The sequence below is a fragment of the Antrihabitans spumae genome, from assembly GCF_043944905.1.
GTDB lineage: Bacteria > Actinomycetota > Actinomycetes > Mycobacteriales > Mycobacteriaceae > Antrihabitans > Antrihabitans spumae.
Genome location: NZ_JBIMSN010000062.1, coordinates 1 through 115,343, shown reverse-complemented (window position 1 = coordinate 115,343; position 115,343 = coordinate 1). Strand labels below are relative to the sequence as shown.

The window sequence follows — 115,343 nt, the reverse complement described above, 5'->3', positions numbered from 1 at the left end:
GATCGGCGATGCACCGGCAGATCTGAGTTTCGACATCGACTGGTTCAATCCGTTCACCGGACTTGCATTGAGCGCCTTCGTGATCGGCGTGACCGGATCGATCTTCGCGTTCTGGGGCTGGGACACGTGTCTCACGTTGGGTGAGGAATCGAAGGACCCGAAGAAGGTGCCCGGCCGCGCAGGACTGCTGTGTGTGTTGTCGATCCTGTTGACCTACTTGCTCATTGCGGTCGCCGTGATGATGTACGCGGGCGTTGGCGAAACCGACCTCGGGCTCGGCAACGAGGAGAACGCCGACAACGTCTTCGGCGCGCTGGCCGACCCCGTGCTCGGCCGCTGGGCGGGTCCGCTGCTGTTCCTCGCCGTGCTCGCGTCGTCGGTCGCAAGCCTGCAGACGACGTTCCTGCCTGCGGCCCGGACCATGCTTGCCATGGGTGCCTACGGTGCCTTCCCGAAAAAGTTCGCCGAGGTGAGTCCCCGGTTCCTGGTACCGACATTCAGCACCATCGTTGCCGGTGTCGTCACCGCGAGCTTCTACACCCTCGTCACCCTGCTTTCCGAGCGGACGTTGCTCGATACCATTGCGGCACTTGGCATCATGATCTGCTGGTACTACGGGATCACCGCCTTCGCGTGTGTCTGGTTCTTCCGCAGGGAGTTGTTCACCAGCGCGCGCAACATCGTGTTCAAGTTCCTGTTCCCGCTGCTCGGCGGACTCATGCTCGGCTCGGTGTTCGTCATCTCGGTTCGCGAGAGCATGGATCCCGAGAACGGCAGCGGCGCGGAGATCGGCGGCATCGGACTTGTGTTCTACATGGGCTTCGGCATCCTGCTACTCGGAGCCGTCCTGATGGTCGTGATGCGTTTCCGCAGCCCCGACTTCTTCCTCGGTCGGACGCTGACCCGCGACACGCCGCCGCTGGTGGAAGATGTTGCCCCGGAGTCGGTGGCCAAGCGGTAAGGGTCAGCCGGCCTCGCACGACTGCGCAAGCCAGCCCGCAACGAGCGTCCGGAGCCCGAATTCGAAGGCGGCATCCGCACGTTCGGGATTCGGTGTCGAGGTCGCCAATGCCGCGCGCATCGCGTCGTTGGCATCGGGCACGTCAGCCCACACTTCTTCGGGCGCCGCGAGATCCAGTGCGGATCCGAGGACGAAGCTGTCGAGCGTCGTGATGGCGGCCAGCACCTGCTCCGGCGCGAAGCCGCCGTCGGAAAACGCTTGTGCCAGTGCGTTGTACATCGCGAAGGCGACGCCGGTTCGGACGGTCTGCGACGTGAGGATCGGAATGAGACGCGGATGTTTGGCGTAGCTGCGGCGGTACTCCCGTGCCAGGCGCGCGACGGTGTCGCTCCAATTCTCGTCTTCCTCGCTCGCCACCGTGATCTCGGCCATCGCGCGCGATCGCATCAGCTCGATGATCTCGGCTCGGCCACTGACGTGGTTGTACAGCGAAGACGGGCGCACGCTCAGCTTCGCGGCGATGCCCGGCATCGTGAAGTCGCCAGTGCTGTCCACCGCCCGCAATGCGGCGTCGGTGATGATGCCCGCCGAGAGTATCGGCTGCGATGGCCGCGGCATCGGAAACCTCCAGGTCGTTCAAGTTGGGTCTTGCGTTGTGAACCTCCGCACACCATACTTAACGAATTGCATTCGTTTTATCCGACACCCGGATCGTCCAAGGAACACACCATGCAGACCATCACCGCCCTGACCCCGCCCGCGTCCCTCACTCGCGTGACGGAGACCGACCGGGTGCCATTGCGAGTCGGCGTCGTACAGCATCTCTGGCACGACGATGCCGAGTTGCTCGCGGCCGAATTGACCGACGCGATCGGCGAGGCTGCGAAGCTGGGCGCGAAGGTGGTCTTCCTCTCCGAGATCACTTTGAGCCGCTACCCGGCCGACGTCCCGGGTGGCCCGAACGCCAGCGCGACTGCCGAGGATCTGCTGACCGGCCCCACGTTCACCTTCGCAGCGAAAGCCGCGGCGACGCACAACATCGTCGTGCACACCTCGCTCTACGAGCGTGCGGATGCCGAGGACGGCCTCGGCTTCAACACCGCGATCCTCGTCTCGCCCACCGGAGAACTGTTGGCGCGCACCAGGAAGCTGCACATCCCGGTGACAGCGGGATACTACGAGGACACCTACTTCCGTGGTGGTCCTGCGACCGACGCTTACCCCGTGCACACCCCCGCTCAACTCGACGGTGCCAGGATCGGCATGCCGACCTGCTGGGACGAGTGGTTCCCCGAGGTCGCCCGGTTGTACTCCCTTGCAGGCGCGGAGATCCTGGTCTATCCAACGGCTATCGGGTCCGAACCCGACCATCCCGACTTCGACAGTCAGCCGCTCTGGCAGCAGGTGATCGTCGGCAACGGGATCGCCAACGGCACGTTTATGGTCGCGCCCAATCGCCACGGTTCCGAGGGTCTGATCACCTTCTACGGCTCGTCGTTCATCTCGGATCCGTACGGCCGCATCCTAGTTCAGGCACCCCGTGACGAATCTGCCGTACTGGTCGCAGATCTCGACCTGGCACAGCGACAGGATTGGCTGACGCTGTTCCCGTTCCTGATGACTCGGCGCCCCGACACCTACGCCGCGCTCACCGCACCGGTCGACACCGACGCACCGATCGGCGCGCAGTCATGAAATGGCGGATGCCTGCCGAAGGCGAACCACACGACCGCACCTGGATGGCGTTCCCGTCGACGGGCTACTCACTCGGCGACACGGCCGAGGAGCAGCACGAGGCCCGAAGCACCTGGGCCGCAGTCGCACACGCGATCGCGGAGTTCGAACCGGTGACCGTTGTCGTCGATCCGGCCGAGGTCGATTTCGCCGCCCGCTATCTGTCGAGCAGCATCGACACGATCGAGGCGCCACTCAACGACGCGTGGATGCGCGACATCGGACCGACGTTCGTGTTGTCGGACGACGGCGCAGTTGCCACGCTCGGCGCCGTCGACTGGGTGTTCAACGGGTGGGGTGCGCAGGATTGGGCGCAGTGGGATCTCGACTCGAAGATCGGCGCGTTCGTCACCGAGGCGTCCGGCGCTGTTGCGATCACATCCCCACTCGTCAACGAGGGCGGTGGAATTCAGGTCGACGGGGCGGGGACCGTTTTGGTCACCGAGACGGTTCAGCTCGATCCCGGCCGCAACCCGAACCTGTCCAAGGCCGACGTCGAGGCCGAGTTGGCACGCACGATCGGCGCGAAGAAGGTGATCTGGCTACCGTACGGATTGGCGCGCGACCAGGAACGGTTCGGAACCCGCGGGCACGTGGACATCGTCGCCGCGATCCCGTCACCCGGCGTCGTTCTCGTCCACGACCAGCTGGACGCCAGCCATCCCGATCACGCACGTGGACAACACATTGCGGACACACTCGCCGCGTCGACCGACGCAGCGGGCAACGAGTGGGACATCGTGCGAGTGCCGGCACCGAAAGAATTGCGTGACGAAGAGGGCTACGTCGACTACAGCTACATCAACCACCTCGTCGTGAACGGCGGCGTGGTCGCCTGCAGCTTCGGCGATCCGAACGACGACGTCGCTGCCGGGATTCTGTCGGACGTCTACCCAGGGCGAAAGGTGGTGACGGTCGACGCACGTGCACTGTTCGCGCGCGGTGGCGGAATCCATTGCATCACCCAGCATCAACCGAGTGCCGTCGTCCGGTGAATTCGGTGTTCAGCCGTGTCGCTGCCGCCTTCACGATTGCGGGGGCGGGTGCGCACGTTCTGCTTGCCGTGCTCTATCTCGGCGAATCATTCTTCGCAGCAGTGCTTCTCGGCGCGATGGCAGGCTGGTGCCTGCATTGTGGCCTGCATCTGTGGCGCGATGGGACTCCGCCGGTGTGGCGGCGAGCGGCCCTCGGCGGAGTCGGGATGATCGGACTGCACGTTGCGATGATGGCAACGGGCCCGAGCGGTTCGCTTGGCGGACATCAGCATTCGAACGCGACCGGCCACACCCCGATGGTCGCACTCGACGGACTTATGACGACTGCAATGGCCGCGGGAATCGTTGCCGAAGCAGTGCTGATTCTTGGAGTGCTGGTCATTGCATCCACCGCCACCTCGCTCGCCGATTCCGAACCTCACATACCTGATCAGGTATGTGAGGTCGGTAACCCATTGGCGACGTTGCAGCTGGATGCGGAAATTACTACTGTGAAAGCCCTTTCGCGGATCGGCGCTGCCGAAGCGCGAACGCAACCTGGGCAACGCCCGCGACCAGCATGACGATTCGTGTCACGTCGATAGCCGGAATCCACCGGACGTCGCCGTCGTGCACCGCGTAGACGCCGAGCGGCCACACCACTCCACCGAAGCCTGCGCCGGCGCCCTCGCCCGATGACGTGGCTTCTTCGGTCGCGGCTGGGTCGGATCCGCCACCTCCCGCGCCACCGCCACCGGCAATCCACGCGACGGGGATCACGAGCACGTCGTCCTTCTCGTAGGCCGGACCGAATGCTCGCCCAGCGGAGAGGGAATTCGTCGCCTTCGTCAGCAATTCCTTCAGTTCGATCACGTCGCAAACGGTACGCGATCGTGACGGCCGTCACATCGCCGGTAGCATCGCTGATGTGACCGACTCGACCGCTGAAACCGACACCTCGGCGCGGGTGCGGATCCTCGTCTACAGCGACGATTCCAGCACTCGCCAGCAGGTGATGCGCGCACTCGGAAAGCGCACGCACCCCGACGTTCCACAACTCGACTACGTCGAAGTGGCAACCGCCGCCATCGTCATAGCCAATATGGATGCGGGTGGCATCGACCTCGCGATTCTCGATGGCGAGGCCGTCCCAGTCGGCGGCATGGGGATCGCGAAGCAACTCAAAGACGAGATCGACAACTGCCCGCCGATCCTCGTTCTTACTGGTAGGGCCGATGATGCCTGGCTGGCGTCGTGGTCGCGGGCCGAGGCAGCTGTTCCGCATCCGATCGATCCGATCAGGCTCGCAGGTGCGGTGGTCGGGCTGCTGCGACCCACCCGAAAGTCGATAGTTTAGGTAAACGAACACGCGCTGACGGGGATCAACGCTAGGCTGTGTGATAGCTCACATAGACAGGGCGCGAGAAGTTTTCGGGCCATGAGGAGTTTGCTCGAACAGCGTCGGAGCAGGAGCGCCGTATGGGCCGAGTCTGGCATTTCGGACTAGGTAGTCACCCGGCAATTTTCTCTGCGTACACCCGAAGAACGACCGTCCGGTCTTTCCTGGCGTCGTCCGACGGGCGGTGTCTGCAATGAACGCCTACGTTCCGATTTTGGTCCTCGGCGCAATTGCCGTGGGGTTTGCCGGTTTTTCGGTGATCATGGCTCTCATCGTTGGTCCGAAGCGGTACAACCGCGCCAAATTAGAGGCGTACGAGTGCGGCATCGAGCCTGCTGCTCAGCCGATGGGTTTCGGTCGCTACCCGGTCAAATATTACTTGACCGCAATGCTTTTCATCATTTTCGATATCGAGATCGTCTTTCTGTATCCGTGGGCTGTGCATTTCGATGCGCTCGGCTTCTTCGGTCTGTTCGCGATGGGCTTGTTCATTTTCAACGTCTCGGTGGCGTACGCGTACGAGTGGCGGCGAGGTGGTCTCAGTTGGGACTAGTTGCGTGGATCGCTCGGGCTGTTGCAAGGCCGATCTAGGAGTCAGGGAGAGAAGTCGACATGGGTCTCGAAGAGAATCTGCCGAGTGGTTTTCTGCTGAGCACTGTCGAGGGGTTGGCGGGTTTCGCGCGTAAAGGCTCGTTGTGGCCTGTGACGTTCGGGCTTGCCTGCTGTGCGATCGAGATGATGGCGACGGGTGCGGGCAAGTTCGATATCGCACGGTTCGGCATGGAGGCGTTTCGGGCGTCACCGCGGCAGGCGGATCTGATGATCGTTGCGGGTCGGGTGAGCCAGAAGATGGCGCCGGTGCTGCGGCAGGTCTACGACCAGATGGCGGAGCCGAAGTGGGTCCTCGCGATGGGTGTGTGCGCCTCGTCGGGAGGGATGTTCAACAACTACGCGATCGTGCAGGGGGTCGATCACGTGGTGCCGGTGGATATTTATTTGCCGGGTTGTCCGCCGAGACCGGAGATGTTGCTGAATGCGATTTTGAAGTTGCACGAGAAGATCCAGCAGATGCCCCTCGGAGTGAATAGAGAAGAGGCGGTGAGGGAGGCGGAGAAGGCGGCGCTGGCCTCGACCCCAACCTTCGCAATGAAGGGTCTCCTGAAATGACCAAGCCAGCAGATCCCCGCCGATTGGGCCGCGTGAGCTGGACTGACAAACAGCCGCGGTTGGGCCGAGCGAACGGCCTCTGCGTCGGCGTGCGAAAAGAGCTTGGCGCCGAATGGCGGTTGGGCAGCGTGCTGTGGACTGACGAGCGAGGGAGCGAAGCGAGTGAGTGAGGAGGGAACAGAACGCGTAAAAGCCCAACCGCCCGTGAGCGAAGCGAACAGACAACACGGCATGTTCGGCGTCTCCGGTTCGGGTGATACGTCGGGTTATGGGCGTTTGGTTCGCCCGGTTGTGTTGGCGGGTGGTGCAGTTCGTCCGTTCGGTGGGTATTTCGATGAGGTGGCGGATTCGTTGTCGGCTGCGTTGTCGGATGTGGGTGTGCGGTTCGAGGATGCGGTGGAGTTGGTTGTGGTGTTTCGGGGTGAGTTGACGTTGCATGTGCGGCGGGAGTTTTTGCCGGAGGTGGTGCAGCGGTTGCGGGATGAGCCGGATTTGCGGTTCGAGTTGTGTTTGGGGGTGAGCGGCGTGCATTACCCGGCGGATGTGGGTCGTGAGTTGCATGCGGTGTATGCGTTGATGTCGATTACGCATAATCGTCGGGTTCGGGTCGAGGTGTCGGTGGCGGATTCGGATCCGCATGTGCCGTCGTTGTTTTCGGTGTATCCGACGGTGGATTGGCATGAGCGTGAGACGTACGACTTTTTTGGAATTGTGTTCGATGGGCATCCGTCGTTGACGCGGATCGAGATGCCTGATGATTGGGTTGGTCATCCGCAGCGGAAGGATTATCCGTTGGGTGGTATTCCGGTGGAGTACAAGGGCGCTCAGATTCCGCCGCCTGATGAGCGGAGGTCGTACCGCTGATGGTTGATTCGAATGTAAAGCCTGGTGGCACTGGCAATTACACGGTTACGGGTCAGGATTGGGACGATATCGTCTCGTCGGTCGGTCAGACGGGCGATGAGCGCATTGTCGTGAATATGGGTCCGCAGCATCCGTCGACGCATGGGGTGTTGCGGTTGATCTTGGAGATCGAGGGTGAGACGGTCACCGAGATTCGTTGTGGCATAGGTTATTTGCATACGGGGATCGAGAAGAATCTCGAGTTCCGAAATTGGACGCAGGGTGTCACGTTCGTGACGCGGATGGACTATTTGTCGCCGTTTTTCAACGAGACGGCGTATTGCCTCGGTGTGGAGAAGTTGCTCGATATCTCGGATCAGGTTCCGGAGCGGGCCAACGTGATTCGTGTGATGTTGATGGAGTTGAATCGTATTTCGTCGCATCTGGTTGCTCTTGCGACGGGCGGCATGGAACTGGGCGCGTTGACGGCGATGTTGTTCGGGTTTCGGGAGCGTGAGTTGATTCTCGAGATTTTCGAGAACATCACGGGTCTGCGGATGAATCATGCGTATGTGCGGCCGGGTGGGTTGGTGCAGGATTTGCCGTCGGATGCGGTTGGCAAGATTCGGGATCTGTTGGAGCTGATGCCGAAACGGTTGCACGATCTCGAGTTGTTGTTGAACGAGAATCCGATTTGGCGGGCGCGCACTGTCGGGATCGGGTATCTGGATTTGACGGGTTGTATGGCGCTTGGCGTCACGGGTCCGGTGTTGCGGTCGACGGGGTTGCCGCACGACCTTCGGAAGACGCAGCCGTATTGCGGGTACGAGAATTACGAGTTCGATGTGGTGACCGATGCCGGAAGTGATTGTTACGGGCGGTATTTGATCCGGGTCAAGGAGATGGGCGAGTCGCTGAAGATCGTCGAGCAGTGCTTGGACCGGCTGCAGCCGGGGCCGGTGATGATCGAGGACAAGAAGTTTGCGTGGCCTGCCGATCTCACTATCGGTGGCGATGGCCAGGGCAACTCGAAGGAGCATGTTCGTTCGATCATGAATTCGTCGATGGAGGGGTTGATTCACCATTTCAAGTTGGTGACGGAGGGTTTCCGGGTGCCTGCGGGGCAGGTGTACGTGGCTGTGGAGTCGCCGCGTGGCGAGCTCGGTGTCCATATGGTGAGCGATGGCAGTACTCGTCCGTTTCGGGTGCACTACCGCGATCCGTCGTTTACCAATCTGCAGGCTGTTGCCGCGATGTGTGAGGGCGGCATGGTCGCCGATGTTATTGCGGCAGTTGCGAGTATCGATCCTGTGATGGGCGGTGTCGACCGATGACAACCTTCGAAGCTGGCCCATCCGAACCTGTTTTCATTCAGTTCGGGCCGCGTCCGAGCGAGAAGGGGCAGTTGGTCCGGCCGGGTGCGCGGGCCGACTATCCGGCCGACGTGCTTGATCGCCTGTCCGCGGATGCCGCGACAGTTGTTGCGCGCTATCCGAATTCGCGTTCGGCGCTGCTGTCGCTGTTGCATCTTGTGCAGGCGGAGGATGGTTACATCTCCCCTGCGGGTATCGATTTCTGCAGTGCGTTGCTCGGTCTCACGGGCGCCGAGGTGACGGCGGTCGCGACGTTCTATTCGATGTACCGCCGCGCGGCGACTGGCGATTATCACGTCGGGGTGTGCACGAATACGTTGTGCGCCATCATGGGTGGCGATGCGATCCTCGCTGCACTGGAAGAGCATCTCGGTGTCGAGCACGGCGGGACCACCCCGGACGGGAAGGTCACGCTCGAACACATCGAATGCAACGCGGCGTGCGATTTCGCTCCGGTTGTGATGGTGAATTGGGAGTTCTTCGACAATCAGACGCCCGAGTCGGCGCGGACCCTCGTGGATTCGTTGCGTTCCGGCGAGCAGGTCACACCGACTCGCGGTGCGCCGTTGTGTACGTTCCGCGAGACCGCCCGCATCCTCGCAGGCTTCCCGGACGAACGGCCGGGTGCACTTGCAGCCGGCGGCAGTGGCGGTGACCCGACAACGGTCGGTCTTCGTGTCGCGCGCGAGTTGGGTATGGCTGCACCACCTTCGAGTGCGTCGGCGAACTCGAGAGCCACTCACCCGGACGCCGAGACCCTCGCCAAGGATTCGGCGCGGGAGATGCCAGCACCTGCGCCCTCGGCGACGGTGCCACCGAAGTCGTCGAAGGGAGGTGAGTGACATGCCGCTTACTCCGGTGTTGAGTCGCTACTGGGACGATCCGGAGTCGTGGACGCTCGATACCTATCGGCGTCATGACGGCTACGACGCGCTTGCCACGGCGCTGCAGATGGCACCGGACGAGGTTATTTCGACCGTCAAGGACGCAGGGCTGCGTGGCCGCGGCGGTGCCGGCTTCCCGACGGGTATGAAGTGGTCGTTCATCCCACAGGGCGACGGCAAACCGCACTATCTGGTTGTGAACGCCGACGAGTCGGAACCTGGTACGTGCAAAGACATTCCGCTGATGCTCGCCACTCCGCACGCTCTCGTCGAGGGTGTCATCATCGCCGCGTACGCAATTCGATCCAGCCATGCGTTCATCTACCTCCGCGGCGAGGTCGTTCCCGTGCTTCGGCGTCTGCAGGCGGCCGTCGCAGAGGCGTACGCGGCCGGCTACTTGGGGAAGAACATCCTCGGCAGCGGCTACGACTTGGAACTGATCGTGCACGCAGGAGCGGGCGCCTACATCTGCGGCGAAGAGACGGCGCTGCTCGATTCGCTGGAAGGTCGTCGCGGGCAGCCGCGACTGCGCCCGCCGTTTCCCGCGGTTGCCGGGCTGTACGCCTGCCCGACCGTCGTCAACAACGTCGAATCCATTGCAAGCGTGCCGCCGATCATCCGCAACGGCGTCGAATGGTTCCGATCGATGGGCAGCGAGAAGTCGCCCGGCTTCACGCTGTATTCGTTGTCCGGCCACGTGACCAAACCCGGTCAGTACGAAGCGCCGCTCGGCATCACACTTCGTGAGCTGCTGGAGTACGCCGGTGGTGTGCGCGCGGGTCACAAGCTGAAGTTCTGGACTCCGGGCGGTTCGTCGACGCCGATGTTCACCGACGCGCACCTCGATGTACCGCTCGACTACGAGGGCGTCGGCGCTGCAGGTTCGATGCTCGGCACCAAGGCGTTGCAGATTTTCGACGAGACCACCTGTGTGGTGCGCGCGGTGCTGCGCTGGACCGAGTTCTACGCGCACGAATCCTGCGGCAAGTGCACGCCGTGCCGTGAGGGCACGTACTGGCTCGTGCAGATCCTGCGGAGGCTGGAGCAAGGCGGAGGGAACGAGACGGACGTGGAGAAGCTACTCGACATCTCGGACAGCATCTTCGGCAAGTCGTTCTGCGCTCTCGGCGACGGCGCAGCGAGTCCGATCCTGTCCTCTATCAAGTACTTTCGCGACGAATACCTCGCGCATTTCGAACGCGACGGTTGTCCGTTCGACCCGCAGCTCGCGACGCTGTTCGCAGGAGTGCCGGCATGACGGATCAGGTCGAAGGGACACGCGTCGCGCAGGAGACGCTGCTCACCCTCACCATCGACGGCGTCGAGGTGAGCGTGCCGAAGGGGACGCTCGTCATCCGCGCGGCGGAGTTGATCGGCATCCAGATTCCCCGCTTCTGCGACCACCCTCTGCTCGAGCCGGTCGGTGCCTGCCGACAGTGCCTCGTCGACGTGGAAGGCCAGCGCAAGCCGCTCGCATCCTGTACCACGACCGTCACAGAAGGGATGGTCGTCCATAGTCAGTACACGTCGCCCGTTGCAGAGAAGGCACAGCGGGGCGTGATGGAGCTGCTGCTCATCAATCATCCGCTCGACTGCCCGGTATGCGACAAGGGCGGCGAATGTCCGTTGCAGAACCAGGCAATGTCCACGGGCAGAGTCGAATCGAGGTTCGGCGAGACGAAACGGACGTTCCCCAAGCCGATTCCGTTGTCGACGGAGGTACTGCTCGACCGCGAACGCTGTGTGCAATGCGCCAGGTGCACGCGCTTCTCGCAGCAGATCGCGGGCGACCCGTTCATCGAATTACTGGAACGCGGCGCAGACCAGCAGGTCGGCATCTACGCTAACGAGCCGTTCGAGTCCTACTTCTCCGGCAATACGGTTCAGATCTGCCCGGTCGGTGCGTTGACGAGTACTGCCTACCGATTCCGTGCTCGCCCTTTCGATCTCGTCTCCAGCCCGAGTGTGTGCGAACACTGCGCGAGCGGATGTGCGCAACGCACCGACCATCGACGTGGCAAAGTGCTGAGGCGGATGGCAGGCGACGACCCTGCGGTCAACGACGAGTGGAACTGCGACAAGGGCCGGTGGGCATTCGCCTACGCGACCGAGCGCGACCGCATCACCACACCTCTGGTTCGTGACGCCGACGGCACACTGCAACCCGCGTCGTGGCCCGAGGCGTTGACAACCGCTGCGCGTGGTCTGATGGCGGCGCACGCCAACGTCGGCGTGCTGGTCGGCGGACGAGCCACCTGGGAAGACGCCTACGCGTACTCCAAGTTCGCCAGAATTGCGTTGGGCACCAACGATATCGACTTCCGCAACCGCGACCATTCGGCCGAAGAGGCCCAGTTCTTGACCGCACGCGTGGCAGGCCGAGTCATGGGGATGGCAGGCAGTCGGTCGAAAGCCCCTACCGTCACCTATGCGGATCTCGAGCAAGCGAAAACCGTCCTCCTCGTCGGATTCGAGCCGGAGGAAGAATCGCCGATCGTGTACCTGCGTCTGCGAAAGGCCGCGCGCGCAAAAGGATTGCAGGTGTACTCGATCGCGCCGTACGCCAGCGACGGTTTGACGAAAATGAACGGCACCCTCGTTGCCTGCATTCCCGGATCCGAACCCGGAGCCATTGCAGAACTCGCCGACGGTGAGCTAGGCGAAGCCCTCCGCGAGCCCGGTTCGATCGTCCTGGTCGGCGAGCGGCTCGGCGCGATCGGCGGCGGGTTGTCGGCCGCCCTGAAACTGGCCGAGCAGACAGGCGCCCGCCTCGCCTGGGTTCCTCGTCGAGCGGGCGAACGCGGCGCACTGGAAGCGGGCGCGGTCCCCCACTTGCTGCCTGGCGGGCGACCGATCGACGACGCCGATGCGCGTCACGACGTCGAATCCGTCTGGCACGCAACCATTCCGACAACACAGGGCCGCGACACCGCGGGAATGTTGGCAGCGGCCAAAACACTGGGCGCTCTGGTGATCGGCGGCGTCGAACTCGACGACCTCCCCGATCCACATGCCGCCACCGCGGCCCTCGAAGCCGCAAGCTTCGTGGTGAGCCTCGAACTCCGCCACAGCGCGGTGACCGACCTAGCGGACGTCGTGTTCCCCGTCGCTCCGGTCGTGGAAAAGCCAGGCACGTTCCTCGACTGGGAGGGCCGCGCACGGCCGTTCGATACCGCGATACGCAACTCCGAAGCCATGCCGGATCAACGAGTGCTGCACGCCCTTGCCGACGAGATGGGCATCGACCTCGCCCTGCCCGATGCGGCCGCCGCGCGGAACGAGATCGCGCAATTGGGCGCGTGGGTCGGCGACCATCCCGAGGGTCCGGCAGTCGACGCCGGCTCGACCGCGGCTCCCAGTTCCGGACAGGCCGTGCTGGCAACCTGGCGCATGCTCATCGACTCGGGCCGACTCCAGGACGGCGAACCGAACCTCGCCGGGACCGCGCGTACACCCGTCGTTCGGCTGTCGGCGACGACTGCGGCCGAAATCGGTGTCACGGACGGCGAGCTCGTCACGGTCAGCTCGGCACTCGGCGCGATCACGTTGCCGTTGGCCGTCACCGAACTCCCCGACCGTGTCGTGTGGCTTCCGCAGAATTCACCTGGCTCGGCAGTGCACAGAGAGTTGGCAACCGCGGTCGGCAGCCTCGTCGGTATCCGCGCCGCGAGCGAGGAGGCCGCGTCATGACCCTCGGCGCCGGCTACGACCCAACGCTTTTCGGCCACGACCCCTGGTGGCTCGTCGTCGCCAAGGCACTCGCCGTGTTCGTCTTCCTGATGCTGACACCGCTCGTCGCGGTGTATGCAGAACGCAAAGTTGTCGCGTGGATGCAGATGCGTGTCGGGCCCAACCGCGTCGGGCCGTGGGGGATGTTGCAGAGCCTCGCCGACGGCATCAAGATGGCGTTGAAAGAGGGACTGATCCCTGCCGGTGTCGACAAGCCGGTCTACCTGCTTGCGCCCGTAATTGCTGCAGCGCCTGCGTTTATGGCATTCGCGGTCATTCCGTTCGGGCCGGAAGTCTCCGTCTTCGGGCACCGGACGGCACTGCAACTCACCGATCTACCTGTCGCCGTCCTGTACATCCTTGCGGTCACGTCGATCGGCGTATACGGAATCGTGTTGGCCGGCTGGGCATCCGGCTCGACCTACCCGCTGCTCGGCGGTCTGCGCTCGACCGCGCAGGTGATCTCCTACGAGATCGCGATGGCGTTGTCGTTCGCGGCGGTCTTCCTCTATGCGGGCACGATGGCAACCTCGGGAATCGTTGGCGCGCAGGAAAAGACCTGGTACGTCTTCCTGCTACTGCCGTCGTTTCTGATCTATCTGGTGTCGATGGTCGGCGAAACGAACCGTGCGCCTTTCGATCTGCCCGAAGCCGAGGGCGAACTGGTCGGCGGCTTCCACACCGAGTACTCGTCGTTGAAGTTCGCGATGTTCATGCTGGCCGAGTACGTGAACATGGCGACGGTCTCGGCGTTGGCGACGACCCTGTTCTTCGGTGGTTGGCGGGCACCATGGCCGCTCAGCATCTGGGACGGCGCGAACACCGGCTGGTGGCCGTTCCTGTGGTTCACGATGAAGGTCTGGGGTTTCCTGTTCTTCTTCGTCTGGCTGCGCGGCACGCTCCCCCGCTTGCGCTACGACCAGTTCATGAACCTCGGGTGGAAGGTCCTGATTCCCATCTCCCTCGGCTGGGTGATGGTCGTCGCGACGGTCCGCGCGTTCCGCAACGAAGGCTACGAGTACCAGTCCATCGTCCTCGTCACGGCGGGGATCGTCGTCGCAGCGGTCGTCGCGTACTTCGTATGGAACACGGTGCGCCATCGCGCCGAGGCCAAGCACGAACCACCGGATCGGCCGACAGCGACCAAGCCGTTCGACCCGCTCGCCGGGGGCTTTCCCGTCCCGCCGATGCCAGGACAGACGATGCCGACCTTCACCCGCAGGCCGGTTGCATCGGTCAGCGCACCAACCGACCAGGAGGGTAGCGATGCCTGAATTCCTCGGCCCCGTAGCAGGTTTCGGTGTCACGTTCTCGACGATGTTCAAGAAGCCGAACACCGAGTTCTATCCGGAGGTGAAGACCCCGACCGCTCCCCGCTACCACGGCAGGCATCAGCTCAACCGCCATCCGGACGGTCTCGAGAAGTGCATCGGCTGCGAACTCTGCGCCTGGGCCTGCCCTGCCGATGCCATTTATGTCGAAGGGGCCGACAACACCGACACCGAGCGGTTCTCGCCGGGCGAGCGCTACGGCAGCGTCTACCAGATCAACTATCTGCGCTGCATCGGCTGCGGTCTGTGCATCGAGGCGTGCCCGACGCGGGCGCTGACCATGACCAACGACTACGAACTCGCCGACGACAACAGGGCCGATCTCATTTACACCAAGGACCGTTTGCTCGCGCCACTCGAACCGGGCATGGAAGAAGCGCCGCACCCGATGGCGGACGGCAAAACCGCGGAGGACTACTACCGCGGCAACGTGGTCGCGGCCGAGGAGAAGCCATGATCACCCCCGACGCCATGCTCGCGGCAGACCAGATCACCCGGACCTCGACGGGCGAAGGGGTGCAGTTCTGGATTCTCGGAACGATCGCCGTGATCGGCGCGCTCGGCGTCGTCGGTGCGAGCAAAGCCGTCTACTCCGCCATTTTTCTCGCGATGACGATGATCATTCTGGCGTTCTTCTACATCGCCCAGGACGCTGCGTTTCTCGGTGTCGTGCAGATCGTCGTCTACACCGGCGCGGTGATGATGCTGTTCCTTTTCGTGCTGATGCTCGTCGGCGTCGACTCGTCCGACTCCCTCGTCGAGACGTTGAAGGGGCAGCGGATCGCGGCGATCGCAGCAGGCCTCGGCTTCGGGATCCTGCTCATCGCAGGCATCGGCAACGCATCCGTCGGCGGTTACGCCGGACTCGACGCGGCCAACGCTGCGGGCAATGTCGAAGGTCTTGCCGAGCTCATCTTCATCGAATACGTGTGGGCCTTCGAACTGACCGGCGCCCTGCTGATCACCGCGACCATCGGGGCGATGGTGCTGGCACATCGCGAGCGATTCACGGCGCGCAAAGGTCAGCGCACGTTGTCGGAGGAACGGTTTCTGCACGGCGGCCGACCGACCCCGCTGCCGACCCCCGGCGTCTATGCACGCCACAACGCCGTCGACATGCTCGCGACGTTGCCTGACGGTTCCTACGCGCAGCAGTCGATCAGTCGCATCCTCGCCCATCACGGTCGGGCAGGTGACGGGACGCTGCTCGACATCCCCGAGCGCCCGGACACTCCGTCAGGCGAGGACGGTACGCGGTGAACCCCGACAACTACCTCTATCTGTCCGCACTGCTCTTCACGATCGGCGGTGCCGGAGTTCTGTTGCGCCGCAACGCCATCGTGGTGTTCATGTGCATCGAGTTGATGCTCAATGCGACGAACCTCGCCTTCGTGACCTTTGCGCGTATGCACGGCAACCTCGACGGGCAGATCTTCGCGTTCTTCACGATGGTCGTGGCCGCGGCCGAAGTGGTTGTCGGACTCGCGATCATCGTCACCATTTTTCGTGCCCGCCGGTCGGCCTCGGTCGACGACGCGAACCTGCTGAAGCATTGACGAAAATGAAACGTAAAGGAGCCGAGCATTGAACACGGTCTGGCTGCTGCCGGTCCTGCCGTTGCTGGGCGCCGTCGTACTGCTGCTGGCCGGTAAGCGCAGCAATGCGTGGGGCCATTTGCTCGGTACCGCAACGGCATTGGCGTCGTTCGTCGTAGCGATCGTGCTGTTCGTCGGTATGGCGGGTCGTGATGCAGCGGACCGGCTCGAGCACCAACACATTTTCAGCTGGGTACCCGCTGGTGGTCTGCAGGTCGACTTCGGTCTGCAACTCGACCAACTGTCGATGTGCTTCGTACTGCTGATCACGGGCGTCGGATCGCTGATCCACATCTACTCGATCGGGTACATGCAGCACGACCCTGAGCGGCGACGGTTCTTCGCCTACCTCAATCTGTTCCTCGCTGCGATGCTGCTACTGGTGCTCGCGGACAACTTCCTCGGCCTCTACGTCGGTTGGGAGGGCGTCGGTCTCGCGTCATACCTGCTGATCGGCTTCTGGCAGCACAAGCCCTCGGCAGCGACGGCGGCCAAGAAGGCGTTCGTCGTCAACCGCGTCGGCGACATCGGGTTGGCCGTCGCGATGATGATCATGTTCGCAACATTCGGGTCCGTCGAATTCGCCGACGTCTTCGGTAGCGCTGAGGGTGCGAGCGAAGGTGTCTTGACGGCAATCGGGTTCATGCTGCTCCTCGCCGCGTGCGGTAAGTCCGCGCAGGTGCCGCTGCAGTCCTGGCTCGGCGACGCGATGGAAGGTCCGACGCCGGTCTCGGCCCTCATCCACGCGGCGACGATGGTCACCGCAGGCGTCTACCTGATCACACGGTCCAATTCGATCTTCGATCTCGCGCCGAATGCGCAACTGGCCGTTGTGATCGTCGGTGCCGTGACCCTGCTGTTCGGCGCCGTCATCGGCTGCGCGAAAGACGACATCAAGAAAGCGCTCGCCGCGTCGACCATGAGCCAGATCGGCTACATGGTGCTCGCCGCAGGCCTCGGTCCCGCGGGCTACGCGTTTGCGATCATGCATCTGCTCACCCACGGCTTCTTCAAAGCCGGCCTGTTCCTCGGTGCCGGTTCGGTGATGCACGGGATGAACGACGAGACCGACATGCGACGCTACGGCGGGCTGCGCACACTGATGCCCATCACGTTCGTCACGTTCGGCCTCGGCTATCTCGCGATCATCGGTCTACCACCGTTCGCAGGCTTCTTCTCGAAGGACAAGATCATCGAAGTCGCTTTCGATGCCGGTGGCGCGAAAGGCATCATCCTCGGTGCCGCGGCGTTGCTCGGCGCCGGACTCACCGCGTTCTACATGACGCGAGTGATGCTGCTGACCTTCTTCGGTAAGCGGCGCTGGCACAAGGACGTTCATCCGCACGAGTCGCCGTCGACGATGACCGCACCGATGATCATTCTTGCGGTCGGCTCGGTCGGTGCCGGTGGTCTGCTCGCCATCGGCTCGTCGCTTGTCCATTGGCTCGAACCCGTCGTCGGGTCGCATCACGTCGAACCGACCATCCCGGTCTGGGTGACGACCGCCATGACCCTTGCAGTCGTCCTCGCCGGAGTCGGCGTCGCCTATCGCGCGTACGCGACGAAGGACGTTCCGACCGTTGCACCCGACGACGTGTCCGCGCTGACGCTGGCTGCGCGACGAGACCTTTACGGCGACGCGCTCAACGAGGCCGCGTTGATGCGGCCGGGCAAGCAAGTGACGAGGTCGCTGGTGTTCCTCGACGGTCGCGGAGTCGACGGTGCCGTCGACGGTCTGGCTGCGGTGGTCGGTGGGGCATCCGCGCGATTCAGACAGCTGCAAACCGGATTCGTGCGCTCCTACGCACTGGCCATGTTCGGTGGCGCGGCACTTGTCGTCGCCGCGATGCTCGCGACGAGGGTGTGGTGAGCATGGACAACTTCCCGTGGTTGACGGCGCTGTGGCTGGTGCCGCTCGTCGCCGCAGGCATCGTGATGATCTTGCCGACGCGTTCGCAGCAACCCGCAAAGGCGACGGCGCTGGGAGCCGCGCTTGTCGTGCTCGTCCTCGCGATTGCCGTCGCGGTCCAATTCGACAGTGGCGGTGAGCAATACCAGTTCGTCGAGTCGCACGAGTGGATTCCGGCGTTCGGTGCCGGCTACATCCTCGGCCTCGACGGCATCGCACTCGCGCTGGTGCTGCTGACCGCAGTCCTCGTTCCGTTGCTTCTGATCGCCGGCTGGCAGGACGCCGACGACCGCGCTCGACGCGAGACCAATACCTACTTCGCGCTGTTCCTGCTCGTCGAGGCGATGGTGATCGTCTCGTTCGTCGCACTCGACGTGCTGCTGTTCTACGTCTTCTTCGAGGCGATGCTGATCCCGATGTACTTCCTCATCGGCGGGTTCGGCGGTGCGAAGCGGTCGGCAGCGGCGGTGAAGTTCTTGCTGTACAACCTCGTCGGCGGGCTCATCATGCTCGCCGCGGTGATCGGTCTGTATGCCGTCACCGCGCGCCAGGGCGACGTGTTCTCGGCGGGCACCTTCGATTTCCGTGCCATCGTCGCAGCGGCCTCTGCCGGCGAGCTCGGCGCAGATCCGGCGCTCCTGAATGCACTGTTCCTCGGGTTTATGTTTGCTTTCGCGGTCAAGGCGCCACTGTGGCCGTTCCACACCTGGCTGCCGAATGCGGCGGTCGAATCCACACCCGCTACAGCGGTTTTGATGATGGCGATCGTCGACAAGGTCGGCACGTTCGCGATGCTGAGGTACTGCCTGCAGCTGTTCCCGGAGGCGTCATCCACCTTCGCGCCGTACATCGTCACGCTCGCGGTGATCGGTATCGTCTACGGCGCGGTTCTCGCGATCGGCCAGACCGACGTGATGCGCTTGATCGCGTACACCTCGATTTCGCACTTCGGGTTCATCATTCTCGGCATCTTCGCGATGACGAGCCAAGGCCAGACAGGTTCGACGCTCTACATGGTCAACCACGGTCTCTCGACAGCGGCGCTGTTCCTGATTGCCGGATTCCTGGTCTCGCGCAGGGGAACCCGCGCCATCGCGGCCTACGGCGGCGTCCAGAAGGTCGCGCCCGTCCTCGCCGGAACATTCCTCGTCGCAGGTCTCGCGACGCTGTCGCTGCCCGGCCTCGCCCCGTTCATCAGTGAGTTCCTCGTGCTGATCGGCACCTACACTCGCTACCCAGTCGCGGCCGTGATCGCCACCAGCGCATTGGTTCTCGCCGCGATCTACATTCTGTGGCTGTATCAGCGGGTGATGACCGGACCCGCCGCCAAGGAGAACGAGAAGATCCGCGACCTCGTTCCACGCGAATTGGTCGTCGTAACACCGCTTCTCGTCGCATTGATCGTGCTCGGCGTCTACCCCAAGCCCATCTTGGACGTCGTCGATCCAGCTGTCGGCCACATCCTCGTCACCATCGACAAACAAGATCCGGCACCCACCGTGGCTGTCACCGACGGAGGTACGCACAAATGAGTCCCGTCGAGACGGTGCTTGCCAGTTCGGCACTGCCCGCGCCGGATATCGAATACGGCCGACTGTCGCCGATGTTGATTGTGTTCGGTGTTGCGATCGTCGGAGTTCTCGTCGAGGCGTTCCTCCCGAATCGCGTCCGCTACGGCCTGCACCTCGTGCTCAGTCTCGGTGGCTTGGTTGCCGCGTTCGTCGCCGTTGTACTGCTGGCAGGCACCCGCGCCGACGCGGTGTTGGGAGCCGTCGCGGTCGACGGTCCGACGCTGTTCCTGCAGGGCACGATTCTGCTGGTGTCGATGCTTGCGATCGTGTTCATGGCCGAACGCAAGGTGGACGTCGCCGTCGACGCACACGGCGAACCGAAGTCCGCAGACGCCTTCACTTCTCAGGCTTCGGCGGTGCCAGGCAGTGTCGCGGAGTTGGAGGCAACCAAGGCAGGCGCGACCCTGACGGAAGTCTTCCCACTCACGATGTTCGCGGTCGGCGGGATGCTGTTGTTCCCGGCATCGAACGACTTGCTGACGATGTTCGTCGCCCTCGAAGTGTTCTCGCTGCCGCTCTATCTGCTCTGCGCGTTGGCGCGTCGACGCCGGCTGATGTCGCAAGAAGCGGCGATGAAGTACTTCTTGCTCGGCGCGTTCTCGTCGGCGTTCTTCCTGTACGGCGTCGCGCTGCTCTACGGCTATGCAGGGACCGTCCGACTCTCGGGTATCGCCGAAGCCGTTGCTGCGGACGAGGGCAGTCGCGGTCTCGTGCTGATCGGCACCGCGTTGGTCGCCGTCGGGCTGCTGTTCAAAGTCGGTGCCGTGCCGTTCCATTCGTGGATCCCCGACGTGTATCAGGGTGCTCCGACACCGGTGACGGCCTTTATGGCGGCGGCGACCAAGATCGCCGCCTTCGGCGCGCTACTGCGGATCTTCTATGTCGCGCTGCCCGGGCTGCACGACGACTGGCGACCGATGCTGTGGGGCGTCGCCATCCTCACGATGGCGTTCGGCGCGATTCTGGCCGTCACGCAAACCGACGTGAAGCGGATGCTCGCGTACTCGTCCGTCGCGCACACCGGGTTCATCCTGACCGGGCTGGTCGCGCTGAACAAGACCGGGCTCGCGTCGTCGATGTTCTATCTGCTCGCCTACGGGTTCAGCACGGTCGGCGCGTTCGCGGTCGTCAGCCTGGTTCGCGACAACCTCCCCGACTCCGTCGAAGCGACCGACATGTCGCGCTGGGCGGGACTCGGTAGACGCTCACCCCTGCTCGGCATCACCTTCGCGATGTTCCTACTCGCCTTTGCGGGCATCCCGTTGACCAGCGGGTTCGTCAGCAAGTTCGCGGTTTTCTCGGCCGCTGCCGAAGGAGGGGCAGCGCCGCTCGTGATCGTCGGCGTCATCTGCAGCGCGATCGCCGCATTCTTCTACGTCCGGGTGATCGTGCTGATGTTCTTCTCCGAACCGCCGAGCGATCCCCCGACGATCGTCGTACCGAGCGTCCTGACGACCGCCGTCATCGGAATCAGCGCGGTCGTCACAGTTGTGCTTGGAATCCTGCCGCAACCGGTCCTCGATCTCGCCGATCGGGCGGCTGAATTCCTTTAGGGCGCTTCGCGCCTCGTGAGTCCTTTTGGTGGTCGGGCCCTCCGAAAGGACGCACGAGCGGCGTAGCCGCCTAGCTGCTGTTCGACGCGGCCGCGACGATCCGGCGAGACGCAGGCGAGCTGAGTTATCAAGTGCTGGCGGATAGTTCGAATGCGACAAACATCGTGCACTTCTCGAAATGGACAAACTTGACGGCGGCGCGAGCCTTCTTCGAGTTGCCCGAATTGGTTCGCATTCGCGCGGAAGCAGGTGTGCAGGCGCCGAACTTTCTCTACCTCGACGAGCTCGAAGCGGGCACGCTCACCTGACGCATCGAGTGCATAGAAGTACAGGCAGAATCGCCCGATTCCGCCTGAACAGCTATGCGGTCGACGCGTTCAACGCAGCCGAGACCGCGTCGAAGGCCCGAATCGTCGAGAACAACATCTGCGCATCCTGCGGCACCGGCCAGCTCGACAACTTGGCTGCGACGACACCCGCCGACCGGTTGACGTAGATCATCTGCCCGTGAATTCCCAAGCACAGCAACACATTGTTGCCCTCGTACGGGAACCAGCACTGGTTGCGATACATGCCGCCCGGCATCCGCAGATCGTCGGGGCTGTTGGCGAACGCCTCACGGGAATCGAACCCACCGTCGACGGTGTCGGCGAACCAACTGGCAGAGAACACCTGCTCGCCGGTGAGCGAAACGCCGTCGCGCAGATATAGACTCCCGAACCGGATCAGGTCGGTCAGCGTCGCGTTGATCCCGCCGTCGAACATGCCCGCACCGGTCGAATCGATGCCGATGGTCGCGTCGTGGCGAGCGCCGATCTTGCTCCACACGAGCTGCGACATCAACTCCGGCATCCGAATTCCGCTCGCCGCCTCGCAGATCCAACCGAGCACATCCGTTTCGCACGAACGGTATTCGAACGCGCCACCGTGAATCGACTTCTGCGGCAACGTGAGCAGGAAGTCGTACATCGTCGACGGGACGTCGGGATGCACTCGCGGAGCCCAGCCGATCGCTTCCTCGAGCAGCCGCACCTCAGCGACCGGGTCGAGGTAGTTCTCGGAAAACGTTATGCCGGAACGCATATCGAGTAGATTACGGACCGTCGCACCGGCATAACCGGAGTTGGCCAACACCGGAACGTAGGCGGTCAGCAGTGCGTCGACATCGATCGCACCCGAATCACGCAAAGCACCGACAACCGCCGCGACCAACGACTTGCTGACCGACATCAGCAGATGCGAGGTCTCGGGAACCATGCCGCCGAAGTACTCCTCGACCAGCAGGGTGCCCCGATGCGCGACGGCCCAGCCGTCGGTCGCCGTGGTTCCCATCACATCGCCGACCGTGGTCGGCATGCCGTCGGAACGGGTCGTCGCGACATCGTTGAGTTCGGCAGCAGACGCAGCAGGCAACTTCGCCACCGGACCGCCGCCACGCGAAATGACGGCGGTCGGAAGGAAATCCGCGACGTGCTGGAAGGTCCAATGCAGCTGCGACGACGATTGCCAGTTGTCGAGGGTCACGCCGACCGGGACGCGCCCCGGATCACCGCCGATCACGCGGACTCCTGTTCGTTTGTCTCGTTTCGCCTCGTTGCGACGCGATCGTCTCATCAGTCTTTTTTCATCATAGAGATTTGAATCCGACCGTCTGCTTGGCCGCGGACGGTTCCGCGAGCGGTGTACCCGAGTAGTGCGCACGCACCGAGTCGATGAGGTGGCGCGCACGGATCGTCAACGCGGATCCGCCCTGTGCCGAATCGATCTGCAGTCTGCCCTTCGTGACGAGCACTCCGAGGTCAGCGCCTTTCCACCGATAGTCGCCGTTCCCGTAGATCCGCAGGAAGAACGCTTCGGACTCGTCCTGCAGCTGATGCCAGTCCAGCGCCGCGCGACGGAAGACGAGCGCACCGTTGTCGTCGAGGGAGTACTGACCCGTCCGCGGCGTCGTCTCCAACCTCTCGACGACGTTCGACGTCTCCTTGATGATCATCTGGCTCCACACGTCGGCGGACGCCAGTTCCTCCCACCGCTCGTTGATCTCGTCGACGTCGAGGTCGAAATCGACATCCATGTACTCGAGCAGGTGGAACAGGAACAGCGGCACGTCGGCGTAGGCACCGGCGGTCACGTTTGTGATCGCGGAGGCGCCGCTGATGCGAGGGTTGAGTTCGCCGAGATACACCTCGTCGGTGTCGGTATCGACGAGAACGTCGATCTCGAAGAAGCCACGGTAGCCCTCGTCGCTCAGCCGATCGCCGAGACGACGCACCAATTCCGTTGCTTTGGAACGTCGTTCGGAGTTCAAAACGTCGGGGTGCATTTCATTGCCGCACCAACCGCCCTGGTAGGGAGTCAGCTTCGAGTACCCGGTCAGTTCCGTCATGAACGGTCCGACGACGGTGCCGCAGCGGGTCAGGACAGCCTCGACCGCGACGGGACGATTGTTGATCCGTCGCATGATCTTGACGTCCTGGCCGATGATGTCGGCGCTGTGCTTGCGCCAATCCGACTCCGACGAAATGAAGAACGTCGTCTTGCCCGAGTCGCCGTACGGCGTCTGGACGACGAGTTCCGCGCCGAGACCGGCCTTCTCCGCTTCGGCTTGCAGCTCGTCCCAGTCAGCGACGCGGGTCAGCACGTTCGGCACACTCGGCGCACCCGCTTCGTTGCCGAGTCGAGTCGTGACGATCTTCGAGTCGAGGTGCTCACGCAGGCTCGCCGGCGGCAGGATCAGGTCGTAGCCGAGCTCGGCGCAGATGCCCTCGGTCTCCTCGTTGAAGAACACCATCGCGATCTTCGGCCGGACACCACGCGGGATGCCGCGGCTCATGTACGCGCGGACCTCCGGGTTCTTCAGCAGCCAGTTGTTGAACTCTTCGCCGCTCTCGAACTCCTGGTACGGCTTGTGGGTCGGGGTGAAGACACGGGGATGCGCGCCGTCCCAGGCGTCGTAGTAGGTGATGTAGGAGAAGTTGCGGACCCACCGATCGATGCCGAGCAGATTGAACGGCGTCGCGCCGATGAAGTAGACCGGGACATCGTTGGTGCGGAAGAAGTGCCGGACCTCGGACACGTTGCGCAGCGGCCGACGCTTCGGTGCTGCCGATGGGGAGGACGCGAATGCGGCGTCAGTCGCGACGCTGACTTCGCGAGTCTCCGGCGCCGTGTCGACGACGTCGAGTTCGGCTGGCAGAACCGGCGCCTCGACGACCGGCGAGGTGGGCGTCGCTGTGGTTGCTGCTGCCGTGCTCGTCCGCTTCCGCGGTGCAACGGAACGACGAGTGGCTTCGGTCATGATGGGCATCTCCTGCTGGTCGGGGCGTTCTTGTGGTTACAAGTGTGGGTTGCGCCACTGTCGCCTCACACCTGCCGAAATGGCGTCGCCAGGCACCCGCAAACGACGAAATGGCGCTGGTGCGCCGGCCCCGTTCCGCAAAGACTCGGTAGCAAGACAAACACCTCAGACGGGAGCTATCGATGACCGAGTTCACCTATCGACTGGCACAGAAACGCAACATCGTCACGGCCCTGCCGGGCCCACGTTCGGTCGAGTTGGCCGCACGCAGGAAGGGCGCTGTTGCTGCCGGTGTCGGTTCGTCCGTACCGGTCTACGCGGCGGACGCCGACGGCGGCGTCATCGTCGACATCGACGGCAACTCGCTGATCGATCTCGGGTCGGGTATCGCAGTCACAGGTGTTGGCGCGTCCAACGCAGCCGTTGCGGCAGCTGTCGCCGAGCAGGCCGCGCACTTCACCCACACCTGCTTCATGGTGACGCCCTACGAGGGTTATGTCGCCGTCGCGGAGCGGCTCAACGCCATGACCCCCGGCGACCACGAGAAGCGCACCGTCCTCTTCAATTCCGGTGCCGAAGCCGTCGAGAACGCGATCAAGGTCGCACGCTTGGCGACCGGCAAGACCGCTGTTGTCGCGTTCGACCACGCCTACCACGGTCGCACCAACCTGACCATGGCCCTGACCGCGAAGTCGATGCCGTACAAGTCGAACTTCGGACCGTTCGCGCCGGAGATCTACCGGATGCCGACGTCCTACCCGTTCCGAGACGCCGCCGGCCTCACCGGTGAGCAGGCAGCCAAGACGGTCATCACGCAGATCGAGAAGCAGATCGGCGCCGACACCGTCGCGGCCGTCATCATCGAACCGATCCAGGGCGAAGGCGGATTCGTCGTTCCTGCAGCCGGTTTCCTTCCGACACTTGTCGATTGGTGCAAGGCGAACAACGTCGTCTTCATCGCCGACGAGGTCCAGACCGGTTTCGCTCGGACCGGCGCGTGGTTCGCCAGTGACGACGAGGGCATCGTTCCCGACATCATCACGATGGCAAAGGGCATCGCGGGCGGTATGCCACTCGCCGCCATCACCGGCCGCGCCGACCTGCTGGATTCGGTACACGCAGGTGGTCTCGGCGGCACCTACGGCGGCAACCCCGTCGCCTGCGCAGCTGCACTGGCCACGCTCGACACGATGGTCGAACTCGATCTGCCTGCGCGTGCACGCGAGATCGAAGCGATCGTGAAGCCGCGGCTACAGGCACTCGCCGACGAGACCGGTGTCATCGGTGACGTCCGCGGCCGTGGTGCGATGCTCGCCATCGAGCTGGTCACGCCAGGCACGACCGATCCCGACGCAGCCATCACCAAAGCTGTTGCGGCAGAAGCGTTCAAGCAGGGTGTCGTACTGCTGACGTGTGGCACCCACGGCAACGTCGTCCGATTGCTCCCCCCACTCGTCATCAGCGACGAACTGCTCGACGAAGCCCTGACCGTCATCGAACAGGCTGTTCGCACGCTGTCGGCGTAGCTGCACCAAGAAACTCGAGGAGACCGAACACCATGCAAGACATCGCCGCACTGCTCGCTGCCGTCCCGACCGGACTGTGGATCGGGGGCGAGCAGGTCCAAGCCAGCAACGGTCGGACGTTCGCAGTTCACAACCCCGCAACCGGCGAGGTCCTCGTCGAGGTCGCCGACGCCTCCCCAGAGGACGGCGCTCGGGCAATGGACGCTGCCGCAGCCGCGCAGGGCTCCTGGGCGGCGACACCCGCCCGCGAGCGTGCCGAGATCCTGCGCAAGGCATGGGAACTCGTCATCGAGCGGCGCGACGATTTCGCTCTGCTGATGACGCTGGAGATGGGCAAGCCGCTCGCCGAGGCGCAGGGCGAAGTGAACTACGGCGGCGAATTCCTGCGGTGGTTCTCCGAAGAAGCGGTGCGGATCAACGGTAGGTACACCCCGTCTCCCTCCGGCAACGGCCGAATCCTCGTCACCAAGCAGCCGGTCGGGCCGACACTCGCGATCACGCCGTGGAACTTCCCGCTCGCCATGGGCACCCGCAAGATCGCGCCTGCGTTCGCGGCCGGCTGCACGATGGTGGTCAAGCCCGCAGCGGAGACTCCGCTGACGATGCTCCTTCTCGGTCAGGTGTTCGCCGACGCAGGATTGCCTGCGGGTGTGCTCTCGATCCTGCCGACCTCGCAGGCCGCCGCACTCACCGATCCGATGTTCGACGATGCCCGCTTGCGAAAAATCACGTTCACCGGATCGACCGGAGTCGGCAAAGTTCTTCTCGCACAAGCAGCTACACGGGTGCTGCGTACGTCGATGGAGTTGGGCGGCAACGCTCCCTTCGTCGTATTCGACGACGCCGACCTCGACGCTGCGGTGGACGGTGCGATGGCCGCGAAGATGCGCAACACCGGCGAGGCCTGCACGGCCGCGAACCGAATCCATGTCGACAACGCGGTACGCACCGAGTTCACAGCGAAGTTGACGGCACGTATGCAGGCACTGAAGGTGGGGCCGGGTCATTTGGAGGGCACTCAGGTCGGTCCGCTGATCACCGAGAAGCAACGGTCGTCGGTTGCGGACCTGGTCCGCGACGCAGCCGAGAAGGGCGCCGTCGTCACCACCGGTGGCAACAACGGCGCAGGCGAGGGCTACTTCTACGAGCCGACGGTGTTGGCCGACGTCACCGCCGATGCCCGAATCCTGCGGGAAGAGGTGTTCGGGCCGGTGGCCGCGATCACCGGATTCGACGGCGAAGACGAAGGTGTCGCAGCTGCCAACAACACCGAATTCGGTTTGGCCGCATACATCTACACGAAAGACCTCGACCGCGCCTTCCGCGTCGCCGAGGCCTTGGAGTCAGGGATGGTCGGCGTGAATCGCGGCATCATCTCCGATGTCGCCGCACCGTTCGGCGGCGTCAAAGAGTCCGGGATCGGACGCGAAAGCGGAAGTGAAGGCATCGAGGAATACCTCGAAATCAAGTACATCGCCTTCCAGTAACCGCGTTCGTAGAAGTCACTCGCTGTTACAGAAACACAAGAATCGAGAAGAAAGTCATGACCTCCCTCGGGACCTCGACCGCGCTTGCCACTCGCGACGACGAGCGGATCGCCGCCGCACTCGCTGGCATCGCGCCGCAGATGTGGTTCACCACAGACAGTTTCGGCACGCGCGCTGTGTTCGTCTGGCCAGACGAACCGATGCTGCTTGCCGACGTCTGCGCGATGTTCGAGAGTTTCGGACTGCGGCTCGCAGCACATAGTCGGCTCGAGACCGCGTCGGAGACGGGCCAGGCACACGAATTCGACTTCGGCATCCTCACCGTTTCCGCACCGGTGCTCGATCTCATCGCCGACGCCATCGCGGCGAGCGCAGCGGGTCGGTGGCGCATCGACCAGTACGCCCGACTCGTTGCCACAGCCGGAATCGGTTGGCGTGACGCTCTTCTCGTCCGCGCGGCATGCCGTTTCCTCGAACAGACGAAGCTGGGCCTTTCGCAGGCCTACGTCATCGAATCCCTTGTGCGAAACCCCGATTTCGTCAGGGCGATCATCGCCCTGTTCCATGCCAGATTGGATCCGGCGACCGCACCTTCGGACGACTCCGCTGCACGGTCCGCCGTGGCGACCCTGGTCGAGCAGGCAGCAACTCTCGACGAGGACCGAATCCGTCGCGCCCTTGCGGCATTCGTCCTGTCCGTGTTGCGCACCAACTGGTTTCAGACCGATGCCGCAGGCCGACCGAAGTCGTATGCGTCCTTCAAGATCGACTCGGCACAGCTGACGGCCCGTGACGCGGTCGTCCCGTACCGCGAGATCTTCGTCCACTCCGACATCGTCGAAGGCGTCCACCTGCGTAGCGGTGCGGTCGCCCGCGGCGGTCTGCGGTGGTCGGATCGGGCCGACGATTACCGCACCGAGGTGCTCGGGTTGATGAAGACCCAGTCGGTGAAGAACGCTCCCATCGTGCCGATGGGCGCCAAGGGTGCGTTCGTCCTCAGGTCAGCGGACACGTCCGCGGCCGACGGCTATCGCATCTTCATTCAGGGCCTGCTCGACGTGACCGACAACATCGTCGACGGCTCGGTTGTTCATCCTCGCGACACCGTGTGCCGCGACGGCGACGACGCCTATCTCGTCGTCGCCGCGGACAAAGGCACCGCGAAATTCTCCGATCTCGCCAATTCGATTGCCGCCGAATACAACTTCTGGCTCGGCGACGGGTTCGCATCGGGCGGGTCCGCGGGCTACGACCACAAGGCCATGGGCATCACCGCCCGCGGCGCCTGGCTCTCCGTCCGCAGACATTTCGCGGAGTCAGGACGCAACGTCGATACCGACGACTTCACGGTCGTTGGCATCGGTGGTATGTCCGGAGACGTGTTCGGCAACGGAATGTTGTTGTCGCGCAAGATCAACCTGGTCGGTGCGTTCGACCATCGGCACATCTTCCTCGACCCGAACCCCGATGCCGAAGTGTCCTTCGGCGAGCGGATGCGGTTGTTCGCGCTGCCGACCTCGTCATGGGGCGACTACGACGCAACCAAGATCTCCAGCGGCGGTGGCGTGTTCTCGCGCTCGGCCAAGTCGATCGTGCTGACCGACGAGGTCCGCACGCGACTCGGGATCACCGCATCGCAATGCAGCCCGGACGAGTTGATCCGCGCGCTGCTGCGTGCTCCCGTCGACCTGCTGTGGAACGGCGGCATCGGCACCTACATCCGCGCGGCGACCGAATCGGATATCGACGCCCAGGACCCGGCAAACGATCGCGTACGGGTCAGCGCAGCCGAATTGCGTTGTGGCGTCATCGGTGAGGGCGGCAACCTCGGCCTCACCCAGCAGGCACGCGTCGACTACGCACTCGGTGGTGGCCGCATCAACGCCGACTTCATCGACAACGCCGCAGGCGTCGCAACCTCCGACCTCGAAGTCAACCTCAAGATCGCCCTCGATACCGGAGTGCGGTCGGGCGCGTTTACGAAGGCGAGCCGCAATCGCCTGCTCGAAGGGGTCTCCGACGACGTCGCGCGGCGGGTGCTCGACGACAGTTCCAATCAGATTCTCGCGATCAGCCTCGCGGCCGCACAGGCGAACTACCTACTGGAACGGCACATCCGTCTGATCGGCAACCTGACCGCAGAGGGTGGCATCGACCCGACCGTCGAGGGCCTGCCGTCGAAGGCGGAACTGAAGAAGCGCGCCGAATCGGGTCGCGGGCTCACCCTACCGGAGATTGCGATCCTGCTCGCCCAGTCCAAAAACCTGGTGTCGCAGGAACTGCTCGCCTCGACCGTCCCCGACGACGAACTGTTCGCCGACCGGTTGACTGCCTACTTCCCGACACCCGTCGCCGAAGCGGCACCCGATCTGATTGCGGCCCATCCGCTTCGGCGCGAGATCGTTGCCACCGCGATCGCCGACGAACAGCTCAACCGGGTCGGTCCGGGCACGATCTTCCGGATGCAGGAACGTCTCGGGGTCAGCACAGCCCAGGTGGCACTGGCGTACGCCGCCGTACGCGGGATCCTCGATCTCGACGCGGTGTGGCTCGATTGCTTGCAACGCGAGGTCGATGAGGGACAACGCGCGCAGGCATTGCTGGAGATCCGCGAACTGGTCGAGCATCTGACGTCGTGGCTGTTGCGGAGCCGCCGTGACAACGCGACCCCGCAGGTCTCGATCGAGCAGTTCGCCGGATCGGTCCGCAAGCTGATCGAGCTGACCAGGTCGGCCTGAGCCGCGACGAGGGGCAGGTTCGACCTATCGTTGTCGGGTGCCTGCCAACCACATCCTCATCGCAGACGACGATCCGGTGGTGCGCGACGTGGTCCGCCGGTATCTGATGCATGCCGACATGCTCGTCACCGAAACTGCCGACGGCGAGACAACATTGGCAGCGTTACTGGATCAGCACACCCCTGTCGACCTCGCAATTCTCGACGTGATGATGCCCGCACCCGACGGCATAGCGATCTGTAGAGCTCTGCGTACGCAACACCGCAGCGACATTCCGATCATCCTGCTGACCGCGCTCGGCGACGAAGACGACCGGATTCTCGGGCTGGAGGCAGGCGCCGACGACTACGTCACCAAGCCGTTCAGCCCTCGCGAACTGGCTCTGCGCGTCGCGTCGGTGCTGCGTCGAGCGCACATGCGTGCCGACGCGGGTGGCGACGAGACCCTCCGCGACGGCGCGATCGAGGTTCGACCGGCCGCGCAATCGGTGCTCGTGGACGGGCGGACGGTCGAACTGACCGTGCGCGAATTCGCCCTGCTCCTCTTCTTCGTCAACCATCCGCAGACCGTCTACTCTCGCGAAGAACTGCTCGAGCACGTGTGGGGTTGGTCGTTCGGCGACCTATCGACTGTCACCGTGCACGTCAAACGATTGCGGGCAAAACTGGGGTCGGCGCACCGGATCGAGACTGTGTGGGGCCGCGGCTATGCCTGGGGCCGCTCGGGCACGGTCGACACACCTGCTGGTTGACACAGCTACCGTCGATGTACATGTGATTGTGAGTATCAGGATTTTCCGGCATGCTTGAGCTTCGGAAGTGATCGCCGTCTCACAGGCGTTGCCGTCGCTCGTTCAATCGTCGTCTCGAGGAGCAGTTTCAATTGGGCCATTACAAGAGCAATGTCCGCGATCTGGAGTTCAACCTGTTCGAGGCACTGCAGATTCAGAGAGTGCTCGAGACCGGCGCGTACGGCGACCTCGATGTGGCCACAGCTCGCGACATTCTCGACGAGGTGCGACGCCTCGCGGAGGGACCCTATGCCGACTCGTTTGCTGACGCCGACCGCAATCCGCCGACCTTCGACCCCGAAACACACGAGGTCACGCTGCCGGAGTCGTTGACGAAGTCGCTTCGTAAAGCTTTCGAAGGCGGCTGGGATCGCCTCGGGCTCGAACCGGAAGTCGGCGGAACACCCGCACCGAAAGCGCTGTACTGGGCGATGGTCGAGATGTTCCTCGGCGCCAACCCCGCGGCACATGTCTACTGGGCCGGCGCAACACTCGCCAACATCTTCTTCCGCAACGCGACCCCGGAGCAGAAGAAGTGGGCCGTGCTCGCTGCCGACCGCAACTGGGGCGCCACGATGGTGCTCACCGAACCGGACGCCGGTTCCGACGTCGGCGCCGGACGGACTAAAGCGATCGATCAGGGTGACGGTTCCTGGCATCTCGAGGGCGTGAAGCGCTTCATCACCTCGGGTGACTCCGGCGACCTGTACGAGAACATCTTCCATCTCGTGCTCGCGCGACCCGAAGGTGCCGGACCGGGTACCAAGGCCTCAGCTTGTTCTTCGTCCCGAGGTTCCACTTCGACAAGACAACCGGCGACCTCGGTGACCGCAACGGCGTCTTCGTGACCAACGTCGAACACAAGATGGGCCTCAAGGGTTCGGCGACGTGCGAACTCACCTTCGGTGGGCACAACGTCCCAGCGGTCGGCTGGCTTGTCGGCGACGTGCACGACGGCATTGCGCAGATGTTCGACGTCATCGAATACGCCCGAATGCTGGTGGGCACCAAAGCTATTGCGACGCTGTCGACCGGCTACCTCAACGCGCTCGAATACGCGAAACAGCGGGTGCAGGGTGCCGATCTCACACAGATCGCCGACAAGACCGCACCCAAGGTCACGATCATCGCGCACCCTGATGTCCGCCGTTCGCTGATGATGCAGAAGGCCTACACCGAAGGCCTGCGCGCTGTGTACCTCTACACCGCCGCCCATCAGAATCTCGACCTCGCCCAACACGTCTCGGGCGCCGACAAAGACGTCGCATACCGCGTCAACGACCTGCTCCTGCCCGTCGTCAAGGGCGTCGGCTCCGAACGCGCCTACCGCTATCTGGCCGAGTCACTGCAGACCCTCGGCGGGTCGGGCTATCTGCAGGACGACCCGATCGAGCAGTACATTCGCGACTCGAAGATCGACAGTCTCTACGAAGGCACGACCGCAATTCAGGCGCAGGACTTCTACTTCCGCAAGATCGCGCGAGATCGTGGCGTCGCACTCGGCCACATCGCCGGCCAGATCACCGAGTTCATCGGCAAGGAGTCCGCAGACGACCGCTTCAAGGGCGACCGCGCTCTGCTCGCGACCGCACTGGAAGACGTTCAGACGATCGCGGCGACGCTCACCGGCTACCTGATGGGTGCCCAGCAACGCCCGACCGAGCTGTATCGCGTCGGCCTCGGCTCGGTTCGGTTCCTGCTGGCGGTCGGCGACCTGCTCATCGGCTGGCAGTTGCTGCACCACGCAGAAATTGCGGTCGCGGCCCTCGACGGTCAGCCGTCAGCGACGGACAAGTCGTTCTACGAGGGCAAGATCGCGGTAGCGCAGTTCTTCGCGCGCAACGTGCTGCCCGAACTGACCGCGACCCGCGCGATTCTGAGCGACATCGACAGCGCCATCATGGATCTGGACGAAGCGGCCATGTAGCGAGACTGCTCAGTGGGTCGACCGCTCAGTGGGTCGGCTGACTCAGTCGTTGCAATGCGAACTGCGTCAAGGCGATCAACGCCTGCTTCGCCGAATCCCGCACCCGCGCGTCGATCGACATGATCGGCACATCGGCAGATATCGCGAGCGCTTGACGGATGTCTTCCGACGGATACGACGGCGCACCGTCGAACTCGTTGATCGCCACGAGGAACGGCAGACTTCGCGCTTCGAAGAAGTCGACCGCAGCGAAACTGTCTTCCAGTCTCCGCGTATCGATCAGCACGACGGCACCGATCGCGCCACGGATGAGGTCGTCCCACATGAACCAGAATCGGTTCTGACCAGGTGTGCCGAACAGGTACAACACCAAGTCCTCGGACAGGGTGATACGGCCGAAGTCCATCGCAACAGTCGTCGTGGTTTTGTTGGGCGTCGCCGACAGGTTGTCCACCTCGGCGCTCGCGTTCGTGACGAGAGCCTCGGTCCGCAGCGGCACGATCTCCGAGACGGCACCGACGAGAGTCGTCTTGCCGACACCGAATCCGCCTGCGACGACGATCTTCGTCGAGGTCGCCCGACTGGACCGACGGGGAGCCGGCGGATCAGATCTTGTGTAGTCCACTGAGCACCCTTTCGATCAATTCGCGACGCTCGTCCACGCTCGAATCTTCACCGAGCGTGGCGAGTATCTGCACATGTCCACTTTCGACGAGGTCGGCGACAAGCACGCGCGCCACGCCGATCGGTACGCCGACCCGTGCGGCGATCTCGGCGACCGACGGCGATTGCTTGCTCAACGCAAAGATCGTCGCCTCGATGTCACCCAACTCCCAATGCCTGTTTCCAGCCTCCGGCAATGCCTGGATGAGCGCCTCGATAGCCAATTCGACGGCAGGTCGGGTCCTTCCTGACGTCAGCGAATACGGCCGAACCAGGCTTGGTTCGGTACCGGAATCATCGCTGCTGTGATCGGCCATCGTGCACCTCGTCCATCATGAACCCAAGTTGACGCGAGGACTGGCTTGCACGGCTTCGCCGACGCGATCGACGAGGATCGCCATCTCGTAGCCGACCTGGCCGATATCGCAGGACGGTCCGGTGAGCACGGACAGAATCGAACCGTCGCCGACGTTCATCAGCAACAGGTATCCGCGCTGCATCTCGACAACCGACTGCAGGACGCCGCCGCCGTCGAACAGATTCGACGCTCCGACCGACAAACTCGCGAGACCCGACGTCACCGCCGACAACTGTTCGGCCCGATCCTGCGGCAGATGGTCACTCGCGGCCATCAAAAGTCCATCGGTGGACACCAATACCGCGTGCGAGACGCCGGGTACTTCGTGCGCGAAATTGGACACCAACCAGTCGAGCGAACGACCGTCCCCTTGTTCGTAACCGGCGTTCATCGTTCTCCTTCGGTGCGATCAGTGTTTGTCGTGCGAACCGCACGTCCGTCTCGCACACCACGTTGGTGCCGATTCAGACTCTCGCGGATAGTCTCCGGATCTCGTGCTCGTCGCCGCGCTTTACCAGCAGCCGATGACAGCGCGCCTGGGACGAGTCGGTCACCGGGTTGACGCATCGGCAATCCGGAATCCGTTCGCGACTCGACGCCTGCGGCCACCGCACGGTCCGCCGCCGACCAGCCGTCGTCGGCTGGTGAATTCCAGTCCCGCGGTGCGGACCACTCCGGCGCGTTCGATTCTGTCAGCCACGCCGACACCATGTCGGCGAAGATCGGCGTATCGGCCTCGGGGGCCGGTTGCGATTCCTCGAGGCGTGACTGGAAGAACGACGCAGTTCGAGCTGACCGATAACGATGTCGCCGCTCGGATTCGGCTGTCTCCGCTGGTTCTGCGGGTTCCTGACTGCGATGGCTGCCGGTGTCGTAGGACGGTGGTGACGACTGCTCGGCGCGAACCGACTGCTCGGGGCGGACGGGCTGCTCTCCTCGAACCGGCAGTGGCGCTGCGGGCGGCTCGGCAGCTATCGGCGGCGGAACCGCACTCGGTCGCCGGGTCGGCAACGACGGGGACGCAGGCTGCTGAGGTCGGGCAGCTGGCTCGGTGCCGATTGCGGGCGACGGAGCGGGCGGGATATCGCCTGCAGGTCTCCGCGTCGGAAGGCCGGTTGCGCCACGTTGCGGCAGACCGCTCGGCTGCGACCGCGTCGGCAAGGGTTGTTGCGGTAGCTCACGCGGTTGTGCGTCACGTTGCGGTGCGTCACGCTGCGGCTGCGCCGCCGGGTGCGGCGGTCCACCCCGCAGGGCGGTGCTGCCCGGAGTACGGCGCGGCAGACCGGTAGGCATGCCTTCCTGCGCAGGCTGTTGCAGCTCCGCGACGGGATTCGGACTCTGCACAGGACGATCCTGGCGGCCACCCGCCGGCTGGCGAATGCTGGACTGTGCGGGCGCAACCAGAGCCGACGGCAGATGGACGCTCGCCGTGACACCAGCGTTGCGCTCGCCCTCCTCGGTTGCGCGCAGACGGACAGTGACGCCGTAGCGTTCCGCCAGCCGACCGACCACGAACAGGCCCATGCGACGGGTCGTCTCCACGGTCACCGTCGCGGCCGAGGCGAGTCGCTCGTTGATGGCCGACAACTTGTCCGGCGGTATGCCGATGCCGTGGTCCGCGATCTCGACCAGCAGTCCACCATCGACAGACCGGCCGTAGCCGAGCACGACGTCCTGCTCCGGCGGCGACGCGCGCAACCCATTTTCGAGCAGTTCGGCGAAGAGGTGCACGATATCGGTCGCTGCTGCGGCACTGACGGCACCGTCGGGAGCCGCACCGAGCTTCACTCGTTGGTAATCCTCGACCTCCGACATCGAGGCGCGCAGGATGTCGCCGAGCTGAACGGTCCCCGTTTCGGTCTTGCGCGTTCGCGTGCCTGCAAGAACAAGCAGGTTGTCACTGTTGCGACGCATTCTCGCGGCGAGGTGGTCGAGCCGGAAGAGGCTGTCGAGCCGACTCGGATCCTTTTCGTCGAATTCGAGCGACTCGATTATGCCGAGCTGCCGATCGATCAACGACTTGCTGCGGCGGGCCATCATCTCGAACATGTCGTTGACCTGCAGACGCAGCCGAGCCTGCTCACCGGCCAGCCGCAGAGCCTGGTTGTGCATGTCGTCGACGGCGCGGGCCAGCTGACCGATCTCCTCGGTTGTCCGTACCGGTACCGGCTCGACGGCGATGTCGTCGATGTGCTCGCCCGTGTTGATTCTGTCGATCTCGTTGGCGAGATCAGTGTGCGCGACCTTCAGCGTGCCTGTCCGTAGCCGGCGGATCGGGACGATGAGCGAGCGTGCGACCAACACAGCGAGCACCAACGCCGCAAGCAGGAAGGCGAGAACGATGATGCCGTTGCGGATCGTCGCCGACCTCGCGGCATCCGCGCGATCGTTGACGATCGAGCTGATCTCCGCGGCCGACTCCTTGTACATGCCGACGTAGATCTCGCGGCTGTCGAGCAGCACGGGGGTGAGCTTTTCAGTCGCGGCCGCAGCATCTCGCGTCGTGCGGAATTCGGCGACAGCTGCATCCGCCGCATCGGCGTTCGCGCGTAGCTTCGCAATCCGGTCAGCGGCCTCGGGATAGGAATTGTCGAGGGTGTCGAGCGTTGTATAGACACCACCGGATGCGGCTGCGACGCCGAGACCGACGTCCGCGGAGTTGATCAGAGCCCGAGCACCGGCGATCGTCCATTCGAACAGCTTCCGGCCCGCTGCCCAGGAATCGAGCAATTTGGCCTTCGCCGCGATGACGTCGGCATCCTGGATCGGCTCGACGATCTGCTCGAGAGCTTGCACCGCAGCGACCGAACTGTCGTCGCGTGCGGCTTGAATCTTCGGAATCTGCAACGGCGAACCCTTGCCGAGCTCGACCAGCCTGTCGCCCGCACCAACCATCGCGCGCAACGCGTCCGCGACATCGGAATCCAGGTTGTCCTCGGCAAGAGCTTCGTTCGTGCGGCCGATTGCATCCTGTAGTTCGGCGATTCGTTCCGGCGGGGCCTGGCCGACAGTCTGCTGGCCGGCGAGCACGGTGACGGCGACGGAGAGATCCACGATCAGCGGCACTTCGGCGACGCGATCGGCAGCGGTCTGTAGTTCAGCGGCTTCGTCGAAGTCGGACACCACGCGGATCGCGCCGAGAATCATGGCGGCAGCCAGCGGAACTGCGACGACAGCAGTCACCTTCCAGCGGAGACTCCACTGCTCGAGGTTCCACCATTTCGGTCGCGACTCGGTTGTTCTCCCCATTTCAGCTCACTTCCCACCATTATGAGGGCCCGATGTGCACGTGCAACTACGGTACCGACGCATACAAGGCCGCCTTACCGAATCTTGCGAGGGTGGAAGATCGGTAAGGTGACTATTGAACACTAGCGTGACGCAAGTAGCGTAGGAAAGCCCATACACGCATCGGGCTGACGTCGGGTCAGTCCCCGCAGCACCCGGTTGCCCCCGATAGAGGTGCACGCATCTCGCGTGTGGCCAGATTGCGAGCAGCGAGACCTTCGGGTTCGGGATAGTCCACAGCGACAAGACTCAAGCCGCGCGCCGGAGCGACAGTGATCATCGGCGAACGATCTCGCTCGTCGACAAGTTCTCCTGCCCACTGCACAGTGCGCTTGCCTTCACCGACGAACAGCACGGCACCGACCAGGCTGCGGACCATCGACCAGCAGAAAGCATCCGCGCTGACGTAGGCGTCCAGCCGGTCGCCCCGCTCGACCCAATCGAAACGCTGCAACTCACGCACGGTCGTCGCACCCTCACGACGCTTACAGAACGCGGCGAAATCGTGCAGGCCGAGCAGACGATCGGATGCTGCCTGCATCGCGCCGACGTCCAAGCCGCGACGCCAGGCGACGACACTGCGTGACTCGAGCGGATCGACACCGTAGGCGGCAGTCGTGAGTCGGTAGACATAGTGACGCCGGATTGCCGAAAAGCGAGCATCGAAATCCTTGGGCGCCAAGCTGATTCGCTTGATCCGCACGTCGGCGGGAAGAAACTTCGACATCCGATGGACCAGCTTGTCGAGGTCGGCAGGCGGGTCGACGACATCGGCGTGCGCCACCTGCCCCTCGGCATGGACGCCCGCGTCGGTCCGGCCTGCCACGGTCAACACGATCGGCTGCCGCAAGACAGTGCTCAGCGACTCCTCGAGCACACCGCACACGGTCCGCAGTCCGGGCTGCCGAGCCCAGCCCTTGAAATCGGTGCCGTCGTACGCGATATCGAGACGCGCCCGGGTCATTGGTAGGAACGGAGTCAGCCCGCCGTCCCCAGCGGGAACGACGGGCTGATCGGTGAGAGGCAACTCAGGCCTCGTCGGCCTTTTCCCGCTGCGACGGCGGCAGCTGGTAGCCGGCGGCTTCGGCAGCCTCGGCGGTTGCGAACCAGATCTCCGCAACAGTCGAGTTGAAGAAGCGCGTTCCGGGCAGGTGGTACAGCTTCGAGTCGGCGTTGCCCTTGATCGGGAAACCCTCCGGCTCGGAACCGTCCTCGAGCGGCGCATGGCTGCCCTCGGGGGTGGCGTCGGTCGCTGCGACAGCAGACGACTCGTCGGTCACGCCTGCTGCAACAGCGTCTGCGTTGGCAACCTCCGCGTCGGTCGCGTCGGCCTCGACGGCCGCAACGACGTTCGCGGGTTCTGCACTTGCAGCCTGCTCGGCCGACTTCTTCTTCGAAGCGGCTGCGCGGGTCGCGCGGCTTGCCTCGTTGGATGCCGTCTTCTCGCGAACGAGCTCGATGATCGCCATCGGCGCGTTGTCGCCCTTGCGGGGAACGGTCTTGATGATGCGGGTGTATCCACCTTCACGATCCGCGAACGACGGACCGATCTCGGCGAACAAGGCGTGTACGACATCCTTGTTGCGGATCACCTTGAGCACCTCGCGACGATGCGCGAGCGTGCCCGACTTGGCGTGGGTCACGATCTTCTCGGCGTACGGACGAAGGCGCTTGGCCTTGTTCTCCGTCGTCGTGATGCGACCGTGCTCGAAGAGGGCGGTGGCCAGGTTGGCCAGAATCGCCTTCTGGTGCGAAGCCGACCCGCCGAGACGGCGACCCTTACTGGGCTTGGGCATGATTGATTCTCCTGTTGTAAAGAACGCGGCGACGCGTCCTTCGAGGTCTTAAAGCTGTTCGGTCTCGGCGTAGTCCTGGTCGGTGCTGTCGTTGTCGTGGAACGAGCCGGCCTCGGCGTCGTTCCAGGTCCCGGTAGCAGCGTCGTATCCCGCAACACTCGAGGGATCGAAGGACGCAGGGCTGTCCTTGAGCGAGAGGCCGAGCGAGTGCAGCTTGACCTTCACCTCGTCGATGGACTTCTGGCCGAAGTTGCGGATGTCGAGCAGGTCCGATTCGGTACGTGCCACGAGCTCGCCGACGGTGTGAACGCCTTCACGCTTGAGGCAGTTGTAGGAACGGACGGTGAGGTCCAGATCCTCGATCGGCAAACCGAACGACGCGATGTGATCGGCCTCGGCGGGCGAGGGTCCGATCTCGATGCCTTCGGCTTCGACGTTCAGTTCACGAGCCAGACCGAACAGCTCGACCAGGGTCTTACCCGCCGAAGCGAGCGCGTCCCGCGAGGTGATGGAGTTCTTGGTCTCCACGTCGAGGATCAGCTTGTCGAAGTCGGTGCGCTGCTCGACACGAGTTGCCTCGACCTTGTACGTGACCTTGAGGACCGGCGAGTAGATCGAGTCGACCGGAATGCGGCCGATCTCGGCGCCGGACGCCTTGTTCTGCACGGCGGGAACGTAGCCACGGCCACGCTCGACGACAAGCTCGATTTCCAGCTTGCCCTTGTCGTTCAGGGTCGCGATGTGCATGTCCGGGTTGTGGACTGTGACGCCGGCCGGGGGGACGATGTCTCCCGCGGTGACGGTTCCCGGACCCTGCTTGCGGACGTACATGGTGACCGGCTCGTCCTCTTCGGAGCTGACCACGAGGCCCTTGAGGTTCAGGATGATGTCGGTGACGTCTTCCTTCACACCGGGGACGGTGGTGAACTCGTGCAGAACGCCGTCGATACGGATGCTTGTGACAGCTGCGCCCGGGATCGACGAGAGCAACGTGCGGCGAAGCGAGTTGCCGAGGGTGTACCCGAAGCCAGGCTCGAGCGGCTCGATGGTGAACTTCGAGCGATTGTCAGCGATGACCTCTTCGGTCAGTGTTGGCCGCTGAGAAATGAGCATGTGTGTTTCCTTCTGTTGAGGACGTCCGCTATTTGACGCCCAACGATGAGGCGGCTTCGCCGCTCGTGAGTCTTTTCGGAGGGCCTGCCCTCCGAAAAGACTCACGAGCGATAGGCCTACTTCGAGTAGTACTCGACGATCAACTGTTCGGTCAGCGGCACATCGATCTGTGCACGCTCCGGCTCCTGGTGGACCAGGATCCGCAGGCGGCCCGGGATGACCTGGAGCCAACCCGGAACCGGGCGGTCGCCGACGGTCTCGCGCGCAATCTGGAACGGCAGCGTGGAGAGCGACTTCTCGCGAACGTCGATGATGTCGTACTGGGTGACGCGGTAGCTCGGGACGTCGACCTTCTTGTTGTTCACCAAGAAGTGGCCGTGGCTGACGAGCTGACGGGCCTGACGACGGGTACGGGCCAGTCCGGCGCGGTACACGACGTTGTCGAGACGGGTCTCGAGCAGGCGCAGCAGGTTCTCGCCAGTCTTGCCCTTGAGGCGGTTCGCGGCCTTGTAGTACAGGCTGAACTGCTTCTCCATCACGCCGTAGGTGAAGCGAGCCTTCTGCTTCTCCTGCAGCTGGAGCAGGTATTCGCTCTCCTTGATCCGCGCGCGGCCGTGCTGGCCGGGCGGGTAGGGACGACGCTCGAATGCCTGGTCGCCTCCAACGAGGTCGACGCGCAGACGACGCGACTTGCGGGTCATGGGTCCGGTATAACGTGCCATTTTCTAGTTCCTAACCTTTCCCGCTAGACCCGACGCCGCTTGGGCGGACGGCAGCCGTTGTGCGGCTGAGGAGTGACATCGGAGATGGTGCCGACCTCGAGGCCTGCGGCCTGAAGCGAGCGGATCGCGGTCTCACGGCCGGAGCCGGGTCCCTTGACGAACACGTCGACCTTCTTGACACCGTGCTCTTGCGCCTTGCGGGCAGCATTCTCGGCGGCGAGCTGAGCGGCGAACGGCGTGGACTTACGCGAGCCCTTGAAGCCAACGTGGCCCGAGGACGCCCACGAGATGACGTTGCCTGCCGGATCGGTGATCGAAACGATCGTGTTGTTGAACGTGCTCTTGATGTGCGCGTTGCCGTGCGGGACGTTCTTCTTGTCCCTCCGGCGGGCCTTCTGAGTCTTCTTGGGGCCGCTGGTGCGTGACTTAGGGGGCATTACTTCGCCTTCTTCTTGCCGGCAATGGTGCGCTTGGGGCCCTTACGGGTGCGCGCATTGGTCTTGGTGCGCTGGCCACGAACGGGCAGCCCACGGCGGTGGCGAAGGCCCTGGTAGCAGCCGATCTCGATCTTGCGACGGATGTCTGCCTGAACCTCGCGGCGCAGGTCACCCTCGACCTTGAGCGATTCTTCGATGTACTCGCGAAGCTTCGCGAGGTCGTCGTCGCCGAGGTCCTTGCTGCGCAGATCCGGGTTGACGCCGGTTGCCGCAAGAATTTCCTTGGAGCGGGTACGGCCGATGCCGTAGATGTAGGTCAGTGCGATCTCCATCCGCTTTTCGCGGGGTAGATCTACACCAGAAAGACGTGCCATTTGGCGCTTTTCCTTTTGTAGCAGAGGTCTGCTCCCATGCCGTCCCCCTTCTTATCGGGGCCCCGGCCTCTGGTCCGGGGGTAGTCCATCGCAGCCCGGGACAAGCCCGGAAATCCGCACTGCGTGGATGGCGTTGGGAGGTCTTCTTCTGACCAAGCCGATCTTGGCGATCGGTGCTCGGACGATGGTCGTACGTCAGCCCTGGCGCTGTTTGTGGCGCAGGTTTTCGCAGATCACCATGACTCGCCCGTTACGGCGAATCACCTTGCACTTCTCGCAGATGGGCTTGACGCTTGGGTTGACCTTCACGTCTGTCCAATCTCTGTCGACGTCCACCGTTGGGGTGGACATGGTTCTCCCGCGCCTGCGAAGACGCGGGAAGCTTGTGGGTCGGCCGATTGCTCCGACTCGTTGACTACTTGTAGCGGTAGACGATGCGTCCGCGAGTCAGGTCGTAGGGCGAAAGCTCGACGACCACCCGATCCTCGGGAAGGATGCGGATGTAGTGCTGCCGCATCTTTCCGCTGATGTGCGCGAGAACTTTGTGTCCGTTCTCCAACTCAATGCGGAACATCGCATTGGGCAGGGGCTCGACTACGCGTCCCTCGACTTCGATGGCCCCGTCTTTCTTCGCCATATCCTCCGCGATCCTGGCTCGTTAAAACCTAGTTCGATTGCTCATGTTTGTACTGCTGGTTCGGTGCGCGAACATCGAGTCCGACAGGCCACGAACGCCGGCTACGAACGTAAGCCGGAACAGGAAACGTCGAGAAGAAACGTAAAACCTGACGTGGGCACGCAAACAACCGGCACGCACAGCGCACCGCTGGTCTATGATACCGGCATTTGCTCACCAGGCCAAATGGCCTCACCTGGGATCGAGACCCGACGAGACGGTCCGGCGACGCGGCCTGGCGCACCGTCAAGAGGCCAGGTGCGGTCAGCAGACACGAGGACCCGGATCCGCACCGGCAACGACAGCCGTCAACCACGCGACGGTACCTAGCTCCGGGATGATTTCGGCACTGATGTGCTCGGTCGCGGGCACCTTTATATACCGCAGTTCCACCCCCGCCGCGCAGTACTTCGCTGCGACGGGATCGCTAGCGAACTCGGCTGGCAACAACTGGTCCGTAGTGGAATGCCACATCAGGATCGGCATCCGAGGCATCACCGCAGGCTGGCCGAGGCTCGATTCCCGCAGCACACGTTGCAACACCGGATTCTGCAGAACAGCCTGATCTTTCAGATACTCGCCGACTGGACGTGGCAGCGTCGTGAAGAAAGTTGTGTAGAGGCAGCGATCGCTGAGGTCCTCCAATACCCGCAATCCGTCCTCGGTCAGGTTCGACCGCAGCACCTCGTCGAAGTCCGGATACTCACGCGCAAGTCCGGACACCGCGAGCCATCCTGTGAAGTTCGCTTGAAACTGCTTGCCGGACATCGCGAACGGCGCGATCTCGACCTTGTCGCCAGGCACACCGCCCTGCGCGCTCGCCCGGATGTTCAACTCGGGTGCGTAGGAACCATGAGCTTCCGCGGCCGACGCCGTCGAGTTTCCGCCGCCCGAATACCCCCACATGCCGATCGGCGCCCGCTCCAGGCCCATCCCTGCCCGCTGCGTCGCACGAATTCCGTCGAGGACCATGTATCCCTCGCTCGGCGACATGATCGTGTTCTTCTTGCCGTCGAAGTCGGGCATCGTGACGGCCATCCCTGCAGCGAGGAATTGGCCCATCAACGACGTCTCTTTCATCAGGCCCGTGCGAATGGTGAAGGACGGATTGCAATGCGAGCCGAGGCCGTCGATCGCCTCCTGATAGGAGATCAACGGACGCTCCCCCGGACCGATCCACGGAATACCGGGTACGAGAACGGTTGTCGCCGTCGCAAGCGGATTACCCCCGCGCATCCGTGCTCCGGTAGAGCAACTGCTTTGCATACACGGGGATAGGGATCGCGAGGAAAGGTCTGAATCTCGCGCGTACGGATGATGTCGCCGTTGTTCAGTGAGCCGAAATCGGCGGGATCGTCGTACCACGCGTCCTTGGCTGGGACGGGTACGGGCACGAAGGGATAGATATCGGCTTCGTTTGGCAGGGGCGGCAACGGAAAGTCCCTGGCTGCGGCCGGAGGCGCGAGCAGCGTCGCCAACACCAGCGCCGAGGCCAGAAGCGGCACAGCCCCCAGCGCTGTGCCGATTCCGAACCTGCGTCGATCGCCGGAAGATCGCATGCCAACCCCATCGTCGCGCGTACGGTAAGGCTCACACTACAACATGGTCAACAGTTATAAACAAGCCATCTTGTTCATAAAAGATAAAGTAGTTTCGAAAGATGGTCAGCGCCGCAAGATCTTCAGCCACCGTTGGGCAGCCGACGCAAGGTCGACGAATCCGCGGCCTCGACGCCGATCAGCGCCGATTGCAACGCCGCGATCACCTACTCGACGCAGCAACCGCGCTGTTCGCCGAACGTGGCTACCACAACACGGCGATCGAACAGATCTGCCAGAACGCCTTCGTCGGGACCAAAGCGTTCTACGAACTGTTCGAAAACAAGGAAGCCCTCTATATTGCGTTGCTTGCGCAGGTCAGCGAGCAGATCGAAGCACGTGTGGTCGCTGAACTCGCCGTTGCTCCCGACGACGAAACCGACGCCGTCACGTCTGTGATCTCGGCGTTCGCGCACGCGCTCGTCGATGATCCTCGCGTTGCTCGCGTCACCTTCGGCGAAGCAGCAGGCATCTCCCCCGCAGTGGAACGGCAACGCCGAAAGAATCGGCGTTGGGCCGCCGCCTTCCTCCAACAACTGTGGAGGCAATACGACGCGGACTCGACGACGACCGATTACCGCGCGCTCGCCATCGCAACGATCGGCGGAATGTTCGAACTCGTCGCCGACTGGTTGCAGCCAGACGGCAATTCGTCGACCGTCGAAGGCCTCGTCGACGACCTGACAACGTTTGCAGCGACGGTGCGACGTGGGATCGCCGACGCGAATACACGCTGATGCGGGTGTTGCTGCAGCGGGTCACGGCGGCGTCGGTGACGGTCGATGGTGTGCGGGTCGGCAGCATCGAACCCGACGGCCACGGGCTGGTGGCGCTCGTCGGGGTGACGCACACGGATTCGGTCGACGACGCGCAGACGCTCGCCCGCAAGACGTGGACGCTCCGCATCCTCGACTCCGAGGAATCAGCCTCCGACGTCGGGGCGCCGATTCTTGTGGTCAGCCAGTTCACGCTCTACGCCGATACCCGCAAGGGTCGACGTCCCTCCTGGTCGAACGCCGCCCCCGGCCCGGTCGCCGAACCGCTCGTCGACGCATACGCTGCCGAACTACGCTCGCTCGGAGCGAGCGTCGCGACGGGATCCTTCGGCGCGAACATGCAGGTCAGCCTCGTCAACGACGGGCCGGTGACGGTGCTCCTCGAAACGTGACGGCCATCGGCGTGCACGCAATCGGGTCGGGATGCGTCAGGTCGCCTTGCACACCGACCACGAACGGCGCATTCCGATCGTCCGAATTGCGTCACGGTAGGTTCAGCGGGTGTCGCCGAACCTCCGTGAGCTGATCAACGCCCTTGCCGCCCTCGCCACCGGCGCACTCGCCGGTTTCGTCCTGGCGGACGCCCGCGGCGGCACCTGGGGGTTCGTCGCAAGCCCCGGACAGATCGAACGGTGGCAGGCGAGCGTCGCGGACAGCGTTGCAATAGGCATCGCGCTCGCCATACCAGCGTGTGCCCTGATGGCGTATAAGGGTTCTCGTCGGCTTGCCTGGATATCGATCGTCGCACTCGCATCGATCGTCACCGGACTCACGATTAGTCGCGCAGGCGGAGCAACCATCGATTTCGCAATCGCCGTCCAATACGTCCGGGCTGGCGCGGCAGGTTTGATACTCGGCTGCGCCACGGCTGCGGTGTGGGGTCGTATAAGTGGTCAGCTTGCAGTCGCGATCGGCACACTGTCGGCGTATCTCCTTGCGCGAGCATGGATCAAGTCAGGCGATCTCGGTGCTGCCGCAGCACAATTCGGCGATCCGCCACGGACGCTGATGTTCGTTGCCATCGTCCTGGCTGTTGCGGCGGCCGTGACGGCGCAATCGGCGTATCGGCTGCAGCGCCTCGACGCGAGAACGATCAGGTGGGCCGTAGCCGCTGCGATCGCATTCGTCGTCGTCAATCGACTGCTGTTCTCCTGGATCACCGATCAGCCACTGGACTCGAGGTTCGGAACTTGGGTTGTCATCGGCATCTCGATTGCAGTCGTGCTTGTCCTCGTCGATCTGATTGCCCGCGCTGTGTCGCGACCCAACGGGCAGTTCCTGCTTGTTGCTACCGCCGTCGCTGCCGGCGCGACGCTCGTCCTCAACGATGTTCGCCAGGCCTACCTCACGGTCGACACCTGGTGGATCGTCATCGTCGGAATCGTCGCCGTCGCTGTGGGTTTACGGATTTCGGTGCTCTGGAAGCACCCCATCGCGGGTCTTGGCGTCATGGCTGTCGTGCCGCTGGTCGCTGCAATCTGGCCCGACTTCGGAACCGACGGTCCGCTTCTCGTCATTCGCGTGGCTATCGTTGGACTCGGTGCCGCGCACGCGCTCGGCTCGACCTTCGCGGCAGACTCCGCATTCGCGACCTTCGGACTAGCGATTCCTTATGCCGCAACGGTCTTCACCGTGGCTGCGGCGGGCCCGCCAAGATATGTCATCGAAGGAACGACGTCCTACAAAGGCTCGTACGAACCCCTGATTGGTGTGCCCGCGTCACAGGAAGTCACCCAGGAGTTGAGCGCTGGCATTTCGCTTCGACTGCAAGCGCGGGGAGACTCCACATCGATGGACGGCGAGATGATATTCGGCCGCGGAGTGTCGCTTCCCAAGCACCCGGCCGATCTCGACGACCACCTCGGCCCCATCGCGATGTTGCTTGCCATGGCGTTCTGTGTCGTCGGCGTCGTGACGTTGCCGAAAAAGAATGCGGCCTGAGACCAGCGGGCCCAAGACCGGAACTTACTCCAGGCGGAGCGTAAGAATCCGCGGACCGTTTTCGGTGACCGCCACGGTGTGTTCCCAGTGCGCGCTGCGGCTGCCGTCGGTGGTGACGACGGTCCAGTCGTCGTCGAGAACGGCGGTGCGAGTGGTCCCAAGCGTGAGCATCGGTTCGATGGCAAGCACCGAGCCGACGACCAGCTCCGGCCCCTTGCCAGGGGCGCCTTCGTTCGGAAGGAACGGGTCCATGTGCATGCTGCGGCCGATACCGTGCCCGCCGTAGCCGTCGACAATTCCGTACTTGCGACCGTGCTCGACCTCGGCCGCCCGCGTTCCGAGTTCGATGGCGTGGGAGATATCGGTGAGCCGATTGCCCGCGATCATGGCGGCGATACCGGCGTCCATCGACAGTCGAGTGGCTTCGCTGAGCAGCCGGTCGGCTTCGATGATCTCGCCGACGCCGAAGGTCCACGCCGAGTCGCCGTGCCAACCATCGAGGATGGCACCGCAATCGATGGAGACGAGATCACCTTCGACGACGATGTCGTCGGCAGACGGGATGCCGTGCACAACTCGCTCGTTGATAGACGAGCAGATCGAGCCGCTGAAACCGTGGTAGCCCTTGAACGACGGGACCGCACCTGCATCACGGATCACCTGCTCGGCGACCGCGTCGAGTTCGAGAGTCGAAACCCCCGGCTTGGTGTGCTTGCGAACGGCAACAAGTGCCGCGCCGACGATCGCGCCCGCAGCAGCCATGGCGTCGAGCTCGCCGGCCGACCGGAACGGAACGACCTTACGTTTGCGGCCCAAGCCCATCAGTTACTCGAGCCCATCAGTGGCCCAGCGCGGCCAGTGCTCGTGCGTTGACCTCTTCGACCTCGCCTATACCGTCGACGGTCACGACGATTCCGTCGTAGTGGTCGAGGAGTGGAGCGGTCTCTTCGCGGTACACCCGGAGTCGGTTGCGAATCACGTCTTCGCTGTCGTCTGCACGGCCACGTGCCAGCATCCGTTCGACGACGACATCTTCGTCGACCGAGAGGGACAGCACTGCATCGAGCTTGTTGTCCAAGTTCTGCAGGATGCCTTCGAGGGCTTCGGCCTGATCGACCGTGCGCGGGAAGCCGTCGAGGACGAAGCCGTTCTCGGCGTCCGGTTCTGCTACTCGTGCTTCGACCATGCGGTTGGTGATCGAGCTGGGAACGAGGTCGCCCGCGTCGAGGTAACGCTTCGCTTCGAGGCCCACAGGCGTCTCTTGGCCGATGTTCGCGCGAAAGAGGTCACCGGTCGAAATGTGTGGAACGCCGAGCTTTTCGGAAATCAGAACAGCCTGTGTGCCTTTGCCGGCACCGGGAGGCCCGAGAAGTACAAGTCTCACTTGAGGAACCCTTCGTAATTGCGCTGCATAAGCTGGCTTTCGATCTGCTTCACGGTGTCGAGGCCGACGCTCACCATGATGAGCACCGCCGTGCCACCGAACGGCAGGTTCTGCGGTCCGCCCGACGAACCGATGTCGAGGAACAAGTTGGGCAGAACGGCAACGGTACCGAGGTAAATCGAGCCAGGAAGCGTAATGCGACTCAGAACATGATTCAGGTAATCAGCGGTGGGTCGACCCGGTCTGATTCCCGGGATGAAGCCACCGAATTTCTTCATTTCGTCGGCGCGCTCTTCTGGGTTGAACGTGATCGCCACATAGAAGTAGGTGAAGAAGACGATCAAGCCGAAGTAGATCGCGATGTACACCGGGTTGCTCGGGTTGACGAGGTACTGCTGGATCAGCTTTTGCCACCAGCTTGGATCAGGCGTCGTGTTCGACGCCGTGAGCTGCGCGATCAAGTTGGGAAGATAAAGCAGGGACGACGCGAAGATCACCGGGATGACGCCGGCCTGGTTGACCTTCAACGGCAGGTACGTCGACGAACCGCCGTACATCTTGCGACCGACCATCCGCTTGGCGTACTGCACCGGGATCCGGCGCTGACCCTGCTCGACGAATACGACCGCCGTGATGATGAGGAAAGCGGCAACACAGACGAGCGCGAAGACCAACCCGCCGCGGCTGTCCAGAATCGACTTGCCTTCGGTCGGGATACGCGATGCGATGCCCGCGAAGATCAGCAGCGACATGCCGTTGCCGACGCCACGTTCGGTGATCAGCTCGCCGAACCACATGACGAGCGCAGCGCCCGCAGTCATGACGAGAACGATGATGACGAGACCGAAGATGCTCTGGTCAGCGATGATGTCCTGCTGGCAACCCTGCAGCAGCTGACCGCGCGACGCGAGTGCAACAAGGCCGGTCGCCTGCAGGATGGCGAGGGCGATCGAGAGATAGCGCGTGTACTGCGTCATCTTCGCCTGGCCGGACTGGCCCTCCTTGCGGAGTTCCTCGAACCGCGGAATGACCACGGTGAGGAGCTGAACGATGATGCTCGCGGTGATGTACGGCATGATGCCGATCGCGAAAACGGACAGCTGCAGCAGCGCGCCGCCCGAGAAAAGGTTGATGAGCTGGTAGATACCAGCGGAGTCGCCGCCGGAGACTTGCTCGATACACGCCTGGACGTTTCCGTAGTCGACACCGGGCGACGGCAGAGCCGCACCGAAGCGATACAAGGCAACAAGCCCCAGCGTGAAGAGGATCTTCCGCCGCAAGTCCGGGGTCCTGAAAGCCGACACGAAGGCGGAAAGCACAGATCCTCCTAGCGGGCGGGGTGTAGTAAGGAGCTAGCTCCTCAACACCGCCGCGTCGTGGCTCGATCGACAGAGCCAATACCTGGCACGTCTAGACAGACAACTCTTGAACTCTAACAGTGGCTTCGATGGGCTTCGCTGCCACGATCAGGTCATGACAACCGAAGGGCCGTGCGACAGCACGAAGCTGCCGCACGGCCGATCGAATCGAGCTACTTTCCGAGCTCGGTGGCCGAGCCACCTGCTGCGGTGATCTTTTCCTTCGCCGAGGCGGAGACCTTGTTGACGGTTACCGTGATGGCAACGTCGATGTCTCCCTCGCCGAGGACCTTCACCAGCTGGTTCTTGCGAACCGCTCCGGCTGCGACGAGTTCCTCGATACCGACGGTGCCACCCTGTGGGAACAGTTTGGCGATCGCGCCGACATTGACGACCTGGTACTCGGTGCGGAAGGGGTTGGTAAAGCCCTTGAGCTTGGGCAGCCGCATGTGCAGCGGCATCTGCCCACCCTCGAAACGCGCAGGCACGTTCTTACGTGCCTTCGTGCCCTTGGTACCGCGGCCCGCGGTCTTGCCCTTCGAGCCGTCACCACGACCGACGCGAGTCTTGTCGGTCTTGGCACCCGGCGCAGGCTTGAGATGATGCAACTTGATGGTCATTTTCAGACCTCCTCAACTGTGACGAGGTGGCGCACCGTGTTGATCAAGCCACGGTTCTGCGCGTTGTCCTCGCGTACAACAGTCTGCCGAATACCCCGTAGACCGAGGGTACGAAGGCTGTCCTGCTGATTCTTCTTGGCGCCGATCTTGCTCTTGATCTGTGTGACTTTGAGATCAGCCATGGCTTGTTGCTCCTGCCTGTGCACGCGCACGCAGCATGCCGGCCGGGGCAACGTCCTCGATCGGCAGACCGCGACGGGCCGCAACCTCTTCCGGACGCTGCAGCGACTTGAGAGCTGCAACCGTCGCATGCACGACGTTGATCGCGTTGTCGCTACCGAGCGACTTGGACAGGATGTCGTGAATTCCCGCGCACTCCAGCACGGCACGGCACGCGCCACCGGCGATGACGCCGGTACCCGGGCTGGCCGGACGCAGCATGACAACGCCTGCCGCGGCCTCACCCTGAACCGGGTGCACGATGGTGCTGCCGATCATCGGAACGCGGAAGAAGCTCTTGCGTGCCTCTTCGACGCCCTTCTGAATGGCTGCGGGAACTTCCTTGGCCTTGCCGTAACCGACACCGACCAATCCGTTGCCGTCACCGACGATCACGAGGGCGGTGAAGCTGAAGCGACGACCACCCTTCACGACCTTCGACACACGGTTGATGGCTACGACGCGCTCGAGATGATTGCTCTTCTCTGCGGCGTTGCCACCACGGGAATCACGACGATCGCCGCGGCCGCCTTCGCGTCCACCGCCACCACCACGGTTATCCGTGCTCGGACCATTTGCTCCGGCGGGTCCGCTTCCGCCGTCACGCCTTTGACGTCCCGGCATCAGGCTTTCCTTCCGTTCTGCAATTGTGCTGACTTGTTGATAGAAGTGCGCATCAGAACTTCAACCCACCTTCGCGGGCTGCGTCTGCAAGCGCTGCAACGCGGCCGTGGTAGCCGTGGCCACCGTGGTCGAAGACCACCGTGTCCACACCGGCAGCCTTGGCGCGCTCGGCGATCAGCTGACCGACCTTCGCGCTCAGGGCCTTCTTGTCGCCCTCGGCGCCACGCAGGTCGGTTTCGGTCGTCGACGCGGCCGCAAGGGTGCGGCCGGCGAGATCGTCCACCAACTGAACGTGGATGTGGCGAGAAGACCGGTTGACCACGAGACGCGGACGTTCCGGGGTGCCGGAGATCTTCTTGCGCAGACGGAAGTGACGACGAGCCTTCGACAGTCGACGGACCGTCGAGGCATCCTTGCCGAGCGGCGTACGCTTCGGCGCTGCTGTGCTTTTCGCGGATGTTGTCATTTACTTACCCGTCTTTCCGACCTTGCGGCGGATCTGCTCACCCTCGTAGCGAATGCCCTTGCCCTTGTACGGGTCGGGACGACGCAAGCGACGGATGTTGGCCGAAATCTGGCCGACCTTCTGCTTGTCGATACCGGAAATCGAGAATCGGGTCGGCGTCTCGACGGCAAACGTGATGCCTTCGGGAGCCTCGATCGGGACCGGGTGGCTGTAGCCGAGCGCGAACTCTAGGTTCTGGCCCTTCAACGCGACACGGTAACCGACGCCGTGAATCTCCATTTTCCGCGTGTAACCCTGTGTGACACCGGTGATCAGGTTCGCAACGAGGGTCCGGGTCAGACCGTGCAGCGCACGGCTGCGACGCTCGTCGTCCGGCCGAGTGACGCTGAGCGCGCCGTCCTCGCCCTTGGCGATGCTGATCGGCTCGGCCACCGTGAGTGCAAGAGATCCCTTGGGACCCTTGACCGCAACGTTCTGGCCGTCGATGTTCACGTCAACGCCCGCAGGGACGGTGATCGGGAGCTTTCCAATACGTGACATTGTCGTAGCCTCCCTTACCAGACGTAGGCGAGAACTTCCCCGCCCACTCCCTGCTTGGCTGCCTGACGCTCCGTGAGCAGACCTGTGGACGTGGAGATGATCGCCACGCCGAGGCCGCCGAGAACCTTGGGCAAGTTGGTGGACTTCGCGTAGACCCGGAGACCGGGCTTGCTGACGCGACGGACGCCGGCGAGGCTGCGCTCGCGGCTTGGGCCGTACTTGAGGTCGACGATGAGGGTCTTGCCCACCTCGGCTGCCTCTGTGCGGTAGTCGGAGATGTAGCCCTCGCGCTTCAAGATCTCGGCAATGTTCTCCTTGATCTTCGAATGCGGCAGCTTCACCTCATCGTGGTACGCCGAGTTGGCGTTGCGCAGACGTGTCAGAAAGTCTGCGATCGGATCGGTCATGGTCATGGTTCGACCTCGACACCTTTCTCGCTGCGGTTCCCATCCAACACCGTTCGCACGGTCGTGGGCCTACAACAATTCGGCTGGCCGGGAGGCAATTACCTAACCGGCATGAGTTCGGAGCACAGGCATGGCTGGACAGCACGAGCCTGGGCAACCGCTCTAGTGTAGGCAAACCTTGCAGTCAGTCCAAATCGGTCTCGACCGTATTCCGGCACCTCGGAGCCGCTTCGTCGTTCAGTCGCATGATTCGATGGAACCGATCGGCCCCGACCGGCGTCCAACCCAGTGTCATCCGTTTCGATTGGAGCTGTATGCGACTGCGCACCTGGGCGCTCCGCTCTTTGGCGCTCTGCGGCACCGCGCTGCTGGCTGCGGGGTGTTCGACCACGACGCCAGGTTCGCCGGTCGCAAGCTCAACCGCACCTCTCGAGTTGTTCGATCCATGCGGGATCCCCGACGACGCTCTGCGGTCCGCCGGGGTGGATCCAGCGACGGAGCGGGAAGGTATAGCCGGCGCGGAGTTCGAGGGGTGGAAAATTTGCAGATGGGAAGCTACCGCCGGCTGGTACTTCATGCGCGTCTACTCGACCAGCCACAGCCTCGACGAGATGCAGCGCAACACAGAATTCACGAGGTTCAGCAGTACAGCGGCTGGTACTCGCGATGGAGTTACGGCCGTCAACGTTGGCAGGGAGGCCGAGACCTGCAACTTCGGCTTTGCTGTCGCCCAGGGACTGATCATGGTTAGCGTCGCAGCGCGGTCCCAAGTGGCAACACCCGAAGACCCCTGTACTACTGCGATTCTCCGAACGAAAGACCTCGATAACGAACTCCCTCGCTGAACAGCCTTGCAAGACCTTGAAAGGACGCCGTGACTGAACCGACTGACGTCAAGCACCTCTGGGCTCGATTGCAGAACGCCGCCTCGACTGGTGAGCTACTTCTTGAAGAAGGTGTAGCTGCCGAAGTTGCAGCCGCGTGCGAGGAGCTGATTCAGGGCTACGGTCGCCTCATCGACGACGCTACATCCCTTCAATCTGTTCGCGGTTTCGGCGAAATCGAGTCCGGTGTGCAACTCGCTCAGAAATTCAGCAGGAAGGCCGTCGGCGGCCACGACGCACTGGTCGATCGACTCGAGGAGCACATCGCCATCGTGACAATGATCCAGCAGACCGTCACGACCGCGGCTGCAAAGATCGAAGGCGAGGACCACATGCTTACCGCCCACTTGTCGACGATCGATCCCCAACTCTGATCGTCGCTCTCGCCCTCGCCCAGGCCGTCTTCGTAACATCCGTCCCAGAATTCACCCAGGTAAGCCCTGACCCATCTGTCACGAATACTGTTGCAGCCCAGCACCTCTGCTCCCGAAATGTGTCGGTGGGTGGCGATAAACTTCGATCATGCTTTCGAACCCGACACCGCACCCCGCCACGGCGGTGGAAGCTGCGATGGTCGCGTTCGAAACAGCTCTGCAAGGTTTACGTGACGTCGGATTCGGCGAACTGTCGAACAACCGTCAGCGTCTCGACCTCGTGCAACGACTCGAAACCGGGACACGCACCACCGCCGGTTTCCAAACCACCCTGATCGCCAAAATGCAGGAACAATGGATCCCCGGCGAACTCGGCGACTACCGCCTCGCCGACGTCCTCGCCGACACCCTGCGGATCTATCCGAGCGAAGCCAAAGCACGCCGCAAGATCGCCGAAGACCTCGGACCCCGCACCGGATTCTCCGGCGCACCCCTCGACCCGGTCTACCCGAACACCGCCGCAGCCCACCGTGACGGAGCGATCGGCCGAGCCCACATCACCGTGATCCGCGAATTCTTCGCCCAGGTCCCCAGCTACGTCGATGCCGAGACCCGCGACCAAGCCGAAGCCAAACTTGCCGAACAAGCCCGGATTCTGCGGCCCGACCAGCTCCGCCGCGCCGCCAACCGGATCCTGGCCTACCTCAACCCCGACGGCAACGCACCCGAAGTCGACCGCGAACGCAAACGCAGCTTCACCCTCGGCAAACAAGGCACCGACCTGATGACGAAAGGGGAGTTTCTGCGTCGACCCCGAACTACGCGCCTACCTCGAAGCGATGTTCGCGAAATACGCGAAACCCGGCGTAGCAAACCCGCACGACACCGACTCCACCGTCGATGCTGAACCCGCCGACGAGGTAGCCAAACGGGATGAACGCTCGGTCGGGCAACGCCAACACGACGGGTTGAAAATGGTGCTCCGTGACGCGCTCGCCTCCGGCACGTTGGGCCAGCATCGTGGACTGCCGGTCACCGTCGTGGCGACCATGACGGTCAAAGAGCTCGAAGACGCCACCGGGCAGGCCATCACCGGCGGTGGATCGCTACTTCCCATCCGCGATGTTGTCAGAATGGCCGCCCACGCCCATCACTACCTCGCCCTGTTCGACGACGACGGCCGCCCCATCTACCTCGGCAGATCCAAACGCATCGCGCAGGGCGATCAGCGTCTGGTCCGCTACGCCCAAGACAAAGGCTGCACCTTCCCCGCATGTTGGCGACCATCCAGCATGTGTCAGTGTCATCATTGCCGGGAATGGGTCGCCGAACTCGGGCGCACGGATGTGGATCAGCTTGCGCTGGTGTGTGATTCGCATCATCGGTTGGCCGGGGTGAAAGACACCGACTGGAACACCATCGTCGCAGGACCCGATCACAAATATCCCGGCCGGATTCTGTGGGTTCCGCCGAAACACATCGACCCGACCCGAAAACCCCGAATCAATCACTATTTCCATCCCCACGAATACTGGGACCTCGACTGAGCAGTCGCCGAACGGGAAACACGGCTGCCCATCGATCCGGACCAGAATCGGATCGACGAGGTACACGATTCCAACTGCCTCAAACTGACGGCCAGTTCACCATTGACGACCCTGGCCCGGCGGTCCAATCAGGATACGGCCCGGATCCTGCTCGATGCTGGCTACTGCGAAGGCGCGGTCGCGATAGATTTCCTTGTCGCACTCCTCGCCCTCTCGATCGAAGCGGATCTCGCTGATTCTCAACTCGGTAGTGAACGACCACTTCGCCAGATTCTCGACGACGCGTTCCGCGTGTTCACAGCCTTTGCAGTCGCCGAAGGCAGACTTGTCCCCGGAGTCGTCGTAACGCTCGACATGCGCTTCGCAGGGTTCGAACTCCGTCGTATGCACATGGCCGGGATCGGTAAGGTACCCCGTCGGCGGCCATTCGACCTCCATCCATTGGCCCGGTTCCAGCCCGTGAATACCGATCGCCTTCTCCAGCGAGGACCTTTTGTCCGCGTCGGTCCAGCGAATCCGCGGCGGGAGGGCGACATCTTCGATGGGATCAAACCCGTCGTAGTCGCTGGGGTAGCCAAGGGTCTCGACCCACACCGAGGCCTCGTTGGCACGCTGCCTCCAATGTTGTGTACTCGCTGGCCCGGTATCCGCATGTGCGGGATCGATTGGTTCGGTGAACTCGGCTTCCCGGTAAGCCCATGCGTTTTTCAGTTCGTGTACGAGACGGCTAGGAATAAGTCCAACGATGTGCCGTTCGATGACTTCGTCCTGTGCTCGTTCGGACGCATCCCGTGCTGCCTCCACCGCAGCAACTCCTTGCAACGTTTCCGGAAGCTGCTCACGATTCTTCGTGTCCCACAGCTCCGCCGCGACCCGCATCTGCTCATGATGAAGCTCGCGGACGCGTTCGTACCGAGCTTCCTCCTCGACGAAGTCGGGGTTACGTAGATACTTCTCCTGAACCACCGTCAACGCGCGAAACATCCTGTCTGTCATGCTTTCCCCCCTGATTGTCGATCTTTACCGTGCGGCGTATCGCGGCGCCAACGCTTCCATCTGCTCGATGACGAGCTTGATCGCGGCGGGCTGCTTGTCGGGCGGGTACTTGTATTTGACGAGCAATCGCTTGATCGACGACCGCAGCTTGGCGCGTACATCGTCGCGCACTGTCCAATCCATCTTGGTGTCGCGCTGCATCACGAGGACGAGTTCTCGTGCGATATGCGCAAGTACGTCCTCCCCCTGCAACTCGACCGCGGAATCGTTCGTGCTGACGGCATCGTAGAACGCCAGCTCATCGTCGGACAACGGTGGCGCGAAGTGCTTACCTCGGTTTCCCTCGGCTGCAACATCTTTGGCCATCTCGATGAGCTTGGCGATCACCTCGGCCGCAGTCAACTGCTGATTCGTGTACCGGCGCATGAGTTCTGCGATCCGGTCGGAGAACGCCCGTTGACGCACAAGGTTGTGTGCCGCAACCTTTCCCGACTCCTCGACGAGCACGGCGCGTAGCGCCTCGATAGCCAAGTGCGAGTTCGACGCCGCCGTAGCCTTCGCTTCGAAGTCAGGGCCAAGGTCGGATAGCGTCGGCTTCGGCATGCCCGCAGCCTCGTAGATGTCCACGATCTCGCCCGAGGCTGTCGTCGTTGCGACCAATGAAGCAAGCATTCGCTTGATCTCGTCGGGGATGGGTTTGCCTGCGGCCTGTCGTTCAGCCGCGTCGTATTTGCCCATCCAGATTCTGACCTGCTCGTAGAACTTGGCAGTCGGTCGCAACGGTTCGAGTGTGGTGTTGCCTGAACACAATGCCCAGGCTCGGGAAAGCTGGTTTGTCAGTGTGCGGAAACGGTCTCCGAGCGTCGACTCCTCGTCATTTCCTGGTGTTTGCGGCGATCTAAGATAGTTCGTCAAAGCCACCGCAGCCTTGATCCAACTACTCTGCGCTCCAGCGAGTTTGGTGCGCCACGGGTAACCTGCACACAGCTCGTCAAGCTGTGCCAGCAACTCGACCGTCAGCGCGACAGCCTCATCGATGTTCTTTCCGACAGGCTTCGACTCCCGGTCGTCCGCGGTGTACTCGTCGAGTGCCTTGTTGAGGTTCTCGGCAAGCGGTGCATACGCGACAAGCAACCCGGACGGCTTGCCACGAAAGGTTCGGTTCACTCGTGCGAGCGTCTGCATCAGCAGTGCGCCCTTGAGTGGACGGTCCAGATACAGCGTATGCAGCGGCGGCGCGTCGAACCCGGTGAGCATCATGTCTTTGACTATGACGATCTGCAGCGGGTCGTTGGGATCCTTCAACCGCTTCTGGATTACTTTGTTCTGTCCATCACGGCGGACGTGTTTGGCCACTGGCCCTTTGTCTTGCGCGGAACCGGAATACACAACTTTGATGACGCCTTCGTTGACGGCGTCGTCATGCCAGTCGGGACGGAGCTTGACGATCTCGTCGTAGAGATTTGCGCAAATCTCGCGAGTCGCGCCGACGATGAAGGCCTTGCCGGGCGATTCAATGAACTTGCGCATCTCCTCCGACCTTGTGTCCCAATGACTTACGATGTCGGCGGCCAGCGTTGCGAGGCGTTCCGGCGCGCCGTACACGGCGTTGATGACGGCGACGGACTTCTCGATCTGTGCTCGTTCGATGTCGTCGAGTCCGAGCGTTGCTTCGTCGGCGGCCTTGTCGAGATCGTCGTCGGTCACATCTTTCGCGAGCCCGACTCGAATGAGCCTCGGCTCGAAATAGACAGGCACAGTTGCACCGTCGTCGACCGCACGGGTGAGGTCGTAGACGTCGATGTAGTCACCGAATACATCTCGAGTGTTGCGATCCTCGAACGAGATCGGCGTTCCGGTGAATGCGATCAGCGCGGCATTAGGCAGTGCATCCTTGAGATGACGCGCGTAGCCGTCGAGGTCGTCGTAGTGACTGCGATGCGCTTCGTCGACAACGACAATGACGTTGCGACGGTCCGTGAGTAGCGGGTGGTCCGCGCCGGATTCACGTTCGCTCTCGGTGAGTCCAAACTTCTGCAACGTGGTGAAGTAGATGCCACCGGTCGCGCGGTTTGCCAACTCGTCGCGCAACTGCTTGCGCTTGGTCACTTTGACTGGCGCTTCGTCCAGAAGTCTGCTCTGGTTGAAGGTCTCGTACAGTTGGCCGTCGAGTTCCTTACGGTCGGTGATCACGACGATGGTCGGGTTCTTCAGTTTCGGCTGCTGTGCGACCAAGTGCGCGTACAGCTCCATCTCCATCGACTTGCCGGAGCCCTGGGTATGCCATACGACACCTGCCTTGCCGTTGCTCTCAACCGCCAGGACGGTCGAACCGACTGCCTTGGTGACGGCAAAGTACTGGTGTGGCTTGGCAATTCGCTTCGCGTATCCTTCCGCGCCTCCGTCGAATGCTGTGAAGTTGCGTTGCAACTGCAGGAACCGTTCGGTGTTGAATACGCCCTCGATTAGGAACTCGAGTTCTGTACCGAGATGCACGTCGTCGACAGCGTCGCCGAGTTTGACCGGCTTGCCGTCGTCGTCCACGTTCCAGGGTGAGAAGTGCTCGAACGGCGTGAAGGGTGTTCCATAGCGAGCCGTCAGTCCATCGCTCACTACGGTGAGAACTGCAAACCGGAATGCCATCGGGAACTCGCGCAGGTACGTCTGCAGTTGCGCGTGGGCGGCTGGGAGATCGGCTTTCGCCGTGCCGGCCTGCTTGAGTTCGAAGATCGCGATCGGCAAACCATTCAGGTAGGCGACGATGTCGAAGCGTCTGTGCTGCTCCGAGTTCCGGATCGTAACCTGTTGCACGGCAAGAAATTCATTGCCCTCAGGCCGATGACTGACGAGCCGGATTGTCGGATTCTGCTCGATACCATCGGTATCGATGTAGCTGATCCCCTGGTAGCCGTCGACCAGAACGCGGTGTAGTCGATAGTTTTCAGCGATCGGATCCTGCGACTGAGGTGCGATGATCGCGGCGCGAGCCTGGTCGAGATACTCGACCGGCACATTTGGATTGAGTGCACGCATTGCTGCGAGGAGTCGCCCAGAGAGCACGAGGTCATCCCAGGAGGTACGTCCGTTGTCGGTGCCCGGAGCGATTTGCTTGCCGTCGAGTTTTTCCCACTCCTGCGCAGCCAATGCTTCGAGCGCGATCTGCTCCCAATGCGCTTCGCTGAACTCGTTCATTTGTCCCCCTGCCTTTGAATGAGCCGGTAGCTCTGCCGACGGTCGTTTCTTGCGTACTCCCGCTCAACAGCACCACGTTCTATTAACTTGTTCAGCCGCCTGAGCACTGCCTGGTAATTCATGCCCAGCGCCGTCTCCAACGCCTTCGCGGTGTTGAGACCCGCCCGTATCCCCTGCACGATCGCGTCGAGTTCGGCTTCGATCCCGGCACCTTCGATAGACGCTGCTCCATCCGGCACTGAGTCGGCGTCAAGATCACCGATCTCGGCCGATACATTCAATTGGTAACTTGCATAGCGTCTTCCGCCGCCGACGACCGCAAGTTCACGAGAGACCAGGTCTCGTAACGCCGCACCAGCAGTTATTCTGTCAACACCCCACGCTTGCAGCATCGCGTTGGTGACGCGTCCAATGCTTCGCATGATCGCGAGAGCAAGGTGCTGCTGGTCGCTGAGCCCATCCTGGCCGAGTGAACCAATCCACTCGATCACCTCGACTGCAAGCAACGCGTGCTGCGGCACAGTTACGAATACGTGGCCTGGCGTCGCATTGAACGCCGCGGGGCTCATTCCGGCACCTCGCAATGCCGTCATCACATTAGGTAGGCCTGAGCCACGATTCTCACTGATCGAAGCATAGCCTCGACCACCCGCGGGGACGTCGGCGAGCAACTTTGCAAGAGCTACGTTGCGCGACGAGGATCCCTGTTCAGATGTACCGAGCAAGGCGGCCGAGACATCGCCGTAGAGTCCGCCAGTACTTTTCACCACCAGCCGGTCGGGGTACAGCTCGACCTGTAGATGCGAACCACGCGCTCCAGGGCTGTAGTCGCGGTGCATGATCGCATTCACGAGCAATTCACGAACGACGTCGAGCGGGTAATCCCACCGGTCCTCTCGGAACAGCCCCTTGATCACGGCGGCCTTGCGCATGTTGCGTTGCAGGGCGGCTACCGCCTGAGCCAACATCTCAGGAATTGGCCCGTCGATCGTGACATTGTCGAGAAACCGAACGCCCTCGGATGTCTGATCACCTATTTGCAAACCCGGCAAGGCTACGACGGCGATGAATAGCTGGGGAAAGAACTGCTGCGGATACACGCCCAGGCACAAGAGGCCCGCGACCGTCGGCCGGACCACGCCTTCCACGTTGGTGAGAACATTGAGGCGGAGGAGCGCTTCTTCATCCCTCATGGTGCCGAATAGCCGTGGGTGGCGGCTACGTGCGCGCTCGAGCAGTCCACTGACAAGGTCTGGATTGAGGTCGGCGGCAGTCGCGCCGTCGACTGGCTCCATGTCGAATGTTGGTTGAGTGCGGTTCGCGAGCAGCTGCGACACCTCGTAGTTGCTGAGGCCACGATCGCCATCGCCACTTCGAATGTATGACCCGTTGTAGTGGCCGCGGGCCTTTACGTAACAAGGCTTCTCTATCGGATCCAACTCTGCGATGTCCGCGCGGACCACCAGTGCACCTTCGAACTCCTCAATCTCGATCGGCACTCGCAACGGCGGATCGACCAGGTCGGCGCAGGCGAGGGCGAGAGCATCCCGGATAGCCTTTGCATCGAAGCCCGCCGCAGGAGTGAACCCATGTTGCTCGGACAGACCGAGGATGAGGACGCCACCGCCGCCGTTTGCAAAAGCGCTGAGGGTTTCGACGGCATTCTTAGGCCACCCGACCGCCGCCGATTTGACCTCGACATCGGCAAGATCGACCCCTACGCGACGCATACGAGCAACCAACGCTGCGGTTTCCACCCTCGCCCACCTCCACCTTCTCTATACCTTCTCTATCACTCTATCGCGGGGCGTGATAGAGAAGTTTCCCGCGCAAGCACTGTCTCCACGGCGCTCACTCGAACCACATTGTTACGCGGCAAGCGATCAGACGACGTCCGCGGCTGTCTCAGCGTCCTTGATCTTGATTTCCCCGGACATCAAGCGCGGTAGAAGTTCGTCACGCGTACGCGCTAGCACCGCATTTTCTGCACAACTCGCATCGAACTGATCGAGTAACGCGCGCTGCTCCGTGCCTGCCCGGTGCATTTCGCTCCGAGCCAGGATCGGTATTCGAAGTGAGCGAATATCGTTGAGATTTATGTACGGCGCCATGTCGCTCTTGTACATGACCATTTCGGATTGCGCTTTACGGTCGGCACTCCTGAACCACGCAGCGAGATATGCCGGATGAAGTTCGGCCTCATCCTTCACTCGGAAATAGCAAACTTGAGGGCTGTAGACGACCGGTTCCAAGGTCTTCGACACGACCGCAACTCGCCCGACCGTACCTTTCGTTGTCATCACGACGTCGCCCGTTTGGGATCGCTTCGCACCGATCTGTTTGATGTATCCCTTGGATACAAAGTCATCACCATCGGCAAAGCATTGAAGTCCTCTCACGTCGCCCGCACGCAAGATCCGCAGACCGGGCTGGCCATGCTCTAAACGTTTGGTGCGGTAGCCGTCCCCGTACTCAAGAATGGACCTTTCGGCAAGTTCCCCAATAGTGTGCCGGGTCGTCGAATTCCGCTCCGCTGAGAGGAACATCGCGTCCGCCAGCTCAAGTGCGAGCTGTGAAGACCTTTCGTTCGCGCCGATCTTGGCGTCGAGTGCAACCAAAAGCTCAATTAACGCTACGGTGCTTCGGGTCGGGATTGGTATCTTGAAAGCGAAGAAGTCGTCACGGGCCAAACCCATTGTTGTAGTTCCGGTGGCGTGGCCGCGACAATGTTCGCGATACTCGGGCGTCCGAAGCATCCAGTGTACGTAATCAACCGAAAATCGAGAATCGATCACACATAGCCTGACCGTATCTTGCGTTAAGCGACCAACAAGACTCCCCTTCGGTACCATGGCAACAGAACCCAAAAGGTCCGCGGTCTGCGTAACGTCTTTCAAAGACGCGTAAACTTCGCCAGGGTGAACGAGCAGGTTGTCAGGCGACTCGCCACCGTAAGTCTTCAGCTTCTCGCCTCTAAAACCGCCATGCTTTTGTATCGAACCCAAACCGAGCAATACTGGCCCCGGTCGGCCAAGCAACGCGCTCTTGTACGTTGTACCTCGCTGTATCGTCACTACCTCGCCGAGCCTGCAGTACTCATCCATTAATCGACTCCATCTGCTGACGCACAATCTTCTCCAACCGCGAGGATTCGTCGAATGCCGCGAGCAATTCGTTGGACAGCCGAGCTATCTTCTCGTCGATCGGCTCACCATCATCTTCGACATCTGCGGCCCCGACATACCGGCCCGGCGTCAATGCGTAGTCAGCAGCCTTGATCTCCGTTAGCGTCGCGGACCTACAGAACCCCGGAACATCCTCGTAAGCAATACCTTTCGCAACTGCCGAGGCGGACCCCCGCCACGAGTGATAGACGTCGCCTATCCGCACGATCTCCTCATCGGACAACGCCCGCTCTGCTCGATCCACCATGTACCCGAGCTCACGTGCATCGATAAAGAGCACCTGACCCGAACGGTCAACGGACCCTTGCTCACCCGCAGTCTTGTCCTTCGAGAAAAACCACACGCAGACGGGAATCCCTGTACTGCGGAAGAGCTGAGTTGGCAACGCGATCATGCACGACACCAGATCGGCCTCGACGATCTGTGCCCGAATGTCGCCTTCTCCGTTGGAGTTCGACGACATCGAGCCGTTGGCCATCACGACGCCCGCTTTGCCGCCGGACCGCAACTTGGACAAAATATGTTGAATCCACGCGTAGTTCGCGTTGTTGGCGGGAGGAACGCCGAAACGCCAGCGCGAATCTTCCTCGTTGCGCGCCCAATCCTTGATGTTGAAGGGCGGATTGGCCATCACGAAATCCATCTGCAAATCCGCGTGCTGGTCCCGAGCGAACGTATCGCCCCACCGCGCCCCGAGGCCCTTGTTGTCGATGCCGTGGATAGCGAGGTTCATCTTCGCCATACGCCAGGTCTCCTCGACATTCTCTTGGCCGTAGATCGAGACGTTTTTCGGGTCGCCATCGTGGGCGTAGATGAACTTCTCGGTCTGCACAAACATCCCGCCCGACCCACAGCACGGGTCGTACACCCGTCCGCTCGTCGGCTCCAATACTTCGACGATCACCCTGACAACGCTTGGCGGCGTGAAGAACTCACCACCCCGCTTGCCCTCCGCCCTAGCGAAGTTTCCGAGGAAGTACTCGTACACCTCCCCCATCAGATCGCGCGCCTTGTGATCGCCTTGCCTGCTGAACCGCGCGCTGTTGAACAGGTCGATCAGTTCGCCGAGCCGGCGCTGATCGATGTTGTCCTTGTTGAAAAGCCGAGGAAGGGTGCCAACCAACGGTGGATTTTCCTTCATCACAGCATCCATCGCCTCGTCGATCAGTTGGCCGATGTTCTTCGCGGGCTCGCTGCCGACTGCCGGCTTTCCTTTTGCGTTCTCCGCCAGGAAGTTCCAGCGAGCATTCGGCGGCACGACGAATACGCCATACCCGTGGTACTCCTCGGCATCGTCGATCAGATCCTCGATCTGCGACTCATCCATCCCCTCTGCCGCCAACTCGGCCCTGATCACCTCGCGGCGCTCGTCGAAAGCGTCCGACACGTACTTGAGGAACACCAGCCCAAGGATCACGTCCTTGTACTGACTCGATGACAGCGAACCGCGGAGCTTGTCGGCGGCTTTCCACAGCGTGTCCTTCAATTCCTTCATCGTCGAGGGTGCTTGAGGCACTTTCATTTTCGGAGGCACGTCGGCTTCCTTCCTATCGTTGCGCCACGGCAATGCCGGGCGTAGTGGCTTGTGTATCGAGCGTCAGGGCGCCAGCAGCGACCCCATCTATCAGTGCTTTCTTGAGGTCTTGGGCCGCCATCGACAAGCGCCGGACATTGCTCTCGAAGCGGTCGGCTTCGCGCAGTGCTGTCTCGAGTCGTTGCGCCTCTTCCCGGCCAAAGACAGGCACGCGCCAAGTCAGCCACTCACTTTCAGCGTCGACGAGCTCATTTATCACCGTCGCCAAAACTTGCGGACCGAACTCGGCCGTCGGGCGTAGTCGGAGGATCCGTGCAGGCGCTGCCACCAACGACCCTCCAACCGGATCGACCCATGCACGAGGGAGAGGCCGTTCGACGAATATCACGTCGCCGGGATCAGTCCGTACGGCACGCGGATACAGCCTGGCAGCGTCGAACGGATCCAGCGCGAACGCTCGGTCCGGTAATACGACTACGGTTCCGTCCGAGCTTGCGTGCTTCGGATCAATTCGGCTACCTCGCTTCACGATCAGTAGGCGCTGTTCTCGAAGCTCACCGAGCGAGCGGTGCGCCAGGCGAAATCCTGCAGCCGAAGGCGCCACCAGCACATCGAAAGCCTCGACCGAAGTACTGGTCGTCAGCGTCGCGCGGTGAACCCGTTCGAGGTAAGACTGCGAGTCTGCAGTGCGAAGCGGCATTGCACGCGCACCGCGCGGTACCAGCGCTGCGCCCGCGATCACCGCGTTCAAGTCGATCGGCCGCAGGAATCGGAATGCCCGTCCTCCCAAGGGCGCCAAGGCACCGCCGACATCGACGGCAATATCGCCAAGTTCGGCAGCGGAGGCCGAATCAAAGTCCGCTACCCGAGGCGCAACAACGTTGGCTCCGCCTCGGCAAATCCAAATCGCAAGACTCTGCCGGTGCGCTTCCCGCGACAATCCCCGCGGAAGTCTCAGTGCTGCAACGAGATTACCCACTCTAAGCGACTTGGCACGCCTATCCTGGAAGGAACCGGTGAGCGTATCGGTCAATATCGACGCCGGACCTACCAAGATTGCGAAATCGCCCTTGCCGAGCCCGAGAACAATGTTGTCCATCCGGTCGAGAGCCTCCGAACCCATGCATCCGACGAGAGATTCGATATGAACTCCGACAGGAACGGTGGCAGGCTCCAACGACAACCCAAGGATGACGGCTCGACGCCGGACGGCCCTATCGGTGCCGACAACGTGATGATCGAAATCGGTCGCTAGTTTCAGCGCCCGAGCAGCATCGTCGATATGCAATGCGACGAGGTCCCTACCGACATTATCGGCACAAGCACCGACGACGCACCGCAGCAGGTCGTCAGCCTCCCCTGCGAGATCGCGGGCACCGATTTGACGCTGCAATCGTCCAGTCTCCAACCGGGACAATGCATCGGCGAGGCCCAATGATGCTTCCACAAGATCGTCTACGTAGCTCAGCAGATCTAGAGACGGTCGAAGTGCTGCGATCTCACTCATCAGGAACGAATCATCGACATCACGCTCGGCGACTTGCGCGACCCGCTCATCGTGAGTCGTCTCGGCGACCTCTTCACCCGCCAGTGCGCACCAGCACAGCAAAGTGACAGCATCCTCGATGCTTGCTCCATCCGGAACCGCCAGGGCAGGCGCGTCGAGACCGCACTCAGGGTTATTGCCGCGGCCGGTACGGGCCAGCCAGTCGACGACCTCGTCCGACGCAAACCGCTCGACGCCGTTCTCATTCGACGTTGGCTTTGGGAACGGCATCGACACACCGCGAACCAGGGGACGCTTGCGCCACATGCTGACGACCGGGCGCTGTACGTTTGCAAGGTCCGCAATATCTTGCAGGGTCAAGTCGCTCACAACGTGCACTCCCTTCTGCGTCGGACTCCACTTCGAAACAAAGCTACGCGAATCATCGACTTTTTCGAGTAGTACATCCGATAAGCCCCGTTATCAGTGATAAGTCTTGCCGCATCGGCCTGACCGGCTCACTGTTGCTTCCATCGCTCGACAGCCTGTCGATGCGAAACTCCAGGAGGCAGCACATGCATGAGCACAGCCCAATGGCCCGCTTCGACGAGACAGGCTCCGCCGTCGAAATCGAACGACTCACCCTTCGCGACAAAGATGTTGCCCGTGAGGCACAGCGATGGACCACCGGCGAACGTGGTCCGGTAGTCGAAGATCCCGACCAACTAGCGAACGCCGACCTGTCCGAATTCGTAACCGAAGCTGTAAGGATCGGCGTACACGCGCTGTCGGTCACCGGTCAAGCCCTCGAGTCACGCGCGCTCGAACGGATGCTGAAAGACGTCGGCGAACGCGCCGAAACCGCAGTGACCGCTGCATCGAGCGCCACCGACCGAGCGGTAAAGGAGGCGTCGGCGACTGTCGCCCGGGCAGCCGACGATGCCAAGAAGGCCATCACCGACGCCGATACCGCCGGCCGAAAAGAACTGACGACAGCGATCGGCGCAGCCACAAGCACCGTCAACGCAGAAGTACGACGCCTCTTCGGCGGCGACAACCCGGAGCTGCTCGACCGCCTTCGACCGGTTCTCGATAAGTTCGCGACCGACCTCGACGCGAAGGTCAACACAGCCACGAGCGACCTGCTTGCAAAGGCTGTCAAACAGTTCGACGTGAGCGACCCGACGTCCCCGATGGCTAAACACGCTGCAGAACTCTCCGAACATCAGCGGTCGCTGACCGAACAGATGGGCAAAAACCACACCGACCTCACCGCAAAGGTCGATGAGCTGACCACTGCGTTGCGAGTCAAAGAGGCAAGAGCGTCTCTCGCAAAAGTCACCCCGATCAAAGGTGACGCGTACGCCGCCCAGCTGCACACGACGCTCGCCGCTATCGCAGCCGGCCTCGGTGACGAGTACACCGATACGAGCACATCGGTAGGCGCAGTGTCGCGTTCCAAGAAGGGCGACGGGCTGTTATCCGCCGACGGCGGAGCCGCCCGCGTTGTGGTGGAAATGACGGACTCGGCCCGGGCGGGGTGGGCCGAGTACCTCGACGAGGCCGAGCGCAATCGCCTGGCTGGTGCTGCGCTCGGTCTCGTACGAACGATGGAGCAGAACGGCGGCCAGTCGATCCGCACACTCGGCCCGCGCCGCATCGTCCTCGCTTTCGACCCCGAAGTGAACGACCCGGGCCTGTTGCGCACAGTTCTCATGTTGCTGCGCGCCAGTGCTTTGACCGCGAACGCCCGCACCGGAGCCCGTCAGATCGCGACGGCCGAGGAGAAGATCACCGAGGCGGTCGCCCACTTGGCGAAGATCGACGATGTGCAGAAGGCTGCGGGAGCCATTCAGAAGAGCGCGACCAAGATCGAAAGTTCCTGCACGGCAATCCACTCCGGCATTCACCGGTTGCTGTCCGCTGCCCTGACCGCACTCGACGGCGTCGATGAGGACAGAGTACTCGCAGACTGCAGCGACGTCGCCTAGTCGTCGCCACGTCTGCACAGGTGATTCGATGACCAGCTCACGCCGCCGGATCAGGCGTCCAAGAATCAATCCCAGACGACACCGGCCGTTTGCGGTGCAAAGTGGCGCCGACTTGTCGGACCTCCGTCCATTGCCGCCGATCGCTGCCTGCCGGAGCGGAAAGATCGGTCATGCCGACCAAGAGTCCGCTGAAGCGCTCCTTGCGACGATGGATCGTGCCGATCCGAGACGGCGAGAGTCACGTGCCTATCAGTGCCAAGTCTGTACGAGCTGGCATCTGACAAGCCAGCCACAGTCGAATGCAGCCAGTAGTTGACCGTCGATCAGGGCTCAGTGCAAAGGTCGGATATGAGCGCCTCGAACACGACCTCTTCTTCCACCTGCTTGTTCTCGCGAGACATTGCTTCGCCAAGCAGCGCGTCCCAGACCGGCGCTACCGCGGTGCCCGACAAGACCGAACCGTTGTGCGCGGCAACGGCACCGGTGTAATCGGCGGCGGTGAACTGCCACGGCTCCCAAGGGCAATGGCGATGCAAGAAGTTTGCGATTCTGATCCCATACCAATCGAAATCGCCGTGGTAGCGCAGCCGCGCACCGCCCGCGACGAGTTTGGTGAGAAGCAGCAGAACCGCCGCGCCCGGCTGACCCGACGAGCAGACAAGTGGAGCGCACGCACTGCCCAAGTGCTCGGCCGCGGTGCCGACAAGCGAGCGGTTCTCGCATACCGACACCACAAGCCCGTCGACCTCGAACCTCGGCGGATCGGTGAGCAGTTGCCGAAGCGTGAGGACAACGGGCTGACCCGACTCTTGCCACGCGGCCAGCGCGCGACCGGTGCCGGACGTAGGGTCTCCCGGCAAGCCGACTGTCAAGACGACACTGCTCAGCTCGTCGCGCAGCAAGCCGACCGACGCCCAGACCATTCGGCGCCACGATGCTCCCGCACCGTCGGGTGCACCGCCGATTTCCCTTGCTCCACCGAGCACGAGTGTGGTCAGCGGCAGCCCGTCGTCGAGCCGATGCGCGGAACCGAGCACACGAGCAGCGAAACTACTTACCTGTTCAGGCTCGGCGGGAAGTTGATCGAGCACATGACAGAGCTGTTCAACCAGCAAGGCGGCAACTCCCGCGTTGCCTGCGAGTCGACGTATCAGACCCGAAGAGACCAATCCCGCGTGCCAGGACGACAGTTCTTCACGCCGGGAAGCCAAGTCTGCCAACGGTTCCAACGCCTGCGCCCATCCAGTTTCGGCCGCAGCCGCGGCGTCGGATCGCACAACGACCGCGCCGGTCAACGCAACGACCGCGGAGGCAAGCCCGTCAGGCCAAATCCCCGACGTCCGCAACAGCTCGTCGAGCTTGCCCAGCGGCACGCTGACCGACACGCCCGCGCTCGCCTTGCGGCCGAGCAATTGATCGATTGCAGCGCGTTCGTCGGGCGACACCGAGGGCAAGCTGAGTGAGCCGGTCAGCGGCAGCCCCCGCGCCATCCGCTCGCGAATGCGCTCCCGCAGCCGACGAGTCTCCGGACCACCGAGCACACGGGTCAGTCGGTCTGCCACAACCCGTCCTGCGTCGAAGGCTCGGCGACCTCTGCGGCGGCGAGTGCGGGCACTGCACGATCGACCGGCCTGCGCACCTGACCGTCCCATTCCCAATTGGTCACGAGCACTGCATCGACGCCATCGATCCGCGACAGATGTGCGATGGCGAGACCCGGAACCTCCCGATAGCACCCCCATTCACGTTCGCTCGTCATGACTACATCGAGGTCGAAGGCCGCAAGCAGGCCAAGATATTTCGCACGAGCGTTGTCGTCCACGCCTGCAAAAGCCTCGTCGAGTGTGACAAGTCGTGGGGCGTGCGGATTGCCTGCGGAGGAATAGTGCGCGGACGCTGCCGCGAACAACGGGACGCTCGCCACCAGCGCGCCTTCACCGCCGGACGAGGGCCCAACTGCCGGTCGCCATTGACCGTTCTGGTGACGCTTGATGACGAAGCGATTCCAGCGCCGGTAGTCGAGCGCCTCGACAAGATGCTCTAGCCAGGTACCCCCGACCCGATCGGCACGGACACGCTCGATCTCCCCCTGCAGAAATCCGCCGACCGCACTGCGATCTGCCTCGTTCCAGGCGTCGGCAGTCTGCCGTAGCTGCCGCCAGGCAATAGCCGCGCCCGGCGGAGCATCCTCGCGCGACTCCCAGTGCAGCCGCAGCCTCATGCCCGTGCTGGTCGGGCGTGCGTCCAGTTCGTGATTCATCCGTGCGACATGCTGCTCTGCTGTGGCGATCAGTTCCTGTAGTGTGCTCGCAACCTCGCTCACGAGGTGGTTCTCGAGAATCTCGCGCTCGCGCTCGCTAAGCAGCCGGCTACGGTCCGACACTTCCGCGGCGAGTGTTGCCGCAAGTTCGGGCACCGTCGTCGCCTTGCCGCGGAACATGACGTCGACCACAATGCTGTCCCCTACTGGCTGGGCGGACGTCGAATTCCCTTGTCGGGACAGCACATCGCCCATCGATTTGTGTTCCGCACTGACGCGGGCTTGCAAACGTTCGAACGTCTTCTCGTCATAGGCCACCGACTCGAGAGCAGCGTCGATCGAGCGGGCGAGTAAGACCGTCGGATTCGGCGCCCACTCCTCCGCCGGATCGGGATAGTCGAGGTCGGGAGCCGCAACTCGAATGAGTCCGGTGCTCGCGAAGTGCCGAAGCGTCTCGGTAGCGGCTGAGCGCTCCGCCGCAGCCAGCTCGATCTGCTCGGTCAACAATCTGCGCGCCTCGTCGGCACGGCCGCGCTTCTCCAACCAGCCATCGCGCGCAACACCCGCAGCCTTCCTCGCAAGCGTGTTGGCCCTCAGTTCGGCCGCCACCTGGTGCAGCGCGGTTTGAAGTTGCGCCACCTCCGCGCCGACGTTGGCATGCAACGTCCGAACGTATTCGGCGGCGCCGTCGGCCTCGCGTCGTTCGTCAGCGACGCGTTCTTGCAGTTCGGCGAACCGGGCGGTCGCACGTTCCAGATCGCCGCGCGCTCCTTCCTCCGCCGCGGCCGCGGCGCTGAAAGCCTCCGCAGTAGCGAACAAGCGCTCAGCCGAGACGCGGTAGTCCCCGAGCCGTTCCGCGATCTCTGTCAATGCGTCCCGAGCGATCGGCAGCCCGGAATCTAGTGCGTCAGCTTCGAGTTCGACAGCGCGCGCACCGTGTGATGCATGAGCAACATCGATTGCGGCACTTGCCTTGTCCACGGCGATTTGCAACGCCGCAAATTCCTGGCCGAGCCGAGCGAGCACCTCGTGCGCTGCGCGCACGTTGCCATCCCGTGGGAGCTCCTCGAACTCGGCGTCCACTACGGCGCGGCGTCGGCCCAACCGAGCACGGACCGCCTCGACGGCAGCCACCCGTGCGGCCGCTGCTTCAATGTCTATATGCAACAAGGCAATACGACGCCGACGCGCGGCCTCGCGAGCACCTGCGCCGACATATTGTGGCTCCGACTTCTGCCATGCTCCGGAGAGCACACCGAGACGGAACGTGCCTGCGACGTCCACCCAAGAATGGTGGGTCGACTGCGAACCCAATCCGATCGCGTCGAGAATACCGGCCACAGCGGCGGCAGGCACAGCGGCGTCCGGATCGAGCGCAGGTGACAACGCGTCGGCGAGTGTGCGCCCCCGAGCGGGATCGGCACTGGTAACGACTACTTCGCCCGCAGTTACGAGATCACCGTCGCCGGTAACCCAGGCGTCGAGAACGCCCGCCGCCTCCAGCGCGGCTTCCAGCCCGGCTCGGTCGGACTCGTCGACATCCAAGCGAAACTCGACGAGGCGCCACAATGGCGCACCCGTCCGTTCGTGCGCGACATCGATGTCGACAGTGTGCCGCCGTGGCGGCGCGGCAGTCTCTCCCGCTTCCAAGCGCGCTAGCTCGGCAGTCAATTCGGCGACGGCATCTCGATATTGGGCCTCCGCCGCACCAGCGTCCGCATCCTCCCGGGCGAGTTGTTCGATGACCGTCCGGACGTACCTCTCAGCTCGCGCAACGAGCGGATTGTCGCCGCCGAGCGTCTGCGCCCACTCGGCAAGTTCGTCGAGCACATCGTCGAGGTCTCCGAGCACCAATTCCGTTGCGGACGTGAGATGTTCGCGTGTTGCGCGCAGATAGTCGGCCGCTGCCGAGCTCACTGCTTCGTCTGCCGACGTGCGACGGTCGGCAAGCTCGGCCGCGCGCTCGTCGAGTTCGGTCCTGCGCCCGCGTGCCTCGAGTAGGTCTCGGTGCGCATTCTCGACGGCACTGATACGCGTCGCGATATGTTCGACAGCGGACTTCTGCCGAGCAACCAAAGACGCAGTCGCCCGACGTAATTCGGTGGCACCATTACTGTCCAGCCGGGAGTCCAGCGCTGCGTGTGAAGCCTCGACTGCAGCTCCGAGCGCATCGCGTCGTGCTGCGTCCCGCGCACTGGTGCGCGCGTCACGAGCCTTGTCGAGGTCGGAGTGCGCACGCTCGAATCGTTGGTGCAGACGGATCTGGTCGGCTTCGGCGCCCTCGCGTTGCACCTCGAGGTCGGCGGCGATCGAGCGGGCCTTCTCGGCGCGCTGCCGTGCATTTTCCAGGTCGCGTGAAGCATTCATGGCCTTGCTGTCGTGCAGACCTCGTTGATGTTCGAGCAGATTGGCCTCTTCGGCGCGCACAGACTCCAGCCGGGCGTCGACATCGGCGAGCTCTTCGACCGCCGCAGCGTGGCTCCGATTCGCGTCGCCAAGTTCGCGGCCCAGCTTCTCGTAGCGCGATTGCGTTGTCCGCGCGCCCTCTGCCTTACGGCGCGTCGCCACCCGCGCGTAGTTGCGATAGTGATCGAGGAATGCCGTCGCGACCACCATCGCCTCCCGCATGTCAGCGAGCTCGACACGGTCCTCTTCCAAACTGCGGAACGCCTCTGCAACATCGGCGAGAATCGCCTGCCCGAGCGGCGGCAGAGATTCTGTCAGTGCATTCGATAACGCGGCTTCGGTCGGCCGCTTCGACAACTGCGGCTGCCGAAGCTGAATCAGCAGATCCACCAAAGCGCCGTAGCGCTGCTCGCCAAGACCGAACAGCGTCTCGTCAACGGCCCGACGATAGTCACGAGCCTTGTCGTAGCGCTGACCGGCTTCACCCAAGGCATCTGTCAGCCGATCCTTCGTCAAAGGAGTGCGGTGCGCGTCGACTAGATGAAGGTCGGCTCCTACCCGCGCCTGGGTTACGAAGAACCAGGGCGTGACGCCGCGGCCGGCAACAGCCTTCATACCGCAGCCGATTGTGCGGTAATGCTCCGCGCCGTTGGAATCGCAGCGGCCGAACTCGAGCCACGTGTAACCCACCCGTTCTGGATGTGGATGCACACCACCTAGGAGCAGATTCCATTCCATTCTTTTCCGCGGATCCGCGTCAGGCTCTACGCGATGCGCCGATAGGTCCGCGTCGAGCAGGAACGGAAGCAGAAGGGCGAGAACTTTCGACTTGCCGGTTCCGTTGTTACCGCGCAGCAACAACCGGCCGTCGCGGAACCAAAACTCCTCGACGTCGTAGTAGAAGACGTCGATCAGCCCCGCACGCAAGGGCTTCCAGCGCTCCGCAGTCGGTCGAGGCAACGTAGCGCTCATCGATTCGCCCCCGCGCTGCGGCTGCCACTTACCGTGGGCTCCGCCAACGCGTAGCGCGAGATCGCGGGCAGCGGCCGCACGCCGTCGACGGACCGCTGCACCAGTCGCAATGCCTCGAGTTTTCTGATCGCGGTCTCTACCAGTTCAGCCTCGGCACCATCTTCGGCGGACGCACGTTTCCACACCCGGCGTCGGACATGATCAGCTGCGATACGTGCGACCTTGCCTCGCAGGTCTGCAACGGGAACACAGGTACCGATATCGCGCGAAAGCCACTCCGCGACAAGCAAAGTCACGTGACCGTCCGTTCCGATCTCCGGCATCCGCACATCCGTCAAGTCGTCGGCGGGGTCGACCATCGCAATACCTTCGGCACGCGTCTCGGCGACAAGACCCGTGAATGCTTGGATGCGACCGCAGATTGCCGAGCGCTGGCGCGTGAAGTATGCAAGCTCGGGCTCGGCCAGCGTGTCGTAGTACAGGACAGGTTCGTCGAGAAGAATTCTGGTGAGTCGGAATCGGATTCGCCGATTTCGCTGCTCGTCCGTCGCTGCGGGCAGTTCGGCGGTGATGCCGTCGAGACGATCTTCGATCGAATCGGCGCTCACCATCGACGGACCGCGGGTGGTGGTCAAAAGCGCTGACGTGATGCGGCGTCGCACGTCGTATAAAACGTCACCCGTGTTGTCGACGAAGGCCTGCTCCTCACCAGCCACGCGCGTGAGCACCCCGAGCTCGAGCAATAACCTCGCTGCGGCAACGAGGTCTCCGCGCTCGTCGCGACTGCCGAGGGTGAACGCGACACCGGCATCTACAAGACCGGGATCCGCTGCCGCCGCGACGATGTGCTCAGCCAGTCGGCCAAGCGTTATCTGGCTGTCCGCGCGCTCGAGTACCGCGAGCGCCAAGCAGGTGACGACGTAGCGGCGCCTGCTGAATGCGATCTTGCGGTGTCGGTCGAGCGCAGGGTGCGTGTGGTCTGCGGTGCCTGGCACTGTCTTGACCAGCCGAGCGACCTCCGAGTTCACCACTAGACGCCAACCGGTCTCCCGATCGAACCACTCCCTCAGCTCACGGAGATGGCGGGTGACGAGCACAAACGCCACACCCTCCGCGCCGTCGGCGCGAAGCAAAGGCTTGCGAAGCAGAGCCCGCGCGGCGCGGCGTTGGTCGGCGATGCGTTGTGCCGTTACCGCATCGGTCAGCGCGGTGGTCACACTGCCTCCGAACGCGACACGCTGAGGTCGGTAATGCGGAGTAGTTGGTCAGGGCCTCGAAATACGCCGGCGTCGGTATAGATCTCTGCAATCTGATCGCCGTCGAGCTGATGGAGGCTTACAGCAAGCGAGCCGTCCGACGTCGTCGTCTCGACGGTCCCTTTTCCGGGCGTCTTTGCTGAGAGTGCGTCGCCGAGCAGTCGAAGGAACAGTCCGAACTCTTGGGGCTCCAGCGCTCCGAGGTCGGACAGTCGGCACGAAGCACCAACCTTCGCCGCAAGAGTTTCCCGTGCTGCGGCGGTCTGCGCAGCCTCGACGGCCGCACGCTCGGCAAGAAACCGCTTCCGCTCGCTGCGGTCGATCACATTGTTGGGTTTGCCCCTCCGCTCGTAATGTCCGGTCTCGCGCAGCCGTGGGCTGATCGTGATGGGTGGCGCCGCGGTCCATGACGTCGTCGGCCGGACCGGTGACGTTTGGCGTGCATCTAGCGTCTCGGCATCGATCGTGAGATGCCGAGATGAGTGCAAGCCGAACGCGGAACGCCACAACCGATGCAACGATGCGTCATCCGGTGCTTGCGCAAACCAGAGAGCGAGAGTGCGGAAGTCTGCGCTGCGGTCGGAGCGCCCAGCGCGGCGGTCGTTGAGGGTGGAGACAACGGCAAGCAGTCGCGGTACCGCGGCACGAGCCTGCGTCCGCAGCAAGGATGCCTGACTGGCGCGTCCAGGCTCGGACAGGAACCAACCTCGAAAACCTACCCACCGGTCCGCCCATAGCAGGCGCTGGCGCACGAACTCGCGATTCGGGCCGTCAGCGTCTTCACCCGGCGCGGCGTCGGCGCTCACTCTGCTGGCTGCGATGTCGAGCAATCGCTCGACGCCCAGCTCCTGCAGCGCAATTACGAGACCCGCAATCTCTGCGCCCGTCGCCACGAGGTCCTTGATAAACCGTTCGAGATACTCGATCAGCCTGTCCTTGTAGGCTAGGAACGCGTCCACCTCCGCATCGCGCAGATCGATCGTCCGCTGCAACGACGACATGAACGCCTGCGCATTATCGGCGAGATCGGTGAATCGAGACGTGAGCTGATCCAATGAGAGGTGCACTCGTGCAGCGTCGGGATCGGGCACAGCCGCAAGTTCCACCAACGCGCGCAGCTGCACGACGATGTCGCCGAGAGCTGCGGCCTGCAACGCACCCCGACGTCCTAGTGCTTCCTCGTAGGCCGCCAGAGCATCCTCTGCCGCTTCGCCCTCGCGGGTCAACTGAAATAGATAGCGAGCACGATGAAACTCCTCGATGGTGCTCACCCGGCTCGTATCCGGATCGGATCGCAAGTTTCCCCACGCCTGCAGGCGCCCGAGCGCGTCCACAACCGTTTCGAGGTCCGGGGCCGTCGCGCCTGAATCCACCAGGTAGTCGCGGACGTCCTCGGGCCGCAGGTGCACGGTGAAGCGTCGCTTCGCGACGACGAACGCTGACATGATCCGCCGGTACTGGCCTGCGTTGACCGCGTTGACGTGCGCGAACGGCTTTGGACCCGACGCTTCCGCCGGCAGTGCTTCGGCTTCGGCTTCAGCTTCGGGAACGCCGGGCGCAGCGTACTCATTCATGTCCACTCCTAGAGGCATCGGGAAGAAGTGTAGTTCTGCAACCCGACAAGACACGGCCGACGGGCGATCGAGTGCGCTAAGCACCCGACGCTGTCAGCCACTCCGAGTACCCTCTTCCCATGAGCGAATCGGGGGATTTGGAAGCAGGGGTGGCAGCACTCGAGACGACGGTCGGCGAGCTGAAGCAAACAGTTCAGCGCACAGAGCAGGATGCCGCGGCTGCGCGTGTCCTTGCGGGTGGGGCAGACCGCGATGTCGTCGAGATTCGTGGCGAGATTCGCGAGTTCCGTGAGCTGAACACGCTGCTGCACAACGCAACACGGGCGGATATCGTCGGCATTCACACCGAAAGTTCCAACCTTAGAAGCACGATGAACAGCGGCTTCACCGAAATGCGCGCCAAATTCGATGCGGTCGCGGCGGGCCAACATCAGATCGTCGAGTTGATCACCCAGGTGATCGACCGAAACGACTGAGAACGCCGAAAGGCACGGACTCCACAGGGAGTCCGTGCCCAACGTTCAGCTGAAGCTGTTTACCAGGAGCTCTTGCGAACGCCCGGCAGTTCGCCGCGGTGCGCCATCTCGCGCACGCAGATGCGGCACAATCCGAACTTGCGGAACACCGCGTGCGGTCGGCCGCATCGCTGGCAGCGCGTGTATGCACGCACCGCGAACTTGGGCTTCTTGTTGGCCTTGTTGACCAGCGCCTTCTTCGCCATGTACTCAGTTCTCCTTGAACGGAAAGCCGAGGTGCTTGAGCAATGCACGGCCTTCGTCGTTGTTGGTCGCGGTGGTCACAACGGTGATGTCCATACCGCGGGGCCGATCGATGTTGTCGACGTCGATCTCGTGGAACATCGACTGCTCGTTGAGGCCGAACGTGTAGTTGCCGTTGCCGTCGAACTGCTTCGGCGACAGGCCACGGAAGTCCCTGATGCGGGGCAGTGCGATCGAGGTGAGGCGATCGAGGAACTCCCACATACGGTCGCCACGAAGGGTGACGCGTGCGCCGATCGGCATGCCTTCGCGCAGCTTGAACTGTGCGATGGACTTACGAGCCTTGCGGATCTCGGGCTTCTGGCCGGTGATCAGTGCGAGGTCTGCGACCGCGCCGTTGATCAGCTTCGCGTCACGAGCGGCGTCGCCGACACCCATGTTGACGACGACCTTGACGACGCCGGGGATCTGCATGACGTTGTCGTAGTTGAACTCTTCGTTCAGGGCGTCTTTGATCTCCGCGCGGTAGCGCAGCTTCAGACGGGGCTGAACTTTGTTCTCGGTGGTGGTCATTATCAGATGTCCTTCCCGCTCTTACGGGAAATCCGGACCCGCTTGCCGTTCTCGTCCGTCCGGTAGCCGACTCGAGTCGAGTTGCCATCGGAGTCGACGACTGCCACGTTCGAGACGTGGATCGGGGCTTCCTGGGTCACGATTCCGCCGGACTGCGCGCCACGCTGGTTGGCGGAGACTGCGGTGTGCTTCTTGATGCGGTTGACGCCCTCGACGAGGACCTTGTCGGTCGCGGGGTAGGACGCAATGACCTTGCCCTTCGCGCCCTTGTCCTTGCCAGAGATGACGAGAACGGTGTCGCCCTTATGAATCTTCACTCAGACCACCTCCGGTGCCAACGACACGATCTTCATGAACTTCTTGTCGCGCAGTTCGCGACCGACCGGTCCGAAGATGCGGGTGCCACGGGGATCGTGGTCCGGCTTGATGAGGACGGCTGCGTTCTCGTCGAACTTGATGTAAGAACCGTCCGGCCTGCGGCGCTCCTTGGTGGTGCGCACGATGACGGCCTTGACGACCTCACCCTTTTTGATGTTGCCGCCTGGGATCGCGTCTTTGACGGTGGCGACGATGATGTCGCCGATCCCGGCGTAGCGACGTGACGAACCACCGAGAACGCGGATGCACAAGATTTCCTTGGCGCCCGTGTTGTCGGCGACGCGAAGTCGCGACTCCTGCTGAATCACTTGGTCTACTCCCTGACCTGGATTTGGTGTACGCCGGATTCCGACCCGGCGGACATGGTCGTGTCGCCACCGGACGCGCGCCTGCCCGCGGTGTTTGACGACCACAGGGGGTTCACTGCCGGATCATGGACATAGCTGTCCGCAGGCAACCAAGCGAGTGTAGGCGAATCCGCAGGTCTCCTCCAAATCCAGGTCCCATATACTTGCTTAGCCTTACCTACATCGGGCACTTTTTGCAGTCCACCGCGTTCGGCACACGTCGACGCAACGAACCAGGAGTAGCCGTTGAGCACAAATCGAACATCCGCACGCGGGTGGCGGAAGGTCGCGGCCGCGATGCTGGCGAGCGGACTCGCGCTCACCGCCGTGGCGTGTGGTTCCGACACCGGCGAGGCGGGTAACTCCGACAACTCCATCACCATCAAGCACCAAAAGGGCGAGACGACGATCGAAGGCACCCCCACCCGGATCGTCGCGATCGGCAACCAGTGGATCGACGCCACACTGTCCCTCGGCGTCACACCGGTCGGTTACGTCGACAATATCGCCGTCGTCGGCGGCGGCAAGTCCGCGCCGTGGGAGCCCGCAGCGCTGCAGGACGGCGAGTCCCTCAAACCGACCGCCGAGCTGGTCGAACAGATCGCAGCGCTGAACCCGGATCTGATTCTCGCCTCAGGATTCGCCGTCGATCAGGCCAAGTACGACCAGCTGAGCAAGCTGGCACCGACGATCAGCGACATCGGGTCCGCACAGGTCGACCCCTGGGGAGATCAGGTCTCGACACTCGGCCGCGTTCTGAACAAGGAAGCCGAGGCCGACAAGGTCATCGCGGACGTCAACGGCCAGATCGACGCGGTCGCGAAGAAGTACCCCGGTCTGCAGGGCAAGACCTTCCTGACGTGCTTCCTCGCAGGCGCGACGCAGTTGATGGTGCTCGCCGATCCCAAGGACGGCAGCAGCGAGATGTTCATCAAGCTCGGCATGTCGGTGCCACCGAAGTTGGCGGAAGAGTCGAGTAAAGGCGGACGGCTTGCGCTGTCACCGGAACGCTTCGGCGATCTGACCTCCGACCTACTGGTCGCGACCGGTCAGGAGGAGCCGTACAAGAAGCTTCCCGCGTACGCAACACTGCCGTCGGTCGAGAAGGGCAGCATCATCTTCCTCGACATCGTCGACATCAGCGGTCTGAACCAGCCGACACCACTGTCGTTGCCGTACCTGCTGAAGAAGCTCGAGCCTGCGCTCGCGAATGCCGCCAAGTAATACGGTGTTGCGCGGTGTGAGGGCTCCCCTCACATCGGCCGACGGAGTCAGGGTCACCCCTGACTCCGTCGGCCTTTTGCGTCAGTTCGTCAGCGCGACGACCACGACGCCTGCAGACCAGCGAGTGCATCCGCGCTCAGACCCGACGCCGACATCGGCTCGTGGCGGTGGTCATCCCCCACCTCGGTTGCCTCTTCGACCTCGGGCGGGTTCGCGATCGCATCGTCGACCGCCGCCGCAAGCTCGGTGATCGTGAGATGTTCGAACACGAGCTGCGGTGTCAACGGCAGACCCGCTTCGATCGCGCGCGCGGACCACTGAATCGAGATGACGCTGTCGCCGCCGAGCGCGAAGAACCCGTCCTCGCCGTCGACGTCCTCGATCTCGAGCAGCTCCTCGAGGATCCCGATGAGCTGGCGTTCGGTGTCGGAGGTCGACGCTGCGCCCGAATCACCAACCGGCCGAACAACTCTGTCGGCACGCGGCGCGGGCGTCCGATTCGGATTCCAGCCGGCCGGAACGACGGCCAAGCCACTCAACGTCGCATCGGGTGTCGCGGCGAACGCGTCGAGTACACCGACCAAGGTGTCGGCGATGACGTCGGCGGTTGCGATGTCGTAGATGTCGGAGTTGACGACGACCCGCACCGTCACCTCGCCGCTGTCCTCCACGACGAAGTCGAGGTGGAAGTCCATAAATGCGACGACGTAGTCCGGCGACTTCGACACGATCGTCGTGCTGCCGTCTTCGGTGAAGTCCATCCGCTGACCGCGGTAGCGGAAGTGCATCATGACCTGGAACAGCGGATTTCGCGACAGGGAGCGCGCGGGGTTGAGCGTCTCGACGAGCCGCTCGAACGGCGTGTCCTGATGGCTGATCGCCCCGAGCGCCGCGTCACGGCCGCGCCGGAGCACGGTCCGCAGCGTCGGATCACCCGACAGATCGGTACGCAACACGACGACGTTGGCAAAGAGGCCGATCAGATCGTTGGTCGTGTCGCCGACCCGATTGGCAACGGCTGCACCGATAGTCGTGTCCTCGCCTGCGCCGAGCGCGGCCATCATCGTTGCCGCTGCCGACTGGAACGCCATGAACTCGGTTGCACCGATCTCGTCGGCGAGCGCCTTGAACGTGGTCCACGTCGACGCGGGAACAGTTCGGCGAACCATATCGCCGGTACGCCCGAGGCGCGCGGGCCGCTCCCGGTCCCGAGCGACCGTGATCTCTGCCGGGACATCGGCAAGCGCCTTGTGCCAGTAGTCGATCTGCCCGCGACCGAACGGGCTCAGTTCGCCGCCGCCGGGCGCGTGGTCGAACATCTCGCGCTGCCACATCGCGTAGTCGGCGTACTGAATGTCGAGTGTGGGCCACGCCGTCGGTGTCTCGTTGCGCAGCCTGGCACGGTAGGCGACGGTGAGGTCTTCGACGAAGATCTTGTTGGACCGATCGTCGGCGATGATGTGGTGCATCAGCACAGTCAGCACATGTATCTGCTCGTCGGTTTTTGCAGCACCGACCGCAAACAGGCGCACTCGAACAAGCGGCTCGTTGGACAGGTCGAAGTCGTACTTGACGTCGTTGGCCAACTCGTCGTCGACCGCCTCGACACTGTCGACCTCGACGATCGGGACGACGAACTCGTCGATCGGGTGCACGAACTGGTACGGATTGCCCTCGTGTTCGAGAAAGGTCGTGCGCAGCGACTCGTGGCGGGCGACGACGTCGCCGACCGCAGTGATCAGCGCCGACCGGTCGAGTGGTCCGTCGAAGCGCAGCCCGAACGGAACGTTCTCGCCCTGGCCCGCGCCTTCCAGCTTGCGCTGGAACCAATAGGCACGCTGCGAATACGCGAGCGGAACGTGTTCTCCCCGTTCGCGTTTACCGACCGCCGGACGACCGGACGCCCGCACCTCCGCGCCGATATCGGGGTCGGGACCCTCATCGTCGAGCTCGTCGAGATCGATGTCGTATTCCTCACGGAACTGCTCGACGAGCACGCCGGCGAGACCGCTGACCGTCGGAGTGTCGAACGGCGCGCGCACATCGATCTCCAGACCGAATTCGGCGCGAATCATCGTGACCAGACGTGCCGCAAGCAGCGAGTGCCCGCCGAGCTCGAAGAACGAGTCGTCGGCGCCGACCTGATCGCGATTGAAGATGGTGCCGTAGAGCGCACTGACCCGAATCTCGGTCGGCGTCGCCGGTTCCCGGTATTCGCGGACCACGCTCAGCACGGGTTCCGGCAATGCGCGCCGATCCAGTTTGCCGTGTGCGGTGAGCGGGATCTCGTCGATCACCGCTATCGACGCAGGCACCATGTACTCGGGCAGAATCGCCCCGACGTAGCCCCTGACCTGATCGGTGTCCAGCTCGAGGCCCGCGACCGGAACGGCGTAGGCGGCAAGGAACGTTCCGAGGGTCTTGTTCTCCGCCACGACGAGGACGCAATGCGCGACGCCGGGGTGCGCCGCGACCGCAGCCTCGACCTCACCGAGCTCGATACGGTAGCCGCGGATCTTGACCTGCTCGTCCGCTCGGCCGACGAATTCGATGTCTCCGTTGGCATTTCGTCGAGCGAGGTCGCCGGTTCGGTAGAGCCGTTTGCCTGGCAGGAACGGATCGGCGACGAAGCGCTCGGCGGTCAGGCCCGGCCGCCCGAGGTAACCCCTCGCGAGCTGTTCACCACCGAGGTAGATCTCGGCGACGACGCCGGTCGGCACCAACTGCAACGCGTCGTCGAGCAGGTAGAGGTAGACGTTGCGGTTCGGGATACCGATCGGCACGATGCCGGTCCCCTGCGGACCTTCGACCTCCATGTGGGTCGACGCGACGACGGCTTCCGTCGGGCCGTAGTGGTTGCGGAGCTCGGCCTCGAAGATGGTTGCGAATCTATCGGCCACCTCGCCCGGCAGCGCTTCACCGCCGACGGGTACGTGGCGCAGCGTCTGCCATTCCTTGACCTTCGGCATCAGGAGGAAGGTCGCCAGCATCGACGGCACCATGTGCACGACCGTGACGCCGTGCCTGATGACGAGATCGGCGACGTAGGGCAGATCGCGGAATGCGTTCGGCTTCGGAACCACAACGCGCGCACCGAGAGTCAGCGTCACGAAGATGTCCATCATCGACGCGTCGAAGCTGACCGACGTCGATTGCAGAACGCGGTCCGCAGCAGTCAGACCCCATTCCGCAGCGAAGCCGGCAAGATGCTCGGCAATCGCGTTGTGCGGTACCGGAACGCCTTTCGGCTTCCCGGTCGAGCCGGAGGTGTAGATGACGTAGGCGATGTTCGACGGGACCAACGCCCCGACCCGATCGGCATCGACGGGGTTCGCGTCCGACAATGCGACAGCGGCATTTTCGGCTGCGGCCAGTCCCGGCACGTCGAGGATCAGCTTCGGCAGGGCGTCGTCGACGAGGTATTCGACACGATCATCCGGGTAAGCAGGATCGATGGGGAGGTAGGCGCCGCCGGCCTTCATTACCGCAAGCGTGGCGATGACGAACTCGACGGACGTTGCAAGCTGCAGTGCGACGACGTCCTCGGGACCGACACGCTGACCGATCAGCCAGTGCGCCAACCGATTCGCTCGCGCGTTCAGCTCGGCATAACTGAGCTCGATGTCGTCCGAAGCCAAGGCGATCGGATCGGGTGTTGCCGCAACCCGATCCTCGAACATCGCCGGCAACGTAGTCGCGGGCTCCTCGACCAGACCACCGTGCGAGATGGCAACGATGTCTGAGCGTCCGGCAGAACCGAGGATGTCGATGTCGCCGATCCGCTTGTGCGGCTTGGCGATTGCCGCTTCGAGGAATCCGACGTAATGCTCGAGTAGCTGCGTGACGAGCGCTTCGTCGAGGGCATCGACGAGGTAGGTCGCCTCGACGCGAGCCGAACCGCCCGCCTGATCGAACACGACCATCAACCCGAGTGGCTCGGCGGCGACAGAACTGCCGAGCTCCAGCTGCGTCGACTCGATACCCGAGAGGGCAAAACCGTATGCGTTACCGCGTGCACTGAAGCTCAGCTGAACAAGCTGCGCGATACCGTCCTGCCCACCGACCCGTGCTGGATTGACCTCGCGCACAACCCGATCGATACCGACGCTCTGGTGAGCGAATGCGGCACTGCACGCAGCCCTTGTCGAATCGACGACGGCATCGAACGTATCCGCGCGACCGAAGTCGGACCGCACGAGCAAGGCGTTGCCGAAATATCCGATGACCGCATCGGAACCACGGCCTCGCCGCGTCGTCACCGGGACCGAAACCACAAAATCCGTTGCGGCCGTGTAGCGGTAGATCAGTGCGTCGAATGCGGCGAGCAGCACCATGAACGGCGTCGCCGAGTGTTGCTGCCCGTAGCCGGCGACCCGTGCCATCAGGTCGGCGGGCAGCTGCGCGATGACCTTGTCCGCAGTCTTCGACACCGCAGCCACACCTGACTGCGAGCCGGGGAGGTCGAGCCGCTCCGGCACCGGAGTCAATACGTTGCGCCAGTAGTCGAGGGCAGCTGCATCGGCGGACTCGTTAGTACGTGTATCGACTGCAACATCGAGATATTGCGCGACGAGGTCTGGCAAGTCGGCACCGTTGTAGGCCGCATTCACCTCGGTGAAGAACACCGGCCACGACTCGTCGTCCCAGCCGATGTGGTGCACCACGATCGAGAGGACGTGCTCGTCGGCGCCGACCCGCGTCAACGACACCCGCAACGGCAGATCCTTCGACAGCTCGAACGGGCGCGCGAAGCTGCGCCGCACCAGAACCTCGAGGCGACGAGTCCGCTTGTCTTCGGCGAGGTCTGTGAGATCGTGCTGCTGCCAGGACAACTCGGCTTCGTCGGACGACACCTGATACGGCTCGCCCGTCTCGTCGACCTGATAGGTCGTACGCAGGATCTCGTGCCTTGCAACAACGGTGGCGAACGCGTCCCGAAGGCGCTGCGGATCCAACGGACCGGTCAGCCGGAAGGCCACGCAGACGTTGAGCGTGGTGTCCTTCGGATCCAGCTTCTGCACGAACCACATTCGGTGCTGAGCCGGTGACAGCGGGCTTGGGGTTCCCGCCGCGCGCTTGGACGCGGGCGCCGCTTCGGCAGTCGCCAAACCACTTTCGCGCAGTCGCTGTTGCATAAGTTGCTTGCGGCGTTCGAGAATATCGTCTGACATTACTGGCTGTCCTTCTATCGGTTCAAAACTTCGTCGACTAGTAAAAGAGCAGGTCATAAAGCGGCGGTCAGTGCCGCTACGGCGTCGTGCCACAGTTCGGCAATACGCTCGACCTGCTCGGCGGTGAACACCGCAGCACTCCAGCGCAGCAGGGTGATCAACTGCGGACCGTCCGGTGTGGACTGCACGCCGGCGATCACGTCGAGTGGATAGCGCAGCGGGAAATCCGGCTCGGGAACGACCGGAAGATATTGCTGCAGTTCCAGATCGCCGATCGGTGCCCATGGCGCCCCGACCGACCCGGCCATGCCGAGATCGAGCCTGCCGAGGTAATCGAACATGATCTGGGGCTCCGGTGCGGCGACCAACTCGGGGACCTGATCGATGTAGCGGAGCAGTCCGTAGTCGACGCCGTTGTTCGGGACCGCGCCGACCCGCTCGGCGACTGTGGTCAGCACCGCACGCGCCGCACTCGGATCCGCCTGCGCTGCCAACACATTCACCGCATCCGCGCCGTGACCGAAACGCGCGGGGAAGACGCTCGTGAACCAACCGACGGTTTGGCTCGTGTCGACGGCGTCGCCGAGCACGGCGTCCTCTCTGCCGTGACCCTCCATCGCGACATACGCGCCCGCCGCTGGATCTGCGCCGGTCTCGGAACGCCACGCAGCCAGCGTGACGGTGACTGCAGCGAGCAGAAACTCCCGTACGCCAATATCTTTCGTGAGCCCACTCAAGATCGTCGCAGTTGCCTCGACCGTGGTCGATGCCGGGACGAAACCGTAGGACGCCCACGCGTCTTTGCGCGGATCGGATCGACGCGATCCGAGCGTCGGGTCCGGCGCGGCGGACTGGCTCAGCCAGTAGTCGAGTTGCGCGGTGACCTCAGGGGTCCCCGACCGCTGCCGGGTCAGGTCGGCCCACTGCCGGTAGCCGGTGAACTCGACGACCGGCTTCGGCACGGTACCCGATTCCAACTGTTCCCAACTACGTGCGAGATCGTTGAAGACAACCTGCCACGACACCGGATCCACCGCGAGGTGATGGATGCTCAGCAACAGAACGTCGTCGGCATCCTCGCGGGCGAACCACACAGCGCGGACCATCGCACCGGACCGCGGATCGATCTCGTCCACCGTCGCGCGTGCGTGCCGCTGCAGCGTCCGCCCGAACTCGCCGTCCGACTCGACTCTGCTCAGCACGTCCGCAGCCCGAACACTTCCCGGCTCGCGGCTGGTCAGGGTGAATCCCTCCGCTGTCTCCGCGAAACGGGAACGGAGCATGTCGTGCCCGTCCAGGAGCACCTGCAGCACGGTTTCCAGACCGGTCCGGTCGATAGCGGAGGGCAGGTTGACAAGCATGTTCAGTGCAAGCCTGCGATAGCCGCCGAACTCGTGCATCCACGACACGATCGGCACAGTGCCGACGTCGCCGTAGCCGAACGATTCTCCCGAGTAGTCGTCGGCTGGACGGTTGTCGATTGCTTCGGCGAGATCGCGAATCGTCTGCGCCGCAAGGATCATTCGCGGACTGATCGCCAGATCGGCACGCCGCAGCGAGTTGACCAAGGCGATCGCTGCGATGCTGTCGAGACCGAGGTCGACGAGATCGTCGTCGATACCCGGCGCAGTTCCTCCGGTCAGTTCCGCGAAAACCGAGCACAGGATGCGCTCGGTTGCCGTCTGCGGCGCCGAATCAGCGCCTGCAGCAACGCGATACGCATCTTGCGCGAGTTCCGTCAGAGCGCGCACATCGAGTTTGCCGTTTGTGGTCACCGGCAATTGCGGCACGGTGAGAACCCGCGACGGGATCATGTATCCGGGTAGTCGATCGGTCAACGCTGCACGCAGCCGAACCGGCTCCAGATCCGCACCCGCGGCAAATCCGACGAGGGTCGGACCGCTCGGCCGCGCCAGCACGACAACCGCTGCGGCATCGACACCCGACAACCGCAGCAGCGCCGTTTCGATGTCACCGATCTCGATGCGGTAGCCCCTGATCTTGACCTGATCGTCGGCGCGGCCGAGATAGCCGATATCGCCGGACGGCAAGCGCCGCACCAGATCTCCGGTCCGATACATCCGCTCCCCCGCCCGGAACGGATCGGCGACGAAGCGGTCGGCTGTCACGGCGGGCTTACCGACGTAGCCGCGCGCGACCTGCGCGCCGGACAGATACAGTTCGCCGACGACGCCGTCGGGAACGACCCGCAGACCCGAACCGAAGATGTAGGAGGTCATCCCGGTGACCGGGCTCCCGATCGTCGGATCGACGGACATGTCGGTCACCGAGGCGACGACGGCCTCGACGGTCGTCTCGGTCGGTCCGTAGCAGTTGTGGACCGCAGTATCGGGCAACGCGCACAACCGTTTCCACAACGGTGCGCTGATCGCCTCGCCGCCGAGTGCCAGCACGGCGAGGGGTGCCCGTTCGCCGGTCAGTCCAGCGGCCGCAAGCTGGGTGAACATCGACGGCGTCGTGTCGATCATGTCGATGTGATGGCGTGCGATACCGGCGACGAGACCGTCGGCATCGCGCATGTCGTCGGCATCGAACAGGTGGATCGAATGACCGTCCAGCAGACCGATCATCGGCTGCCAGGAGGCGTCGAAGCTCAACGACCACGCGTGGGCAATCCGCAGAGGCCTGTGCAGTCGGGCGAACGCGGGTCGGTAGACGCGATCGCGGTGGTCCGCGAAATAGGCTGCGATCGCAGCGTGGGTGCCCATCACACCCTTCGGTTCTCCGGTCGAGCCCGAGGTGAAGATCAGATACGCGCACTGGTCGGGTCGGATCGCGACAGGACCGGCTAACTCCGCGCCACGCTCCAGAGCAGACGCAACGTCGTCGGCCGTCAGCACAACCTTCGGCTTCGCCTGTCGGAGAATCGATTCGATACGAGCGTCTGGCAGGGTGATATCGATCGGAACATAGGCAGCACCGGTGCAGAGGACACCGAGTATTGCGACGATCGACTGGGTGGAGCGCGGCATAGACAGCGCCACAACGTCTTCCGGTTCCACTCCCCGAGCAAGCAGCTCACTCGCAACACTTGTTGCGGCGTGGTGTAATTCGCGATAGGTGTAGCGCTCGTGCTCGCTCGTCAACGCTACCGCGTCGGGAGTTGCGGCTACCTGCCGAGCGAACAGGTCAGCGACCGACACTCCTGCAACGTCCGCGGCTGGAAGCACCGGCTGTTCGGGGCGTTCGGACGGCAGCAACACGTCGAGGCCGGAAAGGCCACCGTCACCGATGTCAGGGAGTTGGCGAAGGACCGAGATCAGCCGAGTGCCGATGTCGGGCAACGAGAGCTGCGGCAGCATCTCTTCGACCGCTTCGACAACGACCGTCAGCTCGCCGTCGAGCAGGAAGCACACAACCGCAAGCGGGTAGTGGGTCAGACTTTCGGAATGGATCGGCCGGAACCGGGTTCCGCTGCCGGTTGTGATCGGCCGCAGCACATCCGACACCGGTGCGTTCTCGTAGACGAAGAGAGTGTCGAACAGCGCGCCCTTGCCTGCAGCTCGCTGAATCGTCGACAAGCTCAGGTAGCCGTTGTCGCGCATGACAGCGGATTCACGTTGCAGCCGCACACATTGACCGACGACGCTGGAGTCGTTGTCCTCCAACAGCACTCGAACAGGGATCGTGTTGATGAACAGCCCGATCATCGTCTCGACGCCCGCGAGCTCCTGCGGTCGTCCCGACACCGTCGTACCGAACACCAAGTCGCGACGGTCGGTGAGCCTGCTCTGTACAACCGACCAGGCGAACTGGACGACGGTGTTCATGGTCAGGCCGTTGGTGCGAGCCCAACTCTGTAGCCGGTCGGTGTCCGAAGCCTCGAGGACCTGCTTGAACAGCTGCGGGACAACGGTATTGATGGTCGAATCGGTCCGGTCGGCGACGATCAGCGGACCACTGACCGCACCGAGATAGTCGGCCCACTTCGCCGCTGCGGCATCGGAGTCACGGGAAGCCAGCCACCCGATGTAGTCGCGATACGGGCGCGGATCGGGCAGTGCCGTAGCCGAACCGTTTGCCTCGTACAAGGCGAACAGCTCACGGAAGAAGACGCCGAGCGACCAGCCGTCCATAAGGATGTGGTGTGCGGTGACCACCATTCGACGTGAACCGTCCGGCAGTGTCACCAGCACCACGCGGAGCGCAGGACCGGATGCCAGATCGAAACCCGTGCGCGCTTCGGATTCGGCGAGTGCGTCGAATTCCGCTGCGCTGGCATTACGTTCGAACCACGGCAGGTCGACTCGGGTCGGGACGATCTGCACGGGCTTCGGCAGATCACGGTCCCAGAACGCGGCGCGCAGATTCGCGTGCCGGTCCAGGATGACCTCGACGCAGCGCCGCAGCAACGCCGCATCGACCGGTCCGCCGACTTCGATCACGAACTGCATCGTGTACAGGTCGTCGTCGCCTGCCAGACGCGCGAGCGAGAACAGCCCCTCCTGGAGCGGACTCAGTGCGAGAACGTCCTCGATTTCCGGTGCGCTCACGAGTGAACACCGCCATCGGACATCAGGGCTACGACATCGTCGAGCGAGGCACCACCCATGATCGCCGTGACAGGCAACTCGCGATTCAACTCCACCTTGATCCGCTTTCGCAGATCGAGTGCCTGCAACGAATCGAGTCCGAGTGCAACGAGCGGTGTCGAACCGTCGACCGAGTCGGAACCGTCCGCGCCCATCACCCGGTCGAGTTCGCGGCGAACGCGCTCGGCGAACGAGGCCACCGCCGCTTCGGGCGTGACCGCGGGTGAGGCTGATGCGGCTGCGATCGGCGCACGAGGCTCAGGTTCGGGCACCGATTCGGTGACCGCAGGTATATCGACGACCGCCTCTTCGACGGTGGCGAGACCCTGCGCGAACACGGGCTCCAGACCGATCGCATCGGCGATCGAACGTAGCCGCGGCCATTCCGCAGAGAGAACGATGCTGTTGGTATCGGTGTGGTCGAAGCCTGCTGCGATCGCCGCGGCCGGGTGCATCGCGACAAGCCCTGAACCCTTGACCCGAGCGTGCACCGAGTCGTCGGCCTGCGGCGGAAGGACCCACAGCCCCCATTGCACCGACGTGCAGTCGCGTCCCTGCGCCCGCAAACGGTGGGCGATCGCGTCGAGTATGCGGTTGGTACCCGCGTACAACGTCTGACCCCAGCCACCCAAAGTCGCCGCAAAAGACGAGCAGAGCAACAGCCTGCACTCGTCGGTGAGCGGTACGGCGTTCAGGACATTTTCTAGCCCGATGATCTTCGACGCCGCCGCTGCTGCGGCCGAGTGCGCGTCGACATCGGAGGACACCGAGTAGGTGTAGTTGACGGCAGCATGCACGAGAACGCTCGCAGGATTGCCGGCAAACCCGGCCGCGAGGTCCGCGACCGCCGACGCGTCGGAGACGTCGCACGCCACCACGACGACCTCGGTCGACCCGAGCGCCCGGATCTCCCGAAGTCGCTGTGCCGTCGCCGCAGTCTCACCAGTACGGCTGACCAGGGTGATCCGCCCGGCGCCGTCGCGAACGAACTGCTCGCAGAATTCGAGCCCGACGTGGCCGGTGCCGCCGAGGACGAGCACGTTGCGCAGGTCCCGTGGTTCGGCGGCAGGTGCCGCGTCGGTCGCGACGAGACGCTTCGCGTGTAACTTGCCGTCCCGCAACGCGAGTTCCGGTTCGTTCGCGGTATGAACGGCGTCGAGTATGCGATCGGCAAGTGTCACATCGTCGACCGTCGAAAGATCCGCCGGCAGGTCGAGGTGGCGCAACGTCCTACCGATGTGTTCCAGTGCGATACAACGGAATCCGGCTGTGACGGCGCTGTGCACCGACCCCGGCACCTCTCCTTCGACAACGGCCTCACCGCCGCTGGTCACGACCCACCATTCGTCGACGTCATCGCCGAGCACTGCGGCCCAATCACGACTTCCGACAACGTCGGCGAACTCCGAAACCGCTGAGGCGTAGTCGGATTCGGCGGTCGGCGGCACGAAAATCACCACGGTGTCGGCGCTACGCTCACCGGCCTCGCCGTCGAGGTGGACGGTCGCATCATGGCGCGAAGCTCGCTGTGCAATGGCCCCGGCCAGCGCCGAACTGCTGCCGGCAGGATCGACCAGCCGGATCGTGCGTGGCGCAACCAATTTGCGGCGCGCCAGCCGCGGCCACTCTTCCACGAGGCGAGCCGGCGGCGTCATTGCCGCCTGAGCCGAGACCGACACCACGCGCGCGGGCGGGGCGTAGGGCGCCCACAGATGTCGCGAGTTCATCTGGGTGTGCGGGAAGTCTCGTAGCGGCGGAACAGCGGCGGTGTTCGCATCGGAGTCTTCTCGGAGGCTGTCCCACGAGTAGTCGAGATCGGCGACGGCGACCGTTGCGACGTTGCGGGTGAATTCGCGCAGGTCGGTCTCGGTGCGACGCGATGTGCCGATCACCTGATAGTCGCGGTCGGGCGCCGAACTCAACGTCTCCTGCACAGCGAGCATCAGGGTCGGATGTTCGGCAATCTCGATGTAGGTGTCGATACCGCGGTCGGCCGCGCCCGCGACCGCGAGGTCGAAGCGCACGCGATTTCGCAGATTCCAGAACCAGTAGTCGGCGACAGGGAACTCACTCGTGATCGCGCCTCCGAGTGTGGCTCCGAGGCAATCGATCTCGGGAACCGCGAACTCCTTGTTGTCCAAATCCTCCGCTACCGAGGTGAATTGGTCGCGAAACTGGTTCACCATCGACGTGTGCGCCGGGTACTGAACGCGAATCTCCTTGGCGAACCGTCCACGCGCGTTGACCAATTCGACGATCTGCAACACCGTGTCCCTGTCGCCGGAGATGCACAACAGATGGGCCGAGTTCACGACCGACAGCTCGGTCCACCCGGTCTGCCTGGCGATCAGCGCTTCGCACTCGTCACGATCGATGCCGAGTACCGCCATCGAATAGCCGGAAAGCGACAGTGCGGCAACCGCATTCGCCCGAATTGTCACCACCCGGATCGCGTCGGCGAGCGTGGAGGCCCCCGACACGTAGACGGCCGCGATCTCGCCCTGGCTGTGCCCGACCGTTGCCGCCGGTTCGATACCTGCCGCACGCCACATCGCAGCGAGGCCGACCATCTGCATCAGCAGAGCAGGCTGAACGATCTCGACAGCGTCGGGACGCTCGCCGTCCTTCTCCGAATCGTGCAGTAGGTAGGCCAGCGGCGAGATTCCGAACAACCGCGCGAAATGCTCCTCTGCTTCGTCGACAGCCTTCCGGAACACCGGCGACTCGCTGTAGAACATCCGCCCCATGCCCGGGTATTGGCTGCCCTGACCCGGAAAAACGTAGGCCCGCTTCCGCTTCGTCGCGGGACCGATCGAGGTGACGACTTTCGGATTCGGACTGTCCTCCGCGATCGACGTCAGCGCTGCGTCGAGCTCGGTCCGGTCGCGAACCATCGCCAGCGCGCGGAACCGTCGCGCCGTCCGTGTTCGAAACAGCGTCGCGGCAACCTGCGCGGGCGTCACCTCCGGACGCTGCGCGAGATAGTCGAGCAGTGCGACGGACTCCCGCCGCAACGTCTCCCTCGTGTCCGCCGAGAGCAGCACCGATGTCGTGCCGTCGGGCAGTAGGTACCTAGACAAGGTTCGACTCCTCGAGAACTGGCATCGCGATAATGCCGTGAGCGTTGGTTCCTGCCACGCCGAACGACGACACCGCGCCGTACCGGACACCGTCGCATGCTTCCCACGGTTCGAGCTTGGCGGCCAGACGCAGGGTGGTCGCATCCCAGTCCGTCGCCGTCGTGGGGTCGTCCGCGTACAGACTCGGCGCGATCTGACCGTTCACCCCGCACAGCAGCAACTTGATCAGGCCGAGCATGCCCGCAGCCGCCTGCGCGTGTCCCACATTGGTTTTCACCGAGCCGAGCCGCGGTCCGCGCGTCGACAGTTCCGGATCGCCGTAGGTCTTGCACAGCGCGTCGAGCTCGAGCGGATCGCCGACGGGGGTTCCGGTCCCGTGCCCTTCGATGACATCGACGAGCTCCGCCGATATCCCTGCAGCGGCAATCGTGTTGCGCACCAACCGCTCCTGTGCCGACGCGCTCGGAACGACGATCGGCGCACCCTTGCCGTTGTGGTTGATTCGGGTGGCGAGCACACGTCCGTACACCCGGTGACCGAGGCTGCGGGCACGCGATTCACGTTCCACCACAACAACTCCCGCACCTTCACCCCAGACCGTTCCGGTCGCACTCTCGGAGTAGGCGCGGATCCGGCCGTCGGTGGCCAGCGCATTGTTCTTGGCGAATTCGTAGAACGCTGCGGGCGAACCCATGACACAGACTGCCCCCGCGAGTGCCCATTCACATTCGTCACCACGGATCGCGGCGGCAGCCTGATGCAATGCCGTCAGCGACGATGCGCACGCCGTATCGACGGTGACCGACGGCCCGGTGAGGCCGAGGCAGTGCGAGATCCGGCCTGCAACCGCGCCCAGCGCGGTGCCGACGACGCGATAGCCACTGAGGTCGTTCACTTCGGCTGCCCGAGGTCCGTACTCGGAGATCGACGCTCCCATAAAGACGCCGACCTCGTCGCCGTCGAGCGTGGCAGGGTTGATGCCGGCATGTTCGAGTGCCCGCCACGCGACCCGGAGAATCACCCGCTGCTGCGGGTCCATCGCGATCGCTTCCCGAGGTGTGATCCCGAAGAACGCCGGATCGAACTCGGTCGCACCGTCGAGGAAGCCACCAGCGTCGCGGACCGCACCCCAGCCCTCGACCTGATCGAGGGCGAGGAGTTCGTCGAGTGGCCATTCCCGATCGCGCGGGAAGCGGCCGATCAGATCTCGTCCGTCGGCCAGCGCCGACCAGTACGCGGGCAGGTTGTCGATGCCTCCCGGCGCCTCGACCCCCATTCCAGCGATGACGATGTGGTCGACCTCGCCGGACGCTGTTTCGGTCGATGAATCGGGTGCTGCGGGTGTCATGTGAGCCTCTCGAGTCGAGCCGAACTAGTGTGCGGACGCGACTTCGGATTCGAGCAGTTCGGCGATGCCGTCGACGTTGTCGTTCAAGTAGAAGTGCCCGCCGTCGAACAGGGTGACCTCGATGTCCTGTTCGCTGTGCTTGGCCCAGCCGTGCAGTTCACGAGCGGTGACGTAGTCGTCCTCGGATCCGCCCAGGACGTGAATTCGAGTGCGCACCTTGACCTCCGGCGGGCATTCGTAGGCGTCGAAGGCCTGATAGTCGGCTTTGAGCGCAGGCAGTGCAAGCTTCATAACTTCGCGACTGGCAAGCACGGCGGCACCTGTCCCATTGAGTGCTGCCAGGTGATCGAGCAGGTCTTCGTCACGCGTTGGATGGGAGGGCATGTCGACGACCCGCGACGGCGATACCGCTCCCGAGGCACCGAGCAGACCGATCTCGATACCGGCGGCTTCGGCCTGCCGCACGAATTCGAAGCCGACCATCGCGCCCATGCTGTGCCCGAACACTGTGATGGGAACGTCACGGTTGTATTCGGAGGTCACGAATTCCGCGAGCGCACCCGCAGCAAGTTCTCCGATGCTCGTCGCCATCGGCTCCTTCGCGCGGTCTTGGCGGCCGGGGTACTGGAAGATGATGACGTCGAAGTTCGCGCTGAGCGCCTTCGAGAAAGTCCGATACGCCGACGCGCCTGTTCCCGCGTGCGGGAAGATCAGCAGCGGCAACGCCGAGGTCGAGCTCGGCTTGTGGAACTTGCGAATCCAACCAACGGTTTTCGGCATATCACTACTCCTGCGTTTAACGGAGTTGACTCCTGAGGTAGCCACCGCGGCGAGAACAGCGGGCTGGAACAGGTGGAACCGACCGCACGCAACGACTAGCTAGTCCAACTCATTGAATGTTGGTTAGCATAACCTATCTCGTTAGAGAGGCCCACGGCCCTCAGCCAGCGAGCGACCGATCACGGCGTGATTACGACCACGTACACCGGAAGGGATTGGCTGCCCTTGATCATATGCGTAGGCTTACCTAACACTGCTGTGCAGCAACAGCGGACACACACAGATTGGCAAGGACGACTATGACTCACTGGAAGAGAGCGGCGACCTTCACAGCCGCGGCGATCATCGCCACCCTCGGCCTGCTCGCAGGACCGACGGCAATCGGTTCCGCAGCACCGAGCGACCTCCCCATTCACCAGGTCGCGGCACCGACCACCGGCCAGCTGCGCGCCAATCTCGCAACCGCCGTCGACATCAGCTTGCCGCGCTCGGTCCGTGGTGCAGCGCTGGAAGCCGGCGAAGCCGGACTCGGCCAGGTCGACACCGTCGCAGGTCTGCTCGCGGCCGCTCCCCCGAGCTTCCGTTGGGACGTCGTCGGACCCGTCACCGTGAACGGTGACCTCGCGACCGCAACTCTGTTCACGGCCACCGATGGCTACGACCCGTGGACCACACAGGTCAGCTGGCGCGAAATCGACGGCCAGTGGAAGCTCTCGCGTGCAGGCCAGTGCGCGCTCGGCCAGTTCCTCGCACTGCCTTGCTGAAACACCGCTAGCACGACGGAGCTGACGCTCCTGCAACGACAACGATGGGCGCTCGAGCCGCATGCACGGCACGGGCGCCCATTGTCGTGTCCCCTGTCGGCGCACCGACCGGGGTCAGGGGTCCTTTCACCACGTTCGGCGGCAGCAGGGGTCCCCCGACACCGACCGCAGGCAACGCAGAAAGGCCCGTCCCAACAGGGACGGGCCTTTCGCGTTTTTGCTCTTACTTCGCGCGCTCGAGCACCTCGACCAAACGCCAGCGCTTGGTCGCAGAGGTCGGGCGGGTCTCCATCAGCTGGACGCGGTCGCCGACACCAGCTGTGCTGTTCTCGTCGTGCGCCTTCACCTTGGTGGTGCGACGGATGATCTTGCCGTACAGGGGATGCTTCACGCGGTCTTCGAGCTCGACCACGATCGTCTTCTGCATCTTGTCCGAGACCACGTAGCCGGTCCGGACCTTCCGACGGTTACGTACTTCTTCCGTGCTCACTGCTTTGTCCTCACTCATGCGGCATCTCCATCACTCACGGGTCCGGCGGCCAGGCCGAGCTCGCGCTCACGCATGACCGTGTAGACACGGGCGATCTCGTGACGAACGGTGCGCAGCCGACGGTTGTTGTCGAGCTGTCCGGTCGCCATCTGGAAGCGCAGGTTGAACAGCTCTTCCTTCGACTCACGCAGTTTCGCGATCAGCTCTTCTTCGGTGAGCTCACGGAGCTCTGCGGCTGGGGTACCAGTAGCCATCAGAACTGCTCCTCTCTCGACACGATCCTGCACTTGCACGGGAGCTTGTGCATCGCGCGGCGCAGGGCCTCGCGAGCGGTCTCCTCGTTGGGGTATGTCATCTCGAACATGACGCGGCCCGGCTTGACGTTGGCGATCCACCACTCCGGCGAACCCTTACCGGAACCCATGCGGGTCTCGGCAGGCTTCTTGGTAAGCGGGCGATCCGGGTAGATGTTGATCCAGATCTTGCCGCCGCGCTTGATGTGGCGGGTCATGGCAATACGAGCTGCCTCGATCTGCCGGTTGGTGATGTAGGCAGGCTCGAGAGCCTGAATGCCCCAGTCACCGAACGTCACCGCGGTACCGCCCTTGGCTGCACCGTTACGGCTCGGGTGGTGCTGCTTGCGATGCTTGACCTTACGTGGCATCAACATGCGTCAGACCTCCTGAACTTCTGTCGGAGCCGTTGCGCCTTCCGCAGCGCGGCCGGCTTCGGTGCTCGTCGCGGTGGTGCCCGAGGCACCGGAGCGACGCGGACGGGTCGGGCGCTCACGACGCGGACGGTCACCGGCGGGTGCTGCAGCTGCAGCGATCTCGCGCTTGCCGCCGACGATGTCGCCCTTGTAGATCCAGACCTTCACGCCGATACGACCGAAGGTGGTCTTCGCCTCGTACAGGCCGTAGTCGATGTCCGCGCGCAACGTGTGCAGCGGGACGCGACCTTCGCGGTAGAACTCCGAGCGCGACATTTCCGCACCGCCGAGACGGCCGGAGCACTGCACCCGGATGCCCTTGACGTTGGGCTGACGCATTGCCGACTGGATCGCCTTACGCATCGCACGGCGGAACGCCACACGGTTCGAAAGCTGCTCCGCGACACCCTGCGCAACGAGCTGCGCTTCGGCCTCGGCGTTCTTCACCTCGAGGATGTTGAGCTGCACCTGCTTACCGGTGAGCTTCTCGAGGGACGAACGGATCTTGTCTGCTTCGGCGCCACGGCGACCGATGACGATGCCCGGTCGTGCGGTGTGGATGTCCACCCGAACACGATCGCGAGTGCGCTCGATCTCGACCTTCGCGATGCCGGCCCGCTCCATGCCAGTGGCAAGAAGCTTGCGGATCGCGACGTCTTCCTTCACGTACTCGGCGTACTGCTTGTCTGCGTACCAGCGCGACTTCCAGTCGGTAGTGATACCGAGTCGGAAACCGTGCGGGTTGATTTTCTGGCCCACTACTGAGCCCCTCCCTCGGAAGTTGCTGCTGCGGTCGAACGACGGCGACGAGCACGACCAGCGGCACCCTGCGAAGGCACGCTCTCGACCTCGATCGTGATGTGGCTGGTGCGCTTGCGGATCCGGAACGCACGGCCCTGGGCCCGCGGCTGGAAACGCTTGAGCGTCGTGCCTTCGTCGACGTATGCGGTCGCGATGACCAACGTCGACGGGTCGAGGCCGAGGTTGTTCTCGGCGTTTGCTGCCGCGCTGGCGACAACCTTCGCAACGGGCTCGCTTGCGGCCTGAGGTGCGAACTTCAGGATTGCAAGTGCGTCCTCGACCGAGCGGCCACGGACCAGGTCCACGACACGACGTGCCTTCATCGGGGTAACCCGAACGTGCTTGGCGGTTGCGCGTGCGGTCGGGTTCTGAACAGTATCGCTCATCGCCTCTTCGCCTTCCGGTCGTCCTTGATGTGACCCTTGAACGTGCGGGTCGGTGCAAACTCTCCGAGCTTGTGTCCGACCATCGAATCCGATACGAACACCGGAACGTGCTTGCGGCCGTCGTGCACCGCGAACGTGTGTCCGATGAAATCCGGAATGATCGTCGAGCGACGAGACCAGGTCTTGATGACCTGCTTGGTCCCCTTGTCGTTCTGTACGTCCACCTTCGCAAGGAGGTGATCGTCGACGAACGGGCCCTTCTTAAGGCTGCGTGGCATCCTTCACTCCCTCCTTGTTATCGCTTGTTCTTGCCAGTGCGGCGGCGGCGGACGATGAGCTTGTCGCTCGGGCGGTTCGGCTTGCGGGTACGGCCTTCCGGCTGTCCCCACGGGCTGACCGGGTGGCGTCCACCGGAGGTCTTGCCCTCGCCACCACCGTGCGGGTGGTCGACCGGGTTCATGACGACACCACGGACGGTCGGGCGCTTGCCCTTCCAGCGCATACGGCCGGCCTTGCCCCAGTTGATGTTGCTCTGCTCGGCGTTGCCGACCTCGCCGACGGTTGCGCGGCAGCGAACGTCGACGCGACGGATTTCACCGGACGGCATACGCAGCGTGGCGTATGGGCCTTCCTTGCCGAGAAGCTGCACGCCGGCACCGGCCGAACGTGCCATCTTGGCGCCGCCACCCGGACGAAGCTCGACGGCGTGGACCGTCGTACCCGTCGGGATGTTGCGTAGGGGCAGGTTGTTACCCGGCTTGATGTCGGCCGTGGGGCCGGTCTCGATCGGGGATCCCTGCGCGATGCCCTTCGGCGCGATGATGTAGCGCTTCTCACCGTCGGCGAAGTGCAGCAACGCGATGTTCGCGGTGCGGTTGGGGTCGTATTCGATGTGCGCGACCTTGGCAGGCACGCCGTCCTTGTCGTTACGACGGAAGTCGATCAGACGGTAGGCGCGCTTGTGACCGCCACCCTTGTGACGGGTGGTGATGCGACCGTGTGCGTTACGTCCACCGCGACCGTGCAACGGGCGGATGAGCGACTTCTCGGGCGTCGACCGAGTGATCTCGGCGAAGTCCGAGACACTCGCGCCACGACGGCCCGGGGTAGTCGGCTTGTACTTGCGGATAGCCATGAGTTCTCTTCTCTTTCTGAGGTCCGGCGCTTACGCGACCGGCCCCCCGAAGATCTCGATGGGCTTGCTGTCGGCCGACAGGGTCACGAGCGCGCGCTTGGTGCTCTTACGCGTGCCGTAGCCGAACCGGGTCCGCTTGCGCTTGCCCTGACGATTGGCGGTGTTGACGCTGGTCACGGTCACGTCGAAGATCTTCTCGACGGCGATCTTGATCTGCGTCTTGTTCGAGTCCGGATGCACCAGGAACGTGTAGGTGCCTTCCTCGATCAACGAGTACGACTTCTCGGAGATGACCGGCGCGAGCAAAATGTCGCGAGGATCGGCGATCGTGCTCATTTGCTCTCCTCCTGTGCAGCTTCGGCAGGGCCGTGCACGAACGTGTTGAGCGCCTCGACGCTGAACACCACATCGTCGCTGTTGAGCACGTCGTAGGTGTTGAGCTGATCGGGAGCGATCGCATGCACACCATCGAGGTTGCGCACGCTCTTCCAGGCCGCGACATCTTCGCGACCGACGACCAACAGCACCTTCTTGCGATCCGAAATCTCGGCGAGGAAGGAGCGTGCCGTCTTGGTGCTCGGCGCTTGGCCTGCAACCAACTCGGTGATGACGTGGATGCGCTCGCCACGGGCCCGGTCCGACAATGCGCCACGAAGTGCGGCACGAATCATCTTCTTGGGTGTCCGCTGGCTGTAGTCACGCGGCTGCGGGCCGTGGACGACGCCACCACCTGCGAACTGCGGGGCGCGGGTCGAGCCCTGACGGGCGCGGCCGGTTCCCTTCTGGCGGTATGGCTTACGGCCACCACCGCGGACCTCGGCGCGAGTCTTCGTCGAATGCGTTCCCTGGCGTGCTGCCGCGAGCTGCGCGACGACAACCTGGTGCATCAGAGCGATGTTCGCTGTGACGTCGAAGATCTCGGCGGGGAGGTCGACAGTTCCGTTGGTCTTGCCACCGGGAACCTTGACGTCCACCTTGAGCTTCGAGGAAGTCTTGGAAGTGTTCACTGCGCTCGTCATGCTCGAGCACCACCCTTCACTGCACTCTTGACGATCACCAGTCCACCCTTACGGCCCGGGATCGCGCCCTTGATAAGCAGCAGGCCGTTCTCGGCATCGACCTTGTGGACCGAGAGGTTCTGCGTCGTGATGCGGTCGTTGCCCATCCGGCCGGACATACGCATTCCCTTGAATACGCGGCCCGGGGTGGCGCAGCCACCGATGGAACCGGGGCGACGGTGCACAGCCTGCGCGCCGTGGCTGGCGCCCTGGCCGGCGAAGCCGTGCCGCTTCATCGTTCCGGCGAAGCCTTTGCCCTTGCTCGTGCCCGTGACGTCCACGAACGCACCGTCTTCGAAGATCTCGGCGGTGAGTTCCTGGCCGACCTCGTACGAGGTGGTATCGGCGATTCGCAGCTCGACCACGTGGCGGCGCGGCGTGACGCCTGCCTTGGCGAACTGGCCGGAGTTCGGCTTGTTCACCTTGCGTGGGTCGATGGCACCGAAGGCAACCTGCACGGCGCTGTAGCCGTCGAGCTCTTCGGTACGGATCTGGGTGACGACATTCGGTCCGGCCTTGATGACGGTCACCGGGACGACCCGGTTGTTCTCGTCGAAGACCTGAGTCATGCCGAGCTTGGTGCCCAGGATGCCCTTTGCGGGCCTGTTCTTGTTGTCAGTCATGTTGTTCAGTCCCCGGCTCACTGAATGTTCACGTCGACACTGGCCGGAAGGTCGATGCGCATAAGCGCGTCGACAGTCTTCGGCGTCGGGTCGAGTATGTCGATCAACCGCTTGTGTGTGCGCATCTCGAAGTGCTCGCGCGAATCCTTGTACTTGTGCGGCGAGCGGATGACGCAGTACACGTTCTTTTCGGTCGGCAACGGCACCGGGCCGACGACGCGGGCCCCTGTACGGGTCACCGTCTCGACGATCTTGCGCGCTGACGCGTCGATCGCCTCGTGGTCGTAGGCCTTGAGCCTGATGCGGATCTTTTGTCCCGCCACGCTAACCCGTCCTTTTCTTGACGCTGTCTGAAACAAAACCGATCTTGCAGATCCGCCGATTTCGGCTGGACCCACCTCGTCTGTTGCAGTTCGACCCGAACTCACGACACAGAACAGACGCATGGTTATCGAGGGGACTCGATCCGCTGCCGCTGTTCATCTGTCATTGTTCACCGGTCCACGCGGTCGGGCGTGTCGCCCTAACGCACATTCTCCGACCCAGACAATTTCTTGATCTGCGGCCACACGAATGCGTCCCGGATGCGCTCGCGTACGAGCGCGGGTTTCACTGCTGGTGTTCTTGCAAGTCTTACTTCGCCACCGGGCCTGATCTCGCGATCGACTCCATAGGCGTTCTTCCCACCCGATCCAGGCCGCACAACAGCGCGTCCCGTTCAAGGCAACCTGAACAGTATGCCTCACGCGGGTGGTGAGTTCAAATCTGGTCCGCAGCGCTCCGCGCACCACCTATCTTACTTTGGAGTAAGATAGGTGAATGGGTAATGAGAGCGCGACATATCGCGGCTGGAAGAAGCTTCCCGACAACAGGATCGGGCACGCGCTGTTTTCGCTCGGCATGGTCGCGCGTGTTCCGTATTTCGGCACCATTCTGCCGAACGTGACCGTGCTCGAACCCGGCCACCGCGAGGTCAGCGCACCGAAATGGATCGGCATCCACAACCATCTCGGCACCTTCCACGCCATTGCGGCGTGCAACCTCGCCGAGGTCGCGATGGGAATGCTGAGCGAGGCGACGGTGCCGGACACCCATCGCTGGATTCCCAAGTCGATGAACGTGCAGTACCTGCGCAAGGCCAACAGCGGTCTGCGTGCGGTGGCGAAACTCGAAACCGTGCCCGACTTCGCTGCGATCACCGAGGGCACCGACCTCGTCATCCCCGTAGCGATCTACGACAACAACGGCACCGAGGTCGTGCACGCCGACATCACCACCTGGATCACCCCCAAGTAACCAGTCAGCTCGCGCACGGCGGCGTATGGGTCCTCCCGTAGTCGGGATCCAACGCCGCCAGCACGAGGTGCAATGCCCGCGGATCGATGAGCATCGAGCCGTGGGCGACGCGATTCGTCGGGCAACCGTCCTGCACCCACACGTTCCGCACGTTGTCCGCCGCAGCGAGGAACGCGGTCTCCGGCGGGGTCGCCACCTCGTCGTCACGCGTCGCTATCGCGGTGTAGCGGACTCCGGCAATCGTCTGTCCGCCGGCGTCGAGGTCTGCCAACAGCGTCGAACCGACCTGCATCTGCGTACCCGCGGCGCCGAAGACCTGGCCCGCGATCTGGTCCTCGCGCATACCGAGCGACGCGAGATCCGGGTACAGACCGCGTAGGCCGGCAAACGTGGTGCCGTTGTTCGCCGACGACACCAGGACCAGCGACGCGACCGCACCCGCTCCACCATTCTTCAAATACTGACGAGCGACCGTCCCACCCGACGAGTGACCGACGACGTCGACCTGGGTGGCCCCCGTCCGAGCCCGAACTTCGTCGACGAAGGATCGGAACTCCTCCCCGCTTCGTCGAATGTCCGCGGTGCCCCAGACGATCTTCGACGGGTCGTACCACGCGGGCACGCCGCCGATGTTGCGAGCGAAGACGCAATACCCCTCGGCTCGGAGCAACACGGCAAGCACCGGAAACGCGCGGTGGATGTCGGAACCCGAGCCGTGGACGAGGACGACCGGACGTGGATGCGACGCGGACGGTGTGCAGGTCCAGTCGTTCGCGCCGGCCAAGCCCGGCTCGGCAACGGCGACCCGTCCGGTCAGCAGCAGCGCGACCGTTGCGGTCACCAATGCAACGGTTCGCCAAGCGCGCCTCATCGGATACCGAGTGGTCCGGCGAGCACCGGCCACGAGTCCTTGAAATCGTCCTGCCAGTACCCCCACGTGTGGGTTCCGGTCGGGCGGAAGTTGTAGTGCGCTCCGATGCCGAGTTGGTCGAGGCGGGTCTTGAGATTGCGCGAGCAGTAGTCGGTCGCAACCTCGATGACGCCCCCGACGGTGAGCTGATTCGCAAAACCCGCGGGTCCAGGAATCGAGTACGGACCGTCGTAGACGTCGTACTCGCCGGGAAGACCTGTGCCGGTGGAGATGTAGAGCGCCATCCCCCGCAGATTCGCTGCGTGCACGAAGGGGTCGTTGGCGGCCCACATCGGGTCCCCCGGCGGACCCCACATGTTCTGGGTGTTCGCACCGCCCCAGAACTCGACGACGATGCGGACCAAACTCTGCCCGATCGGATCGGAAGTCTGGACGCAGCCGCTGTAGGACGCGGCGCTTGCGTACAGCCCTGGAGCGGACGCCGCGAGCGCGAATGCGGACGCCCCCGACATCGACAGACCGGCGATCGCGTTCTTGCCGTTGGTGTCGAAGTGCTCGTCGATGAGCAGCGGTAGTTCCGCAGTCAGGAACGTCTTCCATTTGTTGCGGCCGAGCAGCGGATCGTCGTTGCGCCAGTCCGTGTAGTAGCTGAAGGGTCCGCCGATGGGTGACACGACGTTGACGTTCTTGTCCCGCAGGAACTGCAGCGCGTCGCTCTTGCGTCCCCACTGAGTGCCGTCGACCCCGCCGCTGACCCCGGTCAGCAGATACAGCGTCGGGCGCGGCACGCTGTCGTCGGCAGCCCGCTGCACAGTGACCGAGAAGGTCCGGCTCATGGCGGCGGAGTAGACGGACAACGTGATGTCTCGATCGCTGTCGCTGCGGACGTCGACGATGCGCGATCGCTCTCCCGGCTCAGCCGAGCTGATCGGAATGCAGATCCCGTTGGTGAGCGCGACGACCAACAGCGCAGGGGCCGCGCAGGCCCGAATCAGACTCGCAATTCGCATAATTCGACGTTATGAGGCGCGCGTACCAAAAACACGACCGCTCTTCTTGGGACAGCATTGTCGTTGCCCCCGGTTCTGGCGGCTCCCCGACGGTCACGCGTGCGGCCGCCTCGAGTTGAATGGGGGCATGGCAACAGGGTCGCGAAGAGTCGACGTATGTGTGGTCGGCCTCGGCCCGACCGGTCGAGCACTGGCACATCGAAGCGCGCAGGCGGGGCTGCGGGTCGCGGCTGTCGATCCACGGCCCGACCGAATCTGGACCCCGACCTACTCTGCCTGGCTCGACGAACTTCCGTCCTGGCTGCCGCCGTCGGTCGTCGCGTCGCGGATCGAGGCGCCGACCGTGTGGACCACCACCGAACGCAAAATCGAGCGTCCGTACGTGGTCCTGTCCAAGCCACGACTGTTCGACGCCCTACCGCTCGACGACGTCCATATCGAGGCTCAACGGGCGACAGCGCTGACCGCACGTCGGGTGACGCTCGCGGACGGAACCGACATCGAGGCCGACATCGTTGTCGACACCAGAGGCTTACCGAAGACCGACCGCCGACCCGCAGCGAGTGCACACGGCATCTTCATCGAGGCCGACCGCGTCGAGCACTATGTCGGCGCAGGAGAGGGTTTGCTGCTGGACTGGCGACCCGAGAACGGCGCGACCAACGACGAACCCCCGTCGTTCCTGTACTCGGTTCCCATCGGCGACGGCACGGTGATCTTCGAGGAGACGACACTCGGCGTTCCGGGTGGGCTGACGCAGCACGAACTTCGCCGACGGGTCGTGACTCGTCTTGCCGCTCATGGTATTTCGCTGACCGGCGACGAGCCGCACGAGTCGTGCCACTACCCGCTCGACCAGCCGCCGCCACGGCGCTTTCGTGACAAAGAGGCGGCCGTCGCCTTCGGGTCGCGAGGCGGCATGATGCACCCGTGCACGGGCTACAGCGTTGCCGATTCCCTTGCCCTGACAGACACTTTCGTCGATGCGCTGCTGTCGGGCACCGACCCGGTCGCCGCGTTGTGGCCTGCGAAAGCGCGGTTCGTCTACTGGATGCGCGAGCGTGGTCTAGCCGGGATGGGCAGACTCACCACCGAACAGGCGACCGCGATGTTCGACTCGTTCTTCCGTGCCTCACCGCGTCAGCAACGAGCGCTGCTCACCGAGCACGCGGACCCTTTCGGGCTCGCGACCGTGCTGGTCGGAACAGTCGCCCATACCTGGCCGTTTCGGTGGCGATTCGATCTGGTCGGGTGGTCCAACCGCAACAGGTGGGGGAAATACACTGCTCAGCAGCAGGTTTCAACACCGAAGAGCTAAGCCGCGAAGATCCGCGCAAAAGATTCTGCCGCAGGTGTCGATCTACCGCATTGTCCGTTCGACCTATGGGTGAAGGGTCCGACAGGCGGATCCGGGTAGCAAGGGAGACGAACCGTGAAGTACATGCTGATCATGCGCGGGACCGACGAGACGTACGCCGAGATGGAAAAGGTCGAACTCGACACCATGTTCGAAACCATGGGCAAGTTCAACGAGGAGCTGATTCGGGCAGGTGTCCTCGTCGCCATGGAAGGTCTGGATGATCCGGCCGAGACCGTGGTCGTCGACTATTCGTCCGAAACACCGGTTGTCAGTGACGGCCCGTACGGGGAAACCAAGGAGCTGTTCGGCGGCTTCTTCATCCTCAACGTCACGTCCAAGGAGGAGGCGGTCGAGTGGGCGAAGCGTATGCCCGTCATTGTCAACGGCTTCAAGACAGAGGTCCGCAGGGTGCCGACCATCGACGAATTCCCGCAGACCAATGAATACGTCCAGCGGGAGCGTGCGTGGCGCGAAGCCACCGGCCAGCTCTGAACGTTCGACCAGAACTCGATGACTGACCACACCGGTCGCGATGCGGTCGGCGCGGTCTGGCGCATCGACTCGGCGCGGATCATCGGTGCGCTCGCGCGGTACACCGGCGATTTCGGATTGGCCGAAGATGTCGCCCAGGAGGCTTTGGCGGAGGCGCTGGTGACCTGGCCGCGCGACGGCACACCCCGCAATCCGGCGGGGTGGCTGCTCGCGGTCGGTCGCCGCCGGGCAATCGATACCTACAGGCGTCGATCCGCGCTGGACGAGAAGTACGCGGCGCTCGCCCACAATCTGGGCGAGGGCGGTGTCGTTGCAGGCAGTCTGCCAACCGACCCGGCAAGGGAGGTCGAGGACGTGCTGTGGGATCCGGACCAGATCGACGACGACGTCCTCGCGCTGATGTTCATTTCCTGTCACCCGATGCTGGCACGGGAAGCGCGGGTCGCTCTGACGCTGCGGGTGGTCGGTGGTCTGACGAGTGACGAGATAGCCAGGGGATTCCTCGTCCCGACGGCCACGGTTCAGGCTCGAATCACTCGCGCCAAGAAGATGCTGGGGTCGGCGCGGGTGCCGTTCGAGTTGCCGTCCGCCGCTGAGCGGGCCGAACGACTGGGCACAGTGCTCAGCGTGATCTATCTGATCTTCACCGAGGGATCGTCCGCCAGTTCCGGTCGCGATGTGCTTCGCCTCGACCTGGCGAGCGAGGCGCAGCGACTAGCGCGGGTGCTGGCCAGACTGGTACCGAACGAGCCGGAGGCACTCGGGTTGCTTGCGCTGCTCGAACTGACCGCGGCACGCTTTCCGGCACGAACGGGGCCCGACGGCGAGCCGGTGCTACTCGACAGGCAGGACCGAAGCCGCTGGAATCATGCAGCCATCGCGCGGGGACGCGCAGCACTCGCCAGGGCGGAGCGGGTCGGACGCGGCCTCGGCCCATACGGCCTGCAGGCGACGATTGCCGAATGCCATGCCAGTGCCGAGTCGGTCGAGGCAACAGACTGGGACCGGATCGTCGGTGTCTACGAAGCGCTCGGCAGGCTCGCGCCGTCCGCGGTCGTCGACCTCAACCGCGCGGTTGCAGTGTCCATGGCGCAGGGACCTGCCGCGGCACTTCCGATCGTCGACCGACTCGTCGATACGAATGCGTTGGCGAACTCGCACCTGCTGCCCATGGTCCGCGGCGAGTTGCTGACTCGCCTCGGGCGCACCGAAGAGGCGCGCGCCGAACTGCTCGTCGCCATCGACAGGTGTGGCAACGATCGCGAAAGGGCGGTGCTGGAAGGCAAACTCGCCGACCTCGACGGCGGAGACTAGGAGTGGTCAGCGAGATTGTGTTCCCAATATCGCCACAGCACACCGGCATAGTCGGCGAGCGGCGGCACCGAGATACCGCTACCCGCAAGGGCTGCAACGGTTCTCGTGGAATCGAAATGACAGGTGAACTCGGTGTGCTCGATCACCTCCGGCGGCACGCCGACCCCTGGCATCAGCACGCTCTGCACGCCGGGGACCTTCATCGCGAGGGTCATCGCCTGCTTCGGAAGCAGTTGCTTGAGCCGCGGTGCGCCGGCCTGCTCGGCGAACAGGTTCATCACGTCGACCGAATTCTGGGCGTCGGGGTTCACCAGGTGGAACGCTTCGCGATCCAGGCCGGGAACGTGGGCGATGTGGTCCATCGCGCGGGCGATGTAGTCGACGGGGACGATGTTCGTCTCGCCGAGATCCGGCACCAGCAGCGGTACCCGGCCGGGCAGTCGGCCGGCCAGGCGCAGCATCTTGAAGAAGTAGTACGGACCGTCGATCTTGTCCATCTCGCCTGTCACCGAATTGCCGACGACGATTGCCGGGCGGTACACCCGCCACGGTCGTTCCGATTCGTCGCGGACGATCTTCTCCGACTCGAACTTCGTCCGGTGGTACGGCGACGGTAGCTCTTGGCCTTCGTCGAACATGTCCTCGGTGAAGATGCCCTCGTACAGACCCGCTGCCGCGACCGACGACGTGTGGTTCAGCGTGCCGACCTCCAGCGCATTCGCAACCTGCACGGCATGCCGCGTTCCACCGTTGTTGAGCAGTTCGTTCTGCTCGTCGGAGGCGGTCATGTCGTAGATCGCGGCCAAGTGGAACATGTGGTCGATATCGCCACGATGGGCGTCGATCCACGCCGGATCGATGCCGAGAGCCGTTTTGCCGAGATCGCCTGCGACGGGTTTGATTCGGTCGCCCGCCCCCCACGCTTTCGCTCGGTTGGCCAGCTTTCCTTCCGACCCCGCACGGACGAGTACGTGGACGTCGCCGTCACGTTTCAGCAGCTCCGGAACAAGGAAGCGCCCGATGAAACCCGTAGCCCCCGTTACCAAATATGCCATCGTCGAAGCCTAAACCAGCGGGCCGATTCGCCGGGTCGGATCGACGATCTCGCCTACTGGTTACTCGCGTACTCCTTGCGCAACTGATGCTTGACGACCTTGCCGCTGGCATTGCGTGGAAGCTCGTCGACAACGATCAAGTCCTTGGGGTGTTTGTACCTGGCGAGCCGTTCGTTCAGGAAGGGTTCCAGGTCGGCGAGTTCGACAGCGTCCGCGCCCGCAAGCGCGACGACCGCTACCGGAACTTCGCCCCATTTCTCGTCCGAACGACCGATGACCGCGGCTTCCCGAATCTTGTCGTGCGCGAACAACACGTTCTCGACCTCGGCGCAATAGATGTTCTCTCCGCCCGAGATGATCATGTCTTTCTTGCGGTCGACGACGTAGACGAAACCCTCGTCGTCCTGGCGTACGAGATCCCCGGAATGGAACCAGCCGCCTGCGAACGCATCGGCGGTGGCTTCGGGCTTGTTCCAGTAGCCCTGCATGAGTGTCGGTCCGCGGTAGACGATTTCGCCGATCTCACCCGGTGCGACGTCGTTCATCTCGTCGTCGACGACCCGCGCCGCGATGGTCGGAATCACCCAACCGACGGAGCCGAGTTTGCGGAGCGCGTCCTTGCCCTCGAGAACACACGTGATCGGCGACATCTCCGTCTGACCGAAGACTGCGACATTGCGGGCGGCGGGGAACGCGTCCGACATGGCGCGCAGCACACTGTCGGACGCAGGCGCAGCACCCCAACTGATCGCACGCAACGCGAGCTTGCGATTCGGCACGGAATCGTCGGCGCAGATGACCTGCCACTGTGCGGGCACGAGGAAAACAGACGTCGCCTGCTCCTGCTCCCAGGCGTCCAACACTTCGGTCGCGTTGAAAGCGCCGAGCGGATGCACGACGGTCTTGCCGCCGAGCAGGATGGTCGGCGCGATGCTGCCGAGGCCGGCGATGTGGAACATCGGCGCGGCGCAGAAGGCGACGTCGTCGGAAACGGCTTCGAACGCCCGAATCGCGGTCAGCGCTTGGCTCTGCATGTTGATATGGGAGAGCACCGCACCCTTGGGGCTGCCGGTTGTGCCCGAGGTGTACATGATGAGCGCAGGGGTGTCTTCGGGAATGTCGAGCGGTTCATGACTCTCGCCCTGTTCGGCGACCAGCGCCTCGTAGCCGAGAACTCCCTCTCCCGTTTCACCACCCACGACGATGCAGGTCGACAGCACCGGCGCCTGCGTGCGGACCGCGGCAACCAGCGGCGCGAGCGGAGTGTCGGTGATGATCGTCTTCGCGCCGCTGTCGGCGACGATATAGCCGATCTCGGGTGGGGTCAGCCGGAAGTTCACCGGTACCGCAATGGCGGCCAGGGCGTTGATCGCGAGCACCGATTCGATGTACTCGGGATGGTTGAGCATCAGAATCAGGACGCGGTCGCCCTTGGTGACACCCCGACGCGACAGCGCATCGGCGAGAGCCTCCGAGCGCTCGTGCACCTGCCGCCAGCTCGTGTCCTGACCCAGATAGCGGAAAGCTGTTGCGTCCGGACGCATCTGGGCGTGCACCGCGACCTGATTGTTCCAATGATTGCGGCGCGACCGCAGCGGCTCCGACATTTCGGGGTTCGTCATTGTGGTCACGCCCCGAACTTCGCTGGACGCTTCTGCAGCATCGCCATCGCACCCTCTTGGAAGTCGGGCGAGGTGAGCAGTTCCGATTGCCCGACCTTCTCTCGCTCGAGGGCCGCGTCGAGTGCGGGCAGTGTCGCACTGTTGAGAGCCTGCTTGGCCAGCTCGAGCGCCCGCCGTGGTCCACTCGCGAGCTTGCGAGCCGCGGCGTCCACCGTCGCGTCGAGTTCGTCGGCCGGAAGCACTCCAGCGAACAGACCCGCCTCCTTCGCGGCCGCGGCGGGCAGTCGCTGCCCGAGCAACGCCATCTCGGCTGCGAGTGCTCTGCCTGCGCTTGCCGCGATCATCGCCGCAGCGCCACCGTCCGGCATAAGCCCGATGTTGACGAACGCAAGGAGCAGGTACGCATCCTCGCTCGCGTAGACGAGGTCGGCGGCGACCGCGAGCGCAACACCGACGCCCGCTGCGGACCCCTTGACGCGCGTAATCACGGGCACCGGGGCTTCGATGATCGCTCGCACAACACGATTCGCGGCGTCCATGGTCATCTCCGGTGTGATCCCCCGGCCGGCCTCGGCGACACTCGACGACAGGTCGGCACCGGTACAGAAGGCTCGATCGCCATCGCCGGTGAGCACCACGACGCGGACCGACCTGTCGGTGGCAACGCCGACGAACACGTCGCCGAGCGCGACCATCGTGTCGTAGTCGAGTGCGTTCATCCGCTTCGGGTTGGTGATGGTGACGCGAAGTACGCCGTCGTCGTTGATCGCCGTGTATCGAGGCGCTCTTGTTGTTGTCGTCTCGGTCATGACGGGTCAGCTCCTCGCTGTGACGGGTGCGGCGACAATTTCGTTCAGCCTGCCGGTGATGATGTCTTCAGCTTCATCGATCATCCGCGTCACCAGGTCGGCAACGGTCGGAATGTCGTGAATGAGACCTTGCGATTGCCCTGTGGTCCAGATGCCTGCATCGAGGTCGCCCTCTTCGAAGACCTTGCGACCGCGTTGACCGGAAACCAGATCGCGGATGTCGTCGAAAGAGCCGCCCGACTTTTCGATCTCGACGACCTTGCGGCTGATCGCGTTGTCGGCGACGCGGGCGGTGTTGTTCAGCGTTCGGAAGATGAGTTTCGTGTCGAGTTCGCTGTTCGCGACGATCTGCTCCTTGACCTTCTGAGCCACACCGGATTCCTGCGTACACATAAAACGTGTACCCATGTTGACCCCGTCGGCGCCGAGCGCGAGTGCTGCGACCAAACCCTGTGCGTCGGCGATTCCACCCGATGCGATCATCGGAATCGTCAGGTGTTTCGCCGCGGCAGGGATCAGGATCAATCCGGGAATGTCGTTCTCACCGGGATGGCCGGCGCACTCGAAACCGTCGATGCTCACGCCGTCGACGCCGACCTGCTGCGCTTTCAGCGCGTGCTTCACGCTCGTGCATTTGTGCAGGACCTTGATGCCGTGGTCCTTGAGATGGGAGAGATGAGTCGCCGGATTACCGCCTGCGATCTCGACGATCTTGATGCCGCTGTCGATGATGGCCTGACGATATTCCTCGTACGGCGGTGGCGTGATCGACGGCAGGATCGTGAGGTTCACGCCGAACGGTTTGTCGGTCAGCTCACGGGTTCGCGCGATCTCCTTGGTCAGGTCGTCGGGGGTCGGCTGTGTCAACGCGGTGATGAAACCGAGTGCGCCCGCATTGGCGACGGCAGCGACGAGTTCGGCGCGGCCGACCCACATCATTCCGCCCTGAACGATCGGGTGCTCGACGCCGAACACCTCTGTGAACCGAGTACGCAACATTGCATCTCTTTCTGCTGTCGAAGGCGGGATCGAGAGAACCGCTTCCGCTTTTTGCGAATCGTGGTTAACTTATGGACATCTTGGCAGGCTGTCAATACCGGACCCACGGTAGGTGACGCGGTGTGGCAAACTCGACGATTCGCAAGGGAGGCGGCAGATGACGACCGATCGTGCGACGACGACAACACCGGTGCGGCGACGCCCTCGCGACCGCAAGGCGCAGATCGTCAGAGTTGCAGCCAACGCGTTCGGCGAACGCGGGTATCACGCGGTCGGAGTGGACGAAATAGCCGCCGAGATCGGTATTTCGGGACCAGCTCTCTACCGGCATTTTCCGAACAAGTACGCACTCTTCGTCGCGACAGCGGACGCCATCGTCGACCGCCTGCTCGCCGTCACCGAGGTACCGCAACACCTGCCCGACGCTCGCGAACGACTCGCGGCCACGGTGCACGAAATTGTTGCCGTGACGATCGACAACCGACGGTCCGGCGGTATCTACCGGTGGGAATCGCGCTACCTCGGCGACGACGATCGTGAACGATTTCGCGGGCTGTGGGACGAGGTGAACCAGCGGGTTGCGCGACCGCTGCACGAACTGCGGCCTCGCCTGCCCGAGAGCGACATCGCCATGCTTGCCGCCGCGACCCTCAGCGTCATCGCGAGCATCACCGTGCACCGGATCGCACTGAGCGCCGGCCGCACCGAAGCACTGATCGACAGCCTGGCACGGTCGGTGCTCGAATGCGAACTCCCCGCTGCACCAACCGAACTCGCGGCTTCGACCCGACACGACGGCGGCCTCGCCGTAGCCGCGAAACGCGAGTCCCTTATTGCGGCCGCCCTCGAGATCTTCGACAAACGCGGCTATCACGAGGCGACGATCGAAGAGATCGGCGTCGTAGCAGGTATCACCGCCTCCAGCGTGTACCGCTACTTCGCGGGCAAGGCCGAAATTCTCGCCGCTGTGTTCTACCGCGCGAGCGAACGTCTCGCCGTTGCGACCTCGGACGCACTCGGCGAAGCAGCCGATCCAGCAGCGGCCATGGACAATCTTGTCACTCGCTACGTCCGCCTCGCCTTCGTCAATCCAGCGCTGATCTCCGTCTACTTCGCAGAGTTCGGCAACCTGCCCGCCCGCGAACGCAGCGACCTTCGCGCCCTGCAGAGCCAGCACATCGAAGAATGGGTGCACCTACTGACGGCACAGTTCCCCGGCCTCGGCACGGTTGCTGCCCGCTTCCGCGTTCACGCTGCACTCGGACTCGTTCTCGATGTCGGCAGGTTGATCCGCTTCGACAACTCCCCGCAGAGCCGCTCACGCGTCGCGACGTTGATGAAGACCGTGCTGCGAGCAGGCGCACCCGCGACCGATACACAGCCCGACGATGCAGCAACACCAACGCCCTGAGACCGATACCGACGAAAACGTAAGGAACACGATGACCTCAGCACCAGTCGCACCACCTCGGACGAGTCGACCCGCGATCCTCGAATCGATCGACCCCGCGACGGGTGCGGTCATCGCCGAATGGCCGATCCACGACAGCGAAGGCGTCGCCGCTGCGGTGTCCCGCGCCCGCGTCGCCGCAAGCGTCTGGCACGAACTCGACTTCGAAGGCCGGAAGAGGGCGTTGCTGCGTTGGGGGTCGTATCTGACCAACCATGCCGACGAGCTGTGCGAGTTGGTGCTCCGCGAAAACGGCTAGCCAGCCGAGGACGCCTACCTCGAGTTGGTGCTCGCCCTCGAACACATCGACTGGGCCGCGAAGAACGCCAAGAAGACGTTGTCGCCGAAGAAGGTCTCGCCAGGATTGTTCATGGCGAACTGCGAAGCGGTCATCGAGCAACGTCCGCTCGGCGTCGTCGGCGTCATCGGACCATGGAACTATCCCGTCTACACACCGAACGGTTCGATCGCCTATGCGCTCGCGGCGGGTAACGCGATCGTGTTCAAGCCGAGTGAGTACACGGTGTCGATCGGCCACTTCTACGCGGACGCTTTTGCGAAGGCCAATCCCGAACTGCCCCTTGGCATTCTGTCGGTCGTCAACGGCTACGGCGAGACCGGTGCTGCGTTGGTGACCTCCGGAGTCGACAAGATCGCCTTCACAGGATCGACCGCGACAGGCAAACGCATCATGGCCGCCGCCGCAGCGAACCTGACCCCGGTCCTACTCGAATGCGGCGGTAAGGACGCAGCGATCGTCGCCGACGACGCCGACGTGACCGCGGCAGCGGACGCCATCGCCTGGTCGGTTGCGTCGAACAGCGGCCAGACGTGCGCGGGCACCGAGCGGATCTATGTCGTCGAGAGTGTCTACGACGCCTTCGTCGAGAAGCTCGCGAAGAATCTTCGCAATATCAAACCCGGATCCGACGCCAAGGCCGCCTACGGACCGATGACGATGCCGAGCCAGATCGAGGTCGTTCGACGCCACATCGCCGACGCACTCGACAAGGGCGGCCGCGCGATCGTCGGTGGACTCGATTCGATCAAGGGCGCCTACATCGAGCCGGTCGTCCTCGTCGACGTACCCGAGGACTCGCTCGCCGTTTCCGAGGAGACGTTCGGTCCGACCGTCACGGTCCGGTCGTGCAAGAGTGTCGACGAAGCGATCGAACTCGCCAACGATTCTGCCTACGCGCTCGCGTCGACCGTCTACTCACGGAAGAACGGCATGGAGATCGCGCGCAAACTTCGGGTCGGCGCGACGTCGGTGAACTCGGTGTTGGCATTCGGAGCCATCTCGACGTTGCCGTTCGGTGGCGTCGGCGAATCGGGTATCGGTCGGATCCACGGCGAAGAAGGGATGCGCGAGTTCACTCGTTCACATTCGATCGCTCGTCAGCGATTCGCGATACCCGGGATGGAACTGCTGTCGTTTTCGCGGAAGGCGTCGACGGTGTCGATGATCCGCAAGATCATCGGCTTCCGGCACGGTCGGCACACCTGAGCTCGTCGAGTGTGTACCTACTGTCGTCACGAGCGAGTGGAATCGACAGCAGGTACACACTCGGTCAGCCGAGGATCGCGTCGACACATCCCGCTGGATCGTCCGCGAACGGAACGTGCCCCGATCCGCGCAGTACGACGTGGGAGGCCTTCGGTAGCGCCGCCCTGGCACGAGCGGCTTGCGTTCGGTAGAAGAGCAGCGCGTCACGTGTCCCCCACGCAACGGTCACCGCAACGTCGTCGAGTGCGTTGCCACGCTCGAAGTCGTAGCCCGCGAACGACGCTGCCGCTTCGTCGAATCCCGTTGCCAGCAGCAGACCTTCGAGGTCGCCCTGCTTCTGTTGTTCGGCGACGAGGTGCGGCTTGCCGTAGGTGAGCCGCAGCATGTTGCCGCCGGCGCCGGTGTGTATCACGCGAGAAAGCTGTAGCGGTGCGAACTTGCCGAGCGCGCGCGTCTTCGAAAGGGCCTGTTGGCACCAGATCCGTTCTGCCTTGGTCCAGAACCCGATCGGCGACACGGCCGTCACCTTGCTGACAACCCCACGACGACCCAGTTCCAGCGCGATTGCACCACCCATCGAGTTGCCCGCGACTTCCGGCTTGTCCAGACCGAGGTCGTCGATGAAGGTCGCGACTCGATCGACGTATCGATGGACCCCACCCGGACCGTCGACCGCGGAGGACCCGAATCCCGGTAGATCGACGGCGATCACGTCGCGGCGTTCGGCGAGTGCGGGCGCGATGGGGTTCCAGACCTCCTTGCGGCTGCCGAGGCCGTGCACGAGAAGTAGCGGCACACCGGAACCTCGACGGTTGTAGACGAGCCCGTTCGACTCTGGCACGTGAGCTCCTCTGCTCGGATCGGACGGCCGGCAGGCCATGCGCACGACGCTATAGCTCAGCTGTTGTGTTCAGGTAGCGGGCCGCACCGAACATCGAATCGTTCACGCAGCGCGTCGAGCGTCCGGCGATGGTGCTCGCGCTTTCTGCGGTGTCCGATCATGAACCGTGCCGTCTGAACCATCCGCCGCGGCAACGGGAACCACCGATCGAGGTCGAACCCGAGGTCCAGCAACGCCTTCGGCGGCACGTTGTCCATCACCAGGCTCATATTGTGCTGGCCGAGCGACATCATCGCAGGCCACAGTGCTGCCTTCGACTTCTGCCGCAGGTCGACCAGATCGAGCTCGTACAGGCGGGCATCTCGTATCTTGTCCGCGAACAGCAGGTGAGTGGTGAGGAAGCCCATCCACAAGGAGAGCGGGAAGGTCGCAGACCGCGGCTGTATCGAGATCACCCTGCCGCTGCGGGAGGCATACGGCTCGTACGGCCTGTCGCGGAAGAGATAACCCGTGCAATTCACTATCCAGCTGCCTGGTGCGATCGTTCTGGTGGCCCCGCTGCGGAACAGGATTTCGGTCGCGCCCTCGCGATCGAGGACGTCTGCGACGTGGTCCATCGCCACCTCGCTCAGTCCGGCGGCGATCCGGTGACTCTCACCTTCGGACATGGAGGCACCGTTGAAGCTGCCGGGCGCAGGTGTCGACCAGGAGCCCCAATGCGTCCGCCACCAATCGCCGACTTCGGACTCGTTGGTCCCGTCGAAGCGCATGG

The 115,343-nt window shown here is 63.5% G+C and carries 103 protein-coding genes and 3 pseudogenes (1 of these 106 running past the window's edge); 42 read left to right on the top strand and 64 right to left on the bottom strand.

Annotated features, from left to right (window positions below; translation table 11 throughout):
* Window positions 1-961: the 3' portion of an APC family permease gene (locus ACHIRB_RS15835; RefSeq protein ID WP_395112073.1), read on the top strand. 614 nt of this gene lie to the left of the window's left edge; 961 of the gene's 1,575 nt are visible here — the last part of the coding sequence; the start codon falls outside the window, past its left edge; the stop codon is at window positions 959-961.
* Between the two features lie 3 nt (window positions 962-964).
* Here the strand turns inward: ACHIRB_RS15835 and ACHIRB_RS15830 are convergent, their stop codons facing one another.
* On the bottom strand, window positions 965-1,579 hold the full coding sequence (locus ACHIRB_RS15830; RefSeq protein WP_395112074.1) for a TetR/AcrR family transcriptional regulator C-terminal domain-containing protein: 615 nt from the start codon (window positions 1,577-1,579) through the stop codon (window positions 965-967).
* A gap of 111 nt (window positions 1,580-1,690) precedes the next feature.
* Here ACHIRB_RS15830 and ACHIRB_RS15825 point away from each other — a divergent pair, with 111 nt between their 5' ends.
* From ACHIRB_RS15825 to ACHIRB_RS15815, 3 genes are read left to right on the top strand one after another with little or no spacing between them, the layout of a single operon-like run.
* On the top strand, window positions 1,691-2,656 hold the full coding sequence (locus tag ACHIRB_RS15825) for a nitrilase-related carbon-nitrogen hydrolase (protein WP_395112076.1): 966 nt from the start codon (window positions 1,691-1,693) through the stop codon (window positions 2,654-2,656).
* On the top strand, window positions 2,653-3,690 hold the full coding sequence (locus ACHIRB_RS15820) for an agmatine deiminase family protein (protein ID WP_395112077.1): 1,038 nt from the start codon (window positions 2,653-2,655) through the stop codon (window positions 3,688-3,690). The genes ACHIRB_RS15825 and ACHIRB_RS15820 overlap by 4 nt, the downstream gene beginning before the upstream one ends.
* The gene (locus tag ACHIRB_RS15815) at window positions 3,687-4,253 is read left to right on the top strand and encodes a hypothetical protein (RefSeq protein ID WP_395112079.1); all 567 of its coding nucleotides are present in this window, start codon (window positions 3,687-3,689) and stop codon (window positions 4,251-4,253) included. The genes ACHIRB_RS15820 and ACHIRB_RS15815 overlap by 4 nt, the downstream gene beginning before the upstream one ends.
* On the opposite strand, the gene ACHIRB_RS15810 is transcribed toward ACHIRB_RS15815, so the two are convergent.
* Window positions 4,177-4,542: a spore germination protein GerW family protein gene (locus tag ACHIRB_RS15810; protein ID WP_395112080.1), complete on the bottom strand. Its 366-nt coding sequence runs from the start codon at window positions 4,540-4,542 to the stop codon at window positions 4,177-4,179. The two genes, ACHIRB_RS15815 and ACHIRB_RS15810, sit on opposite strands and share 77 nt — an antisense overlap.
* A 55-nt stretch (window positions 4,543-4,597) precedes the next feature.
* On the opposite strand from ACHIRB_RS15810, the gene ACHIRB_RS15805 reads away from it, so the two are divergent.
* The 16 genes from ACHIRB_RS15805 to ACHIRB_RS15730 all read left to right on the top strand — a co-directional run bounded on the left by ACHIRB_RS15805 (window position 4,598) and on the right by ACHIRB_RS15730 (window position 21,331).
* Window positions 4,598-5,026 (top strand): Rv3143 family two-component system response regulator, encoded by a 429-nt coding sequence (locus tag ACHIRB_RS15805; protein WP_395112081.1) that lies wholly within the window; start codon window positions 4,598-4,600, stop codon window positions 5,024-5,026.
* Between the two features lie 235 nt (window positions 5,027-5,261).
* Window positions 5,262-5,621: an NADH-quinone oxidoreductase subunit A gene (locus tag ACHIRB_RS15800; protein ID WP_199703312.1), complete on the top strand. Its 360-nt coding sequence runs from the start codon at window positions 5,262-5,264 to the stop codon at window positions 5,619-5,621.
* Window positions 5,622-5,680: 59 nt separating this feature from the next.
* Window positions 5,681-6,235 (top strand): NuoB/complex I 20 kDa subunit family protein, encoded by a 555-nt coding sequence (locus tag ACHIRB_RS15795; protein ID WP_199703313.1) that lies wholly within the window; start codon window positions 5,681-5,683, stop codon window positions 6,233-6,235.
* A gap of 162 nt (window positions 6,236-6,397) precedes the next feature.
* Window positions 6,398-7,099, top strand: a complete 702-nt coding sequence (locus ACHIRB_RS15790; RefSeq protein WP_395124048.1) for an NADH-quinone oxidoreductase subunit C — start codon at window positions 6,398-6,400, stop codon at window positions 7,097-7,099.
* Window positions 7,099-8,412, top strand: coding sequence for an NADH dehydrogenase (quinone) subunit D (nuoD, locus tag ACHIRB_RS15785; protein WP_395124049.1), 1,314 nt, complete (start codon window positions 7,099-7,101; stop codon window positions 8,410-8,412). The genes ACHIRB_RS15790 and nuoD overlap by 1 nt, the downstream gene beginning before the upstream one ends.
* Window positions 8,409-9,293, top strand: a complete 885-nt coding sequence (nuoE, locus tag ACHIRB_RS15780) for an NADH-quinone oxidoreductase subunit NuoE (protein ID WP_395112083.1) — start codon at window positions 8,409-8,411, stop codon at window positions 9,291-9,293. The genes nuoD and nuoE overlap by 4 nt, the downstream gene beginning before the upstream one ends.
* Before the next feature lies 1 nt (window position 9,294).
* On the top strand, window positions 9,295-10,593 hold the full coding sequence (gene nuoF, locus ACHIRB_RS15775) for an NADH-quinone oxidoreductase subunit NuoF (RefSeq protein ID WP_199703316.1): 1,299 nt from the start codon (window positions 9,295-9,297) through the stop codon (window positions 10,591-10,593).
* On the top strand, window positions 10,590-13,025 hold the full coding sequence (locus ACHIRB_RS15770) for an NADH-quinone oxidoreductase subunit G (RefSeq protein WP_395127724.1): 2,436 nt from the start codon (window positions 10,590-10,592) through the stop codon (window positions 13,023-13,025). Before nuoF ends, ACHIRB_RS15770 begins: the two co-directional genes overlap by 4 nt.
* Window positions 13,022-14,338 carry an NADH-quinone oxidoreductase subunit NuoH gene (gene nuoH, locus ACHIRB_RS15765; protein ID WP_395112087.1) on the top strand — a complete coding sequence of 439 codons (1,317 nt, stop codon included), beginning with the start codon at window positions 13,022-13,024 and terminating at the stop codon, window positions 14,336-14,338. The genes ACHIRB_RS15770 and nuoH overlap by 4 nt, the downstream gene beginning before the upstream one ends.
* Window positions 14,331-14,852, top strand: coding sequence for an NADH-quinone oxidoreductase subunit NuoI (gene nuoI, locus ACHIRB_RS15760; protein WP_199703319.1), 522 nt, complete (start codon window positions 14,331-14,333; stop codon window positions 14,850-14,852). The genes nuoH and nuoI overlap by 8 nt, the downstream gene beginning before the upstream one ends.
* Window positions 14,849-15,655 carry an NADH-quinone oxidoreductase subunit J gene (locus tag ACHIRB_RS15755; RefSeq protein ID WP_199703320.1) on the top strand — a complete coding sequence of 269 codons (807 nt, stop codon included), beginning with the start codon at window positions 14,849-14,851 and terminating at the stop codon, window positions 15,653-15,655. Before nuoI ends, ACHIRB_RS15755 begins: the two co-directional genes overlap by 4 nt.
* The gene (nuoK, locus tag ACHIRB_RS15750) at window positions 15,652-15,951 is read left to right on the top strand and encodes an NADH-quinone oxidoreductase subunit NuoK (RefSeq protein WP_199703321.1); all 300 of its coding nucleotides are present in this window, start codon (window positions 15,652-15,654) and stop codon (window positions 15,949-15,951) included. Before ACHIRB_RS15755 ends, nuoK begins: the two co-directional genes overlap by 4 nt.
* Window positions 15,952-15,979: 28 nt before the next feature.
* A complete protein-coding gene (nuoL, locus tag ACHIRB_RS15745; protein WP_395124051.1) occupies window positions 15,980-17,860 on the top strand; it encodes an NADH-quinone oxidoreductase subunit L in 1,881 nt (626 codons plus the stop codon).
* A gap of 2 nt (window positions 17,861-17,862) precedes the next feature.
* Entirely contained in the window at window positions 17,863-19,431 is a 1,569-nt protein-coding gene (locus ACHIRB_RS15740) for an NADH-quinone oxidoreductase subunit M (protein ID WP_395124052.1), read from the top strand.
* Window positions 19,428-21,023, top strand: a complete 1,596-nt coding sequence (nuoN, locus tag ACHIRB_RS15735; protein WP_395124053.1) for an NADH-quinone oxidoreductase subunit NuoN — start codon at window positions 19,428-19,430, stop codon at window positions 21,021-21,023. Before ACHIRB_RS15740 ends, nuoN begins: the two co-directional genes overlap by 4 nt.
* 74 nt (window positions 21,024-21,097) lie before the next feature.
* Entirely contained in the window at window positions 21,098-21,331 is a 234-nt protein-coding gene (locus ACHIRB_RS15730) for an antibiotic biosynthesis monooxygenase (protein WP_395127725.1), read from the top strand.
* Window positions 21,332-21,383: 52 nt separating this feature from the next.
* Here ACHIRB_RS15730 and ACHIRB_RS15725 read toward each other — a convergent pair whose 3' ends face one another.
* Window positions 21,384-22,637, bottom strand: a complete 1,254-nt coding sequence (locus ACHIRB_RS15725; protein WP_395112094.1) for a serine hydrolase domain-containing protein — start codon at window positions 22,635-22,637, stop codon at window positions 21,384-21,386.
* Window positions 22,638-22,650: 13 nt separating this feature from the next.
* Complete coding sequence (locus ACHIRB_RS15720; protein ID WP_395124054.1) at window positions 22,651-24,321, bottom strand: biotin carboxylase; 1,671 nt, start codon at window positions 24,319-24,321, stop codon at window positions 22,651-22,653.
* Between the two features lie 182 nt (window positions 24,322-24,503).
* On the opposite strand from ACHIRB_RS15720, the gene gabT reads away from it, so the two are divergent.
* From gabT to ACHIRB_RS15695, 5 genes and pseudogenes are all read left to right on the top strand, one after another.
* Window positions 24,504-25,847 (top strand): 4-aminobutyrate--2-oxoglutarate transaminase, encoded by a 1,344-nt coding sequence (gene gabT / locus ACHIRB_RS15715; protein WP_199703326.1) that lies wholly within the window; start codon window positions 24,504-24,506, stop codon window positions 25,845-25,847.
* 32 nt (window positions 25,848-25,879) lie between these two features.
* Window positions 25,880-27,334 (top strand): NAD-dependent succinate-semialdehyde dehydrogenase, encoded by a 1,455-nt coding sequence (locus ACHIRB_RS15710; RefSeq protein WP_395124055.1) that lies wholly within the window; start codon window positions 25,880-25,882, stop codon window positions 27,332-27,334.
* Window positions 27,335-27,390: 56 nt separating this feature from the next.
* Window positions 27,391-30,072: an NAD-glutamate dehydrogenase domain-containing protein gene (locus ACHIRB_RS15705; protein ID WP_395124056.1), complete on the top strand. Its 2,682-nt coding sequence runs from the start codon at window positions 27,391-27,393 to the stop codon at window positions 30,070-30,072.
* Between the two features lie 37 nt (window positions 30,073-30,109).
* On the top strand, window positions 30,110-30,823 hold the full coding sequence (locus tag ACHIRB_RS15700; protein ID WP_395112099.1) for a response regulator transcription factor: 714 nt from the start codon (window positions 30,110-30,112) through the stop codon (window positions 30,821-30,823).
* 131 nt (window positions 30,824-30,954) lie between these two features.
* Window positions 30,955-32,789: pseudogene (locus ACHIRB_RS15695) on the top strand (acyl-CoA dehydrogenase).
* A gap of 25 nt (window positions 32,790-32,814) precedes the next feature.
* Here ACHIRB_RS15695 and ACHIRB_RS15690 read toward each other — a convergent pair.
* From ACHIRB_RS15690 to ACHIRB_RS15630, 13 genes are all read right to left on the bottom strand, one after another.
* A complete protein-coding gene (locus tag ACHIRB_RS15690; protein ID WP_395112100.1) occupies window positions 32,815-33,414 on the bottom strand; it encodes a GTP-binding protein in 600 nt (199 codons plus the stop codon).
* Window positions 33,395-33,769 carry a DUF742 domain-containing protein gene (locus ACHIRB_RS15685; protein WP_199703332.1) on the bottom strand — a complete coding sequence of 125 codons (375 nt, stop codon included), beginning with the start codon at window positions 33,767-33,769 and terminating at the stop codon, window positions 33,395-33,397. The genes ACHIRB_RS15690 and ACHIRB_RS15685 overlap by 20 nt, the downstream gene beginning before the upstream one ends.
* 15 nt (window positions 33,770-33,784) lie before the next feature.
* Window positions 33,785-34,201: a roadblock/LC7 domain-containing protein gene (locus ACHIRB_RS15680; RefSeq protein ID WP_199703333.1), complete on the bottom strand. Its 417-nt coding sequence runs from the start codon at window positions 34,199-34,201 to the stop codon at window positions 33,785-33,787.
* Window positions 34,198-37,059 (bottom strand): ATP-binding protein, encoded by a 2,862-nt coding sequence (locus tag ACHIRB_RS15675; RefSeq protein WP_395112102.1) that lies wholly within the window; start codon window positions 37,057-37,059, stop codon window positions 34,198-34,200. The genes ACHIRB_RS15680 and ACHIRB_RS15675 overlap by 4 nt, the downstream gene beginning before the upstream one ends.
* Before the next feature lie 178 nt (window positions 37,060-37,237).
* The gene (gene truA / locus ACHIRB_RS15670) at window positions 37,238-38,062 is read right to left on the bottom strand and encodes a tRNA pseudouridine(38-40) synthase TruA (RefSeq protein ID WP_395112103.1); all 825 of its coding nucleotides are present in this window, start codon (window positions 38,060-38,062) and stop codon (window positions 37,238-37,240) included.
* Between the two features lie 64 nt (window positions 38,063-38,126).
* Window positions 38,127-38,894 (bottom strand): 50S ribosomal protein L17, sunset domain variant, encoded by a 768-nt coding sequence (rplQ, locus tag ACHIRB_RS15665; RefSeq protein WP_395112104.1) that lies wholly within the window; start codon window positions 38,892-38,894, stop codon window positions 38,127-38,129.
* A 48-nt stretch (window positions 38,895-38,942) separates the two neighbouring features.
* Window positions 38,943-40,007 carry a DNA-directed RNA polymerase subunit alpha gene (locus tag ACHIRB_RS15660; RefSeq protein WP_199703336.1) on the bottom strand — a complete coding sequence of 355 codons (1,065 nt, stop codon included), beginning with the start codon at window positions 40,005-40,007 and terminating at the stop codon, window positions 38,943-38,945.
* A 116-nt stretch (window positions 40,008-40,123) separates the two neighbouring features.
* The gene (gene rpsD, locus ACHIRB_RS15655; RefSeq protein WP_199703337.1) at window positions 40,124-40,729 is read right to left on the bottom strand and encodes a 30S ribosomal protein S4; all 606 of its coding nucleotides are present in this window, start codon (window positions 40,727-40,729) and stop codon (window positions 40,124-40,126) included.
* A 23-nt stretch (window positions 40,730-40,752) separates the two neighbouring features.
* Window positions 40,753-41,166: a 30S ribosomal protein S11 gene (rpsK, locus tag ACHIRB_RS15650; RefSeq protein ID WP_199703338.1), complete on the bottom strand. Its 414-nt coding sequence runs from the start codon at window positions 41,164-41,166 to the stop codon at window positions 40,753-40,755.
* A complete protein-coding gene (rpsM, locus tag ACHIRB_RS15645) occupies window positions 41,166-41,540 on the bottom strand; it encodes a 30S ribosomal protein S13 (RefSeq protein ID WP_199703339.1) in 375 nt (124 codons plus the stop codon). The genes rpsK and rpsM overlap by 1 nt, the downstream gene beginning before the upstream one ends.
* Window positions 41,541-41,735: 195 nt before the next feature.
* Window positions 41,736-41,849 (bottom strand): 50S ribosomal protein L36, encoded by a 114-nt coding sequence (gene rpmJ, locus ACHIRB_RS15640; RefSeq protein WP_024332746.1) that lies wholly within the window; start codon window positions 41,847-41,849, stop codon window positions 41,736-41,738.
* A 106-nt stretch (window positions 41,850-41,955) separates the two neighbouring features.
* Window positions 41,956-42,177, bottom strand: coding sequence for a translation initiation factor IF-1 (gene infA / locus ACHIRB_RS15635; RefSeq protein ID WP_005140011.1), 222 nt, complete (start codon window positions 42,175-42,177; stop codon window positions 41,956-41,958).
* Window positions 42,178-42,480: 303 nt separating this feature from the next.
* Window positions 42,481-43,452: a lipase family protein gene (locus ACHIRB_RS15630; RefSeq protein ID WP_395124057.1), complete on the bottom strand. Its 972-nt coding sequence runs from the start codon at window positions 43,450-43,452 to the stop codon at window positions 42,481-42,483.
* Window positions 43,453-43,876: 424 nt separating this feature from the next.
* On the opposite strand from ACHIRB_RS15630, the gene ACHIRB_RS15625 reads away from it, so the two are divergent.
* The 3 genes from ACHIRB_RS15625 to ACHIRB_RS15615 all read left to right on the top strand — a co-directional run bounded on the left by ACHIRB_RS15625 (window position 43,877) and on the right by ACHIRB_RS15615 (window position 46,531).
* On the top strand, window positions 43,877-44,551 hold the full coding sequence (locus ACHIRB_RS15625; RefSeq protein WP_395112106.1) for a TetR/AcrR family transcriptional regulator: 675 nt from the start codon (window positions 43,877-43,879) through the stop codon (window positions 44,549-44,551).
* Window positions 44,551-44,982, top strand: a complete 432-nt coding sequence (gene dtd, locus ACHIRB_RS15620) for a D-aminoacyl-tRNA deacylase (protein WP_395112107.1) — start codon at window positions 44,551-44,553, stop codon at window positions 44,980-44,982. Before ACHIRB_RS15625 ends, dtd begins: the two co-directional genes overlap by 1 nt.
* A 109-nt stretch (window positions 44,983-45,091) precedes the next feature.
* Window positions 45,092-46,531 carry a hypothetical protein gene (locus ACHIRB_RS15615; protein WP_395124058.1) on the top strand — a complete coding sequence of 480 codons (1,440 nt, stop codon included), beginning with the start codon at window positions 45,092-45,094 and terminating at the stop codon, window positions 46,529-46,531.
* A 24-nt stretch (window positions 46,532-46,555) separates the two neighbouring features.
* On the opposite strand, the gene map is transcribed toward ACHIRB_RS15615, so the two are convergent.
* The 9 genes from map to rpsH form a co-directional block, all read right to left on the bottom strand.
* Window positions 46,556-47,353 carry a type I methionyl aminopeptidase gene (map, locus tag ACHIRB_RS15610; protein ID WP_395124059.1) on the bottom strand — a complete coding sequence of 266 codons (798 nt, stop codon included), beginning with the start codon at window positions 47,351-47,353 and terminating at the stop codon, window positions 46,556-46,558.
* A gap of 16 nt (window positions 47,354-47,369) precedes the next feature.
* Window positions 47,370-47,915 (bottom strand): adenylate kinase, encoded by a 546-nt coding sequence (locus ACHIRB_RS15605; protein ID WP_395112110.1) that lies wholly within the window; start codon window positions 47,913-47,915, stop codon window positions 47,370-47,372.
* Complete coding sequence (gene secY / locus ACHIRB_RS15600) at window positions 47,912-49,234, bottom strand: preprotein translocase subunit SecY (protein WP_199703345.1); 1,323 nt, start codon at window positions 49,232-49,234, stop codon at window positions 47,912-47,914. Before secY ends, ACHIRB_RS15605 begins: the two co-directional genes overlap by 4 nt.
* 212 nt (window positions 49,235-49,446) lie before the next feature.
* Window positions 49,447-49,893, bottom strand: coding sequence for a 50S ribosomal protein L15 (gene rplO, locus ACHIRB_RS15595; RefSeq protein WP_199703346.1), 447 nt, complete (start codon window positions 49,891-49,893; stop codon window positions 49,447-49,449).
* Between the two features lie 2 nt (window positions 49,894-49,895).
* Window positions 49,896-50,075, bottom strand: a complete 180-nt coding sequence (gene rpmD / locus ACHIRB_RS15590) for a 50S ribosomal protein L30 (RefSeq protein ID WP_199703347.1) — start codon at window positions 50,073-50,075, stop codon at window positions 49,896-49,898.
* Complete coding sequence (rpsE, locus tag ACHIRB_RS15585) at window positions 50,068-50,736, bottom strand: 30S ribosomal protein S5 (protein ID WP_199703348.1); 669 nt, start codon at window positions 50,734-50,736, stop codon at window positions 50,068-50,070. The genes rpmD and rpsE overlap by 8 nt, the downstream gene beginning before the upstream one ends.
* A gap of 52 nt (window positions 50,737-50,788) precedes the next feature.
* Window positions 50,789-51,202 carry a 50S ribosomal protein L18 gene (rplR, locus tag ACHIRB_RS15580; protein ID WP_395112111.1) on the bottom strand — a complete coding sequence of 138 codons (414 nt, stop codon included), beginning with the start codon at window positions 51,200-51,202 and terminating at the stop codon, window positions 50,789-50,791.
* Window positions 51,203-51,742, bottom strand: a complete 540-nt coding sequence (gene rplF / locus ACHIRB_RS15575; RefSeq protein WP_199703349.1) for a 50S ribosomal protein L6 — start codon at window positions 51,740-51,742, stop codon at window positions 51,203-51,205.
* A 14-nt stretch (window positions 51,743-51,756) separates the two neighbouring features.
* Window positions 51,757-52,155, bottom strand: a complete 399-nt coding sequence (rpsH, locus tag ACHIRB_RS15570; RefSeq protein WP_199703350.1) for a 30S ribosomal protein S8 — start codon at window positions 52,153-52,155, stop codon at window positions 51,757-51,759.
* Between the two features lie 308 nt (window positions 52,156-52,463).
* On the opposite strand from rpsH, the gene ACHIRB_RS15565 reads away from it, so the two are divergent.
* The 4 genes from ACHIRB_RS15565 (at window position 52,464) to ACHIRB_RS15550 (ending at window position 54,954) form a co-directional block, all read left to right on the top strand.
* Window positions 52,464-52,994 carry a DUF3558 domain-containing protein gene (locus ACHIRB_RS15565; RefSeq protein WP_395112112.1) on the top strand — a complete coding sequence of 177 codons (531 nt, stop codon included), beginning with the start codon at window positions 52,464-52,466 and terminating at the stop codon, window positions 52,992-52,994.
* 29 nt (window positions 52,995-53,023) lie between these two features.
* On the top strand, window positions 53,024-53,407 hold the full coding sequence (locus tag ACHIRB_RS15560) for a hypothetical protein (protein WP_395112113.1): 384 nt from the start codon (window positions 53,024-53,026) through the stop codon (window positions 53,405-53,407).
* A 148-nt stretch (window positions 53,408-53,555) separates the two neighbouring features.
* Window positions 53,556-54,314 carry a DUF222 domain-containing protein gene (locus tag ACHIRB_RS15555; RefSeq protein WP_395124060.1) on the top strand — a complete coding sequence of 253 codons (759 nt, stop codon included), beginning with the start codon at window positions 53,556-53,558 and terminating at the stop codon, window positions 54,312-54,314.
* Window positions 54,247-54,954, top strand: coding sequence for an HNH endonuclease signature motif containing protein (locus tag ACHIRB_RS15550; RefSeq protein ID WP_395124061.1), 708 nt, complete (start codon window positions 54,247-54,249; stop codon window positions 54,952-54,954). The genes ACHIRB_RS15555 and ACHIRB_RS15550 overlap by 68 nt, the downstream gene beginning before the upstream one ends.
* Window positions 54,955-55,050: 96 nt before the next feature.
* Here ACHIRB_RS15550 and ACHIRB_RS15545 read toward each other — a convergent pair whose 3' ends face one another.
* The 6 genes from ACHIRB_RS15545 to ACHIRB_RS15520 form a co-directional block, all read right to left on the bottom strand.
* Window positions 55,051-55,950 (bottom strand): hypothetical protein, encoded by a 900-nt coding sequence (locus ACHIRB_RS15545; RefSeq protein WP_395124062.1) that lies wholly within the window; start codon window positions 55,948-55,950, stop codon window positions 55,051-55,053.
* A gap of 24 nt (window positions 55,951-55,974) precedes the next feature.
* On the bottom strand, window positions 55,975-59,142 hold the full coding sequence (locus ACHIRB_RS15540; protein ID WP_395124063.1) for a type I restriction endonuclease subunit R: 3,168 nt from the start codon (window positions 59,140-59,142) through the stop codon (window positions 55,975-55,977).
* A complete protein-coding gene (locus ACHIRB_RS15535; RefSeq protein WP_395124086.1) occupies window positions 59,139-60,872 on the bottom strand; it encodes an ATP-binding protein in 1,734 nt (577 codons plus the stop codon). The genes ACHIRB_RS15540 and ACHIRB_RS15535 overlap by 4 nt, the downstream gene beginning before the upstream one ends.
* A 153-nt stretch (window positions 60,873-61,025) precedes the next feature.
* Window positions 61,026-62,246, bottom strand: coding sequence for a restriction endonuclease subunit S (locus tag ACHIRB_RS15530; RefSeq protein ID WP_395124064.1), 1,221 nt, complete (start codon window positions 62,244-62,246; stop codon window positions 61,026-61,028).
* A complete protein-coding gene (locus tag ACHIRB_RS15525; RefSeq protein ID WP_395124065.1) occupies window positions 62,239-63,861 on the bottom strand; it encodes a class I SAM-dependent DNA methyltransferase in 1,623 nt (540 codons plus the stop codon). Before ACHIRB_RS15525 ends, ACHIRB_RS15530 begins: the two co-directional genes overlap by 8 nt.
* A 13-nt stretch (window positions 63,862-63,874) precedes the next feature.
* The gene (locus ACHIRB_RS15520) at window positions 63,875-65,737 is read right to left on the bottom strand and encodes a hypothetical protein (RefSeq protein WP_395124066.1); all 1,863 of its coding nucleotides are present in this window, start codon (window positions 65,735-65,737) and stop codon (window positions 63,875-63,877) included.
* 185 nt (window positions 65,738-65,922) lie between these two features.
* On the opposite strand from ACHIRB_RS15520, the gene ACHIRB_RS15515 reads away from it, so the two are divergent.
* Window positions 65,923-67,338 (top strand): Fis family transcriptional regulator, encoded by a 1,416-nt coding sequence (locus tag ACHIRB_RS15515; protein WP_395112814.1) that lies wholly within the window; start codon window positions 65,923-65,925, stop codon window positions 67,336-67,338.
* 323 nt (window positions 67,339-67,661) lie between these two features.
* On the opposite strand, the gene ACHIRB_RS15510 is transcribed toward ACHIRB_RS15515, so the two are convergent.
* Genes ACHIRB_RS15510 through ACHIRB_RS15495 form a run of 4 tightly spaced genes read right to left on the bottom strand, consistent with a single transcriptional unit; the run spans window position 67,662 to window position 75,806 of the window.
* Window positions 67,662-68,900, bottom strand: a complete 1,239-nt coding sequence (locus ACHIRB_RS15510) for a TIGR02679 family protein (RefSeq protein WP_395112813.1) — start codon at window positions 68,898-68,900, stop codon at window positions 67,662-67,664.
* Window positions 68,885-72,976 carry a TIGR02680 family protein gene (locus ACHIRB_RS15505; protein ID WP_395124067.1) on the bottom strand — a complete coding sequence of 1,364 codons (4,092 nt, stop codon included), beginning with the start codon at window positions 72,974-72,976 and terminating at the stop codon, window positions 68,885-68,887. Before ACHIRB_RS15505 ends, ACHIRB_RS15510 begins: the two co-directional genes overlap by 16 nt.
* Entirely contained in the window at window positions 72,973-74,193 is a 1,221-nt protein-coding gene (locus ACHIRB_RS15500) for a TIGR02678 family protein (RefSeq protein WP_395124068.1), read from the bottom strand. The genes ACHIRB_RS15505 and ACHIRB_RS15500 overlap by 4 nt, the downstream gene beginning before the upstream one ends.
* Entirely contained in the window at window positions 74,190-75,806 is a 1,617-nt protein-coding gene (locus ACHIRB_RS15495) for a TIGR02677 family protein (RefSeq protein ID WP_395124069.1), read from the bottom strand. Before ACHIRB_RS15495 ends, ACHIRB_RS15500 begins: the two co-directional genes overlap by 4 nt.
* Before the next feature lie 119 nt (window positions 75,807-75,925).
* Here ACHIRB_RS15495 and ACHIRB_RS15490 point away from each other — a divergent pair, with 119 nt between their 5' ends.
* On the top strand, window positions 75,926-76,282 hold the full coding sequence (locus tag ACHIRB_RS15490) for a hypothetical protein (protein ID WP_395112809.1): 357 nt from the start codon (window positions 75,926-75,928) through the stop codon (window positions 76,280-76,282).
* Between the two features lie 59 nt (window positions 76,283-76,341).
* Here ACHIRB_RS15490 and ACHIRB_RS15485 read toward each other — a convergent pair whose 3' ends face one another.
* Genes ACHIRB_RS15485 through rplN form a run of 4 tightly spaced genes read right to left on the bottom strand, consistent with a single transcriptional unit; the run spans window position 76,342 to window position 77,784 of the window.
* On the bottom strand, window positions 76,342-76,527 hold the full coding sequence (locus ACHIRB_RS15485; RefSeq protein WP_199703351.1) for a type Z 30S ribosomal protein S14: 186 nt from the start codon (window positions 76,525-76,527) through the stop codon (window positions 76,342-76,344).
* 4 nt (window positions 76,528-76,531) lie between these two features.
* On the bottom strand, window positions 76,532-77,098 hold the full coding sequence (gene rplE, locus ACHIRB_RS15480; protein ID WP_199703352.1) for a 50S ribosomal protein L5: 567 nt from the start codon (window positions 77,096-77,098) through the stop codon (window positions 76,532-76,534).
* Between the two features lie 2 nt (window positions 77,099-77,100).
* Window positions 77,101-77,415, bottom strand: coding sequence for a 50S ribosomal protein L24 (gene rplX, locus ACHIRB_RS15475; protein WP_199703353.1), 315 nt, complete (start codon window positions 77,413-77,415; stop codon window positions 77,101-77,103).
* A complete protein-coding gene (gene rplN, locus ACHIRB_RS15470) occupies window positions 77,416-77,784 on the bottom strand; it encodes a 50S ribosomal protein L14 (RefSeq protein WP_199703354.1) in 369 nt (122 codons plus the stop codon). It abuts the gene before it with no gap.
* A 285-nt stretch (window positions 77,785-78,069) separates the two neighbouring features.
* Between rplN and ACHIRB_RS15465 the strand changes: the two genes are divergently transcribed.
* Entirely contained in the window at window positions 78,070-79,047 is a 978-nt protein-coding gene (locus ACHIRB_RS15465; RefSeq protein ID WP_395112808.1) for an ABC transporter substrate-binding protein, read from the top strand.
* Window positions 79,048-79,136: 89 nt separating this feature from the next.
* Here the strand turns inward: ACHIRB_RS15465 and ACHIRB_RS15460 are convergent, their stop codons facing one another.
* Genes ACHIRB_RS15460 through ACHIRB_RS15440 form a run of 5 tightly spaced genes read right to left on the bottom strand, consistent with a single transcriptional unit; the run spans window position 79,137 to window position 93,979 of the window.
* Window positions 79,137-84,218 (bottom strand): amino acid adenylation domain-containing protein, encoded by a 5,082-nt coding sequence (locus ACHIRB_RS15460; RefSeq protein ID WP_395124070.1) that lies wholly within the window; start codon window positions 84,216-84,218, stop codon window positions 79,137-79,139.
* 53 nt (window positions 84,219-84,271) lie between these two features.
* Window positions 84,272-88,732 (bottom strand): amino acid adenylation domain-containing protein, encoded by a 4,461-nt coding sequence (locus ACHIRB_RS15455; protein ID WP_395124071.1) that lies wholly within the window; start codon window positions 88,730-88,732, stop codon window positions 84,272-84,274.
* A complete protein-coding gene (gene nbtC, locus ACHIRB_RS15450) occupies window positions 88,729-91,851 on the bottom strand; it encodes a nocobactin polyketide synthase NbtC (protein WP_395124072.1) in 3,123 nt (1,040 codons plus the stop codon). The genes ACHIRB_RS15455 and nbtC overlap by 4 nt, the downstream gene beginning before the upstream one ends.
* Entirely contained in the window at window positions 91,844-93,199 is a 1,356-nt protein-coding gene (locus tag ACHIRB_RS15445; protein ID WP_395112804.1) for a beta-ketoacyl [acyl carrier protein] synthase domain-containing protein, read from the bottom strand. Before ACHIRB_RS15445 ends, nbtC begins: the two co-directional genes overlap by 8 nt.
* Window positions 93,200-93,223: 24 nt before the next feature.
* Window positions 93,224-93,979: a thioesterase II family protein gene (locus tag ACHIRB_RS15440; protein ID WP_395124073.1), complete on the bottom strand. Its 756-nt coding sequence runs from the start codon at window positions 93,977-93,979 to the stop codon at window positions 93,224-93,226.
* 299 nt (window positions 93,980-94,278) lie between these two features.
* Here ACHIRB_RS15440 and ACHIRB_RS15435 point away from each other — a divergent pair, with 299 nt between their 5' ends.
* On the top strand, window positions 94,279-94,743 hold the full coding sequence (locus ACHIRB_RS15435; protein WP_395112803.1) for an MTB12 C-terminal domain-containing protein: 465 nt from the start codon (window positions 94,279-94,281) through the stop codon (window positions 94,741-94,743).
* Window positions 94,744-94,966: 223 nt separating this feature from the next.
* On the opposite strand, the gene rpsQ is transcribed toward ACHIRB_RS15435, so the two are convergent.
* From rpsQ to rpsJ, 11 genes are read right to left on the bottom strand one after another with little or no spacing between them, the layout of a single operon-like run.
* Complete coding sequence (gene rpsQ / locus ACHIRB_RS15430) at window positions 94,967-95,251, bottom strand: 30S ribosomal protein S17 (RefSeq protein ID WP_199703361.1); 285 nt, start codon at window positions 95,249-95,251, stop codon at window positions 94,967-94,969.
* Window positions 95,248-95,487 (bottom strand): 50S ribosomal protein L29, encoded by a 240-nt coding sequence (rpmC, locus tag ACHIRB_RS15425; RefSeq protein ID WP_199703362.1) that lies wholly within the window; start codon window positions 95,485-95,487, stop codon window positions 95,248-95,250. Before rpmC ends, rpsQ begins: the two co-directional genes overlap by 4 nt.
* Window positions 95,487-95,903 carry a 50S ribosomal protein L16 gene (gene rplP / locus ACHIRB_RS15420; protein WP_199703363.1) on the bottom strand — a complete coding sequence of 139 codons (417 nt, stop codon included), beginning with the start codon at window positions 95,901-95,903 and terminating at the stop codon, window positions 95,487-95,489. Before rplP ends, rpmC begins: the two co-directional genes overlap by 1 nt.
* A 3-nt stretch (window positions 95,904-95,906) precedes the next feature.
* Window positions 95,907-96,701: a 30S ribosomal protein S3 gene (rpsC, locus tag ACHIRB_RS15415; RefSeq protein ID WP_199703364.1), complete on the bottom strand. Its 795-nt coding sequence runs from the start codon at window positions 96,699-96,701 to the stop codon at window positions 95,907-95,909.
* Complete coding sequence (gene rplV, locus ACHIRB_RS15410; RefSeq protein ID WP_199703365.1) at window positions 96,701-97,129, bottom strand: 50S ribosomal protein L22; 429 nt, start codon at window positions 97,127-97,129, stop codon at window positions 96,701-96,703. Before rplV ends, rpsC begins: the two co-directional genes overlap by 1 nt.
* Window positions 97,126-97,407 (bottom strand): 30S ribosomal protein S19, encoded by a 282-nt coding sequence (gene rpsS, locus ACHIRB_RS15405; protein WP_169588057.1) that lies wholly within the window; start codon window positions 97,405-97,407, stop codon window positions 97,126-97,128. The genes rplV and rpsS overlap by 4 nt, the downstream gene beginning before the upstream one ends.
* Window positions 97,408-97,424: 17 nt before the next feature.
* Window positions 97,425-98,264 (bottom strand): 50S ribosomal protein L2, encoded by an 840-nt coding sequence (gene rplB / locus ACHIRB_RS15400; RefSeq protein ID WP_199703366.1) that lies wholly within the window; start codon window positions 98,262-98,264, stop codon window positions 97,425-97,427.
* 30 nt (window positions 98,265-98,294) lie between these two features.
* Entirely contained in the window at window positions 98,295-98,600 is a 306-nt protein-coding gene (rplW, locus tag ACHIRB_RS15395) for a 50S ribosomal protein L23 (RefSeq protein ID WP_199703367.1), read from the bottom strand.
* Window positions 98,597-99,283, bottom strand: a complete 687-nt coding sequence (rplD, locus tag ACHIRB_RS15390) for a 50S ribosomal protein L4 (protein WP_395112802.1) — start codon at window positions 99,281-99,283, stop codon at window positions 98,597-98,599. Before rplD ends, rplW begins: the two co-directional genes overlap by 4 nt.
* Window positions 99,280-99,945, bottom strand: a complete 666-nt coding sequence (gene rplC, locus ACHIRB_RS15385) for a 50S ribosomal protein L3 (RefSeq protein WP_395112801.1) — start codon at window positions 99,943-99,945, stop codon at window positions 99,280-99,282. Before rplC ends, rplD begins: the two co-directional genes overlap by 4 nt.
* Before the next feature lie 17 nt (window positions 99,946-99,962).
* Complete coding sequence (gene rpsJ / locus ACHIRB_RS15380) at window positions 99,963-100,268, bottom strand: 30S ribosomal protein S10 (RefSeq protein WP_003938093.1); 306 nt, start codon at window positions 100,266-100,268, stop codon at window positions 99,963-99,965.
* Between the two features lie 496 nt (window positions 100,269-100,764).
* Here rpsJ and ACHIRB_RS15375 point away from each other — a divergent pair, with 496 nt between their 5' ends.
* Window positions 100,765-101,241, top strand: coding sequence for a hotdog fold domain-containing protein (locus tag ACHIRB_RS15375; protein ID WP_395124074.1), 477 nt, complete (start codon window positions 100,765-100,767; stop codon window positions 101,239-101,241).
* A gap of 4 nt (window positions 101,242-101,245) precedes the next feature.
* Here ACHIRB_RS15375 and ACHIRB_RS15370 read toward each other — a convergent pair whose 3' ends face one another.
* Window positions 101,246-102,082 carry an esterase/lipase family protein gene (locus ACHIRB_RS15370; protein ID WP_395112799.1) on the bottom strand — a complete coding sequence of 279 codons (837 nt, stop codon included), beginning with the start codon at window positions 102,080-102,082 and terminating at the stop codon, window positions 101,246-101,248.
* 26 nt (window positions 102,083-102,108) lie between these two features.
* Window positions 102,109-103,122: an alpha/beta hydrolase gene (locus ACHIRB_RS15365; RefSeq protein WP_395124075.1), complete on the bottom strand. Its 1,014-nt coding sequence runs from the start codon at window positions 103,120-103,122 to the stop codon at window positions 102,109-102,111.
* A 127-nt stretch (window positions 103,123-103,249) separates the two neighbouring features.
* Between ACHIRB_RS15365 and ACHIRB_RS15360 the strand changes: the two genes are divergently transcribed.
* The 3 genes from ACHIRB_RS15360 (at window position 103,250) to ACHIRB_RS15350 (ending at window position 106,288) form a co-directional block, all read left to right on the top strand.
* Entirely contained in the window at window positions 103,250-104,440 is a 1,191-nt protein-coding gene (locus ACHIRB_RS15360) for a lycopene cyclase family protein (protein ID WP_395124076.1), read from the top strand.
* A gap of 114 nt (window positions 104,441-104,554) precedes the next feature.
* Window positions 104,555-104,974, top strand: a complete 420-nt coding sequence (locus ACHIRB_RS15355) for a YciI family protein (protein WP_395124077.1) — start codon at window positions 104,555-104,557, stop codon at window positions 104,972-104,974.
* Between the two features lie 18 nt (window positions 104,975-104,992).
* Window positions 104,993-106,288, top strand: a complete 1,296-nt coding sequence (locus ACHIRB_RS15350) for an RNA polymerase sigma factor (RefSeq protein WP_395124078.1) — start codon at window positions 104,993-104,995, stop codon at window positions 106,286-106,288.
* On the opposite strand, the gene ACHIRB_RS15345 is transcribed toward ACHIRB_RS15350, so the two are convergent.
* From ACHIRB_RS15345 to ACHIRB_RS15330, 4 genes are read right to left on the bottom strand one after another with little or no spacing between them, the layout of a single operon-like run.
* Window positions 106,285-107,343 (bottom strand): SDR family oxidoreductase, encoded by a 1,059-nt coding sequence (locus ACHIRB_RS15345; protein ID WP_395124079.1) that lies wholly within the window; start codon window positions 107,341-107,343, stop codon window positions 106,285-106,287. The two genes, ACHIRB_RS15350 and ACHIRB_RS15345, sit on opposite strands and share 4 nt — an antisense overlap.
* 53 nt (window positions 107,344-107,396) lie before the next feature.
* A complete protein-coding gene (gene fadD5 / locus ACHIRB_RS15340) occupies window positions 107,397-108,965 on the bottom strand; it encodes a fatty-acid--CoA ligase FadD5 (RefSeq protein WP_395112821.1) in 1,569 nt (522 codons plus the stop codon).
* 5 nt (window positions 108,966-108,970) lie between these two features.
* Window positions 108,971-109,774 (bottom strand): enoyl-CoA hydratase, encoded by an 804-nt coding sequence (locus tag ACHIRB_RS15335; RefSeq protein ID WP_395124080.1) that lies wholly within the window; start codon window positions 109,772-109,774, stop codon window positions 108,971-108,973.
* Between the two features lie 6 nt (window positions 109,775-109,780).
* The gene (locus ACHIRB_RS15330; RefSeq protein ID WP_395124081.1) at window positions 109,781-110,773 is read right to left on the bottom strand and encodes an NAD(P)H-dependent flavin oxidoreductase; all 993 of its coding nucleotides are present in this window, start codon (window positions 110,771-110,773) and stop codon (window positions 109,781-109,783) included.
* A 157-nt stretch (window positions 110,774-110,930) separates the two neighbouring features.
* Here ACHIRB_RS15330 and ACHIRB_RS15325 point away from each other — a divergent pair, with 157 nt between their 5' ends.
* Together ACHIRB_RS15325 and ACHIRB_RS15320 are read left to right on the top strand one after the other, a co-directional pair.
* Window positions 110,931-112,184, top strand: a complete 1,254-nt coding sequence (locus tag ACHIRB_RS15325; protein WP_395124082.1) for a TetR/AcrR family transcriptional regulator — start codon at window positions 110,931-110,933, stop codon at window positions 112,182-112,184.
* 31 nt (window positions 112,185-112,215) lie between these two features.
* Window positions 112,216-113,730, top strand: a pseudogene (locus tag ACHIRB_RS15320) (aldehyde dehydrogenase family protein).
* Between the two features lie 64 nt (window positions 113,731-113,794).
* Here ACHIRB_RS15320 and ACHIRB_RS15315 read toward each other — a convergent pair.
* Both ACHIRB_RS15315 and ACHIRB_RS15310 read right to left on the bottom strand, forming a co-directional pair.
* The gene (locus ACHIRB_RS15315; protein ID WP_395124083.1) at window positions 113,795-114,571 is read right to left on the bottom strand and encodes an alpha/beta fold hydrolase; all 777 of its coding nucleotides are present in this window, start codon (window positions 114,569-114,571) and stop codon (window positions 113,795-113,797) included.
* Window positions 114,572-114,627: 56 nt separating this feature from the next.
* Window positions 114,628-115,343: pseudogene (locus tag ACHIRB_RS15310) on the bottom strand (potassium transporter); the annotation flags it as partial.

Excerpts from the sequence above, each read along its gene's own strand:
- ACHIRB_RS15825 (WP_395112076.1), top strand. The coding sequence starts at position 1,691 with ATGCAGACCATCACCGCCCTGACCCCGCCCGCGTCCCTCACTCGCGTG.
- ACHIRB_RS15565 (WP_395112112.1), top strand. The coding sequence starts at position 52,464 with ATGCGACTGCGCACCTGGGCGCTCCGCTCTTTGGCGCTCTGCGGCACC.
- ACHIRB_RS15540 (WP_395124063.1), bottom strand. The coding sequence starts at position 59,142 with ATGAACGAGTTCAGCGAAGCGCATTGGGAGCAGATCGCGCTCGAAGCA.
- ACHIRB_RS15550 (WP_395124061.1), top strand. The coding sequence starts at position 54,247 with ATGTTCGCGAAATACGCGAAACCCGGCGTAGCAAACCCGCACGACACC.
- ACHIRB_RS15770 (WP_395127724.1), top strand. The coding sequence starts at position 10,590 with ATGACGGATCAGGTCGAAGGGACACGCGTCGCGCAGGAGACGCTGCTC.
- rpsQ (WP_199703361.1), bottom strand. The coding sequence starts at position 95,251 with ATGAGTGAGGACAAAGCAGTGAGCACGGAAGAAGTACGTAACCGTCGG.
- map (WP_395124059.1), bottom strand. The coding sequence starts at position 47,353 with ATGGGCTTGGGCCGCAAACGTAAGGTCGTTCCGTTCCGGTCGGCCGGC.
- ACHIRB_RS15740 (WP_395124052.1), top strand. The coding sequence starts at position 17,863 with ATGGACAACTTCCCGTGGTTGACGGCGCTGTGGCTGGTGCCGCTCGTC.
- ACHIRB_RS15345 (WP_395124079.1), bottom strand. The coding sequence starts at position 107,343 with ATGGCATATTTGGTAACGGGGGCTACGGGTTTCATCGGGCGCTTCCTT.
- rpsK (WP_199703338.1), bottom strand. The coding sequence starts at position 41,166 with ATGCCCCCTAAGTCACGCACCAGCGGCCCCAAGAAGACTCAGAAGGCC.
- ACHIRB_RS15495 (WP_395124069.1), bottom strand. The coding sequence starts at position 75,806 with ATGAATGAGTACGCTGCGCCCGGCGTTCCCGAAGCTGAAGCCGAAGCC.
- nuoH (WP_395112087.1), top strand. The coding sequence starts at position 13,022 with ATGACCCTCGGCGCCGGCTACGACCCAACGCTTTTCGGCCACGACCCC.
- ACHIRB_RS15830 (WP_395112074.1), bottom strand. The coding sequence starts at position 1,579 with ATGCCGCGGCCATCGCAGCCGATACTCTCGGCGGGCATCATCACCGAC.
- ACHIRB_RS15755 (WP_199703320.1), top strand. The coding sequence starts at position 14,849 with ATGATCACCCCCGACGCCATGCTCGCGGCAGACCAGATCACCCGGACC.
- rplP (WP_199703363.1), bottom strand. The coding sequence starts at position 95,903 with ATGTTGATGCCACGTAAGGTCAAGCATCGCAAGCAGCACCACCCGAGC.
- ACHIRB_RS15675 (WP_395112102.1), bottom strand. The coding sequence starts at position 37,059 with ATGGGGAGAACAACCGAGTCGCGACCGAAATGGTGGAACCTCGAGCAG.
- ACHIRB_RS15795 (WP_199703313.1), top strand. The coding sequence starts at position 5,681 with ATGGGTCTCGAAGAGAATCTGCCGAGTGGTTTTCTGCTGAGCACTGTC.
- rpmC (WP_199703362.1), bottom strand. The coding sequence starts at position 95,487 with ATGGCTACTGGTACCCCAGCCGCAGAGCTCCGTGAGCTCACCGAAGAA.
- nuoE (WP_395112083.1), top strand. The coding sequence starts at position 8,409 with ATGACAACCTTCGAAGCTGGCCCATCCGAACCTGTTTTCATTCAGTTC.
- fadD5 (WP_395112821.1), bottom strand. The coding sequence starts at position 108,965 with ATGACGAACCCCGAAATGTCGGAGCCGCTGCGGTCGCGCCGCAATCAT.
- ACHIRB_RS15485 (WP_199703351.1), bottom strand. The coding sequence starts at position 76,527 with ATGGCGAAGAAGGCGCTGGTCAACAAGGCCAACAAGAAGCCCAAGTTC.
- ACHIRB_RS15435 (WP_395112803.1), top strand. The coding sequence starts at position 94,279 with ATGACTCACTGGAAGAGAGCGGCGACCTTCACAGCCGCGGCGATCATC.
- ACHIRB_RS15630 (WP_395124057.1), bottom strand. The coding sequence starts at position 43,452 with ATGCGCGGGGGTAATCCGCTTGCGACGGCGACAACCGTTCTCGTACCC.
- ACHIRB_RS15820 (WP_395112077.1), top strand. The coding sequence starts at position 2,653 with ATGAAATGGCGGATGCCTGCCGAAGGCGAACCACACGACCGCACCTGG.
- rplO (WP_199703346.1), bottom strand. The coding sequence starts at position 49,893 with ATGACCATCAAGTTGCATCATCTCAAGCCTGCGCCGGGTGCCAAGACC.
- ACHIRB_RS15325 (WP_395124082.1), top strand. The coding sequence starts at position 110,931 with ATGACGACCGATCGTGCGACGACGACAACACCGGTGCGGCGACGCCCT.
- ACHIRB_RS15365 (WP_395124075.1), bottom strand. The coding sequence starts at position 103,122 with ATGCGAATTGCGAGTCTGATTCGGGCCTGCGCGGCCCCTGCGCTGTTG.
- rplW (WP_199703367.1), bottom strand. The coding sequence starts at position 98,600 with ATGAGCACGATCGCCGATCCTCGCGACATTTTGCTCGCGCCGGTCATC.
- rplB (WP_199703366.1), bottom strand. The coding sequence starts at position 98,264 with ATGGCTATCCGCAAGTACAAGCCGACTACCCCGGGCCGTCGTGGCGCG.
- truA (WP_395112103.1), bottom strand. The coding sequence starts at position 38,062 with ATGACCCGGGCGCGTCTCGATATCGCGTACGACGGCACCGATTTCAAG.
- rplR (WP_395112111.1), bottom strand. The coding sequence starts at position 51,202 with ATGACAACATCCGCGAAAAGCACAGCAGCGCCGAAGCGTACGCCGCTC.
- ACHIRB_RS15720 (WP_395124054.1), bottom strand. The coding sequence starts at position 24,321 with ATGACCGAAGCCACTCGTCGTTCCGTTGCACCGCGGAAGCGGACGAGC.
- nuoF (WP_199703316.1), top strand. The coding sequence starts at position 9,295 with ATGCCGCTTACTCCGGTGTTGAGTCGCTACTGGGACGATCCGGAGTCG.
- ACHIRB_RS15710 (WP_395124055.1), top strand. The coding sequence starts at position 25,880 with ATGCAAGACATCGCCGCACTGCTCGCTGCCGTCCCGACCGGACTGTGG.
- ACHIRB_RS15460 (WP_395124070.1), bottom strand. The coding sequence starts at position 84,218 with ATGTCAGACGATATTCTCGAACGCCGCAAGCAACTTATGCAACAGCGA.
- ACHIRB_RS15705 (WP_395124056.1), top strand. The coding sequence starts at position 27,391 with ATGACCTCCCTCGGGACCTCGACCGCGCTTGCCACTCGCGACGACGAG.
- rplQ (WP_395112104.1), bottom strand. The coding sequence starts at position 38,894 with ATGCCCAAGCCCAGTAAGGGTCGCCGTCTCGGCGGGTCGGCTTCGCAC.
- ACHIRB_RS15375 (WP_395124074.1), top strand. The coding sequence starts at position 100,765 with ATGGGTAATGAGAGCGCGACATATCGCGGCTGGAAGAAGCTTCCCGAC.
- rplE (WP_199703352.1), bottom strand. The coding sequence starts at position 77,098 with ATGACCACCACCGAGAACAAAGTTCAGCCCCGTCTGAAGCTGCGCTAC.
- nuoN (WP_395124053.1), top strand. The coding sequence starts at position 19,428 with ATGAGTCCCGTCGAGACGGTGCTTGCCAGTTCGGCACTGCCCGCGCCG.
- ACHIRB_RS15685 (WP_199703332.1), bottom strand. The coding sequence starts at position 33,769 with ATGGCCGATCACAGCAGCGATGATTCCGGTACCGAACCAAGCCTGGTT.
- rpsD (WP_199703337.1), bottom strand. The coding sequence starts at position 40,729 with ATGGCACGTTATACCGGACCCATGACCCGCAAGTCGCGTCGTCTGCGC.
- nuoD (WP_395124049.1), top strand. The coding sequence starts at position 7,099 with ATGGTTGATTCGAATGTAAAGCCTGGTGGCACTGGCAATTACACGGTT.
- ACHIRB_RS15625 (WP_395112106.1), top strand. The coding sequence starts at position 43,877 with ATGGTCAGCGCCGCAAGATCTTCAGCCACCGTTGGGCAGCCGACGCAA.
- ACHIRB_RS15680 (WP_199703333.1), bottom strand. The coding sequence starts at position 34,201 with ATGAACGCCGGTTACGAACAAGGGGACGGTCGTTCGCTCGACTGGTTG.
- ACHIRB_RS15490 (WP_395112809.1), top strand. The coding sequence starts at position 75,926 with ATGAGCGAATCGGGGGATTTGGAAGCAGGGGTGGCAGCACTCGAGACG.
- rpsE (WP_199703348.1), bottom strand. The coding sequence starts at position 50,736 with ATGCCGGGACGTCAAAGGCGTGACGGCGGAAGCGGACCCGCCGGAGCA.
- ACHIRB_RS15660 (WP_199703336.1), bottom strand. The coding sequence starts at position 40,007 with ATGCTCATTTCTCAGCGGCCAACACTGACCGAAGAGGTCATCGCTGAC.
- dtd (WP_395112107.1), top strand. The coding sequence starts at position 44,551 with ATGCGGGTGTTGCTGCAGCGGGTCACGGCGGCGTCGGTGACGGTCGAT.
- rpsH (WP_199703350.1), bottom strand. The coding sequence starts at position 52,155 with ATGACCATGACCGATCCGATCGCAGACTTTCTGACACGTCTGCGCAAC.
- gabT (WP_199703326.1), top strand. The coding sequence starts at position 24,504 with ATGACCGAGTTCACCTATCGACTGGCACAGAAACGCAACATCGTCACG.
- ACHIRB_RS15545 (WP_395124062.1), bottom strand. The coding sequence starts at position 55,950 with ATGACAGACAGGATGTTTCGCGCGTTGACGGTGGTTCAGGAGAAGTAT.
- ACHIRB_RS15330 (WP_395124081.1), bottom strand. The coding sequence starts at position 110,773 with ATGTTGCGTACTCGGTTCACAGAGGTGTTCGGCGTCGAGCACCCGATC.
- ACHIRB_RS15535 (WP_395124086.1), bottom strand. The coding sequence starts at position 60,872 with ATGCGTCGCGTAGGGGTCGATCTTGCCGATGTCGAGGTCAAATCGGCG.
- ACHIRB_RS15350 (WP_395124078.1), top strand. The coding sequence starts at position 104,993 with ATGACTGACCACACCGGTCGCGATGCGGTCGGCGCGGTCTGGCGCATC.
- rplV (WP_199703365.1), bottom strand. The coding sequence starts at position 97,129 with ATGAGCGATACTGTTCAGAACCCGACCGCACGCGCAACCGCCAAGCAC.
- ACHIRB_RS15360 (WP_395124076.1), top strand. The coding sequence starts at position 103,250 with ATGGCAACAGGGTCGCGAAGAGTCGACGTATGTGTGGTCGGCCTCGGC.
- nuoI (WP_199703319.1), top strand. The coding sequence starts at position 14,331 with ATGCCTGAATTCCTCGGCCCCGTAGCAGGTTTCGGTGTCACGTTCTCG.
- ACHIRB_RS15335 (WP_395124080.1), bottom strand. The coding sequence starts at position 109,774 with ATGACCGAGACGACAACAACAAGAGCGCCTCGATACACGGCGATCAAC.
- rpmD (WP_199703347.1), bottom strand. The coding sequence starts at position 50,075 with ATGGCTGATCTCAAAGTCACACAGATCAAGAGCAAGATCGGCGCCAAG.
- rpsM (WP_199703339.1), bottom strand. The coding sequence starts at position 41,540 with ATGGCACGTCTTTCTGGTGTAGATCTACCCCGCGAAAAGCGGATGGAG.
- ACHIRB_RS15800 (WP_199703312.1), top strand. The coding sequence starts at position 5,262 with ATGAACGCCTACGTTCCGATTTTGGTCCTCGGCGCAATTGCCGTGGGG.
- ACHIRB_RS15725 (WP_395112094.1), bottom strand. The coding sequence starts at position 22,637 with ATGAGACGATCGCGTCGCAACGAGGCGAAACGAGACAAACGAACAGGA.
- ACHIRB_RS15445 (WP_395112804.1), bottom strand. The coding sequence starts at position 93,199 with ATGACACCCGCAGCACCCGATTCATCGACCGAAACAGCGTCCGGCGAG.
- ACHIRB_RS15555 (WP_395124060.1), top strand. The coding sequence starts at position 53,556 with ATGCTTTCGAACCCGACACCGCACCCCGCCACGGCGGTGGAAGCTGCG.
- infA (WP_005140011.1), bottom strand. The coding sequence starts at position 42,177 with ATGGCGAAGAAAGACGGGGCCATCGAAGTCGAGGGACGCGTAGTCGAG.
- rplC (WP_395112801.1), bottom strand. The coding sequence starts at position 99,945 with ATGACTGACAACAAGAACAGGCCCGCAAAGGGCATCCTGGGCACCAAG.
- ACHIRB_RS15440 (WP_395124073.1), bottom strand. The coding sequence starts at position 93,979 with ATGCCGAAAACCGTTGGTTGGATTCGCAAGTTCCACAAGCCGAGCTCG.
- ACHIRB_RS15515 (WP_395112814.1), top strand. The coding sequence starts at position 65,923 with ATGCATGAGCACAGCCCAATGGCCCGCTTCGACGAGACAGGCTCCGCC.
- ACHIRB_RS15530 (WP_395124064.1), bottom strand. The coding sequence starts at position 62,246 with ATGGATGAGTACTGCAGGCTCGGCGAGGTAGTGACGATACAGCGAGGT.
- rplD (WP_395112802.1), bottom strand. The coding sequence starts at position 99,283 with ATGACGAGCGCAGTGAACACTTCCAAGACTTCCTCGAAGCTCAAGGTG.
- rplF (WP_199703349.1), bottom strand. The coding sequence starts at position 51,742 with ATGTCACGTATTGGAAAGCTCCCGATCACCGTCCCTGCGGGCGTTGAC.
- ACHIRB_RS15505 (WP_395124067.1), bottom strand. The coding sequence starts at position 72,976 with ATGAGCGCTACGTTGCCTCGACCGACTGCGGAGCGCTGGAAGCCCTTG.
- rpsS (WP_169588057.1), bottom strand. The coding sequence starts at position 97,407 with ATGCCACGCAGCCTTAAGAAGGGCCCGTTCGTCGACGATCACCTCCTT.